This window comes from Acidovorax cavernicola (genome assembly GCF_003581445.1).
Window position 1 is genome coordinate 170,071 of the sequence record NZ_QXMN01000003.1, and the last position, 113,742, is coordinate 283,812.

At 69.2% G+C, this 113,742-nt stretch carries 101 protein-coding genes, 1 pseudogene and 1 riboswitch (2 of these 103 cut by a window edge); of the genes and pseudogenes, 41 read left to right on the forward strand and 61 right to left on the reverse strand.

Annotated elements, in window-relative coordinates:
• The 4 genes in view from aliA to badH are tightly spaced (at most 47 nt apart) and all read right to left on the reverse strand, a layout consistent with a single transcriptional unit that may run on beyond the window.
• Positions 1-1,193: the 5' portion of a cyclohexanecarboxylate-CoA ligase gene (gene aliA / locus D3H34_RS05275; RefSeq protein ID WP_119552380.1), read on the reverse strand. The gene continues 481 nt to the left of window position 1, outside the view; the window shows 1,193 of its 1,674 coding nt (coding positions 1-1,193); the start codon lies at positions 1,191-1,193; its stop codon lies beyond the left edge, outside the window.
• Between the two features lie 47 nt (positions 1,194-1,240).
• Complete coding sequence (gene aliB / locus D3H34_RS05280) at positions 1,241-2,392, reverse strand: cyclohexanecarboxyl-CoA dehydrogenase (protein WP_119552381.1); 1,152 nt, start codon at positions 2,390-2,392, stop codon at positions 1,241-1,243.
• A 20-nt stretch (positions 2,393-2,412) separates the two neighbouring features.
• On the reverse strand, positions 2,413-3,207 hold the full coding sequence (gene badI, locus D3H34_RS05285; RefSeq protein WP_119552382.1) for a 2-ketocyclohexanecarboxyl-CoA hydrolase: 795 nt from the start codon (positions 3,205-3,207) through the stop codon (positions 2,413-2,415).
• A 32-nt stretch (positions 3,208-3,239) separates the two neighbouring features.
• Positions 3,240-4,007, reverse strand: a complete 768-nt coding sequence (gene badH, locus D3H34_RS05290; protein ID WP_119552383.1) for a 2-hydroxycyclohexanecarboxyl-CoA dehydrogenase — start codon at positions 4,005-4,007, stop codon at positions 3,240-3,242.
• Positions 4,008-4,142: 135 nt separating this feature from the next.
• On the opposite strand from badH, the gene D3H34_RS05295 reads away from it, so the two are divergent.
• Positions 4,143-4,655 carry a MarR family winged helix-turn-helix transcriptional regulator gene (locus tag D3H34_RS05295; protein ID WP_119552384.1) on the forward strand — a complete coding sequence of 171 codons (513 nt, stop codon included), beginning with the start codon at positions 4,143-4,145 and terminating at the stop codon, positions 4,653-4,655.
• Between the two features lie 202 nt (positions 4,656-4,857).
• Positions 4,858-5,067, forward strand: a complete 210-nt coding sequence (locus D3H34_RS05300) for a DUF4287 domain-containing protein (protein WP_119552385.1) — start codon at positions 4,858-4,860, stop codon at positions 5,065-5,067.
• Positions 5,068-5,144: 77 nt separating this feature from the next.
• Here D3H34_RS05300 and D3H34_RS05305 read toward each other — a convergent pair whose 3' ends face one another.
• The 4 genes from D3H34_RS05305 to D3H34_RS05320 all read right to left on the reverse strand — a co-directional run bounded on the left by D3H34_RS05305 (position 5,145) and on the right by D3H34_RS05320 (position 10,124).
• A complete protein-coding gene (locus tag D3H34_RS05305) occupies positions 5,145-6,407 on the reverse strand; it encodes a porin (RefSeq protein ID WP_119552386.1) in 1,263 nt (420 codons plus the stop codon).
• Positions 6,408-6,571: 164 nt separating this feature from the next.
• A complete protein-coding gene (locus D3H34_RS05310; RefSeq protein WP_119552387.1) occupies positions 6,572-7,948 on the reverse strand; it encodes a PhoPQ-activated protein PqaA family protein in 1,377 nt (458 codons plus the stop codon).
• Between the two features lie 30 nt (positions 7,949-7,978).
• Positions 7,979-9,100 carry a CoA transferase gene (locus tag D3H34_RS05315; RefSeq protein WP_119552388.1) on the reverse strand — a complete coding sequence of 374 codons (1,122 nt, stop codon included), beginning with the start codon at positions 9,098-9,100 and terminating at the stop codon, positions 7,979-7,981.
• A gap of 16 nt (positions 9,101-9,116) precedes the next feature.
• On the reverse strand, positions 9,117-10,124 hold the full coding sequence (locus D3H34_RS05320; protein ID WP_119552389.1) for a Bug family tripartite tricarboxylate transporter substrate binding protein: 1,008 nt from the start codon (positions 10,122-10,124) through the stop codon (positions 9,117-9,119).
• A 108-nt stretch (positions 10,125-10,232) separates the two neighbouring features.
• Here D3H34_RS05320 and D3H34_RS05325 point away from each other — a divergent pair, with 108 nt between their 5' ends.
• The gene (locus D3H34_RS05325) at positions 10,233-11,219 is read left to right on the forward strand and encodes a LysR substrate-binding domain-containing protein (RefSeq protein WP_119552390.1); all 987 of its coding nucleotides are present in this window, start codon (positions 10,233-10,235) and stop codon (positions 11,217-11,219) included.
• Positions 11,220-11,699: 480 nt separating this feature from the next.
• Positions 11,700-12,407 (forward strand): orotidine-5'-phosphate decarboxylase, encoded by a 708-nt coding sequence (pyrF, locus tag D3H34_RS05335; RefSeq protein ID WP_119552391.1) that lies wholly within the window; start codon positions 11,700-11,702, stop codon positions 12,405-12,407.
• A gap of 160 nt (positions 12,408-12,567) precedes the next feature.
• On the opposite strand, the gene D3H34_RS05340 is transcribed toward pyrF, so the two are convergent.
• Positions 12,568-12,927: a hypothetical protein gene (locus D3H34_RS05340; protein WP_119552392.1), complete on the reverse strand. Its 360-nt coding sequence runs from the start codon at positions 12,925-12,927 to the stop codon at positions 12,568-12,570.
• Positions 12,928-13,239: 312 nt separating this feature from the next.
• On the opposite strand from D3H34_RS05340, the gene D3H34_RS05345 reads away from it, so the two are divergent.
• Positions 13,240-13,944: a hypothetical protein gene (locus tag D3H34_RS05345; RefSeq protein WP_147400385.1), complete on the forward strand. Its 705-nt coding sequence runs from the start codon at positions 13,240-13,242 to the stop codon at positions 13,942-13,944.
• Positions 13,945-14,125: 181 nt separating this feature from the next.
• Here D3H34_RS05345 and D3H34_RS05350 read toward each other — a convergent pair whose 3' ends face one another.
• On the reverse strand, positions 14,126-15,283 hold the full coding sequence (locus D3H34_RS05350) for an acyl-CoA dehydrogenase family protein (RefSeq protein ID WP_119552394.1): 1,158 nt from the start codon (positions 15,281-15,283) through the stop codon (positions 14,126-14,128).
• 160 nt (positions 15,284-15,443) lie between these two features.
• Between D3H34_RS05350 and D3H34_RS05355 the strand changes: the two genes are divergently transcribed.
• Positions 15,444-16,226, forward strand: coding sequence for an enoyl-CoA hydratase (locus tag D3H34_RS05355; RefSeq protein ID WP_119552395.1), 783 nt, complete (start codon positions 15,444-15,446; stop codon positions 16,224-16,226).
• A 61-nt stretch (positions 16,227-16,287) separates the two neighbouring features.
• Here D3H34_RS05355 and D3H34_RS05360 read toward each other — a convergent pair whose 3' ends face one another.
• From D3H34_RS05360 to D3H34_RS05385, 6 genes are all read right to left on the reverse strand, one after another.
• On the reverse strand, positions 16,288-17,070 hold the full coding sequence (locus D3H34_RS05360) for an SDR family NAD(P)-dependent oxidoreductase (RefSeq protein ID WP_119552396.1): 783 nt from the start codon (positions 17,068-17,070) through the stop codon (positions 16,288-16,290).
• Positions 17,071-17,125: 55 nt separating this feature from the next.
• The gene (gene fadB / locus D3H34_RS05365; RefSeq protein ID WP_119552397.1) at positions 17,126-19,276 is read right to left on the reverse strand and encodes a fatty acid oxidation complex subunit alpha FadB; all 2,151 of its coding nucleotides are present in this window, start codon (positions 19,274-19,276) and stop codon (positions 17,126-17,128) included.
• 88 nt (positions 19,277-19,364) lie between these two features.
• Complete coding sequence (locus tag D3H34_RS05370; RefSeq protein WP_119552398.1) at positions 19,365-19,781, reverse strand: EthD domain-containing protein; 417 nt, start codon at positions 19,779-19,781, stop codon at positions 19,365-19,367.
• Positions 19,778-20,605, reverse strand: coding sequence for an acyl-CoA thioesterase (locus D3H34_RS05375; protein WP_119552399.1), 828 nt, complete (start codon positions 20,603-20,605; stop codon positions 19,778-19,780). Before D3H34_RS05375 ends, D3H34_RS05370 begins: the two co-directional genes overlap by 4 nt.
• Positions 20,602-22,014, reverse strand: a complete 1,413-nt coding sequence (locus D3H34_RS05380) for an enoyl-CoA hydratase-related protein (protein ID WP_119552400.1) — start codon at positions 22,012-22,014, stop codon at positions 20,602-20,604. The genes D3H34_RS05375 and D3H34_RS05380 overlap by 4 nt, the downstream gene beginning before the upstream one ends.
• 25 nt (positions 22,015-22,039) lie before the next feature.
• Positions 22,040-23,248, reverse strand: coding sequence for an acetyl-CoA C-acetyltransferase (locus D3H34_RS05385; protein ID WP_119552401.1), 1,209 nt, complete (start codon positions 23,246-23,248; stop codon positions 22,040-22,042).
• A 138-nt stretch (positions 23,249-23,386) separates the two neighbouring features.
• Between D3H34_RS05385 and D3H34_RS05390 the strand changes: the two genes are divergently transcribed.
• Positions 23,387-26,125, forward strand: a complete 2,739-nt coding sequence (locus tag D3H34_RS05390; RefSeq protein WP_119552402.1) for a winged helix-turn-helix domain-containing protein — start codon at positions 23,387-23,389, stop codon at positions 26,123-26,125.
• A 12-nt stretch (positions 26,126-26,137) separates the two neighbouring features.
• Here D3H34_RS05390 and D3H34_RS05395 read toward each other — a convergent pair whose 3' ends face one another.
• The 12 genes and pseudogenes from D3H34_RS05395 to D3H34_RS05450 all read right to left on the reverse strand — a co-directional run bounded on the left by D3H34_RS05395 (position 26,138) and on the right by D3H34_RS05450 (position 40,262).
• Positions 26,138-27,031 carry an SDR family oxidoreductase gene (locus tag D3H34_RS05395; RefSeq protein WP_119552403.1) on the reverse strand — a complete coding sequence of 298 codons (894 nt, stop codon included), beginning with the start codon at positions 27,029-27,031 and terminating at the stop codon, positions 26,138-26,140.
• 47 nt (positions 27,032-27,078) lie between these two features.
• A complete protein-coding gene (locus D3H34_RS05400) occupies positions 27,079-27,870 on the reverse strand; it encodes an enoyl-CoA hydratase/isomerase family protein (protein ID WP_119552404.1) in 792 nt (263 codons plus the stop codon).
• A 5-nt stretch (positions 27,871-27,875) separates the two neighbouring features.
• On the reverse strand, positions 27,876-29,027 hold the full coding sequence (locus tag D3H34_RS05405) for an acyl-CoA dehydrogenase family protein (RefSeq protein ID WP_119552405.1): 1,152 nt from the start codon (positions 29,025-29,027) through the stop codon (positions 27,876-27,878).
• 40 nt (positions 29,028-29,067) lie between these two features.
• Positions 29,068-30,630 (reverse strand): annotated as a pseudogene (locus D3H34_RS05410) (long-chain-fatty-acid--CoA ligase); the annotation flags it as partial.
• Between the two features lie 21 nt (positions 30,631-30,651).
• Positions 30,652-32,238 carry an acyl-CoA synthetase gene (locus D3H34_RS05415; protein WP_286185463.1) on the reverse strand — a complete coding sequence of 529 codons (1,587 nt, stop codon included), beginning with the start codon at positions 32,236-32,238 and terminating at the stop codon, positions 30,652-30,654.
• A 76-nt stretch (positions 32,239-32,314) separates the two neighbouring features.
• Positions 32,315-33,418: a CaiB/BaiF CoA transferase family protein gene (locus D3H34_RS05420; RefSeq protein WP_119552407.1), complete on the reverse strand. Its 1,104-nt coding sequence runs from the start codon at positions 33,416-33,418 to the stop codon at positions 32,315-32,317.
• A 130-nt stretch (positions 33,419-33,548) separates the two neighbouring features.
• Positions 33,549-34,373, reverse strand: coding sequence for an enoyl-CoA hydratase/isomerase family protein (locus D3H34_RS05425; RefSeq protein WP_119552408.1), 825 nt, complete (start codon positions 34,371-34,373; stop codon positions 33,549-33,551).
• Between the two features lie 180 nt (positions 34,374-34,553).
• Positions 34,554-35,333 (reverse strand): enoyl-CoA hydratase-related protein, encoded by a 780-nt coding sequence (locus D3H34_RS05430; protein ID WP_119552409.1) that lies wholly within the window; start codon positions 35,331-35,333, stop codon positions 34,554-34,556.
• Positions 35,330-36,844 (reverse strand): acetyl-CoA acetyltransferase, encoded by a 1,515-nt coding sequence (locus D3H34_RS05435; RefSeq protein ID WP_119552410.1) that lies wholly within the window; start codon positions 36,842-36,844, stop codon positions 35,330-35,332. Before D3H34_RS05435 ends, D3H34_RS05430 begins: the two co-directional genes overlap by 4 nt.
• A 17-nt stretch (positions 36,845-36,861) precedes the next feature.
• Entirely contained in the window at positions 36,862-37,998 is a 1,137-nt protein-coding gene (locus D3H34_RS05440; protein ID WP_119552411.1) for an acyl-CoA dehydrogenase family protein, read from the reverse strand.
• Between the two features lie 12 nt (positions 37,999-38,010).
• A complete protein-coding gene (locus tag D3H34_RS05445) occupies positions 38,011-39,213 on the reverse strand; it encodes an acyl-CoA dehydrogenase family protein (protein WP_119552412.1) in 1,203 nt (400 codons plus the stop codon).
• Positions 39,214-39,365: 152 nt separating this feature from the next.
• Positions 39,366-40,262, reverse strand: a complete 897-nt coding sequence (locus D3H34_RS05450; RefSeq protein WP_119552413.1) for a UDP-2,3-diacylglucosamine diphosphatase — start codon at positions 40,260-40,262, stop codon at positions 39,366-39,368.
• A 94-nt stretch (positions 40,263-40,356) separates the two neighbouring features.
• Here D3H34_RS05450 and D3H34_RS05455 point away from each other — a divergent pair, with 94 nt between their 5' ends.
• A complete protein-coding gene (locus tag D3H34_RS05455; protein ID WP_119552414.1) occupies positions 40,357-42,153 on the forward strand; it encodes a lysoplasmalogenase family protein in 1,797 nt (598 codons plus the stop codon).
• On the opposite strand, the gene dmeF is transcribed toward D3H34_RS05455, so the two are convergent.
• A complete protein-coding gene (gene dmeF, locus D3H34_RS05460) occupies positions 42,150-43,112 on the reverse strand; it encodes a CDF family Co(II)/Ni(II) efflux transporter DmeF (protein WP_119552415.1) in 963 nt (320 codons plus the stop codon). The two genes, D3H34_RS05455 and dmeF, sit on opposite strands and share 4 nt — an antisense overlap.
• 7 nt (positions 43,113-43,119) lie before the next feature.
• Entirely contained in the window at positions 43,120-44,184 is a 1,065-nt protein-coding gene (gene ruvB / locus D3H34_RS05465) for a Holliday junction branch migration DNA helicase RuvB (protein ID WP_119552416.1), read from the reverse strand.
• A 167-nt stretch (positions 44,185-44,351) separates the two neighbouring features.
• On the opposite strand from ruvB, the gene D3H34_RS05470 reads away from it, so the two are divergent.
• The 7 genes from D3H34_RS05470 to D3H34_RS05500 all read left to right on the forward strand — a co-directional run bounded on the left by D3H34_RS05470 (position 44,352) and on the right by D3H34_RS05500 (position 50,905).
• The gene (locus D3H34_RS05470; RefSeq protein WP_119552417.1) at positions 44,352-44,978 is read left to right on the forward strand and encodes a CDP-alcohol phosphatidyltransferase family protein; all 627 of its coding nucleotides are present in this window, start codon (positions 44,352-44,354) and stop codon (positions 44,976-44,978) included.
• A 35-nt stretch (positions 44,979-45,013) separates the two neighbouring features.
• Positions 45,014-46,780, forward strand: coding sequence for a bifunctional alpha/beta hydrolase/class I SAM-dependent methyltransferase (locus tag D3H34_RS05475; protein WP_119552418.1), 1,767 nt, complete (start codon positions 45,014-45,016; stop codon positions 46,778-46,780).
• Entirely contained in the window at positions 46,777-48,120 is a 1,344-nt protein-coding gene (locus D3H34_RS05480; RefSeq protein WP_119552419.1) for a phosphatase PAP2/dual specificity phosphatase family protein, read from the forward strand. Before D3H34_RS05475 ends, D3H34_RS05480 begins: the two co-directional genes overlap by 4 nt.
• Complete coding sequence (locus D3H34_RS05485) at positions 48,113-48,553, forward strand: hypothetical protein (RefSeq protein WP_119552420.1); 441 nt, start codon at positions 48,113-48,115, stop codon at positions 48,551-48,553. The genes D3H34_RS05480 and D3H34_RS05485 overlap by 8 nt, the downstream gene beginning before the upstream one ends.
• A 74-nt stretch (positions 48,554-48,627) precedes the next feature.
• Positions 48,628-49,329: a lysophospholipid acyltransferase family protein gene (locus D3H34_RS05490; RefSeq protein WP_119552513.1), complete on the forward strand. Its 702-nt coding sequence runs from the start codon at positions 48,628-48,630 to the stop codon at positions 49,327-49,329.
• Complete coding sequence (locus tag D3H34_RS05495; RefSeq protein WP_119552421.1) at positions 49,326-50,282, forward strand: phosphatidate cytidylyltransferase; 957 nt, start codon at positions 49,326-49,328, stop codon at positions 50,280-50,282. The genes D3H34_RS05490 and D3H34_RS05495 overlap by 4 nt, the downstream gene beginning before the upstream one ends.
• The gene (locus tag D3H34_RS05500) at positions 50,279-50,905 is read left to right on the forward strand and encodes a YdeI/OmpD-associated family protein (protein ID WP_119552514.1); all 627 of its coding nucleotides are present in this window, start codon (positions 50,279-50,281) and stop codon (positions 50,903-50,905) included. Before D3H34_RS05495 ends, D3H34_RS05500 begins: the two co-directional genes overlap by 4 nt.
• A gap of 19 nt (positions 50,906-50,924) precedes the next feature.
• On the opposite strand, the gene D3H34_RS05505 is transcribed toward D3H34_RS05500, so the two are convergent.
• Positions 50,925-51,548: a Crp/Fnr family transcriptional regulator gene (locus tag D3H34_RS05505; protein ID WP_286185466.1), complete on the reverse strand. Its 624-nt coding sequence runs from the start codon at positions 51,546-51,548 to the stop codon at positions 50,925-50,927.
• A gap of 282 nt (positions 51,549-51,830) precedes the next feature.
• On the opposite strand from D3H34_RS05505, the gene D3H34_RS05510 reads away from it, so the two are divergent.
• From D3H34_RS05510 to D3H34_RS05555, 10 genes are all read left to right on the forward strand, one after another.
• Entirely contained in the window at positions 51,831-52,892 is a 1,062-nt protein-coding gene (locus tag D3H34_RS05510) for a porin (protein ID WP_119552423.1), read from the forward strand.
• A gap of 29 nt (positions 52,893-52,921) precedes the next feature.
• Positions 52,922-55,033 (forward strand): acetate--CoA ligase family protein, encoded by a 2,112-nt coding sequence (locus D3H34_RS05515; RefSeq protein WP_119552424.1) that lies wholly within the window; start codon positions 52,922-52,924, stop codon positions 55,031-55,033.
• 36 nt (positions 55,034-55,069) lie between these two features.
• The gene (locus tag D3H34_RS05520; RefSeq protein WP_119552425.1) at positions 55,070-56,071 is read left to right on the forward strand and encodes a Bug family tripartite tricarboxylate transporter substrate binding protein; all 1,002 of its coding nucleotides are present in this window, start codon (positions 55,070-55,072) and stop codon (positions 56,069-56,071) included.
• A 50-nt stretch (positions 56,072-56,121) separates the two neighbouring features.
• A complete protein-coding gene (locus tag D3H34_RS05525; protein ID WP_119552426.1) occupies positions 56,122-57,540 on the forward strand; it encodes a DUF1254 domain-containing protein in 1,419 nt (472 codons plus the stop codon).
• A 5-nt stretch (positions 57,541-57,545) separates the two neighbouring features.
• Positions 57,546-58,880 carry a DUF1254 domain-containing protein gene (locus D3H34_RS05530; protein ID WP_119552427.1) on the forward strand — a complete coding sequence of 445 codons (1,335 nt, stop codon included), beginning with the start codon at positions 57,546-57,548 and terminating at the stop codon, positions 58,878-58,880.
• Complete coding sequence (locus tag D3H34_RS05535; protein ID WP_119552428.1) at positions 58,877-60,151, forward strand: alkyl sulfatase dimerization domain-containing protein; 1,275 nt, start codon at positions 58,877-58,879, stop codon at positions 60,149-60,151. The genes D3H34_RS05530 and D3H34_RS05535 overlap by 4 nt, the downstream gene beginning before the upstream one ends.
• A 25-nt stretch (positions 60,152-60,176) precedes the next feature.
• Positions 60,177-61,181, forward strand: a complete 1,005-nt coding sequence (locus tag D3H34_RS05540; protein WP_119552429.1) for a Bug family tripartite tricarboxylate transporter substrate binding protein — start codon at positions 60,177-60,179, stop codon at positions 61,179-61,181.
• A 136-nt stretch (positions 61,182-61,317) separates the two neighbouring features.
• Positions 61,318-62,280, forward strand: coding sequence for a helix-turn-helix domain-containing protein (locus tag D3H34_RS05545; protein ID WP_147400386.1), 963 nt, complete (start codon positions 61,318-61,320; stop codon positions 62,278-62,280).
• A 72-nt stretch (positions 62,281-62,352) separates the two neighbouring features.
• Complete coding sequence (tynA, locus tag D3H34_RS05550) at positions 62,353-64,659, forward strand: primary-amine oxidase (RefSeq protein ID WP_119552431.1); 2,307 nt, start codon at positions 62,353-62,355, stop codon at positions 64,657-64,659.
• Positions 64,656-65,807: a serine hydrolase domain-containing protein gene (locus D3H34_RS05555; RefSeq protein WP_119552432.1), complete on the forward strand. Its 1,152-nt coding sequence runs from the start codon at positions 64,656-64,658 to the stop codon at positions 65,805-65,807. The genes tynA and D3H34_RS05555 overlap by 4 nt, the downstream gene beginning before the upstream one ends.
• 31 nt (positions 65,808-65,838) lie before the next feature.
• Here the strand turns inward: D3H34_RS05555 and D3H34_RS05560 are convergent, their stop codons facing one another.
• From D3H34_RS05560 to ruvA, 4 genes are all read right to left on the reverse strand, one after another.
• Positions 65,839-67,245: an aldehyde dehydrogenase family protein gene (locus tag D3H34_RS05560; RefSeq protein ID WP_205736674.1), complete on the reverse strand. Its 1,407-nt coding sequence runs from the start codon at positions 67,243-67,245 to the stop codon at positions 65,839-65,841.
• A 123-nt stretch (positions 67,246-67,368) separates the two neighbouring features.
• On the reverse strand, positions 67,369-68,370 hold the full coding sequence (locus D3H34_RS05565; protein WP_119552434.1) for a helix-turn-helix domain-containing protein: 1,002 nt from the start codon (positions 68,368-68,370) through the stop codon (positions 67,369-67,371).
• Positions 68,371-68,418: 48 nt separating this feature from the next.
• Positions 68,419-69,318: a hypothetical protein gene (locus tag D3H34_RS05570; protein WP_119552435.1), complete on the reverse strand. Its 900-nt coding sequence runs from the start codon at positions 69,316-69,318 to the stop codon at positions 68,419-68,421.
• A complete protein-coding gene (ruvA, locus tag D3H34_RS05575) occupies positions 69,315-69,887 on the reverse strand; it encodes a Holliday junction branch migration protein RuvA (RefSeq protein ID WP_119552436.1) in 573 nt (190 codons plus the stop codon). The genes D3H34_RS05570 and ruvA overlap by 4 nt, the downstream gene beginning before the upstream one ends.
• A 20-nt stretch (positions 69,888-69,907) precedes the next feature.
• Between ruvA and D3H34_RS05580 the strand changes: the two genes are divergently transcribed.
• The 3 genes from D3H34_RS05580 to D3H34_RS05590 are packed head-to-tail and all read left to right on the forward strand — an operon-like array spanning position 69,908 to position 71,970.
• Positions 69,908-70,858, forward strand: coding sequence for a PhoH family protein (locus tag D3H34_RS05580; RefSeq protein ID WP_205736675.1), 951 nt, complete (start codon positions 69,908-69,910; stop codon positions 70,856-70,858).
• Between the two features lies 1 nt (position 70,859).
• Entirely contained in the window at positions 70,860-71,327 is a 468-nt protein-coding gene (gene ybeY / locus D3H34_RS05585; protein ID WP_119552437.1) for an rRNA maturation RNase YbeY, read from the forward strand.
• A gap of 10 nt (positions 71,328-71,337) precedes the next feature.
• Positions 71,338-71,970 (forward strand): class I SAM-dependent methyltransferase, encoded by a 633-nt coding sequence (locus tag D3H34_RS05590; RefSeq protein ID WP_286185467.1) that lies wholly within the window; start codon positions 71,338-71,340, stop codon positions 71,968-71,970.
• On the opposite strand, the gene dtd is transcribed toward D3H34_RS05590, so the two are convergent.
• On the reverse strand, positions 71,942-72,385 hold the full coding sequence (gene dtd / locus D3H34_RS05595; protein ID WP_119552439.1) for a D-aminoacyl-tRNA deacylase: 444 nt from the start codon (positions 72,383-72,385) through the stop codon (positions 71,942-71,944). The two genes, D3H34_RS05590 and dtd, sit on opposite strands and share 29 nt — an antisense overlap.
• 7 nt (positions 72,386-72,392) lie before the next feature.
• Entirely contained in the window at positions 72,393-73,307 is a 915-nt protein-coding gene (locus D3H34_RS05600; protein WP_119552440.1) for a cation diffusion facilitator family transporter, read from the reverse strand.
• A 163-nt stretch (positions 73,308-73,470) separates the two neighbouring features.
• Here D3H34_RS05600 and D3H34_RS05605 point away from each other — a divergent pair, with 163 nt between their 5' ends.
• Together D3H34_RS05605 and D3H34_RS05610 are read left to right on the forward strand one after the other, a co-directional pair.
• Positions 73,471-73,947, forward strand: a complete 477-nt coding sequence (locus tag D3H34_RS05605; protein WP_286185468.1) for a FecR family protein — start codon at positions 73,471-73,473, stop codon at positions 73,945-73,947.
• A 5-nt stretch (positions 73,948-73,952) separates the two neighbouring features.
• Positions 73,953-74,570 carry an OmpA family protein gene (locus tag D3H34_RS05610; protein ID WP_119552442.1) on the forward strand — a complete coding sequence of 206 codons (618 nt, stop codon included), beginning with the start codon at positions 73,953-73,955 and terminating at the stop codon, positions 74,568-74,570.
• A 55-nt stretch (positions 74,571-74,625) separates the two neighbouring features.
• On the opposite strand, the gene tyrS is transcribed toward D3H34_RS05610, so the two are convergent.
• Positions 74,626-75,858 carry a tyrosine--tRNA ligase gene (gene tyrS, locus D3H34_RS05615; protein WP_119552443.1) on the reverse strand — a complete coding sequence of 411 codons (1,233 nt, stop codon included), beginning with the start codon at positions 75,856-75,858 and terminating at the stop codon, positions 74,626-74,628.
• A 160-nt stretch (positions 75,859-76,018) separates the two neighbouring features.
• Between tyrS and D3H34_RS05620 the strand changes: the two genes are divergently transcribed.
• Positions 76,019-77,365 (forward strand): M23 family metallopeptidase, encoded by a 1,347-nt coding sequence (locus D3H34_RS05620; protein ID WP_119552444.1) that lies wholly within the window; start codon positions 76,019-76,021, stop codon positions 77,363-77,365.
• 17 nt (positions 77,366-77,382) lie between these two features.
• Positions 77,383-78,531 carry an anhydro-N-acetylmuramic acid kinase gene (locus tag D3H34_RS05625; protein ID WP_119552445.1) on the forward strand — a complete coding sequence of 383 codons (1,149 nt, stop codon included), beginning with the start codon at positions 77,383-77,385 and terminating at the stop codon, positions 78,529-78,531.
• Between the two features lie 15 nt (positions 78,532-78,546).
• Here the strand turns inward: D3H34_RS05625 and mdtD are convergent, their stop codons facing one another.
• From mdtD to D3H34_RS34495, 6 genes are all read right to left on the reverse strand, one after another.
• Positions 78,547-79,980, reverse strand: coding sequence for a multidrug transporter subunit MdtD (mdtD, locus tag D3H34_RS05630; protein ID WP_119552446.1), 1,434 nt, complete (start codon positions 79,978-79,980; stop codon positions 78,547-78,549).
• Positions 79,981-80,082: 102 nt separating this feature from the next.
• Positions 80,083-80,448, reverse strand: coding sequence for an iron-sulfur cluster insertion protein ErpA (gene erpA / locus D3H34_RS05635; protein ID WP_007827949.1), 366 nt, complete (start codon positions 80,446-80,448; stop codon positions 80,083-80,085).
• Positions 80,449-80,644: 196 nt separating this feature from the next.
• On the reverse strand, positions 80,645-81,037 hold the full coding sequence (gene rpsI, locus D3H34_RS05640) for a 30S ribosomal protein S9 (protein ID WP_119552447.1): 393 nt from the start codon (positions 81,035-81,037) through the stop codon (positions 80,645-80,647).
• A 12-nt stretch (positions 81,038-81,049) separates the two neighbouring features.
• Positions 81,050-81,481 carry a 50S ribosomal protein L13 gene (gene rplM / locus D3H34_RS05645; RefSeq protein WP_119552448.1) on the reverse strand — a complete coding sequence of 144 codons (432 nt, stop codon included), beginning with the start codon at positions 81,479-81,481 and terminating at the stop codon, positions 81,050-81,052.
• 185 nt (positions 81,482-81,666) lie between these two features.
• A complete protein-coding gene (locus tag D3H34_RS05650; RefSeq protein ID WP_147400387.1) occupies positions 81,667-82,917 on the reverse strand; it encodes a S1C family serine protease in 1,251 nt (416 codons plus the stop codon).
• 5 nt (positions 82,918-82,922) lie between these two features.
• Positions 82,923-83,525 (reverse strand): hypothetical protein, encoded by a 603-nt coding sequence (locus tag D3H34_RS34495; RefSeq protein ID WP_205736676.1) that lies wholly within the window; start codon positions 83,523-83,525, stop codon positions 82,923-82,925.
• A 163-nt stretch (positions 83,526-83,688) separates the two neighbouring features.
• Between D3H34_RS34495 and D3H34_RS05660 the strand changes: the two genes are divergently transcribed.
• Positions 83,689-84,648, forward strand: coding sequence for a 23S rRNA (adenine(2030)-N(6))-methyltransferase RlmJ (locus D3H34_RS05660; protein ID WP_119552450.1), 960 nt, complete (start codon positions 83,689-83,691; stop codon positions 84,646-84,648).
• Between the two features lie 18 nt (positions 84,649-84,666).
• Here the strand turns inward: D3H34_RS05660 and D3H34_RS05665 are convergent, their stop codons facing one another.
• The 4 genes from D3H34_RS05665 to ahcY are packed head-to-tail and all read right to left on the reverse strand — an operon-like array spanning position 84,667 to position 88,472.
• Positions 84,667-85,299 carry a septal ring lytic transglycosylase RlpA family protein gene (locus D3H34_RS05665; RefSeq protein ID WP_119552451.1) on the reverse strand — a complete coding sequence of 211 codons (633 nt, stop codon included), beginning with the start codon at positions 85,297-85,299 and terminating at the stop codon, positions 84,667-84,669.
• Positions 85,300-85,352: 53 nt separating this feature from the next.
• Positions 85,353-86,177, reverse strand: a complete 825-nt coding sequence (metF, locus tag D3H34_RS05670; RefSeq protein ID WP_119552516.1) for a methylenetetrahydrofolate reductase [NAD(P)H] — start codon at positions 86,175-86,177, stop codon at positions 85,353-85,355.
• Positions 86,178-86,187: 10 nt separating this feature from the next.
• Positions 86,188-87,027, reverse strand: coding sequence for a TlyA family RNA methyltransferase (locus D3H34_RS05675; protein WP_119552452.1), 840 nt, complete (start codon positions 87,025-87,027; stop codon positions 86,188-86,190).
• Between the two features lie 5 nt (positions 87,028-87,032).
• Positions 87,033-88,472, reverse strand: a complete 1,440-nt coding sequence (gene ahcY / locus D3H34_RS05680) for an adenosylhomocysteinase (protein WP_119552453.1) — start codon at positions 88,470-88,472, stop codon at positions 87,033-87,035.
• Positions 88,473-88,539: 67 nt separating this feature from the next.
• Positions 88,540-88,608, reverse strand: a riboswitch (S-adenosyl-L-homocysteine riboswitch).
• Positions 88,609-88,848: 240 nt separating this feature from the next.
• Here ahcY and phaP point away from each other — a divergent pair.
• From phaP to D3H34_RS05705, 5 genes are all read left to right on the forward strand, one after another.
• The gene (phaP, locus tag D3H34_RS05685) at positions 88,849-89,346 is read left to right on the forward strand and encodes a TIGR01841 family phasin (RefSeq protein ID WP_119552454.1); all 498 of its coding nucleotides are present in this window, start codon (positions 88,849-88,851) and stop codon (positions 89,344-89,346) included.
• A 121-nt stretch (positions 89,347-89,467) separates the two neighbouring features.
• Complete coding sequence (locus D3H34_RS05690; RefSeq protein ID WP_119552455.1) at positions 89,468-89,911, forward strand: hypothetical protein; 444 nt, start codon at positions 89,468-89,470, stop codon at positions 89,909-89,911.
• Positions 89,908-90,981: an alpha/beta fold hydrolase gene (locus D3H34_RS05695; protein ID WP_119552456.1), complete on the forward strand. Its 1,074-nt coding sequence runs from the start codon at positions 89,908-89,910 to the stop codon at positions 90,979-90,981. Before D3H34_RS05690 ends, D3H34_RS05695 begins: the two co-directional genes overlap by 4 nt.
• 30 nt (positions 90,982-91,011) lie before the next feature.
• Positions 91,012-91,599: a GNAT family N-acetyltransferase gene (locus tag D3H34_RS05700; protein ID WP_119552517.1), complete on the forward strand. Its 588-nt coding sequence runs from the start codon at positions 91,012-91,014 to the stop codon at positions 91,597-91,599.
• 76 nt (positions 91,600-91,675) lie between these two features.
• A complete protein-coding gene (locus D3H34_RS05705; RefSeq protein ID WP_119552457.1) occupies positions 91,676-93,304 on the forward strand; it encodes a peptide chain release factor 3 in 1,629 nt (542 codons plus the stop codon).
• A 24-nt stretch (positions 93,305-93,328) separates the two neighbouring features.
• On the opposite strand, the gene D3H34_RS05710 is transcribed toward D3H34_RS05705, so the two are convergent.
• The 3 genes from D3H34_RS05710 to D3H34_RS05720 all read right to left on the reverse strand — a co-directional run bounded on the left by D3H34_RS05710 (position 93,329) and on the right by D3H34_RS05720 (position 95,986).
• Positions 93,329-94,132 carry an ABC transporter permease gene (locus D3H34_RS05710; protein WP_119552458.1) on the reverse strand — a complete coding sequence of 268 codons (804 nt, stop codon included), beginning with the start codon at positions 94,130-94,132 and terminating at the stop codon, positions 93,329-93,331.
• Position 94,133: 1 nt separating this feature from the next.
• On the reverse strand, positions 94,134-94,916 hold the full coding sequence (locus D3H34_RS05715) for an ABC transporter permease (protein ID WP_119552518.1): 783 nt from the start codon (positions 94,914-94,916) through the stop codon (positions 94,134-94,136).
• Positions 94,917-94,990: 74 nt separating this feature from the next.
• The gene (locus D3H34_RS05720; RefSeq protein WP_119552459.1) at positions 94,991-95,986 is read right to left on the reverse strand and encodes an ABC transporter ATP-binding protein; all 996 of its coding nucleotides are present in this window, start codon (positions 95,984-95,986) and stop codon (positions 94,991-94,993) included.
• A 96-nt stretch (positions 95,987-96,082) separates the two neighbouring features.
• On the opposite strand from D3H34_RS05720, the gene D3H34_RS05725 reads away from it, so the two are divergent.
• Positions 96,083-96,916, forward strand: a complete 834-nt coding sequence (locus D3H34_RS05725) for an HAD-IIB family hydrolase (protein ID WP_119552460.1) — start codon at positions 96,083-96,085, stop codon at positions 96,914-96,916.
• A gap of 114 nt (positions 96,917-97,030) precedes the next feature.
• Here the strand turns inward: D3H34_RS05725 and D3H34_RS05730 are convergent, their stop codons facing one another.
• The 5 genes from D3H34_RS05730 to uvrA all read right to left on the reverse strand — a co-directional run bounded on the left by D3H34_RS05730 (position 97,031) and on the right by uvrA (position 107,545).
• The gene (locus D3H34_RS05730; RefSeq protein ID WP_119552461.1) at positions 97,031-98,227 is read right to left on the reverse strand and encodes a porin; all 1,197 of its coding nucleotides are present in this window, start codon (positions 98,225-98,227) and stop codon (positions 97,031-97,033) included.
• 235 nt (positions 98,228-98,462) lie between these two features.
• Positions 98,463-99,434, reverse strand: coding sequence for a Bug family tripartite tricarboxylate transporter substrate binding protein (locus D3H34_RS05735; protein ID WP_434057679.1), 972 nt, complete (start codon positions 99,432-99,434; stop codon positions 98,463-98,465).
• A gap of 106 nt (positions 99,435-99,540) precedes the next feature.
• Positions 99,541-100,587, reverse strand: coding sequence for a histone deacetylase family protein (locus D3H34_RS05740; RefSeq protein ID WP_119552462.1), 1,047 nt, complete (start codon positions 100,585-100,587; stop codon positions 99,541-99,543).
• Between the two features lie 34 nt (positions 100,588-100,621).
• On the reverse strand, positions 100,622-101,671 hold the full coding sequence (ocd, locus tag D3H34_RS05745) for an ornithine cyclodeaminase (RefSeq protein ID WP_119552463.1): 1,050 nt from the start codon (positions 101,669-101,671) through the stop codon (positions 100,622-100,624).
• Positions 101,672-101,788: 117 nt separating this feature from the next.
• Positions 101,789-107,545, reverse strand: a complete 5,757-nt coding sequence (uvrA, locus tag D3H34_RS05750) for an excinuclease ABC subunit UvrA (RefSeq protein ID WP_119552464.1) — start codon at positions 107,543-107,545, stop codon at positions 101,789-101,791.
• Between the two features lie 186 nt (positions 107,546-107,731).
• Here uvrA and D3H34_RS05755 point away from each other — a divergent pair, with 186 nt between their 5' ends.
• Complete coding sequence (locus tag D3H34_RS05755; RefSeq protein WP_119552465.1) at positions 107,732-108,862, forward strand: ABC transporter substrate-binding protein; 1,131 nt, start codon at positions 107,732-107,734, stop codon at positions 108,860-108,862.
• Between the two features lie 15 nt (positions 108,863-108,877).
• Here the strand turns inward: D3H34_RS05755 and D3H34_RS05760 are convergent, their stop codons facing one another.
• The 5 genes from D3H34_RS05760 to D3H34_RS05780 all read right to left on the reverse strand — a co-directional run bounded on the left by D3H34_RS05760 (position 108,878) and on the right by D3H34_RS05780 (position 112,542).
• Positions 108,878-109,087, reverse strand: coding sequence for a hypothetical protein (locus tag D3H34_RS05760; protein ID WP_119552466.1), 210 nt, complete (start codon positions 109,085-109,087; stop codon positions 108,878-108,880).
• A gap of 139 nt (positions 109,088-109,226) precedes the next feature.
• Entirely contained in the window at positions 109,227-110,921 is a 1,695-nt protein-coding gene (locus D3H34_RS05765; RefSeq protein WP_119552467.1) for an MFS transporter, read from the reverse strand.
• Between the two features lie 225 nt (positions 110,922-111,146).
• On the reverse strand, positions 111,147-111,791 hold the full coding sequence (locus tag D3H34_RS05770) for a 2-hydroxychromene-2-carboxylate isomerase (protein ID WP_119552468.1): 645 nt from the start codon (positions 111,789-111,791) through the stop codon (positions 111,147-111,149).
• On the reverse strand, positions 111,788-112,057 hold the full coding sequence (locus tag D3H34_RS05775; RefSeq protein ID WP_286185470.1) for a DUF1289 domain-containing protein: 270 nt from the start codon (positions 112,055-112,057) through the stop codon (positions 111,788-111,790). The genes D3H34_RS05770 and D3H34_RS05775 overlap by 4 nt, the downstream gene beginning before the upstream one ends.
• Positions 112,054-112,542: a YbaK/EbsC family protein gene (locus tag D3H34_RS05780; RefSeq protein ID WP_056577405.1), complete on the reverse strand. Its 489-nt coding sequence runs from the start codon at positions 112,540-112,542 to the stop codon at positions 112,054-112,056. Before D3H34_RS05780 ends, D3H34_RS05775 begins: the two co-directional genes overlap by 4 nt.
• A gap of 472 nt (positions 112,543-113,014) precedes the next feature.
• On the opposite strand from D3H34_RS05780, the gene nirB reads away from it, so the two are divergent.
• Positions 113,015-113,742: the 5' end (the start) of a nitrite reductase large subunit NirB gene (gene nirB / locus D3H34_RS05785; RefSeq protein WP_119552469.1), read on the forward strand. Its footprint extends 1,792 nt past the window's final position; the window shows 728 of its 2,520 coding nt (coding positions 1-728); its start codon is at positions 113,015-113,017; the stop codon falls past the right edge of the window.

Consider the following 113,742-nt stretch of genomic DNA (forward strand, 5'->3'; position numbering starts at 1 on the left):
CGGCCGACCTCGCCCGCCGGCAGTGCGAGGCCGTCGACATCGACCACCTTCAGCTCGACGCCGGGCAGCGGGCAGCCGTCGGTGTGGATGGAGCGCTCGTCCTCGTCGTCCAGCCGCGTGAGCGTGACGGCGCCGTTCTCGGTCATGCCCCAGGCCGAGACGATCTTGGCGCCGAGTGCCTTGCGCGCCTGCTCGACCAGCGCGCCCGGAATCGGCGCGCCCGCGCACAGGAAGGCGCGCAGCGTGGGCACGGGTGTGCCCGATTCGGCCACGGTCTTCGACAGGTCGGACAGGAAGGGCGTGGACGCCATGGTGAAGCTCACGCCCTCGGCGTTGATCGACGCGATGGCCTGCCTCGGCTCCCAGATGTCCTGCAACACGACCGAGGCCTGCAGCACGATGGGCATCATGAGCCCGTACATGAAGCCGGTCTGGTGCGCCATGGGCGAGGCCATCAGCACCACGTCGTCGGCGCCCAGGCCCAGGCGCTGCGCGTAGGGCACGATGTTGGCCATGGTGGTGTTGGCCGAGTGCATCACGCCCTTGGGCTCGCCGGTGGTGCCGGAGGTGTAGATGAGCTGCGTGACATCGTCGGGGCCGGGGCGCGCGCGCTGCAGGACCTGCGCGGCGTCGGGCTCGGTCTCCCACGCCGGGCCGGCGAGCAGCGCGTCGAAGCTGTTCGCGCCGCTGCCGCCGACCACCACGACCTGCGCGAGATCGGGCAGGTCGGCCTGCAGGCCCGTGGCCATCTGTTCGAAGTCGAAGCCCCGGAAGCGCGCCGGCACGATGAGCACCTTGGCCGCGCCGTGCTTCAGCATGAACGACAGCTCGCGCTCGCGGAAGATGTGCATCAGCGGGTTCATCACCGCGCCGATGCGCGAGCACGCCAGGTAGACCAGCGTGAACTCCCACCAGTTGGGCAGCTGGCAGGCCACCACGTCGTTGCGGCCCACGCCCAGTCGCGCGAGGCCGACGGCGATGCGGTCCGCCATGCGGCCCAGCTCGCGGTAGGTGAAGCGCACGGTGGCGCCCTCGCCCTCCCCGTCCTTCATGCGAACCGCGGTCAGCGCCACCTTGTCGGGGCAGGCGGCCACGCAGGCGTCGAGCGCGTCGTTGATGGTGCGGTCGTGCCACAGGCCTTGCGCCACCATGCGCGCGCGGCGCGGGGGCAGCAGTACGGCGTCGAATTCCATGATGTCTTGTCTCCTCTTGTTGTGCGAACCGGAAAACCAGGAAGCGACTACGCGGGCACCGCCGAGCGGCCAGCGCGCGTGCGGGCGACGATGGTCTTCATGATCTGGGCCGTGCCGTCGCCGATCTGGAAGCCCAGCACGTCGCGCAGGCGCTGCTCCATCGGTCCGCGGTCGTAGCCGCCGTGGCCGAACATCAGCAGGCACTGGTGGATCGCGTCGTAGGCCAGCTTGGGGCCCCACCACTTGCACATGGCGGCCTCGGCGGTGTGCGGCGCGCCCTTGTCCTTGAGCCACAGCGTCTGCAGGCACAGAAGGCGCGCGGCCTCGATCTGCGTGTCGAAGTCGGCCAGCGGATGCGACACGCCCTGGAACGCCGACAGCGGCTTGCCGAAGGCCTCGCGCTGCGCGACGTACTCCCAGGTTTCTTCCAGCGCCACGCGCGCCACCGCCAGCACCTGCAGGCCGATGAGCGCGCGCGAGAAGTCGAAGCCCTGCATGACCTGCACGAAGCCCTTGTTCTCCTCGCCGAGACGGTGGTCGACCGGCACGCGCACGTTCTCGAAGAACAGCGAGCCGCGCCCGATGGCGCGCTGGCCGTGGCAGTCGAAACGGTTGCGCGTGACGCCCGGCAAGTCCATCGGCACCAGCAGCGCGGTCACGCCGTGGGCCGCCGACTCGATGCTGCCGGTGCGCCCGAACACCACGGCCGCGTCGGCCTGGTCGGCGGCGGAGATCGAAGTCTTCTCGCCGTTGAGCACGTAGTGCTGACCCACCCGCTCCACGCGCAGGCGCAGGTTGGCGGCGTCGGAGCCGCCGCGCGGTTCGGTGAGCGCGATGGCGAACAGCGCCTCGCCCTGCGTGAGCTTGGCCAGCCACGGCGCCACCACCTCGGGCTGGCCGTGCTCGGACAGGATCTGCCCGTTCAGCGAGGCCAGCAGGTTGATGTAGCTCAGGCTCAGGTCGGCGCGGGCGATCTCTTCGTGGATCACGCCGGCCGCGAGGCAGCCCAGGCCCTGGCCGCCGTGGGCCTCGGGCAGCTCGGGCGCGATGAAGCCCATCTCGCCCATCTCGCGCATGAGCGCGCGGTCGAGCACGCGGGTGGCGTCGCGCTCCAGGAAGCCGGGGGCCACGCGCCCGGCGGCGAAGCGGCGCGCATGCTCGGCCAGCGTGGCGAGGTCGTCGTCGATGTACGGGTTCATCGCTGTCTCCTCCGGTGCGATTACTTCGCGTACTTGCGGAAGTCGGGCTTGCGCCGTTCCGTCAGGGCCGCGACGCCTTCGCGCGACTCTTCGGTGTCGTAGTACAGCTTGAGCGCGTACATGCCCAGGCCCGCGATGCCGGCCTGGTGCGCGGTGTCGGCGTTGAAGCTGCGCTTGGCGATGGCCAGCGCCGTGGGGCTGCGCTCGCAGATTTCCTCGGCCCACTTCTGCACCTCGGCGTCGAGCTGGTCGTGCGGCACCACGGCGTTGGCCAGGCCCATGGCCACGGCCTCGGCGCCGCTGTAGCGGCGATTCAGGTACCAGATCTCGCGCGCTTTCTTCTCGCCGACCACACGGGCGAGGAAGGCGGTGCCGTAGCCCGGATCGACCGAGCCCATCTTCGGGCCGACCTGGCCGAACACGGCCTTCTCGGAAGCGATGGTCAGGTCGCAGATGGTGCACAGCACATTGCCGCCGCCGATGGCGAAGCCCTGCACGCGCGCGATCACCGGCTTGGGCACGTTGCGGATGGCGTCGTGCAGCTCTTCCATCGGCAGACCGATGGTGCCGCGGCCGTCGTAGTTGCCGTTGTGCGCCGACTGGTCGCCACCGGTGCAGAAGGCCTTCTCGCCAGCGCCGGCCAGCACGATGGCGCCCACTTCGCGGTCGTAGCCCGCGCGGTTGAGCGCGCGGATGATCTCGTCGCAGGTCTGGCCGCGGAAGGCGTTCATCTTCTCGGGGCGGTTGATGGTGATCCATGCGACGCGGTTGCGCACGTCGTAGAGGATGTCTTCGAAGTCGGTGGTGGTGGTCATGGTGTGTGTTCCGGGTGAGTGCGAGTGAGGGGTCAGCCGTTCATCGTCAGGCCGCCCGAGACGCTGAGCACCTGCCCCGTCACGAAGGCCGCGTCGTCGCTGGCGAAGAAAAGAATGGCGCCGGGCAGGTCGTTCGGCTGGCCGATGCGGCCCAGCGGAATGGAGCGCGTGAAGGCCTCCATCAGCTTCTCGGGATTGCCCGCGCCTTCCTTGTATTCAGCGAACAGGGCCGTGTCGGTCGGGCCGGGGCACACCACGTTCACCGTGATGCCGTGGCGTGCGTGTTCGCGCGCGATGGTCTTGGAGAAGGACACGAGCCCGCCCTTGCAGGCCGCGTACACCGCCTCGCCCGAAGAGCCCACGCGCGCCGCGTCGGACGCGATGTTGACGATGCGCCCCGCCTTGCGCGCGGCCATGCCGGGCAGCACGGCGTGGTGCATGTGCAGCGCGCCGGTGAGGTTGATGGCGATGAGCTTGTCCCACTGCGCGGGCTCGGTCTTGGTGAAGGGCTTGAACACGTCCCAGCCGGCGTTGTTGACCAGCACGTCGACCGGGCCGAAGCGCTCCACCACGGCGGCCACGGCCGCGTCGACGCCGGGGCGGTCGGTGATGTCGCAACGGAAGGCCTGCGCCTGGCCGCCGTCGGCGCGGATCTGCGCGGCGACCGCTTCGGCGGCCTCGAGGTTCATGTCGAACACCGCCACGCGGGCGCCGTCCTGGCCGAAACGGCGGCTGGTGGCGCCGCCGATGCCGCCACCGCCGCCGGTGACGATCACTGTCTTATCCTGGAATCGCTGCATCTGGTTCTCCTGAGGGTCGGGGGCTTGCTATATCGTTGGGCCGCTGGGCACCGCTTGAAAGGCATTTACGTAAATACGTTGACGTATTATGAGATGCCTTCACGGCGCCGCGCAAGCCTTTCCGAAAGAAAAAATATGCCAAACCCTAGTGAAAACACCGACTCTGCGCGCATGGCGCTCGCCAATCGGGTGTTCTTTCGCCTCTACCAATGCGCAAATATGTTGCATAAAACAGGCAGCCGGGCCGTCGAAGCCGAGGGCCTGACGACGCAGCAATGGGCGGTGCTCGGCGCCCTGTCGCGCGACGAGGCCGTGGGCGGAATGAGCGTGGGCGACCTCGCGCGCTACCTGAAGGTCAGCCGCCAGAACCTCTCGGGCCTGGTCAGCCGCATGGAGCGCGACGGCCACGTGAAGACCGCGCCCGACAGCCGCGACCGGCGCTCACGGCTGGTCACCATGACCGAGTCGGGGCAGCACGTGTGGGTGGTGGAGGCGCAGCCGAAGATCTACGCCTACTACGACCAGGTGCTCGACGGGTTCTCGGTGAACGACGTCACCCACACGCTGCACTACCTGCTGAAGCTGCTGGACAACATGCAGAAGGTGGATGACTCGCAGGGGGGCGGCACGGAGGAGCCGGCGGAGTGAGCGTGGGCCCGATTGCCCGGAAGCGGAGACGACGTCTCCTGCGAGGCGCGCAACTTGCCTCCCGACCGCACACGCCCCTCGGCTACATTCGGCCACGAGGGGCCATCGACCGGAGGGTCTGCGCCTCGCGTCGAAAGCCGCATCAGGCAGCGCTCGCCGGGCGTTGCACGAACAGAACTCTCAACCCGCGAAAGAACCGTTCATGACCGAGACCGCCAAAGTCAAGGGACCCGCCTCCTACTTTCCCTCGATCGAGAAAACATACGCCCAACCGATCGCGCACTGGATGGCGGTTCTTGAGAAAGCGGGCCCGCTGAAACACATGGAGCTGGTGAGCCAGCTCAAGACGCAGCACAAGATGGGACATGGGCATGCGAATGCCCTGGTTGCTGCGTTTCTGGCGAAGAAGTAGCACTCGCCATGGGATGGGCGACGAAGCATTTGTCGATCCCGCCGACATTGAACGCCTGATCCCTCCACCCGCCCCGCCTAGAAAGCGTGGCGAATCCCGAACTCATAACCCAGCCCCGTATCCGTGCGCCCCGCCGCAGCCTTGCGGCTCGCGCTCGCGACATACCCCGGCGCACCACCGGTAGCGAAGCTCATGCCGTCGCGGTTCTTCACGTAGGCGACAGTGGTGTACAGGGCGGTGCGCTTCGACAGGTGGTGAACGTAGCCCAGCGCGATCTTCTCGGCCTTCAGGTGGGCCACCTCCCGCAGGAAGACGGGTCCCGTGCCGATGGTGCCCTGGGTGCGGGAATAGGCCGCGCGGATCTGGCCGGCGCCGAGGGGCACGGTCACGCCCAGCAGGTAGCTTTCGAACTTCGCGTCGATCGCGGCGGCCGGCGCCACGGTCGCCGGATGTTCCGCCTGCTGTCGCACGCGCAGATTCGAGTACTCGCCGAACAGCATGGTCTCGCCGATCTTGTAGGAGGCCGCGAGATTCCCCGTCTTCTGCACCAGCGTGTTCCCGGCATGGAACTGGTCGTCAACGGTGCTCTCGCCGTAGGCCAGCGCCACGTTCCAGTCGCCCCGTGCGTAGCCGATGCGGCCGCCGACATAGCCGCCCGCGCGCGACTTCTGCGCGCCGCCGAAGGCCGTGTCGGCAGGCGTCGCCGTGGCGGGCGTGTACTTCGTCTGTTCGTTCAGGCCGTACATGCCCTGCCCGTAGAAACCACCGAGGTTGGGCGGCAGGAAGTAGCCGATGCTGTTGCTCGCGCGCACGTAGTTCCGGTTCAGCACAAGGTTCGTGGCCGAGGCTGGCACGGCGCCGCCCAGCAGCGTGCCGGCGCGGGCATTGCCCAGCGACGCGTTCGTGCTGATGCCCACGCCCACGCCGCCGAAGGGATCGAACAGGGTGTCGCTCAGGTAGGTCGGCACGTAGTCGCGGCCCAGCCGCAGCTCGCCGAACCCGCCCGACAGGCTGACGGTCGAACGCCGGCTGAAAGACATCGTGCCGTTCGCCTCGGCCCCGCCGCCGCTGTCGCCGTTCAGGCCCAGCTCGAGCCAGAAGCCGGCAGCCAGGCCGCCGCCCAGGTCTTCCGTGCCGCGAAAGCCGAGCCGGCTGCCGCTGTAGGCGCCGCTGGACAAGGCCCATTGGTGCTGTTTCTGCGTGGGCGCACCGACAGGCTCGCTGCGCGTGCTGTAGCGACTCACGGACACGTCCATCACACCGAACACGGTGATCGACGATTGCGCCAGCGCGGAAGCGCCCACGGTGAAGCCCGCCAGGGCAAGCGACAGTTTCTTCATTGCTTTTGTCTCCAGTGAACGACCTCTGACGGGTCATCGAACGCGCGCGCAGTCGCGCCCGCCGGACGGGGCCGGCGAATCGCGCTGCAGGGGAAGGGAAAGTGAGAGAGAGATGCGTTTCGCGCGAAGAGGATCGGAGTGCGCGAAACGATCGGGGAACGAAGCTAGTCGGTGCTTTCCATCAGCGAGCTGACGTAGCCCGCACCACCGACGCCGGTGTCCTGCACCTCGATGTAGTAGCCGATGCTCTGGCCGCTGCGACGCGGCAGCTGCGCCGTGTAGCCGCTCTCACCCGACGTCATGGGCACGGACTGCCATTGGGCGCGGCGCCAGTCGGTGGCGATCGGGTTGTAGGCATAGAAAAGCCGCACGCCCACCAGTTGCGTCGTCGTCTCCACCTTGGCCGACACGCGCAACCGTTCACCATCGAGCGCGCCTTGCGCGTCGATGCGGGGCAACGGGCGCTGCAGGAAGGTGTGGGCCAGCCACATGCGCCAGGCGGCCAGGTGTTTTTGCGACACCCACGAATGCGGGAGGTTGTCGATGGCCAGGAAGGCCTTGTCGCCCGACATCTCCCTGATCATGCTGTTGGACGAACCCAGCGCAAAGAACTCGTCGTTCGTGCCCAGGGCGACCAGGTAGCTGGCCTTGATCTTGTCGCGCCACATGTAGGGGTCGAAGTGCGTGTTCAGCGCAAAGCCCAGCGGGTTGTTGTACGAACGCAAGACCTTCTCGGCCGGCTGGAAGCCCGGGCCCGCACGGTCCTTCGCCGGTCCGCGTACGTTCGGGCCGAATTCCGCGAAACGCTTGGACAAGCTGTAGAAGTTGTTGCCGCCGTAGTAGCACGTGGCCATGATCCCCGCCACGCGGTCGTCGCCCGCACCGGTCGCGATGCCCACGGCCATGCCGCGCTTGGAGCAGCCCATGATCACGGCGCGCTCGGTCTGCACGCCGGGCAGCGAGTGCATCAGCGTGATCGCACGCAGGTAGGCCCGCGTGATGGCGGTATAGCCGTACCAGCCGAGGTCGCCGGTCTCGGCCACCTTCTTCAGCGCATGGCCCATGAGGTCGGATTCATCCATGCCCATGAAGTCTTCGGCGGGGTTGCTGAACATCATGATGGGCAGGCCCAGGTCGATCGCCGTGGCTTCGGCGTACTGTTCCTCGGTGCGCAACTGGGTGCCCGGGATGATCTGGCGATACCACTGAGGATCGTCGAAGAAGTTGCGCTCGGTGCCGATGATGCCGGCGTTGCCGCCCCCCTTGTAGTCCTCGGGCACGTAGATGCGCGCGGGATGCCGCCAGACCATGCCCTGCCAGTTCTGGCTGGTGAACTTCAGCTCGATCACGCGCACGTTCTTGCCGGGGCGCGCTCGGCTGGGCACCACGCGGTCGCTGGCGATCTGGGCGTTCAGCGTGCGCTCGTCCAGGATCTCCTTCATGTCGAAGAAGCGGGCCGGTCCGACCTCGGCGGCCGAGGCAACGCCCGTGCACCACAGCATCAAGGCTGCCAGCAGAAAGAGGATGTTCGATCGTTTCATGACTCAGGGATGTGGAAGAAACAACAAGCCTCAGGATGGGCGGTACACGCCGAACCCCAAGCCGGGAGATTGAACGGAAATGCCGTCGCCCTGCAGCGCGACCGCCGGAAGGCAGCCGTTGGCGCAGGCCTCGCCGGCGAACTCGGCCAGCGTGCGCAGCCGTGCGGCAGGCACCTGGCAGGCGCTCAGACGAGCCTCGAGGTCGGCAGCGTCCTGCTCTGCGATGGCCTCGGCCAGCGCACGCTTGAGCGCCGCCGGATCGCGTGCACGCACGAAGGCCACCGGCACGTCGCCGCTCAGCGGCTGCTCGAACACGGCCGGGTCGTCCGCCAGATGGCCGAGCCCGAGCGTGCGCAGCACCGCGAGCAACTGGCGCGGCGTGTTCGCGCCCAGTGCCAGCCAGCCGTTCCTGGCGGGAAAAAAATCCGCCGAGGGGCTGCCCGAGTAGCCCTGGTTGCCGACGCGCGGCGGCGTCGTGCCCGAGGTCAGTGCGTCGCAGGCCATGGGGTACATCAGCTGCAGTCCCGCGCCGACCATCGACACGTCGATCAGCATGCCGCTGCCCGTGCGGTCACGCTCGCGCAGCGCGGCCAGGATGGCCATGGCGGCGAGCATGCCGGTTGCCGAATCGACCACCGGAAAGCCCGTCTTCATCGGCGGGTCGCCTTCGCTGCCGCCCAGCCAGGCCATGCCGCTCACGGCCTGCACCACGTGGTCGTAGGCCGGCCGATGGCGCCAGTCATCGTGGCCGCGTCCGAAGCCGGAGATGGCGCAATAGACCACGCCGGGATGCGCCGCGCGCACGTCGTCGAAGCCCAGTCCGAAGCGCTCCAGCACGCCGGGGCGCAGGTTGTCGAGCACGACATCGCTGGCACTGGCCAGCGCCAGCGCCTGGCGGCGCCCTTCTTCGGTGGCGAGGTCGACGGTGATGCAGCGCTTGCCGGCATTCAGCGACACGAAGCCCTGCCGGCCACGCTCGGTGCGGCGCATCACGTCGCCGTCGACGCTTTCGACCTTGGTCACCTCGGCGCCCATCTGCGCCAGCAGGAAGGTCGCGAAGGGGCCCGCGATCACGTGGGAAAAATCGAGCACGCGCACGCCGGTCAACGGAGCGAAGGCGGTGCTGCGCGCAAGGGAAGAGGAATCGGTCATGGGGATCGTCTGTGGACTACTGCATCACGATGCGGTTGCGGGCGATGACATCGCGATAGCGCGCGGTCTCCGCGTCGATGAAGCGGCCGAAGGCCGCGGGGGAATCGGTCGGGGCGACCACCGAGCCGTCGCGCGCATAGGCCTCGCGCAGCGTCGGGTCGGCGAGCGCGGTGGTGAGCGCCGCGTGCAGCTTCGCCACGATCGCCGGCGCCATGCCGGGCGGGCCCCACACGCCGGACCACGACAGCAGGCCGAGGTCCTGCCGGTGCAAGGCTTCGTTGAGGGTCGGCACGCCGGGCAGCGCCGGGTCGCGCTGCGTCGCGGTGATGGCCAGGGCGCGCAGCTTGCGGTCGCGGATCTGCGGCAATGCAGTAGACACGACCGGAAACGCGAACTGCGCATCGCCGCGCATCAGCGCCGGCGCGATCTCCACCGAGCCGCGGTACGGCACGTGCAGCGCCTCGATGCCGGCCGACGACACGAAGGCCGCGCCGTACAGGTGCGCGGCGCTGCCGATGCCGCCCGAGGCATAGTTCAGCGTGCCCGGTGCGCGTTTGGCCGCCGCGATCAGGTCGGCGATGGTGCGGTAGGGAGAGGCCGCGTTCACCGTAAGCACCGAGTAGCCGGTGCCGGTGCGGATGACGTGCGTGAAGGTCGCCGGATCGAAACGCACCGAAGGCTGCAGCAGCTTCTGGGTGACATGCGTCGAGCTGCCCATGAGCAGCGTGTAGCCGTCGGGCGGCTGCTGCGCCACGTACTCGGCCGCCAGGATGCCGCCGGCGCCGACCTTGTTCTCGATCACGATCGCCTGCCCCAGCGTGCGCCCGAGCACGAGCCCGAGGGTGCGCGCCTGGATGTCCGGACCGCCGCCCGCCGCATACGGAACGATCAGCCGCACGGGCCGTGTCGGGTAGGCGCCTTCGGCGCCGAAGGCCGGGCGGTGCAGGCCAAGGGCGCCTGCGGCCAGCACCGAGAGCATGCCCAGTGCGGCACGCCTTCCGCTCGCCAGTGTCTCGTCTGTCATCTTGCTGTCTCCTGCGTTGTGCAGGCCGCGATTGTGGACAGCCGAGGCATCACCGACAATTATTGAATTCGAATCCTCCCATCAAGAATTGATATACCCAAGGTCACCATGTCCGTGCCTGCCGTGACAACGCCATCGGCCACGACGACGGCCCTGCCCCGACCTCATGCCGGGCACATCGATCGCCTGCGCGTTCGACACTTGCGGCTGCTGGAACAGATCGCGGCGACGGGCTCGCTGAGCGCCGCCTCGCAGCAGCTGCGCGTGAGCCAGCCCGGTGCCACCAAGATGCTGCAGGAGCTGGAGTCGGCGTTCGGATGCACCCTGATCGAACGCAGCGCGCGCGGCGGACAACTGAGCCGTGCCGGGGTCTTCGCGCTCGACCGCCTGCGCATTGCGCTGGGCGCGCTCGACACCGTGGCCGCCGGCCTCGCCGCCGTGCCGCAGCTTCCGCTGGTGCGCGTCGGCATGCTGCCGTTGATCGCGGTGAGCGCGCTGCCGGCCGTGTTCGCCCTGCTCGACAAGGAAGGCACGCTACCGCGCCTGACGATCCAGGAGGGCACCGTCGAAGGGTTGATGCAGTTGCTGCGCGACGGCGAGATCGACTGCGCCATCACGCCGCTGCGCGCCGGCATCGGCACGGCCGAGACCACGCAGCTGAACCTCACGCGGCTGTGGGAAACCAGCCTCGCCCTCGCCGCGGCGCCGACGCATCCGCTGGCCCGCCGCCGCAAGCTGACCATCGACATGCTGCAGGCCGAGCGCTGGGTGCTGCCGCCTCACAGCGCCAGCACGCGCCTGCAGTTCGACCAGTGGTTCCTCGAAATGGGCGCGATGCCGCCCGTGCCGCATGTCGAGTCGCTGTCGTTCCACACCAACCTGTCGCTGGCGGCGACAGGTTCAGCCCTTACCGTGGCGCCGCTGAGCGCCGTGCGGCACTACGAGTCGCGCGGCATGGTGCGCGAGCTGCGTTTCGAACCGGGCATGCCGCACGGGCACATGTTCTTTGTCGTGCGGCGGGAAATGGCGGAGCTGGATGGCATCGCGCAGTTGCTGGGCGCATTGCGGGCGTCTTCGACTGCGTCGCCGTTGTGAGGGGAGAGGTTCGAGTACCGGGACTTCCGCCGTAGTCGATTCACGCCGGTTCTACGCCCTTGACTACTTCAGCGCGGGCTCTGCGACGGGCTACACGGATCATCGGATTCTCCGCAGAATTCGGCGCACAACAGACATCTGACATGAACAAACTCAGCCCACCTGACCTCGCGCTGTAGCGCGCCACAGACGAGGTCCTGCACTACCTGTGGGACCCCATCGGCATTGCGACCGTCCCTCAAGCACGCGACGAGTACCACGGCTACCTGCCCCGTGTCTTTGGAATGATCAAGAACGGAAGCAATGAAGAAGAAATTGCTGACTTCCTGGGCAGCATCGTAGTCGAGCGAATGGGCCTCGCAGCGAGGCCGGACCATGACCGCTCAATAGCCCGTCACTTGCTGGATTGGAGAGCGGCGACGAGCAAGCAGCAAGACTGATCCCTGCACCCCCTTCAACCCGCCCACCGCCCACCGCCCAATGCAACAGAAGAACAAGATCTTTGTCTCGCTCGACCTCGACACGGCCGCTGAAGCCTTCAAATTGGTGGACCAGCTGGGTTCGTCTGCACAGTTCTACAAGGTCGGCCTTCAACTGCTGACTGCAGAAGGGCCGGCCGTGGTCCGGAAGCTGATCTCGAGTGGCAAGGAAGTCTTCCTGGACCTGAAGCTCCACGAGATACCCAACTCAGTGGCCGGTGCAGTGGCAGTGTCCGGCGCCCTGGGCGCCTCGATGGTCACGATCCATGCATCCGGAGGCTCCGCGGTCTTGCGGGCCGCGGTCGAAGCTGCCCGCCCATTTCCCGGCCTGAGCGTTCTGGCCCTGACGGTCATCACAAGCATGCGAGATGAAGACCTGGCTGAAATCGGCCTGGCTGCGTCAGTCGCTGAGCAAGTTGTTCGCCTGGCCAAGCTGGCAGCTGCCGCGGGATGTCACGGTGTGGTTGCGTCCGCCCAAGAGGCAAAGCTGCTTCGGAAGCTCCTTCCACCTCATATGCTCATCGTGACGCCAGGCACTCAGTTGGAGACCGACTCGAAGAATGATCAGGCGCGCGTAGCGACGCCTTTTGACGCCATTCGTTGGGGCGCCAGTCATTTGGTGATTGGGCGTTCAATTTCCCGTTCCCCGAATCCATCGGCTGCATTCGCAGCGATCAAGGCGCAGGTCGATGAAGCCGTTTCCATATGAGCCTTGCAACGGTTGGCCGTGGACTGGGTTCCAGTTCCGGGCTCTCTCCCGGCGTCGTTGACCAAAGGCAGACACCCGCTGAGGTGGCCAAATTCGCGTGGAAGCCGATGTTCGCGGCGCATTGACAACAAGAGAGGCTCGGGAAACGCGGCATTATTTTCTACACCGCATCTTCCGGCATGCCATCAACACCGAACTCCACACCGAGCTCTTCCAGCTTCGCGCGCGCTGCGTGGTGCACTACTCCGCGTTTACGCATGTCAGACTCCAACAGCCTGCGCAGGGTGGTCTGGCTGACGTTGGCATTGCGCACCACTTCCATTCGTACGCCCCAGAATTTGTCATTCGCGAAGCGATCCAATATCTCGGCGTCTGCATCCGGATTCATGGCCGCCGTGGCGCGTATGGCTTGATTGGGGTCAGTCAAGAACGGCTCAAGCTCATCTGCATTGGCTGCTCCACTGGCGGCAATGTAGCGACGCCCCTCTGCAATTTTCTGTTCAGTTGTCTTTTTGACCATGACGCACTCAAAGGGATGAAACGCATCTAGCTTCGCATACGCCACGGCGGATGCATACGAATTTCGGCTGCGCTAATCGGACAACTATCCTGAGGTTGGATCTGTCATCCAAGGATTCGAGTGACCACCTTGCGCCCTCGACGACGAGTGTGGGCCCTCCGCAGCGCAAGCGCGACCGGCTACACGGCCAGAAGCGGACCTGCGTTGTTGGCCCACAACTACGTGTGGCCAGTACGTACGCGCTCGCGGTGCAAGGGGCCAGAATCGGCGGGCCAGCCTTGTTGGTTTCCGCCTCTTTCAACGTTCTCGAAAATGCAACGCCCGATTCGCTACAAGAGCTTCCTGATCTATTTGGGAGTGGCCTCCGCTGCTTTCACTTCTCAAGCTGAGGAGGTCTCTCTCGCAGGCCGGCAGGTGAAAATTCCCGCTCCTCCCGGTTACTGCATCGCAAACAAGACTTCTGACGAAAAAGAAGTTGCCTCACGTATTGCGTATGGAATGGGGCCAAACAACAAGTTGTTGATGTATTTTGTTGAGTGCAAGGAGCTGGCTCGAGTGAGGGCCGGGACTGCTGGATACACAGGTAGCTTCAACGACTACGTTGTGGTCGGCGCCCTAGCGCCCAAGGGCGAAATCCGAGCGTTTGACGGAGTGACCCGCGCTCAATACCTGCAGCTACTCTCAAGGGATGTGGCGCAAGACACCAAGATGGAGGAGGGAATCAATCGAGCGATGAAGCGCGTGCGTGAATTTGGCCCCGGTGACCAATCGGTACAGAACTTCGGGATCCTGGGGTCTGACGAGAATGGTGCCTACATGAGCATTGTCACGATCGGTTCGCCTCAGGACGGCACCAAGGGCGTCGAGTACTCCTTGAGTTTGGGTAGCCTGACTCTTGTCAAAGGCCTGCGGCTTGGCTACACCGCCGTTCGCCTCAGCAAGAGCACAGAGGATCTACCAAGCATGCTTTCACTCATCAAGGCTGCATCCGCCACGGTTGTGGCGGCCAACAAGTAGACGCATGCCATATGCGCCGGATCCGTCCGGGCTGTGGCGAATGGACGTCTTTTTCCGAGGCACGGGTACTTCCGCTCCGGGCGCAAAGCAGTCCCCTGTTCCTTGGTTCAAAAGACGGCCTTGATCCACCCCGCGGTCATCGCCGATTGCGAAAGACCGCAGTCGCCAGCCCGCGAAGCCCTCAATGCCTCGCCAACCGCTTCGCCATGCTCCAGCGATGCACCTCCGACGGGCCGTCATAGATCCGGAACGCCCGCATGTCGCGGAAGATGCGCGCCGCCACGGTCTCGTCCGACACGCCGCTCGCGCCAAGGATCTGCACCGAGCGGTCGACCACGCGCCATTCGGCTTCGGAGCACAGCACCTTCGCCACGCTCGATTCGTGGCGGCCCTTGTCGCCCTGGTCGAGCACCCAGGCGCAGTGCCAGATGGTCAGGCGCGAGACGTGCAGGTCCATCTCGTTGTCGGCCAGCATGAAGCCCACGCCTTCGTGCTCCACCAGCGGCTGGCCGAAGGCCTGGCGCTTGCGCGCGTAGTCGGTCGCGACCTCGTGCACGCGGCGCGCGGCGCCGAGCCAGCGCATGCAGTGCGTGAGCCGCGCGGGTGCGAGCCGCACCTGCGCGTAGCGAAAGCCTTCGCCGATGGTGCCGAGCACGTCCTCGGCGGGCACGCGCAGGCCGTCGAAGCGCACCACGCCGTGGCCGCCGGTGAAGCAGCTGTCGAGTGCGTCGATCTGTCGTTCGATGACGATCTCGGGCTGGTTCATGTCGGCCAGGAACATCGTGGAAGAGCCGTCTTCCATGCGCGCCATGATGATCGCGAAGCCCGCGCCGGTGGCGCCGGTGATGAACCACTTGCGACCGGTGATCACGTAGTGATCGCCGTCGCGCACGGCGATGGTCTGCATCATCGACGGGTCGGAGCCCGCGCCCGGCGAGGGCTCGGTCATGCAGAAGCACGAGCGGATGTGGCCGTCGATCAGCGGCTGCAGCCAGCGCGCCTTCTGCGAGGGCGTGGCGACCACCTCCATCAGGTGCACGTTGCCTTCATCGGGCGCATGGATGTTGAGCGCGACCGGGCCCAGCGGCGAGTAGCCGGCCTCCTCGAACACAATGGCCTTGTCCACGTGCGACAGGCCCAGGCCGCCGTGCTCCTTCGACGCATGCGGCGTGAGCAGGCCAGCGCGGCGTGCGCGCGCAACCAGTTCGTCGCGCAGCGCCTCGCTGGGGCCATGTGAATCCTGGCGCGGATCGGATTCGAGCGGGATCACTTCCTCGGCGATGAAGCGGCGCGTGCGTTCCTGCAGTTCGAGCTGCGCCGGGGTGAGGCTGAAGTCCATGGGGACACTCCTTCCTTCTCTCTGATTGAATGATTGAAGACAATGCGCGGATGGTGCCGGCTTGCGCACGCGATCCGAGTCGTGGGCGGGACATCCGCCCAGCGATTCGTCCTTTCCGACGATGCCGGCCCGCCAACCCGTCGCCCGACACTGATACACCATGGACACCACCGACGACAGCGATCTCCTCCTCGTCACGCGCCCGCAGGACGGCTGCGCCTGCCTCACGCTGAACCGGCCCGCCGCGATGAACGCGCTGTCGCTCGCGCTGCGCCGTGCGCTGGTGCGCGCGCTCGACGCGCTCGCGCAGGACGACAGCGTGCGCGTGCTGATCGTGACCGGCGCGGGCAAGGCCTTCTGCGCCGGCCTCGACCTGCGCGAGATCGACCCCGGCGCGATCACCGGCGACGCCGGCAGCGACGTGGCGACCGCGCTCGCGAACTTTCCGCACCCGGTGATCGGCGCGGTGAACGGCGCGGCGATCACGGGCGGGTTCGAGCTGGCGCTGGCCTGCGACCTGCTGATCGCGTCGAGCGAGGCGCGCTTCGCCGACACGCATGCGCGCGTCGGTGTGATTCCGGGCTGGGGGTTGTCGCAGCGGCTGTCGCGGCTGATCGGCATCGCGCGCGCCAAGGAAATGTCGTTCAGCGGCAACTTCGTCGGCGCCGAGCAGGCCGAGCGCTGGGGGCTGGTCAACCGCGTGACCTCGCCCGAGCAGCTGATGCCGCAAGCCCTGGCGCTGGCGGCCGACATCGCGAGCGCGCTGCCCGAGATCCTGCCGGTCTACAAGCGGCTGATCGATGACGGCCATGCGCGCAGCTTCGCCGAAGGCATGGCGCTGGAACAGGTCGCCACGCGCGAATGGGCCGCCACGCTCACGCCCGAGGTGCTGCGCGCGCGGCGCGAGGCGGTGCAGGCGCGCGGCCGCACGCAGACGCGCTGACGATCGATCGCCCACGAAAAAAGGCGCCCCGCAAGAGGCGCCTTTCTTTCGCATGCGATGGTCAGCGCGGCGCCATGCGGATCGCGCCGTCCAGCCGCACGCTCTCGCCATTGAAGTAGCCGTTGGTGATCATCAACTCGGCCAGCGTGGCGTACTCGGCCGGGTTGCCCAGGCGCTTGGGGAAGGGCACGGAAGCGGCCAGCGCGGCCTTCACGTTGTCGGGCGCGCCCTGCAGCAGCGGCGTGTTGAAGATGCCCGGCAGGATGGTGTTGACGCGGATGCCCTCGCCCATCAGGTCGCGCGCGATGGGCAGCGTCATGCCGACCACGCCGGCCTTGGAGGCGGTGTAGGCGGCCTGGCCCATCTGGCCGTCCTGCGCCGCGACGGAGGCGGTGTTGACGATGGCGCCGCGCTCGCCGTCTTCCAGCGCATCGAGCGTGAGCATGCCGGCCGCCGACTTGGCGATGCAGCGGAAGGTGCCCACGAGGTTGATCTGGATGATGCGGTCGAAGTTGGCGAGCGGAAAGTGCTTGATCTCGCCCGAAGCCTTGTCGCGGCTGGCGGTCTTCACCGCGTTGCCGGTGCCGGCGCAGTTGACCAGCACGCGCTCCTGCCCGTGCGCGGCGCGGGCCTTGGCGAAGGCGGCATCGACCTGCTCCTCGGAGGTGACGTCGACCTTGCAGAACACGCCACCCAGTTCCTTGACCAGGGCCTCGCCCTGCTCCACGTTGAGGTCGAACAGCGCGACCTTCACGCCGTGGCTGGCCAGGCGGCGCGCGGTGGCGGCCCCGAGGCCCGAGGCGCCGCCCGTGACGACGGCGGCAATGCTGGAATCGAGTTGCATCTCTTGTTGTCCTTGGATAGAGAGAGAAAGAAAGAAAACCGAAAACGCCTGCCGCTCAGACCGGGTAGTAGCGCAGCTTCTGCGCCGCCATTTCGCGCATGCGCGCCGTGGGTGCATACGGCGCGCCGAGCGCGGCATGTTTGTCGCACAGCGCGACCACGCGGTCCAGCCCCAGCCAGTCGGCGTACTTGAGCGCACCGCCCGCGTAGGCCGGGAAGCCCACGCCCAGCAGCAGCGCCATGTCCAGCTCGGCCGGCGTGGCGACCACGCCTTCTTCGAGCGCGTGCGCGGCCTCGACGATCATCGGCAGCATCATGCGTTCGACGATCTCCGCATCGGCGAAGTCGCGCTTGCCCTGCGGCTGCAGCGTGGCGACCAGCGCATGCGCCTCGGGCGCGGCGGTCTTGCGCGGGCGGCCCGTGGGGTCGTTCTCGTAGCGGTAGAAGCCGGCGCCGTTCTTCTGGCCATAGCGTTGGGCGGCCACCATCGCCTTCACGGCGTTGCGCTCGATCGCCGGCATGCGCTGCGGGTAGCCCGCGGCGATCACGTCGCCCACGTGCGAGCCGACGTCCATGCCGACCACGTCCTGCAGGTAAGCCGGGCCCATGGGCCAGCCGAAGGCTTCCATCGCGCGGTCGACCGCCTCGAAGTCGGCGCCGTCGGCCACCAGCTGCACGAAGGCATTGATGTAGGGCGTGAGGATGCGGTTGACCAGGAAACCCGGGCAGTCCTTCACCACGATGGGCGTCTTGCCCATCGCGACGGCGTAGCCCACGGCGGTGGACACGGCCGCATCGGAGGTCTTCGTGCCCTGGATGACTTCCACCAGCTGCATCACCGGCACCGGGTTGAAGAAGTGCATGCCGACGAAGTCCTGCGGCCGCGCGAGCGGCTGGGCGATGTCGTCGATGCGCAGACTCGAGGTGTTCGAGGCGATCACGGTGCCTGGCTTCACGCTGTGCTCCAGCGCCGCCAGCACCTTGCGCTTGACCTCCAGGTTCTCGACCACGGCCTCGACCACGCAGTCGACGGCGTCGAAGCCGGTCTCGTCGAGCTGCGGCACGATCGACGCCTGAATGGCATCGGCCTTCGCTTGCGCGAGCCGGCCGTTCTTCACCTGCTTGGCAAGCTGCTTGCCGGCCTCGGCGATGCCCAGGTCGAGCTGCGGCTGGGCGATGTCCTTCATGCGCACCGGCGTGCCGCGCAGCGCGCTGGTGTAAGCGATGCCGCCACCCATGATGCCGGCGCCGAGCACGGCCGCCTGCTTCACCGGGCGACCTTCGCGTGCATGGCGCTTGTAGAGCTTCTTGAGCGCCTGGTCGTTGAGGAAGGCCTGCACCAGCGAGGCCGCAGCCTGCGTCTTGGCGACGCGGCCGAAGGCGGCCGATTCGAGGTCGAGCGCGCCCGCGCGGTCGCGGCCTGCGGCCTCGGCCATCATTTCGAGCGCGATGACGGCCGCGGGCTGGTGCCTGCCGCTGCGCGCCGCCACCTGCGTGCGCGCGGTCTCGACGAGTGCGCCGGCCTCCTGCGCCGACAGCGCGACGGGCGCGCGCTTGCGCTGCTGCGCCGCCTGCCAGTCGACCTCGCCGCGCACCGCGCGCTGCAGCAGCGCGAGCGCACGTTCGCGCAAGGCATCGGCGCTGGTGACCTCGTCGACCACACCCGCCGCCAACGCAGCCGGCGCCTTGGCAGGCTTGCCGCTCGCCACCCAGTCGATGGCCGTGGCCAGGCCGGTCAGGCGCGACAACCGCACCGTGCCGCCGAAGCCCGGGAACAGGCCCAGCTTCACCTCGGGCACGCCGACCTGGGCCGTGTCGGCCATCACGCGCAGCGGCGCGAGCATCGCCAGCTCCAGCCCACCGCCGAGCGCGAAGCCGTTGATGGCGACCACGCTGGGCACCTTCAGGTCCTCGAAGGCGTTGAACAGCTCGTTGCTGGCGCGCACGCCGCGTGCGATCTGCGCCTCTTCCTGCTGGAAGGTGGCGCCGAACTCGGTGATGTCGGCGCCGACGATGAACACGTCCTTCGCGCTCGTCACCAGCACGCCGCGCACCTCGGGCGATGCCGCGATGCGCTCGGTGGCCTGACGGAACTCGTCGACGGTGCGCGCGTCGAGCTTGTTGATGGCCTCGCCGCGCCGGTCGAAGCGCAGCTCCACCAGTCCGTCCTGCAGCGGCAGGACTTCGATACTTTCACCTTGAAACAAAGGGGTCTCCTCGCGGCCGGCGACGCGCCAGCCTGTGGGAAAAAGTTTAGGGATGCGCCCTGCGCGCAGGCATCGTCCGAAGCGACGATTACAGGTGGCCGCGCGCCTGCAGGTAGTCGCGCACCGCTTCGGCGGCGGGGTCGCCGACCACGGCGAACTCGTCGGTGAAGAAGATCGGCGAGGCGGCCAGGTCGATGAAGCGGCGCTCGTCTTCCAGCAGTTCGGCGCTCGCGCGACGGGCCTCTTCGCGGCGTGCGCCGGTGCGCGCCTCGAGGCTGTCCCACCACAGCTCGGCCACGCCGTCGAAAGGCGCAGGGCTGCCGCGCGGCCCGGCCAGCGGCTGCACCAGTGCATCGTCGAGCGTGTGCGACTGCACGTAGCGCCGCAAGCCCAGCACGTCGGCACGCTCGGCGACCAGCGGTGCATGCACATGCCGCCAGTGGTGCTGGAAGGCCTCGCGGCTCAGGTGCGGCAGGCGCCGCAGGCAGAAGACGAGCTTGATCATCGGCGCACCCGGATGAGTCCTTCCTGCGCGACGGAAGCCACCAGCCGCCCGGCACGGTCGAACAGCGCGCCACGGCAGAAGCCGCGCGCATGCTCGGCCGAGGGCGAATCGGCGTCGTACAGGAGCCAGTCGTCGCAGCGGAAATCGCGGTGGAACCACATGGCGTGGTCGAGGCTCACGCCCTGCACGCCGGGTTGCTGGAAGGCCAGGCCGTGCGGCTGCATCGCCACGCCCATGAAGCTGTAGTCGGAGGCATAGGCCAGCATGGCCTGGTGCAGCAGCGGATCGTCGGGCAGCGCGTCGGCGGTGCGCAGCCAGAGCTGGTTGTGCGGCGGGCGCGGCCCGGCGGTCATCGGGTCGCGCGGGTCGACGTAGCGGAACTCGATCGGCCCCTCCACACGCACGCGCGGGCCGGCGCGCGGCGTCAGCTCGTCGGGCGGTGGCGCCTCGGGCATCGCGCACTGGTGCGACACGCCCTCCTCGCGCCGATGGAACGAGGCCGACATGTGGAAGATCGGCTCGCCGTGCTGGATCGCCACCACGCGCCGCGTGGTGAAGCTCGCGCCGTCGCGGATGCGGTCGACGTCGTAGACGATGGGCGCGTTCTTGTCGCCCGCGCGCAGGAAGTAGCCGTGCAGCGAATGCGCCGCATGCCCGTCGACCGTGCGCGCCGCCGCCATCAACGCCTGCCCGAGCACCTGGCCGCCGAAGACGGCCGGCGCGCCGATGTCGGTGCTGGTGCCGCGGAACAGGTTCTTCTCGAGCTGTTCGAGCTGCAGCTGCGCCACCAGCGACTGCAGCGCCTCCGCGCGGCCTGTGCTCACGCAGACTGCTCCGAGGGATGGAACAAGGTGTTCGACTGCGCGCGCTGGCGCAGCGCGGGCGTCGGACGGAAGCGATCGCCGTGGCGCTCGGCCAGGGCGTCGCAGCGCGCGACGAAGGCCGGCAGACCGACGGTCTCGATGTACGAGAGCGTGCCGCCGGTCCAGTCGGGATAGCCCAGCGACAGCACGGCGCCGAGGTCGGCCTCGACCGCGCCGGCCACCACGCCTTCTTCGAGGCAACGCACCGCTTCGAGCGCCAACAGCGACAGCAGGCGCTCGCCGACGGCGCGTGCTTCGGGCTGCGATGCGGCGGCTTGTGTCGCGACGGCTTCGGTTACCAGCGGGCTTTCGGCGAGCCCGGCTTGCCGCGCAGCATTGGCGATCAGCGCGGGCGACACGCCTTCATTCAGCAGGGCTTGCCCTTCGCTGCGATACAGCCGGCGCAGCCGCTCGACATACGCAGCACTGGCACCGCCGGTCTCACCCTTGCGCCGCAGTGCCGCGCCCCGGTTCACGAACAGCGTGCGCATCAGGTTGCGCGCCACCGGTCCGGCCAGCAGCGGACCGAAGCACTGCGCCTCGACCGCCAGGCCCGCGTCCATCGGCAGTTGCGTGCCTTCGTACACGGCCGAGAGGATGGCCGTGGGCGCGGGCAGGTTGTCGTGCGTGTCGCGCCGCACCTGCGCCAGCGTGGCACCGAAGCTCGCACCCGCGTGCGATGCGAGCGCGCCGACGCCGCCCGGCACCTTGTAGCCTTTCACGTCCCACGGCTGCTGGCCGGCGTCGAGGTGGTCGAGCACCCATTGGCGCGCCACCTGCACGAGCCGGTCGGCCGGCGCCAGCGCATCGACCATGCCGAGCGACAACGCCTCGGCCGGCGCGACATGCCGGCCCGACAGCAACAGCGGCAAAGCTTTCGCGATGCTGATCAGGCGCGGCAGCCGCTGCGTACCGCCGCCCACCGGCAGCAGGCCGACCGTGACCTCGGGCAGGCCGACCAGCGCGCGCGGCTCGTCGAGCAGCACGCGGTGATGGCAGGCCAGCGCCAGTTCGAAGCCGCCGCCCAGCGCCACGCCGTTGATCGCCGCCGCCACGGGCTTGCCGCAGCGTTCCAGTGCACGCAGCACGTGGCCACCGGGCGCGATCGCGTCGATGGCTTCGGCCGCGCTGCCGCCGCCGGCATGGAAGCCCACGAGGTCCTTCAGGTCGGCGCCGGCCATGAAGCCGCTGGTCTTGCCCGAGGTGACGACCGCACCGCGCACGTCGGCGCGCTGCGTGATCTGCGCCACGGCCTCGCGCAGGTCGGCCGTGAAGCCCGGCGTGAACACGTTCATCGGCCGGTCGGGCACGTCGAGGGTGAGGAGCGCGACGCCGTCGGCATCGACCTCGAATCGGATGTTGGATTGCATAGGAAGACTCAGGGGGAAGACGCGCTCAGACGCGTTCGATCACCAGCGCGGTCGACTGCCCCGCCGCGGCACACAGCGTGACCAGGCCCAGGCCCGCGTCGCGCCGCTCCAGCTCATCGAGCAGCGTGCCCGTGAGGATCGCGCCGGTCGCGCCCAGCGGATGGCCCAGCGCGATGGCGCCGCCGTTGACGTTGATGCGCGCGGGGTCGATGTCGAAGTGCCGTGCATAGCGCATCGGCACCACCGAGAAGGCCTCGTTGACCTCGAACAGGTCGATGTCCTGGATGCCGATGCCGCAGCGTGCCAGCAGGCGCTCGGTGGCCGGCATCGGGCCGCCCAGGCTCAGCAGCGGTTCGTCGGCGCACGAGGCGCTGCCGACGATGCGCGCGCGCGGCTTCAGGCCGTTGCGCGTGCCGTAGTCGCGGTTGCCCATGAGCACCGCGCAGGCGCCGTCGACGATGCCGCTCGAATTGCCGCCCGTGTGGATCGGCTCGATGTGCGACAGCTGCGGATAACGCTGCAGCAGGATGGCTTCGTAGCCCTGCGCGGCCACGCCGGCGAACGCCGGCTTGAGCTTGGCGAGGTCGGCCATCGTGGTGCCGGGGCGGTTGGCCTCGTCCTTCGCGAGCACGACGCGGCCGAGCCGGTCGCGCACGGGCACGAGCGAGCGGTCGAAGCGGCCTTCGGCTTGCGCCACGGCGGCGCGGCGCTGGCTTTCCATGGCGTAGGCATCGACGGCCCCGCGGTCCACACCATCGAGCATGGCCATCAGGTCGGCCGCCACGCCGTTGGGGATGTAGGGGTAGCGCAGGCCCACGGCGGGGTCGGTGTAGACCGCGCCGCCGTCGCTGCCGATGGTCACGCGCGACATCGACTCCACGCCGCCGCCGATCACTGCGTCGGCCTGGCCCGAGGCCACGAGGCCGAAGCCCATCTTCAGCGTGTCGAGCGCCGAGGTACAGAAGCGGTTGAGCTGGAAGCCGACCACGCTGTCGCCGTAGCCGGCCTGCAAAAGCGCGACGCGTGCGATGTCGGCGCCCTGCTCGCCCACGGGCATCACCACGCCCAGGCCCACGTCCTCGATCTGCGCGGCGTCGAGCGCATGGCGTTCGCGCAGCGCCTGCAGCACCTGCGTGGCCAGCTGCACCGGCGTGATGGGGTGGAGCGCGCCGTCCGCGCGGCCCTTGCCACGCGGTGTGCGCACGTGGTCGTAGATGAAAACGTCGTCGGTCATGGGCAGGGCTCTGCCCGGGTGCGCAGGGCCACCGGATGCAGGGGAATTCAGTTTGTCTGCAGCCAGTTTAGGAAGCAGAATCGATGGCCGGAATCGTCGGAAGCGACGGAATTTCCAGGCACTCACTCCCCCTTCGCGATGCCTGCCTCAGCCCCCGTTCCCCCTTCTTCGCTCCGCATTCTCGAGACCAAGCTCAACCCGCCGGCCTTCGTCGCCACGCAGGTGCCGCGCACCGCCATCAGCGAGGAGATCGCGGCCGCGACCGTCAAGCTCGTGCTGGTGCGCGCGCCCGCCGGCTTCGGTAAGACCACTGCCATGGCGCAGATCCGCGAGCGCATGGACGCCCAGGGCATCGCCACCGCCTGGCTCACGCTCGATCGCGCGGACAACGACGTCTCGCGCTTTCTCAACTGCCTGGCCGAGGCGGTGCAGCGCATCGGCGTGGACGAGCCCGTGAGCCACGCGCCCTTCGACGCCGTGGCCGCGCTGGCCGCGCACGACTCGCCCTTCACGCTCTTCCTGGACGACTTCGAGGTGGTGCAGGAACCGGCCGTGCTCGGCCTCGTGCGCGAGCTGGTCGAGCACCTGCCGCGGCGCGGGCAGATCGTGATCGGCTCGCGCAGCCTGCCCGACCTGGGCCTGGGCCGGCTGCGCGCGCGCGGCCAGCTCATCGAGATCGACACCGACCGCCTGCGCTTCTCGCTGGAAGAAACCAGCGCCTTCATCGGCCTGCGCCAGGCGCATGCACCGCACGCCACCGCGCAGCCGCCGCAGGCGCTGCCGGCCGACCTGCTCTCGCAGCTGCACCGCAAGACCGAAGGCTGGGTCGCGGCCATCTGGCTGGCGTCGATGGCGCTGGAGCGGCACGGCATCGAGACCGGCTTCATCGAGCGCTTCTCGGGTTCCGACCGCGCGGTGGCCGACTACCTCGCCGAAGACGTGCTCGCACACCAGCCGCCCGAGATCCGCGACTTTTTGCTGCGCACCAGCATCCTGCGCCAGCTTGACGCCTCGGTGTGCCAGGCGCTCAGCCCACGCGGCGACAGCGCCGTCATCCTCGAACAGCTCGCCGCCGCCAACCTGTTCCTCACACCCGTGAGCGGCGATGCCGGTGGCGAGGTGCGTGCATGGCGCTACCACAGCCTCTTTGCCGACTTCCTGCGCGCGCAACTCGCACGCGAGCGGCCCGACGAACTCGCGCGGCTGCACCTGGCGGCCTCGGGCTGGTACGAGTCGCATGGGCGACCCGTGCCCGCCATCGACCATGCGATCGAAGGCGGCGACCACCCGCACGCGCTCACGCTGCTCGACAGCTACGCCGAGCAGTTCCTCGAACAGGGCCGCATGCGCATGCTGGCGCGCTGGTTCTCGGCCATTCCCGAGCACCAGCTGCGCGAGCATCCGTTCCTGCAGCTCATCGCGCTGTGGGCCACCTGCTTCACGCACGGCCCGTGGGACGCCATGCGCCTGCTCGAACAGTCGGGCTGCCTCGACAGCCCCATCCCCGAGGTGCGCGCCAACGCCCACACGCTCATTCCGCTGCTGCTGGCCATGGAAGACCAGCACGACGCCGCCTACGAAGCCGGCCGCGAAAGCCTCGCGCGCCTGCCCACCGGGCTGGCTTTCGCCGAAGGCGTGCTGCTCAACGCCATGGCCCACATCCTCGCGGTGCGCGGCGACCAGCGCGAAGCGCAGCGCCTGCTGGAGGCCGCGCGGCGCGAGCAGGGCAACAGCACCTTCAACCGCATGTACACCGAGTCGCTGGCGGGCCTGTTCGACCTCACCGAAGGCCGGCTGCGCCAGGCCACCGCGCGCCTGCGCATGGCGGTCGACTCCACCCATGCCGTCTCGTACAACCACAGCCACGGCAACGCCTGGGCCGGCGTGCTGTATGCCGGCGCCGTCTACGAGACCAACCAGCTGCTGCAGGCCGAGCACCTGCTGAACGTGTACCTGCCGCTGGCACGCGACGTCGGCCTGCCCGACCACATGATCCTGAGCCACGTCATGCGCTCGCGCATTGCTTTCCATGCGGGCGACATCGACGCCGCCTTCCAGTCGCTCACCGAACTCGAATACCTGGGCCATCACCGCCAGCTGCCGCGCGTGGTGGCGGGCGCCAAGCTGGAGCGCGCGCACATGCTGCTGCTGCAGGGCAACGGCCCCGCCTCGCGCGACGAACTGCAGCGCGCCGACGACCCCGAGCTGTGGGAACGCGAGCGCCGCCAGCGCCTGCCCGCGCACGACCTCGACTACCTCGCGCTCGCCAAGGCACGCTGGGACATCGCCTTCGGCGACGCGCGCGCCGCCCTGGCCGTGCTCGACGCCGAACTGCACGCCGCCGTGGCCGCCAACCGCAACCGCCGCGCGCTCAAGCTGCGCGTGCTGCGCGCACTGGCGCTGCAACGCGCGGGCGACCTCGCCACCGCCATCGAAGAAATCGGCGCCGTGCTGCAGACCGCGAGCCAGGAAGGCTTCGTGCGATTGATTCTCGACGAAGGCCCGGCCGTGGGCACGCTGGTGCACCGCTACGCCGCCGCCATGCAGCAGGAAGCCGGCGCGGTCGCGCCCGTGCTGCGCAGCGACCCGATCCTGGCCGACTACCTGCAGCGGCTGCTGCAGGTGCTCGGCCCGCCGCCTTCAGCCATCGACGCCGAGGCGCCGTCGGGCGACGCCACCAAGGAGCCGCTCACGCGCAAGGAGATCCGCGTGCTGCAGCTGCTGGCCGAGGGCTACTCGAACAACGCCATGGGCGAGAAGCTGTTCGTGTCGGAGAGCACCGTGCGCACACACTTGCGCAACATCAACATGAAGCTGGGCGCCAAGCGCCGCACCGAGGCGGTGGCGATTGCGCGCAAGCTCGGCGTGATTCGCTAGCCAACCGTCTTGTCAGGCAGCCAGCCGCTGCCGCTTGTCCTGCGCATCGCGCCCCGCGATGCTCTCGCGTGCACGCTTCCAGTCCTCGTCCTGCCACTGCGACATGCGCGAGAAATTCCCGCCGGTGGCCTGGAACTGCGCGCCGTCGATGGCGATGGTCTGGCCGTTGACGTACTCCGAACCGGGGCCCATCAGGTAGGCCGCGAGGTTGGCCAACTCGGGCATGCGGCCGTTGCGGTCCATCGGATTGCGTTCGGCCTTGTGCTCGCCGCCGCCGGGGTTCAGGCGCGCGCTCATGCCTTCGGTGGGGAACAGGCCCGGCGCAATCGCATTGAAGCGGATGCCGCGGCCTGCCCACTCGACGGCCAGCGACTGCGTCATCGCGTGCAGGCCGGCCTTGGACATGGCCGAAGGCACGGTGAAGGGCGAGCCGTTCCACACCCAGGTCGTGAGGATCGACAGCACCGACGCCGACTTGCCTTCGGCCAGCCAGCGCTTGCCGCATTCCAGCGTCATGCAGAAGCTGCCGCGAAAGACGATGTTCGAGATGGCGTCGAAGGCGCGCGGCGAGAGGTCCTCGGTGCGGCTCACGAAGTTGCCGGCCGCGTTGTTGATGAGGCCGTCGAGCGCGCCGCCGTCGGCCCAGATCTCGTCGAGCATTTCGGTGATCTGCGTGTCGTGGCGGATGTCGCAGGTCTTGGCGATCACGCGGCCGCCGTGCAGGTGCATCAGCTCGGCGGCGGTTTCTTCCAGCACCGGAGCGCGGCGCCCGCAGATGTAGACGTCGGCGCCGAGCAGCAGCAGCGCCTCGCTCATCACGCGGCCCAGACCACTGCCGCCGCCGGTCACGAGGTAGCGGCGGCCGGCCAGCAGGCCGGGCTTGAACATCAGGTCGTCGAGGGTCATGGGAATCCTTGTGTGCACGCAAAGCACGTGCGGGATGAAGATGAAGCTCAGCGCCCCGTGTAGACGGGCGCGCGCTTCTCGAGGAAGGCGGTCATGCCTTCGCGGAAATCGCGGGTCTGGGTGCACAGCACCTGGTTGCGGTCTTCCATGGCGATCACCGCTTCCATGCTGCCGGCGTCCACCGCCAGGCCCAGCGCCTCCTTGGTGAGGCGCAGCGCCACGGGCGTCGCGTTGAGCATGTCGTCGGCCAGCGCCTGCGCCTCGGCCTGCAGCGCGGGCAGCGCGTCGATGCGGCTCACGAGGCCCAGGGCGTAGGCGCGCTGGGCGTCCATGAAGCGGCCGGTGAGCATGTATTCGGCCGCGACCGAGCTGCCGACCATGCGCGGCAGGAAGTAGCTCACGCCCACGTCGCAGGCCGACAGGCCGATGCGGATGAAGGCGGCGTTCATGCGCGCGTCGGGTGTCACGAGTCGCACGTCAGAGGCCAGCGCGAGCGCGAAGCCGCCGCCGCTGGCCGCGCCCTGCACCACGCTCACGATGGGCTGCGGGCAGCGCCGCATGGCCAGCATGATGTCGCGGATGCCCTTCTGCTGTTCGAGCATGTCGGCCACGCCGAGGTCTTCGCCGCCGACCTGTTCCTTCAGGTCGAGGCCGGCGCAGAAGGCACGGCCCGCGCCCTGCAGCACGACCGCGCGCTCGGGGCTGCGGGCGCTCAGGCCTTCGAAGTACTCGCGCAGCGCGCGCACTAGCGCCGGGTCGAGCGCATTGAGGCGCTCGGGCCGGTTCAGCGTGAGCCAGGCGACGCCGCCACGTCTTTCGATCTGCAATATGTCACTCATGACCGTCACAGCGCGCGCGAGATCACTTCTTTCATGATCTCGTTGGTGCCGCCGTAGATGCGCTGCACACGGCCGTCGGCATACATGCGCGCGACCATGTACTCGCTCATGAAGCCGTAGCCACCGAAGAGCTGCAGGCACTCGTCGACCACGCGGCCCTGCGTCTCGGAGCCCCAGAGCTTGGCCATGGAGGCGGTGGCGGTGTCGAGCTTGCCGGCCACGAGGTCTTCCACGCAGCGGTCGATGAAGGCGCGGCCAACCTTGATCTGCGTGGCGATCTCGGCCAGCTTGAACTTGGTGTTCTGGAACTCGGCGATCGGCTTGCCGAAGGCCTTGCGGTCGCGCACGTAGTCGAGCGTGGCCTGGTAGGCGCCTTCCATGGTGGCCAGCGCGTTCACGCCGATGATGGTGCGCTCGTAGGGCAGGTCGCTCATGAGCTGGAAGAAGCCCTGCCCTTCCTGGCCGCCCAGCAGCGCGTCGGCCGGCACGTGCACGTCGTCGAAGAAAAGCTCGGAGGTGTCCTGCGCCTTCATGCCGATCTTGTCGAGCACGCGGCCCACGCGGTAGCCCTCGCAGCCCTCGGTCTCGACGATGAGGATCGAGGTGCCCTTGGCGCCCTGCGTCGGGTCGGTCTTGGCCACGACCAGCACCACGCCGGCCAGGAAGCCGTTGGTGATGAAGGTCTTGGAGCCGCGGATGCGGTAGCTGCCGTCGGGCTGCTTCTCGGCGCGCGTGCGCACGCCCTGCAGGTCGGAGCCGGCGCCGGGCTCGGTCATGGCGATGGCGCCCACCAGTTCGCCGCGCGCCATGCGCGGCAGGTAGCGCTGCTTCTGCGCTTCGGTGCCGTGGTTGAGGAAGTAGTGCGCCACGATGGTGTGCACCGAGCTGGCCATGCCGGTGAGCGCGCGACGTGCCTTCTCTTCATAGAACACGGCCTCGTGGCGGAAGTCGCCACCGGCGCCGCCGTAGGCCTCGGGGATGTCGGAGCACAGCAGGCCGAGCGCGCCGGCCTTGCGCCACACCTCGTGGCCGACATGGCCGCGCTTGCGCGCCTCCTCGTCGTGCGGCACGACTTCGGTCTCGATGAAGCGCACGACGTTGTCGCGGTACAGCTCCAGTTCTTCGTCGCTCCACGAACGGCGGAAATCGATGGGCATGGGGTGGTCCTTCAGTGTCTTGAAATCGGGGGAATGGGGTTCAACCCACGCGGCGTTCCTTGCCGGCCCAGAAGGGCTCGCGCAGCTGGAATTTCTGCAGCTTGCCGGCCGCCGACAGCGGCAGCGCATCGCGGAACTCCACGCTGCGCGGGCACTTGTAGTTGGCGATCTGGTCGCGGCAATGGGCGATGACCTCATCGGCCGTGAGCGACATGCCCTCGCGCAGCACGATCACGGCATGCACCCGCTCGCCCCACTTGTCGTCGGGCACGCCGATGACGGCGGACATCAGCACCTGCGGCATCTGCGCGATGGCGTTCTCGACCTCGGCCGAGTACACGTTCTCCCCGCCGCTGACGATCATGTCCTTCATGCGGTCGACCACGAACAGCAGACCGTGTTCGTCCATGTAGCCGCCGTCGCCGGTGTGCATCCAGCCACCGCGCAGCGCGGCCTCGGTTTCGGCAGGCTTGTTCCAGTAGCCCTTCATGACCATGGGGCCGCGCGCGACGATCTCGCCGACCTGGCCGGGGGGCACTTCGTTGTCCTCGCCGTCGACGATGCGGATCTCGGCCACGGGCACCGGCGTGCCGGCCGCGCGCAGCAGGCGGTTGCGGTCGGGCCCGGGCAGGTGGAAGTGCGGCATCAGCACGGCCACAGTGGGCGACAGCTCGGTCATGCCGTAGGCCTGCGAGAAGCTGGTCTTCGGCAGCGCGGCCATTGCCTGCTCGAGCAGCGCCACGTCGATGGGCGCGGCGCCGTACAGCAGCATCTGAAGGCTCGACAGGTCGAACTCGGCGAAGCGCGGGTGCTCGATCACGCGCTTGATCATGGTGGGCACCAGGAACATCTCGGTGGCGCGCGCGGCCTGGATGGCCTGCAGGATCGCGACCTCGTCGAACATCGGCACCACGTGCTGCGGCACCAGCCGCAGGATGCTCTGCAGCGACAGCCCGCAGCCGGCCACGTGGAACATGGGCACGGCGATGACCACGGCGGCATTGCGCGTCTCGCGCGGCACTGCCGCCACCGAACTCAGCGCGTTGATGTAGAGACTGCCGTGCGTGAGCATCACGCCCTTGGGCCGGCCGGTGGTGCCGCCGGTGTACATGATGGCGGCCAGCTCATCGGCGCTGTGCGGCGCGTCCTCGATGGGCCGGGCCTCGGCCAGCAGCGCTTCGTAGCCGACCATGCCCTCGGGCACCGCGCCCTCGCCGCAGTACACCACGGTGCGCTGCGAGGTCGAGAGCTTGCGCAGCTCGCCGGCCATCGGCGCGAACAGGTCGTCCACCAGCAGGATGCGGGTGTCGCAGTCGTCCAGCGAGTAGGCGACCTCCTTCGGGTTCCAGCGGATGTTCACCGGATTGATGACACCGCCCCCCCACCACGTGCCGAAGAAGAATTCGACGAAGCGGTGCGAGTTGAGGGCCATCATGCCGACGCGGTCGCCGCGCGCCATGCCGAGCTGCTGCAGCACGGCACCGAGGCGCGCCACGCGGTCGGTGAGCGTGGCGAAGTCGAGGCGATGGTTGCCGCAGACCACGGCGGTGTCGCGGGCCTTCTCGCGGCGGCCCTTGTGCAGGGGCTGGGTGAGGAACATGGGTTTTGTCTCCTTGGTGGTTTTTCAGGCAACCCGGCGCGCGTGACCCGCCCAATGCGGTTCGCGCAAGCGGTACTTCATGACCTTGCCGGCGCCCGAGATCGGCAGCGCCTCGACGAACTCGATGCTGCGCGGGCACTTGTAGCCGGCGATCAATTCGCGGCAATGGGCGATGAGCGCGTCGGCATCCGCGCCGGTGCCAGGCTTGCGCACGACCACGGCATGCACGGCCTCGCCCCAGCGCTCGTCGGGCACGCCGATGACCGCGGCGGCGGCCACGGCAGGGTGGCGCGCAAGTGCGCCCTCGACCTCGGCGCAGTAGATGTTCTCGCCACCGCTCACGATCATGTCCTTGTAGCGATCGACGATGAAGACGAAGCCGTCGTCGTCCATGCGGGCAGCGTCGCCGGTGTGCATCCAGCCATCGCGCAGCGCGGCCGCCGTCTGCTCGGGCAGGTTCCAGTAGCCCTGCATCACGCATGGGCTGCGCACCGTGAGTTCGCCGACTGTGCCGCGCGGCACCTCCTGGCCGTCGCCGTCGCACACGCGCAGGTCGATGCCCGAGAGCGCCTGCCCGGCCGAGGCCAGCTTGCCGAGCTTGCGGCCTTCGGGCGAGTGGTAGTGGCGCGTGAGGTAACTCACGCCGGCCGACAGCTCGGTCATGCCGTAGCCCTGCGCGAACTCGGCCTGCGGGAAGGTGGCGAAGGCGCGCTCCAGCAGCGCCTCGGTGATCGGCGAGGCGCCGTAGCCGACGAAGCGCACGCTCGACAGGTCGGCTTGCGCGGTGCGCGGGTCGTCCACCAGCATCTGCAGCATCGCGGGCACGGCCATGAGGTTGGTGGCGCGGTCGCGCTCGATGGCCGCGAGCATGCCGTCCACGGTGAAGCCCGGCAGGATGATCTGTGCGCAGCCCATGAGCACGCCGCGCAGCAGGAACGACAGCCCCGCCAGGTGAAAGAGCGGCGCCACCTGCAACAGCCGCGCGCTGTCGTCGAAGAAGGCGCCGAGCATCGACACCTGCGCGTTGATGACCAGCGCCGCGTGGCTCAGCATCACGCCCTTGGGCCGGCCGGTGGTGCCGCCGGTGTAGAACACGCCCGCGAGGTCGTCGCCACCGCGCAGCGCGTCGGGCACGGGCTCGCTCTCGCGGATCAGGGCCTCGCAGTCGGTCATGCCCGTGGGCGCCTGCCGCTCGCCCATGTAGATCCAGGTGGTGACGGCGCGCGCGGCGGCGCGCAGTTCGCCGGCCACCGGCAGGAACTGGTCGTCCACGAAAAGAATGCCGGTGGCGCAGTCGTCGAGCGAATGCGCCATCTCGGCCACGCTCCAGCGCGTATTGACCGGATTGACCACGCCGCCAGCCCACCACACGGCCAGGTAGTACTCCAGCGTGCGATCGGCGTTCAGCGCGAGCACGCCCACGCGGTCGCCAGGCTGCACGCCCAGCCGCCGCAAGGCACCCGCCAGGCGCGCGACGCGTTCGCCGAGTTCGCCATACGTGCGGGTGCGGCCCTGGAACACGGTGGCGACGGCGCGCGGGCTGCATTGCATGACGCGGTGCAGGGCCTGCGTGAGGTACAGCTGCGGTTGCGACGGTTGCATCGAAGACATGGGCAGGGGCTCCTGTCGGTGCGTGGATGCCATGCATGCGCGGATGCGCATGCCCGGGAGAGACAAGCGAAAGACGTCAGCGCGCTTCGGCCACGGGCACGGCGGCGCCCCAGCGTTGCAGCAGGGCCTGCCCGTCGTCGGGCGACACGGCCGGCGGCACGACCGGCGCGGTGCGGCTGAAGCGCGGCGCGGGCGCGGGCTGCACCACGCCGCCCACGGTGGCGAAGGTGCCGCGCGCCACGTTGTGCGGGTGCTGCGGCGCCTCGTCCCAGTCGAGCACGGGGGCGAAGCAGGCGTCGCTGCCTTCGAGCAGCACGCACCATTCGTCGCGCGTGCGGGTGCGGAACACGTCGGCCAGCCGCAGCTTGAGCAGCGGCCAGCGGTCGGCGTCCATCTGGGCGTCGAAGGCCGGGTCGTCGACGAGGCCGCAGCGCTCGCGCAGCAGCGCGTAGAACTGCGGCTCGATGGAGCCGATGGCCACGTACTTGCCGTCGGCGCAGGCGTAGGTGTCGTAGAAGTGGGCGCCGCCGTCGAGCATGTTCTCGCCGCGCTGGTTGCTCCATTGGCCGGCCGACTTGAAGCCGTACATCATGGCCGACAGCAGCGCCGCACCGTCGGTCATGGCGGCGTCCACCACCTGGCCCTGGCCCGAGGCCTTGACCTCGTGCAGCGCGGCCAGCAGGCCGAAGGCCAGCAGCATGGCGCCACCGCCGAAGTCGCCCACGTAGTTCAGCGGCGGCACGGGCGCCTCGCCCGAGCGGCCGATGGCGTGCAGCGCGCCGCTGATGGCGATGTAGTTGATGTCGTGGCCGGCGGCGTGCGCCAGCGGGCCGTGCTGACCCCAGCCGGTCATGCGGCCGTAGACCAGGCGCGGGTTGCGCGCATGGCACTCGGCCGGGCCCAGGCCCAGGCGCTCCATCACGCCGGGGCGGAAGCCCTCGATGAGGATGTCGGCGCGCGCGATGGCGTCGAGCACCGGGGCCGCAGCGCCGGGGGCGCGCAGGTCGACCTCCCAGGTGCTGCGCCCGCGCGCCAGGATGTCGTGGGGGTCGCGCCGCGTGCCGGGGCGCGTGATGCGAAGCACCTCCGCGCCCATGTCGGCGAACAGCATCGCGCAAAAGGGGCCGGGGCCGATGCCGGCCATCTCGACGACCCGAAGTCCTTTCAGGGGTCCTGCCATGTGTGTCTCCTCTGGCGCGCACCGGGCGGCCTGTTGTATGAGGGCATCTTGGCGCGCGGGGCCCGCCGTCGCATCGTCTGAAGCGACGAAAGCGAGGCAGACCCGCTCAGCAACCTGTTCAGTGGCCCGTTCAACGGCCCGTGAAGACGGGCGCGCGCTTGGCCGCGAAGGCGGCGGCGGCCTCGCGGAAATCCTCGGTCTTCAGCGCCAGCACCTGGGCGCGGTTCTCCACCTCGAGCGCGGCATCCAGGCTGGGCGCCTCGAGGTTGGTCCACATGACCTGCTTGGTGTGGCGCGTGGCGTAGGGGCTGTTGCGCAGCACGTCGGCGGCCATGGCGAGCGCGCGCGGCAGCACCTCGGCATCGTCCACCAGCGCGGCGACCAGACCAATGCGCTCGGCCTCGTCGGCCTGCACCGGCCGGCCCGTGAGCATCAGTTCGAAGGCGCGCGAGGCGCCCACCAGCCGCGGCAGGTGGTAGCTGATGCCGCACTCGCCGGCCGTGAGGCCGATGCGCACCGCGCCCACATGGAACGAGGCCGAGCGCGCGGCCACGCGGATGTCGGCGCCCAGCGTGAGCGCAAAGCCCGCGCCCACGGCCACGCCGTTGACGGCGGCGATCACCACCTTGTCGAGCGCGCGCAGCCGCCGCACCATGCCGGCGAACAGTTCCTGCCCCGCCATCAGGTCGGTCACCGAGGGCTCGCCGGCCAGTGGCTGGTCGTCGCGGCGCGTAAGCGGCGTGGTGAGGTCCCAGCCGGCGCAAAAGCCTCGCCCCGCGCCGGTGAGGATCAGCACGCGCACGCCGTCATCGTGCGCCAGCGCATCGAGCGCGGCGCACAGGCGCCGCACGGCGGGCTGGCTCAGCGCGTTGAGGCGGGCCGGACGGTTCAGCGTGAGCAGCGCGATGCCGTCGCGGCTGCGGTCGATGAGGATGTCTTCTTCGGTGTCGGACATGGGCGTGGCCTTTCTGGCTGGGTGAATGAGGAACTGCCGCCTTCTCGCTTCATGCGTCGTGAGCTGATATCCCCTTCGCGAGACACCGCGGAACCGGCTTCGCCGGGCCGCAGGTGTCGCCCTCGGTAGGGGGTAGGCGAAGCGACACGAAGTGCGCGAAGCCCGGGGGCGAGCCCAATGTCAGCGGCCGGTCCAGCGCGGCGCACGCTTCTCGATGAAGGCGCGCGGGCCTTCCTTGAAGTCCTGGCTGGCGGCCACGCGTTCGAAGGCATCTCGCGTGAGGGCACGCAACGCAGCCTCGTCGAGCCCGCTGTTCGCCTCGCGTGCCACGCGCAAGCTCTGGCGCACGGCCACCGGCGCATTGCGTGCGATCTCGGCGGCCAGTGCCAGCGCGGCTTCGCGCAACCCTTCCACATCGTCCACGAGGCGATTGACCAGCCCGAAGCCGTGCGCGCGCTCTGCATCGAGCTGGCCCGCCGTGAGGATCAGTTCGAGCGCGATATTCGGCGGAATGGCGCGCGGCAGCCGGTACAGCCCGCCCGCCGCGGCGATCAGCCCGCGCAGCACCTCGGGCAATCCGAAGGCCGCCTGCCGCACGGCCACCACGAGGTCGCAGGCCAGCACGAGCTCGGTGCCGCCGGCCAGCGCCTTGCCGTTGACGGCGGCGATCCACGGCTTGCTGCGCTCGCGGAACACGAAGCCGCCGAAGCCGCCGCGCTCGGTGCGCAGCGCGCTACCGCGGCCGGCCGACACTTCCTTCAGATCGGCGCCCGCGCAGAAGGCCTCTCGGCCGGCACCGGTGAGCACCACGGCGCGGATGTCGTCGTCGGCCTCGGTGGCGTCGACGGCGGCTTCGAGACCCGCGGCGACCTCGCCGTTGATGGCGTTGCGCGCCTCAGGGCGATCGATGGTGACGAGGGCGACATGGCCCGGCAGGCGCTCAAGGGTGACGGCGGTCATGCAACGCTCCAGTTCAAGAGTTCATCGGTGCCAGCGGTCACGGCGCCGCTGCAGCCGACAGGGCTGCGATCGAGGTCGGTCAGCACCTTCAGCGAGGCAGCATCGGTACCTTCGACACGCGCCATGAGCCGTTCGCCGGCCGGCGTGCGTGCGATCACGATGCCCTGCGAGGGCTGGCCGTCGCGGCCGTAGACCACGGTGAAGGTCTCCAGCGTGGCGGCGCCCGCGTACTGCAGCGCCAGCGGCGGCACCGGCCCGCGTCGCGCGTCGGCGGCGGCCTGCACGCTGTAGTCGGCCTTCGGCAACCCCTGCGGCGGCGGGCTGGAGCCCAGCACCAGCGCATGGTGCTTGGTGACGTACTCGCCCTGCCCGTAGAGCAGCGCGGCCTTGCCCTTGGGCGCCTCGCGCAGCGCGCGCACCAGGCCGGCGGCGGCGTGCGTCATGTAGTCGTTCAGCGGCGCGCCGAAGAAGCTCAGGCCGCCGGTGGAAGTCATGCGCGCCTCGGGCGCCAGGCCCAGCGTGCGACGCGCCATCTTGGGCACGATGGGGAAGCAGCTGTACAGCTCCAGCATCTCGAAGGCCGAGGCGTCGCCGCCGACCTGCGCAAGCACGGTCTCCATCACGAGGTCCTGCGCGTGCGAGCGGTGGTACTGGTCGCGCTGCAGGTAGTCGCGCGGCTCGCGCGCGGCGGCGCCGTCCCACACGTAGACCCAGCGGTCTTCGGGAATGCCGAGTTCGCGCGCATGGCCCACGCTGGTGAGCAGCACGGCCGCGCCCATGTTGACCACCGGGTTGGCCACCATGTGCTTGGTGTAGGGCCAGGCGATGAGGCGGTTGGCCGCGTCGATGCGCGCAATGTCTTCGGACGTGAAGGGCTTGCGCAGCCAGGCGTAGGGATTGGCGGCGGCCACCTCGGAGTAGCGCGCCCACAGGCGCGACGATTCGTCCTGCGCCTGGCGCGGCGTCTGGCCCCAGTGCGCGAGCGCGGCGTTCTCGTAGAACGGGTAGATGGTGATCGGCATGGCCGCGCCGAGGCGGATCGCCACCGGGTGGCAGATGTCGGTGCCGCGCACCAGCTTCACGCTGTCGTCGCGCGGCGTCCAGTCGAGCGCGATGCCTTGCTTGGCGGCCGCGTCGACGGTGTAGCGTGCCTCGGCACCGGTGATGGCCGCCACTTTGCTCTCGCCGCGCGCGATGCGCAGCGCGGCCTCGTGGATGTAGCGCACCGGCGATTCGCCGCCGGTCTCGCCGTAGACGCTGCGCGCCGGGCTGCAACCCAGACGCGCATTGAGCAGCGCGGGCGCATCGGTGTAGGGCCACGAGTATTCGCAGACGATGTCGAGCGAATCGAGCCCGGCCAGGAGCGCGGCGGCGCCGCTGTCTTGTTCGGCTGCACGCATGGCGCGCGCCATCAGTTCGATGGGTTCGAGGCCTTCGGCGGCCTCCTTGGTGCGGTGGGTGATCTCGCCGACGCCGACGATGACCGGCGTGCGGTCGTCCAGTGCTGTCATGGTTGCTGCTGCGAAAGTTATTGCTGTTGTTGAAGCTGCGCCACGCGGCGCAGGTGCCACGCGGGCGGGCCGAACTGGCCTTCGATGAGGGTGGCGCGGCGCACGTAGTGGCCGACGGCGAGTTCTTCGGTCATGCCCATGCCGCCGTGCAGTTGCACCGCGCCCTGCCCCACGGCGCGGCAGGCCTTGGCGACCGCGACCTTGGCGGACGACACCGCGCGGGCGCGCGCCTGCGGGCTGGTCGTGGTGGCCATCGCCTCGCCCACGCTGGCGGTGAGCGCGTCGGCCTGTTCCAGCGCCATGTGCATGTCGGCCAGCCGGTGCTGCAGCACCTGGAAGCTGGCGATCGGCACGCCGAACTGCTTGCGCTGGCGCACGTAGTCGAGCGTGTCGCGCATCAGCCGGCGCAGGATGCCGATGGACTCGGCGCAGACCGCGAGCGTGGCCTCGTCGAGCGCCTGCTCGATCTGCGGCAACGCGCCGCCTTCGGTGCCGAGCAGCGCGTCGGCCTCCAGGCGCACCGATTCGAAGGCGATGTCGGCCGCGCGGCCGCCGTCGCGCGTGGGGTAGGCCCGTAGCTGCACGCCCGGCGCGTCCTTGGGCACGACCAGCAGCGAGAGGCCGCTGTCGCTGCGCGCGGTGACGATGAAATGGCTTGCCCAGGGCGCGGCCTGCACCACGGCCTTGCGGCCGTCGAGCCGCAACCGGCCATCCGACTCGCGCACGAGCCGCGTGCGCACGTCGTCGCGCGCATGGCGGCTGTGCGGCTCGCCGTGCGCGAAGGCCAGCACGGCCTGTCCGTCGACGACGCGCGCGAGCAATGCATCGGCGAATGCGCCCGGATGGCGCTGCAGCAGACCGGCGCCGATCACGAGCGTGGAAAGGTACGGCTCGGCCGCGAGCGCGCCGCCCAGCGTGGGCATCAGCGCGAGGTGCGCGGCCAGCCCGAGGCCCAGCCCGCCCTGCGATTCGGGCAGGGCCGCGCCCAGCAGCCCGAGGTCGCGGGCCAGGCCTTGCCAGAACGGCGGCGGCGCGTGGTCGGCGGCAGCCAGCGCATGCAGGCGTTGCTCGAAGCCGTGCTGGTCGTCGAGGTAGCGCGCCAGGCTGTCGCGCAGCATCGCGAGGGTGTCTTCTTGTTCGGTGAGGGTGGTCATGGCAAGCGGGCCTCAGCGTGATTGCAGCAACTGGGCCGCGATGATGTTTCGCTGCACTTCGTTCGAACCCGCGTAGATCGACGCGGCGCGGTCGTTGAGGTAGGCCGACATGGCGTACACCGAGTCCTCGGGCACGGCCAGCGCGCCCTGCAGGCCGTCGTCCAGCGGCAGGTTGACGGCAGCGTAGTGGGCGGCGATTTCCACGCCGAGTTCGGTCAGCCGCTGGCGCAGCTCGGAGCCCATCACCTTGCCCATCGAGGGCCGGATGCCGGGCGGCTCGCCGCGCGCCTGGGCACGCAGCGATTGCAGCTCGGTGGCCTCGACCGCGTCGATGGCGCAGTCCAGCTCCGCCAGGCGCAGCGCCATCTCGCGGGCCTCGTCGGCAGCGGCCTCGCCCGCGGCGGCGAAGGCGGTGTCGGCCGCCGTGCGCACCCGGCGCAGGCGCGCCCGCAGGAGCGGCGCCCAGGCGCTGCCGCGCTCGTGCTGCAGCAGGTACTTGGCGACGGTCCAGCCCTGGTTTTCCTCGCCGATCAGGCTGCTCGCGGGCACCCGCACGTCGTCGAAGAACACCTGGTTGAGCTCATGGTCGCCCGAGATGCTGATGATCGGGCGGATCGTCAGGCCGGCACGGGGAATGTCGAAGCACAGGAAGCTGATGCCCTGCTGCGCCTTGCCGCCCGAGGCGGTGCGCACGAGGCAGAACATGCGGTTGGCGTACTGCGCGTGGGTGGTCCAGATCTTGGTGCCGTTGATGACGTAGTCGTCGCCGTCGCGCACTGCCTTGCACTGCAGCGAGGCCAGGTCGGAGCCCGACTGCGGCTCGGAGTAGCCCTGGCACCAGTAGTCGTCGCCCGCGCGGATGCCGGGCAGCCACTTCGCTTTCTGCTCCGGCGTGCCGAACGCGATGATCACCGGCGCGACCATGCCGGTGCCCATGGGCGCGAGCGGCGGCGCGTCGGCCTCGGCCAGTTCGCTGGCGAAAAGATAGTGCTGCATCGGCGTCCAGCCGGTGCCGCCGTGCTCGACCGGCCAACTCGGCGTGCTCCAGCCGCGCGCGGCCAGGATGCGGTGCCAGCGGATGCCCTCGTCGTAGTCGGTGAAGATGCCGGCGCAGCGCCGGCCCGCGGCGCGCAGCTCAGGTGTCAGCTCGCGCGCAAGAAACTCGCGAACCTCGTCGCGAAACGCGGTCTCTGCCGCGCTGAGGGTCCAGGCCATGGTGTTGTCTCACAGGGGTTCACACCCGGCAAGTGTGCGGCGCGCGCGCCTGCGCGGCATCGTCGGATCGGACGAACGTGGCCGCCGCCACGGCGGCGGTGAGCGCTTTCTGCCTCAATGCAGGCCCCGGACCGGTCCGGGGCGAAGACGGGTCAGGCCTCGACGGCCTCGCGTGCCTCTCGGGCTTCGCGGGCCTCACGCACCGGCGCCGCCTTGGCCGCCACCGGCATGTGCTTCGCCCAGTCGATGATCTCCAGCGTGCCGTCCGCGTGCTCGGCCAGCGCCGTGAGGCTTTCCACCCAGTCGCCGTCGTTGCAGTACAGGATGCCGTCGATGTCACGCATCTCGGCATGGTGGATGTGACCGCACACCACGCCCTGCGCACCGCGGTTGCGGGCCTCGCGCGCCACGGCGTTCTCGAAGTCGCCGACGTAGCTCACGGCGCGCTTGACCTTGCCCTTGAGGTACTTCGAGAGCGACCAGTACGGCAGCCCCATGCGCGCGCGCAGCGAGTTCAGGTGCCGGTTGAGCTTGAGCGTGAACTCGTAGAGCGAGTCGCCCACGTAGGCCAGCCACTTGGCGCACTGGATCACGCCGTCGAACAGGTCTCCGTGGATGATCCACAGCTTGCGGCCGTCGGCGGTCTCGTGGATCCATTCGTCGGCCACGTCGATGCCGCCGAAGTTGTGGTGCAGGTACTTGCGGGCGAACTCGTCGTGGTTGCCCGGAATGAAGATCACGCGCGTGCCCTTGCGTGCCTTGCGCAGCAGCTTCTGGATCACGTCGTTGTGCGCCTGCGGCCAGTACCAGTGGCGCTTGAGCTGCCAGCCGTCGATGATGTCGCCGACCAGGAACAGGGTCTCGCACTCGGTGTGCTTGAGGAAGTCGAGCAGCGCCCGGGCCTGGCAGCCGGGCGTGCCCAGGTGCAGGTCGGAGATCCACAGCGTGCGAAAGCGCATCGGCGGGCGCGCCGAATCGTCGTCCTCCGGCTCGGGAGGCTGGATCGCGGTGTCGCGCCAGGCGCGAAGGAAGGCGTCGTCGCGTTGCATGGTCCGGCAGGTTCGCACCCGCGCGTGACCGCGCGATGGCGACTCCGTGACATCCCGGTGACGCGTGGCGACACGGCAACGCCACAATCGGCCGATGCGCTCTGGCCAGATCATCGTTCTCGTGTCCCCCGTGTTCTTCCTGCTGATCGCGATCGAGTTCGCGGTCGGCCGCGCGCGGGCCCGGCGCGGCACCGGGCAGGACACCTACCGCCTGGCCGACGCCGTGAACAGTATCGGGCTGGGCATGCTGAGCCAGATCAGCGCGGTGCTCACGGGGCTGCTGCGCATCGGCATCTACACCGCGGTGTATTCGGCGATCGCGCTCGTTCCGCAGGACGCGGCGCGCGAGTTCTGGACCACCTGGTACGGCTGGCTGCTGGCGCTGGTGTTCTACGACTTCTGCTACTACTGGCTGCACCGCATGGGCCACGAATCGGCCGTGCTGTGGGCGGCGCACGTGGTGCATCACCAGAGCCAGCACTACAACCTCTCGACCGCGCTGCGCCAGACCTCCAGCGGCGCGCTGCTGGGCTGGATCTTCTACCTGCCGATGGCGGCGGCCGGCGTGCCGCCGCTGGTGTTCGTGGTGGTGTCGCTCATCGACCTGCTCTACCAGTTCTGGGTCCACACCGAACAGGTCGGCAAGCTGGGCTGGTTCGACCGCTGGTTCTGCTCGCCCTCGAACCACCGCGTGCACCACGCGGTGAACGACCGCTACCTCGACCGCAACTACGGCGGCGTGCTGATCGTGTGGGACCGCCTGTTCGGCACCTTCCGCGAGGAGGACGAACGCTGCGTCTACGGCACGCGCGGCGAACTCAAGAGCTGGGACCCGCTGTGGGCCAACGCCGAGGTGTACTGGGCGCTGGCGAAAGACTCATGGCATGCGCGCCGCTGGTCCGACAAGCTGCGCGTGTGGTTCAAGCCGCCCGGCTGGCGCCCGGACGACGTGGCGGCGCGCTACCCGAAGCCGGCTTTCGACATCGCGAAGGTGACGCGCTACGAGCCCGTGGTGAGCCGGGGCGTGCAGTGGTTCGCGGGCCTGCAGTTCCTCGGGCTGCTCGCTGCCGTGACGGTGTTCCTTTGGCACTCCGACACCCTGCCGCTGCCGCAGGCCGCCACCTGGCTGGCCGCGCTGACGGCCGGGCTGTGGGCGGTCGGCGCGGTGCTGCAGGGCCGGCTGTCGGTCACCGAGGTGCTGCTGGTCGAGGCGGCCGCGCTGGCCACGGCGAGCGCGGCGCTGGGCATCGGCTGGCTGCACTTCATCTTCAAGCCGCTGGCCCTGGCGATCGCGATCGTCTTCGCGGCCCGTCGCGCACGGCAGCAGCCGGACGGCATGACGCGCTTCGACGCCCTGCTGCTGACCGGCCTGGTCTTCTCGCTCGCGGGCGACGTGCTGCTGATGGGATCGGCCAAGCTCTTCGTGCCCGGGCTCGTGTGCTTCCTGCTCGCGCACCTGGCGTACATCGCGCTGTTCCGCATCGGCGTCGGGCTGTTCCCGCGCCCGCGCGCATTGGCGGCCACGCTGCTGATCGGCGCGGGCATGTACGCCTTTCTGTGGCAAGGCGGCCTGCCGGCGGCGCTGCGCATTCCGGTCGGCTTCTACGTGGTGGTGATCGCCTGCATGGCCGCCCAGGCCATCGGCCGCGCTGCCGTTCTTCGCACGCGCGACCCGACCGCGCTCTGGGTGGCGGTGGGCGCCTGCTTCTTCATGCTGAGCGATTCGCTGCTGGCGATCAACCGGTTCGTGTCGCCGCTGCCGCTGGCGTCGCTGTGGGTGCTGTCCACGTACTACGTGGCGCAGATGCTGATCGTGCGGCACAGCCGCTCGGCTGCCTGGCTTTGTCTGGCTCCCTCCCCCAGCGGAGAAAGGAGCAAGGCCCGAACCTAGTCAGCGCAGCGCTGGATTTCCACCGTCGAGTGCCGGATCTCCTCGTGCATCGAGAAGCACGCCCGCACCTCGTCGGCCGTGAGCGTGGGTGAGTGCGTCACCACGGTCAGCGCGCAGGCATAGGCGCCCCGGCCGACGCGCCAGACGTGCAGGTCGGCCACGCGGGTCTCGGAATCGGCCAGCATGGTCTCGACGCCTTCGCGGATTTCTTCGGTGACGGGGTGGTCCATCTCGCGGTCGAGCAGGACCTTGCCGGTTTCCTTCAGCAGGCCCTTGGCCCAGACCGCGACGAGCACGGCGCCGACGATGCCCATGACCGGGTCGAGCCACGACCAGCCGTAGAACCAGCCGCCCAGCAGCGCCGCGATGGCGAGCACCGAGGTGGCGGCATCGGCCACCACGTGCAGGTAGGCGGAGCGCAGGTTCAGGTCGTGGCCGTGCGCGTGATCGTGGCCATGGTCGTGCCCGTGATGCGCGTGGTCATGCCCATGGCCGTGGTGGTCGTGCGAATGGCCCAGCAGCCGCGCGCAGACGAGGTTGACCACCAGCCCGAGCACCGCGATCGAGATCGCCTCGGGGTAGTGGATGGCCACGGGCGACCACAGGCGCTCCAGCGAGCCCACCACCATCAGCGCCGCGACACCCAGCAAGAGCAACGCGCTCGCGAAGCCGCCGAGCACCTCGATCTTCCAGGTGCCGAAGGCAAAGCGCGGATCGCGCGCATAGCGGCGCGCAGCCGCGTAGGCGAAGGCACTCAGGCCGATGGCCAGCGTGTGCGAACTCATGTGCCAGCCGTCGGCCAAGAGCGCCATCGAGTTGAACCACCAGCCGGCGCCGATCTCGACGACCATCATCGCGGCGGTGATCCACATCACCAGGCGCGTGCTGCGTTCGGCGGAGGCATTGCCGGCGCCGAACTGGTGGTCGTGCTGCCATGCGCTCAGGTCATGGGTGTGCATGGGGTCTTCAGGCTCCGAAGAGGTCCGGGCCGTCGGCGCGGCCCGAAGGCGGCGCCACGCCCAGGTGGCGGTAGGCCGCGAGCGTGGCGATGCGCCCGCGCGGCGTGCGTTGCAGGTAGCCCTGCTGGATCAGGTAGGGCTCGATCACGTCCTCGATGGTGTCGCGCTCCTCGCCGATGCTGGCGGCCACGTTGTCCAGGCCGACCGGGCCACCGTCGAAGCGGTGGATCACGGCCTCGAGCAGCTTGCGGTCCATGAGGTCGAAGCCCTGCGGGTCGACGTCGAGCATGGCCAGCGCCTTGTTCGCGATGTCGGCCGTGATGCGGCCGTTGCCCTTGACCTCGGCGTAGTCGCGCACGCGGCGCAGCAGGCGGTTGGCGATGCGGGGCGTGCCGCGCGAGCGACGCGCGATCTCGAAGCCACCGGCCTGGTCGGCCTCGACCTTGAGCAGGCCGGCGCTGCGGTGCACGATGAGCGCGAGCTCTTCAGGCGTGTAGAACTCCAGCCGCGCGACGATGCCGAAACGGTCGCGCAGCGGGTTGGTGAGCATGCCGGCGCGGGTGGTGGCGCCCACCAGCGTGAAGGGCTGCAGGTCGAGCTTGATGCTGCGCGCCGCGGGGCCCTCGCCGATCATGATGTCGATCTGGTAGTCCTCCAGCGCGGGATACAGGATTTCCTCGACGACCGGGCTCAGGCGGTGGATCTCGTCGATGAAGAGCACGTCGTTCGGCTCGAGGTTGGTCAGCAGCGCCGCGAGGTCCTTGGGCTTCTCGAGCACCGGGCCCGAGGTCTGGCGCAGGTTGACGCCCAGCTCGGCCGCCACGATGTGCGACAGCGTGGTCTTGCCCAGGCCGGGCGGGCCGAACAGCAGCACGTGGTCGAGCGCCTCCTTGCGCTTGCGCGCGGCGCCGATGAAGATTTCGAGCTGCTCGCGCACCTTGGCCTGGCCGACATATTCATCGAGCAGCTTGGGGCGCAAGGCCCGCTCGATGGCCTCCTCGTTGGGCGAAGCGGGGGCAGCGGACACCACGCGTTGCGGGGCGGGTGCGAAATCGTCGGTCTGGATGGTCATGGGCGGGGTTTTCGGTTGCGAGTTTAGTGCCGAGCGCCGCGCCGGGCCGCCCCAAGCAAGCGAGCGGCCCCCTCGGGGGGCAGCGAGGACACGAAGTGCCGAGCGTGGGGGCCATTCTTCACTGGCAGAATGCTTCGGCCATATAACGAAAGAGGGGAAGGCAACAGGTGTCGATCTACGAATTGAAACCGCGTTTCCAGGCACTGCTGCGGCCACTGGTGGGCCGCCTGCATGCCATGGGGGTCACGGCCAACCAGGTCACGCTGGCGGCCTGCGCGATCTCGGTCGTGCTCGGCCTGTGGCTGTTCTTCGCGGCGCCTTCTCTCGCGGCCTTCGGACTGGTCCCCGCCTGGATGTTCCTGCGCATGGCCTTCAACGCCATCGACGGCATGCTGGCGCGCGAGCATCACCAGCAGAGCAAGCTGGGCGCCTTCCTCAACGAACTGACCGACGTGGTCTCCGACGCCGCGCTCTACCTGCCCTTCGTGCTGGTGGTGCCGTTCGCGCCGTTCTGGGTCGGCACGGTGATCGTGCTGGCCGGGCTGAGCGAATTTGCTGGCGCATTGGGCCCCACGGTGGGCGCATCGCGCCGCTACGACGGGCCCATGGGCAAGAGCGACCGGGCCTTCGTGTTCGGCGCGCTGGGACTGTACGTGGCCCTCGGCGGGCCGCTGCCGGGCTGGACCGCCTTCCTGATGCCGCTCCTGGCCGCGCTCGTCGCGTGGACGGTCGTCAACCGCATCCGCCGCGCGCTGGCCGAGGCCGAAACCGGCGTCGATCGCCCCGCCGCCTGAAACAACCCCATACAAAATAAAGAAGAACCCTCTTCATGACCCTTTCCGCACCCCGCGTCGCCGCCGAACACCACTTCCGCACGCACGACGGCGAATCGCTTTTCTACCGCCACTGGCCGGCCACGGGCGCCGCGCGGCGCGGTGCCGTGCTGCTGTTCCACCGCGGCCATGAGCACGGCGCGCGCATGGCGCATCTGGTCGACGAACTGGACCTGCCCGACTTCGACTTCTTCGCCTGGGACGCACGCGGCCACGGCCGCTCGCCAGGCCAGCGCGGCTACAGCCCCAGCTTCGGCACCTCGGTGCGCGACGTGCAGACCTTCGTGCAGCACATCGCCAGCGCGCACGGCGTACCCGAGCACGACATCCACGTGGTCGCGCAGAGCGTGGGCGCGGTGCTGATCGCCACCTGGGCGCACGACTACGCCCCCAAGGTGCGCGGCCTCACGCTGGCTTCGCCGGCCTTCAAGGTCAAGCTCTACGTGCCGTTCGCGCGGCCGGGGCTGGCGCTGATGCAGAAGCTGCGCGGGCTGTTCTTCGTCAACAGCTACGTGAAACCGAAGTTCCTCACGCACGACCCCGAGCGCATCGAGAGCTACAAGACCGATCCGCTGATCACGCGCCCGATCGCCGTCAACATCCTGCTGGGCCTGTACGAAGCGGCCGACCGCGTGGTGGCCGACGCCAACGCGATCACGCTGCCGGTGCAGCTGCTCATTTCCGGCGCGGACTGGGTGGTGCACCACAAGCCGCAGCACCAGTTCTTCGACCGGCTGGGCAGCGCGGTCAAGACGAAGACGGTGCTGCCGGGCTTCTTCCACGACACGCTGGGCGAGAAGGACCGGGCACCCGCGGTGGCATCGATCCGCGAATTCATCCTGCAGCGTTTCGACGAACCGGCCGTGCCGGTCGACCTGCGCGAGGCGCACCTGAGCGGCCACACGGCCGAGGAATCGCGCGCGCTGGCCGAACCGCTCTCGCCCCTGTCGCCGCGCGGCGCCTACTGGGCGATCACGCGCGGCGGGCTGCGCGTGGGCGGGGCGCTGTCCAGCGGCATCGCGCTGGGCCACGCCACGGGCTTCGATTCGGGCAGCACACTCGACTACGTCTACCGCAACCAGCCGCAGGGCAAGGGCGCGCTGGGCCGGTCGGTCGACAACACCTACCTGAACTCCATCGGCTGGCGCGGCATCCGCCAGCGCAAGATCCACGTCGAGGAGCTGCTGCGCATCGCGATGGAGCGGCTGGTCGAGATGCACCGCGAAGTGCGGGTCATGGACATCGCGGCCGGCCACGGCCGCTACGTGCTCGACGCCGTGCTGGCCAGCCCGGTGAAGGCCAGCTCGATCCTGCTGCGCGACTACAGCGACATCAACGTGCGCGACGGCACGGCGCTCATCGCCGAGAAGGGCCTGGAAGACGTCGCCCAGTTCGTGCAGGCCGACGCCTTCGACCGCGTGAGCCTCGCGAGCGTCACGCCGCGGCCCACGCTGGCCGTGGTCTCGGGCCTGTACGAGCTGTTCCCCGACAACGAGATGGTGCGCCGCTCGCTCGCGGGCGTGGGCGACGCGGTGGAAGACCGCGGCTACCTGGTCTACACCGGCCAGCCCTGGCATCCGCAACTTGAAATGATCGCGCGCGCGCTCACCAGCCACCGCCAGGGCGAAGCCTGGGTGATGCGCCGGCGCACGCAGGCCGAGATGGACCAGCTGGTCGAAGAAGCGGGCTTCCGCAAGATCGACCAGCGGGTCGACGAGTGGGGCATCTTCACGGTGTCGCTGGCGGTGCGCGTCGCGCAATGACCGGCTGGCTGGCACAACGGCCCTGGAAGCGCGCCGCCGCGTGGCTGGTGTTCCTGGGGCCGCTGTTCTACGCGACCTACGGCTTCGCCAACTGGTGGGCCACCACGCGCACCAGCGTGCCCTCGATGGCCTTCGACTGGGAGCGGCAGGTGCCCTTCTGGGCCTGGACGATCTTTCCGTACTGGACCATCAACGTCTTCTACGCGCTGTCGCTGTTCCTGGCGCGCGATCGCCACACGCTGGACCGGCATGCGTTGCGGCTGGTGAGCGCCACGCTCATCGCCTGCACCTGCTTCATCCTCTGGCCGCTGCACTTCAGCTTCGGCCAGCCGGCGGTCGAGGGCGCGCCGGCCTTCCTGTTCGACGCACTGCGCGGCTTCGACCAGCCGTACAACCAGGCGCCCTCCCTGCACATCGCGCTGGCCGTGATCCTGTGGGACTGGTACCGGCGGTTCATCCGGCCGCTGTGGGCACGGTGGGTGCTGCATGTATGGGCCTTCGCGATCTGCGCCTCGGTGCTCACCACCTGGCAGCACCACTTCATCGACATCCCGACCGGCGCGCTGCTGGGCATCTTCTGCGTATGGCTGTGGCCGATGGCGCGCCAGGTGTCGATGCTGCGCGCATGGCGCCTTGCGCGCGATCCGCAGCGGCTGAAGCTCGCAGGCTTCTATGCCGTGGGCGCGGCGCTGTGCCTGGGCGTCGCACTGGCGACGGGCGGCGTGGCGCTGTGGCTGGCATGGCCGGCGGCGGCGCTGGCGCTGGTGGCGCTCAACTACCTCGGCTTCGGCGCGCGCGGCTTTCAGATGGACGGCCACGGCCGCATGGGCTGGGCGGCGCGCTGGCTGTTCGCGCCCTATCGCCTGGGCGCGGCCGTCAACGCGTGGCTATGGACGCGCAGGCTGCCCGCCTCGGTCGAGGTCGTACCCGGTCTGCGGCTCGGCCGGCGCCCCACGCACGCCGAATGGCTCGCCGCCGGCCAGCCCCGGCTCGTGAGCCTGTGCGCCGAACTGCAACTGCCGGCCGGCGTGCGGTCCACGCACGCGCGCTGCGTGCCGCTGCTCGACCTGGTGGTGCCGCCGCCCGTGCGCCTGCGCCGCGCCGCGGCCGTGATCGAAGGCCAGCGCCGTGCCGCCGCGCGTGACGGCGCGACGGTCTGGGTCTGCTGCGCCTTGGGCTTCTCGCGCAGCGCCGCCGCCACGATCGCCTGGCTGGGCCGCGACCAGGGCCTGGCGCAGGCCGAAGACACCGTGCGACGCGCACGTCCGCAGATCGTGCTGCGCGCCGCCTGGCGTGCCGCGCTCGCCCCCACACCTGACACCCCCTCGCGCCATGACTGACAACGAACGCGCCACCTGCACCGCCTTGGCCGGCCTGCTGCGCGCCGCCACCGTGCTCGCCTTCTGGGGCCTCGCGCTCACCTGCATCGCCGCGCTGGTGCTGGCGCTCACCATGCGCGGGCTCTCGAACACCGCCATCCTGGCCTTCGCCTCGGTGATGGTGCTGGGCGTGCTCGAACGCTACTTCGCCTTCCGGCTGCGGCTGGACCAGGCGCTGTTCGAAGGCTTGGCCAGTGGCCAGATCGCCTCGCTGGGTGCGCTGGACAACGCGCTCTCCGTGCTCGGGCTGCGCGACCCGCCGCCGCACCCCAGCGCCCGCGCGCTCGCCGACCGCGTGCAGGGAACCCGCCAACTGATGCAGCGTCACGCCATCGTGATCGCCTGCCAGAACGCGCTCTTCCTGCTCGCCCTCATGACACAGGAACTCGCTTGAACAACGACAACGGCAACCACACGAACGACAACAGCAAGAGCAGCAGCAGCGACGACAGCGCACGCCCAAGTGCCATCGTGCGCCGCGGGCTCGCGGTGGTGGCGGGCAAGCTGATCATCGGCGCGGCGGGCCTGCTGACCGGCGTGCGCGCCATCTGGTCGGGCACGAGCCCCAAGGCCGAGCAGACGCTGTACTTCGCCAACCACACGAGCCACGGCGACTTCGTGCTGCTGTGGGCCACGCTGCCGCCCGACCTGCGCGCCCTCACGCGGCCCGTGGCCGGGCAGGACTACTGGGAGGCCTCGAAGCTGCGCAACTTCATCGGCAAGGACGTGTTCAACGCGCTCATGATCCGCCGCGACGGCTCCGGCCAGGGCGGCAACCCGGTTGACCAGATGAAGGAGGCGCTGGAAGGCGGCGACTCGCTCATCATGTTCCCCGAGGGCACGCGCAACACCGGCGACGAGATCCTGCTGCCGCTCAAGAGCGGCCTCTTCCACCTGGCGCGCGCCTGCCCGCATGTGCGGCTGGTGCCGGTGTGGATCGAGAACCTCAAGCGCGTGCTGCCCAAGGGCGTGCTGGTGCCGATTCCGCTGGCCTGCACGGTGCGCTTCGGCACGCCGATCGTGCTGGAAGAAGGCGAGGACAAGGTGTCGTTCCTGGCCCGCGCGCGCGCGGCGATGCTCGACATGCGCCCCGAGTACGACCGCATCGACACCAACGGAAACAACGGCAGCAACGGCAACAACAACCAGAACGGAGGGACCGCCTCGTGATCGAACTGTCCCCCTTCGCCTGGACCACCTTCAAGCTCTTCGGCGGCGTCTTCGGCGTGCTCGTGCTGGCCTCGGCCATCGGCGCGCTGCTCAAGTGGCGCGTGGCGCACGGCCAGCCACATTCGGTGATCGACAACCTCAACTCGCGCGTCAACGCGTGGTGGGTGATGGTGGCGGTGATCGGCCTGGCCTTCGCCTTCGGCAAGGGCGGCGTGATCGTGCTGTTCTACCTGATCTCGTTCTACGCGCTGCGCGAGTTCATCAGCCTGGCCTACACGCGGCGCGGCGACCACGGCGCGATCGCGCTGGCCTTCTTCGTCGCTCTGCCGGGCCAGTACTTCCTGATCTGGATCGACTGGTACGGCCTGTATTCGATCTACATCCCGGTCTACGCCTTCCTGCTGCTGCCCATCCTGGCGGCCGTGGGCGGCGACACGCAGCGCTTCCTCGAACGCACCTCGAAGATCCAGTGGGGCCTGATGGTGTGCGTGTTCTGCATCAGCCACGTGCCGGCGCTGCTCACGCTGCAGATCCCGGGCTTCGAGGGCCGCAACCTGCTGCTGATCGCCTTCCTGGTCATCGTGGTGCAGGGCAGCGACGTGCTGCAGTACGTGTGGGGCAAGCTCTTCGGCAAGCGCAAGGTGGCGCCCGAACTCTCGCCCTCCAAGACCTGGGAAGGCCTGATCGGCGGCGTGGCCAGCGCCACCGCGCTGGGCGCGGCGCTGTACTGGGCCACGCCCTTCAACCCGTGGCAGGCCGCGCTCATGGCCTTCATGATCTGCCTGCTGGGCTTCTTCGGCGGGCTCGTGATGTCGGCCATCAAGCGCGACCGCGGCGTGAAGGACTGGGGCTCCATGATCGAAGGCCACGGCGGCATGCTCGACCGGCTCGACTCGGTGATCTTCGCGGCGCCGATCTACTTCCACGCGCTGCGCTACTGGTGGGTGCCGTGAGTCCGGCGGCGAAGAAAACGACGGCAAGCAAGGCGCTCAAGGCCGACCGCATCGTCGACGACACGCCGCTGGAATGCGCCGACGCAGCCGCACTGCTGCGCTGGTACCAGAAGCACCATGCGAGCCACGCCGGCGTCTGGCTGCGCATTGCGAAGAAGGCCAGCGGCATCGCCTCCGTCGACCACTCCGAAGCGCTGGAGATCGCGCTGTGCTTCGGCTGGATCGACGGCCAGCGCAAGAGCCAGGACGCGCAGTTCTTCCTGCAGCGCTTCACGCCGCGCACCGCGCGCAGCACCTGGTCGAAGATCAACCGCGACAAGGTGCTGAAGCTCATCGACGAAGGCCGCATGCAGGCCGGCGGCCTGGCCGAGATGGAGCGCGCCCGCGCCGACGGCCGCTGGGACGCGGCCTACGACGCCGCCAGCGTGGCCACCGTGCCGCCCGACCTGCAGGCCGCGCTCGACGCCAACCGCAAGGCCAAGGCCTTCTTCGCCACGCTGGATTCGCGCAACCGCTTCGCCATCCTGTTTCGCACGCAGGGCGCGAAGAAGCCCGAGACACGGGCCCGGCGCATCGCGCAGTTCGTCGACATGCTGGCCAGGGGCGAGAAGATCCACCCCTGAGAAGGTGTGAGGCCTGGAATCACTGCGGCCCGGTGCCGGTCGCGATGGCCCTGAGCTGGTCCGGGTCGACGATCCGGATGCGCTTGTAGCTCATGTCGATCACGCCTTCGGCGACCAGCCGGCCCAGCTCCTTGTTGATCGTCTGGCGCGACAGCCCGAGCATCGCCGCCAGGTCGTTCTGCGACAGGCGCACGGGCAGGCTTGCGGCGGCTTTCACCTGCATGCCGTAGAAGTGGATCACGCTCATCAGCGTGGCGGCCACGCGCCCGCGCACCGAGTTCAGCATCTGGTTCTGCAGCAGCGACACGCTCAGCCGCTGGCGCTGCAGGGCCATCTCGGCCACGCCGCGCCACAGCATGGGCTCGGTGTTGAGCACCGCGATCACGGCGTCGCAGGGCAGGTGGACGATCACCGAGTCTTCGTGCGCGTGGTAGTCGTAGGGCAGCGGCACTTCCGCGAGCAGGCGCACCAGCGGCGCCACCTGCCCGGGCCCGAGCAGCGCGTTGACGTACTTGCGCCCCACCGGACTCATGCTGCTGATTTCCAGGCTGCCTGACACCACCGCCAGCAGCTCGCGCTTGTGGCGATCGCGCGCCAGCACCTGCGTGCGGCGGCGGTAGCGCACCAGCCGCGCCGACTTCATCAGCTCGGCCCGGCGCGCGTCGGGCCAGTGCTGGAACAGCTCGTTCCAGCGCAGCCCGCGATCGAGCAGCTCGGCGCTCTCCTGCGCGTCCTTGGTGGCTTTGGCGGTGGAAACAGACGATCGGGCCAGCGGGTTCTCCCTGCCTTGATGTTCATGAATCTGTCAAAGCGTTGACAGATTCAGCGGGTCTTCATTTCTATCGTAAGCCCCGGACCTCGACAAGCACACAAGCGGCACCGCCCTGCCCCCGCAGGCGGCACACCGCACCTGGAGACACATCACATGAAGAAGACAGCCGCCGCCGGCCTCGCGCTGACGGCTTCCGCCCTTGCGCTCGCGCAAAGCACCGTGACCGTCTATGGCACAGTCGACCTGTACATGGCGCACGCCAAATCAGGCAACGCCTCGTCGACGCGGCTCGAGGACGGCGGCCAGACCGCCTCGCGCCTGGGCTTTCGCGGCACCGAAGACCTCGGCGGCGGCCTGGGCGCGCACTTCACGCTCGAGAGCGGCTTTGCGCCCGACACCGGCAACGGCACGCTGCCCGGCCCCGCGATGTCGTTCAGCCGGCAGTCCTTCGTGGGGTTCTCGGCGCCGTGGGGGCAGATCGACGCGGGCCGCATGTACACGCCGATGTTCTACGCGCTGTTCAAGGCCGACCCCTACGGCCTGAACTCGGTGTTCTCGCCCATCAACCTCGTGGCCGCCACCGACGCGCAGCCGGGCATGACACCCTTCGCGGCCCGTGCCAGCAACATGGTGCGCTACCGCACGCCGGCCAGCATGGAGTTCTTCGCCGACGTGGCCTACGCGCCGGGCGAGTCGAGCGCGCCGAGCCACCAGAGCGGCAACGTCTACGGCGGCAACTTCGGCTGGTCGCGCAAGCCCTACTACATCGCCTACGCCTTCCAGCGCGCGCGCTCGGGCTCGGCGGCAGCGCCCGTGGCCTCGCCCGCCACCACGACCTACCAGGCGCTGACCGGCTCGTACGAGCTGCCGTCGATCGGCCTGCAGCTGTACGCCAGCTACGTGCGCAACGCCTCCAGCCTGCCCAACGTGCCGACCGCCAAGCTCGTGAACCTGGGTGCCACCTACAACGTGACACCCGCGTCGAACCTGATCTTCGGCGCCACGCAGCGCAAGGTGGCCGAGAGCGACCGCTCTCAGCTGGCCTGGACGCTGGGCTACGACTACTACCTGAGCAAGCGCACCGTGGTCTACGCGCGCTGGCTGCGCCTGCTGAACCGGCACGGCGCCTCGGCCTCGCTCGCGACCATCCCCGTGGTGGTCAACAGCGGCAACGACGTGCGCGTGCTCGCCACCGGCATCCGCCACAACTTCTGACACCCGCCCGACCTCCGACTTCTCTCCCCATGGATTTCTTCTCTTCGCAAACCGAATCCCTCTCGGCCCTGTTCGCACCGCGTTCCATCGCGGTGGTCGGCGCCTCGTCCAACGCGCAGAAGATCGGCGGCATCCCGGTCGACTACCAGCGCCGCTTCGGCTTCGCGGGCGCGCTCTACCCGGTCAACCCGAATGCCGACCGCATCCAGGACCTGCAGGCCTTCCCGAGCCTGCGCGCCATCGGCCAGCCGGTGGACCTGGCGATCCTCGCGGTGCCCTCGGCGCTGGTCGACGGCGCGCTCGACGATGCGATTGCAGCCGGCGTGAAAGGCGTGGTGCTGTTCTCTTCGGGCTTCGCGGAAGTGGGCGCGGAAGGTGCAGCTGCACAGGCGCGGCTCGGCGACAAGGCGCGTGCCGCCGGCATGCGGCTGATCGGCCCCAATTGCCTGGGCTTCATGAACGTCGCGCGCCATGTGTATGCGACCTTCTCGCCGGCCCCCGGCGTGGGCCTCGTGAAACCGGGGCGCATCGGGCTGGTGAGCCAGTCGGGCGCGTTCGGTGCCTATGCGTACGCGATGGCGCGGGCACGCGGCGTCGGCCTGTCGCTGTGGGCCACGACCGGCAACGAGGCCGACGTGCAGGTCGCCGACTGCCTGGCCTGGCTCGCGCAGGACCCGGGCACCGACGTGATCATGGCCTACATGGAAGGCTGCCGCGACGGCCCCCGGCTGCGCGCGGCGCTGGCCCTGGCGCAGGCCCACGGCAAGCCGGTGGTGATGGTCAAGGTCGGGCGCACCGCGCTCGGCGCCGAGGCTGCTGCCTCGCACACGGCCTCGCTCGCGGGCGACGACGCGGTGTACGACGCCGTGTTCCGCCAGTACGGCGTGCTGCGCGCGCGCAACCTCACGGAGTTCTTCGACCTGGCCCACAGCGCGGCCGTGGCGGGCCGCCCGCGCGACCGCTCGATCGGCCTGTTCACGGTCTCGGGCGGCGTCGGCGCACTGATGGCCGACGATGCCTCGGCGCAGGGCCTGGATGTCCAGCCGCTGAGCGAGGCCGCGCAGGACACGCTGCGCAGCTGGGTGCCCTTCGCCGCGCCGCGCAACCCGGTCGACATCACGGGGCAGGTCACCAACGACATGACGCTGATGGAACGCACGGCCCGCGTGATGCTGGACGACCGCGGCTTCGCGTCGTGGATGGGCTTCATGGCAGCGGCCGGCGCATCGGACGCGTTCTGGCCGGTGCTGCGCGCGCTGGTGAGCTCGCTGCGCGAGGCCTACCCCGACACGCTGCTGGCGGTGAGCACGCTGCTCACGCCGGAGCGCCGCGCCGAGCTCGAAGCGATGCGCTGCCTGGTGTTCGCCGACCCGTCGGACGGCATCCGCACGATCGCTGCGCTGGCGGGACTGAAGCCTGCGGCGGCCGCGGTTGCAGCGCCCGCGTCGATCAAGGCGGCATTGACGCTCGCCCCCGGCACGATGTCCGAACCCGACGCGCTCGCGCTGCTGGCTGACGCCGGCGTGCCCGTGGTCGCGCACCGCGTGGTGCACAGCGCCGACGAGGCCGCAGCCGCTGCCGATGCGCTCGGCGAAGCGGTGGTGGTGAAGATCGTCAGCGCCGACATCCCGCACAAGTCGGATGTCGGCGGTGTGGCGCTCGGCCTGCGCGGCGGGGCGCAGGCGCGCGCGGCCTTCGAGCGCACGCGCGACCGCGCGCTCACGGCGCGGCCCGATGCGCGACTGGACGGCGCGCTGGTGGCGCGCATGCTGACCGGCGGTGTCGAGTGCATCGCGGGCGTGCACCGCGACCCGGTGTTCGGGCCGGTGCTGATGTTCGGCCTGGGCGGCATCCACGTCGAGACGCTGCGCGACGTGTCGCTGCGCGTGCTGCCCGTCACGCGCGACGACGCGCTGGCGATGGTGCGCGAGCTGCGCGCCTTCGCGATCCTGAACGGCGCACGCGGCCGTCCGCCCGTCGACCTCGGCGCGATCGCCGATGCGCTGTGCGCACTGGCCGACTTCGCGCAGCGCGCGGGCGACTCGCTCGACAGCGCCGAGATCAACCCGCTGATCGCACGCCCGCAGGCCGAGGGCGGCTGCGTGGCGGTCGACGCGCTGGTCGTCGGCCGCGCGCCCTGACAAACACCCCCGAACAACAACCACCGGAGACATCGCATGACGACGACATCGAAGAACGGCTTTTCGCGCGCACTCGGCCTGGGTGTGGCGCTGGCCCTCACGGCCGGCGGCGCGGCAGCAGCGACGGAAGCGCCCTACCCCTCCAAGCCCGTGCGCATCATCGTGCAGTACCAGGCGGGCGGCTCGACCGACATCCTCGCGCGGCTCGTGGCCGAAGGGCTGTCCAAGCGGCTGGGCCAGCCGGTGGTGGTCGAGAACCGCAGCGGCGCGGGCGGGATCATCGGTACCGACTACGTCGCCAAGAGCGCGCCCGACGGCTACACGCTGCTGCTGACGGTGCCGGGCCCCGTCACCGCGAACCTGGTGCTCTACAGCAAGCTGCCCTACGACCCGCGCACCGACCTGCGCATGGTGTCGGACATCGCCACCACGCGCACCGTGCTGGCGGTGCACCCGTCCATCCCCGCCACCGACTTCAAGAGCCTGATCGCCGCCGCCAAGGCCGCGCCCGGCAAGTACTCGATGGGCTCATGGGGCCCGGGCACGCAGCCGCACCAGATCCAGGTCTACATGGACAAGGCCTACGGCCTGCAGACGCTGCACGTGCCCTACAAGGGCGAGAGCCCGATGGCGATCGACCTGATCGGCGGCGTGATCCAGATGACGGTCGGCACCACCACCACGCTGCAGCCGTACATCAAGGCCGGCAAGCTGCGCCCGTTGGCCGTGGCCGGCACCCGGCGCGCCCGCGCGCTGCCCGACGTGCCGACCTTCGCCGAGCAGGGCTACGCCGACGAGGTCTACACGATGACCGGCCCGACCTCGCTGATGGCGCCGGCGAAGACGCCCGATGCCATCGTCGAGCGCCTGGGCCGCGAGGTCAGCGCGGTGGTGCGCCAGCCCGAGGTGAGCCGGCGCATCGAGGAACTCGGCGCCGAGCCCGTGGGCAACCTGCCCGCCGAATCCGCCGCGGCCTACAAGGCCTTCCTGCCCGTGACGCTGAAGCTCACGCAGGCCACGGGCGTGAAGCTCGATTGAACCGTCTTCCCACACCTTCTTCCACGAACCCCAGCTCCGAGGTCTTTCCCATGAACGCTCCCGTTTCCGCTCCCGCCTCCGTTCCCGATCTTGCCGTCGCCCGCAAGGCGCTCGCCCGCTCCATCGGCCTGGCCGCCTTCGTCTACGGCTATCCGCTCACCGAGACCTACCGCACCTGCGCCATGCAGACCGCGCCGCGGGCGGAACGCCGCGCCGGCGCTTCTGCGGGTTCGGACGTGCGCGCGCCGATGAACACGCTGCACCACGCGCCACGCCCCTCGACCGACCAGGACCGCGACGTGGTCACGCCCGCCAACGACCTGCTCTACACCATGGCCTGGCTGCACCTGGCCGACGGGCCGATGCTGCTCACGGTGCCCGCGTCGTCGCGCCATCCGGGGCGCTACTTCGTGCTGCCGCTGTACGACGCCTACACCGAGAACTTCGAGAACCTGGGGCCGCGCAACTGCAACCCCGAGGGCGAGACCGTGGTGCTCGTGGGCCCCGGCGGCACGGTGCCTGAATCGCTCGCAGCCCACCGTGTGGTGCGCTGCCCGACCGACCTCGTCTGGCTCATCGGCCGCATCCTCGTGGGCGACGAAAGCGACTGGCCGGCCGCGCGCGCGCTGCAGTCGGAGATCCAGCTGAAGCCGGCCCCCGGCACGGTGCTGAAGGGCCGCCCGGCCGCCATCGAGCAGTGGGCCGGCCCGCACGAGGACGCGATGGCCGCCGCCTTCGAGCACGGCGAGCCCGCCGCGCAGGTGGCGCCGCGCTTCTTCACCAACGTGTGCCATGCGCTGGCCGAGGCACCAGGCCGCGTGGAAGACCGCGCGCTGGTCGCGTGGTTCGGCCAGGGCGGGCTGCTGGCGAACGCCGCGTTCTCGTGGGACGCGCTGGAAGAACCGCTGCGCGAAGGCCTGATCGAAGGCTTCGCCGACGGCGTGCAGCTGGTCGGCGCGGTGGGCCGCAACCGCCGGCCCAAGCCCTGGTCGATGACGCCGGCCACCGGCCGCTACGGCAACGAGTTCCTCGGCCGCGCGCGCACCGCCTACCTGGGACTGGGCGCGCTGGCCACCAGCGAAGCCGTGTACGCCGCCGCGCACCACGACGCGAACCAGGAGCCGCTGGACGGCCAGCGCCGCTATGCGATGCGCTTCGAGGCCGGCGACCTGCCGCCCGCGGACGCCTTCTGGTCGGTCACGCTGTACGACAGCGACCGCTTCCTCTACCCCAACGACATCCGCCGCCATGCGATCGGCGACCGCACGCCCGGCCTGAAGCGCGGCGCCGACGGCAGCCTCGAGCTGGTGGTGAGCCACGCACGCCCTGCCAACGCCGGTGACATCGCCAACTGGCTGCCCGCGCCGGCCGGGCGCTTCTACCTGATCCTGCGCATGTACTACCCGCGCGAAGGCGTGCAGAGATGGCGCATTCCGGCGCTGCAGACGCTGCAGTCGAAAAAGGACTGAGCGCGATGCAGCCGCACACCGACACCCTGCACGCCGTGGCCGAAGAGGCCGTGGTCTACGCCTACCCGCTCTACGAGATGTGCCGCATGCGCGCGGCCACCTCGCCGCAGCGCACCGATGCCGCCGGCGAGGCGCCCAAGCCCCAGCGCTGGTGCAACGTGTTCACGCACGCGCGCCAGCTGCTGCGCGCGGGCAAGAGTCGCGTCGTCACGCCGAACAACGACACGCTCTACACCAACGCCTGGCTCGACCTGGGCGACGGCCCGCTCGTGATCGACGTGCCCGACACCGCCGGGCGCTACTACGTGCTGGGCCTGCTCGACTTCTTCACCAACCCCTTCGCGCACCTGGGGCAGCGCCTCACGGGCACGGCCGCGCGGTCCTTCGTGCTCACGCCGCCGGGATGGCGCGGCACGCTGCCCGCGGCCTTCGACGCACCGGGTGCGCGCATCGAGGCGCCCACGCGCTGGCTGTGGATCATCGGGCGCCTGCTGGTCGACGGCCCGCAGGACGTGCCCGCCGTCAACGCGCTGCAGGACGGCTTCCTCGTGCGCACGCTGGCCGACTGGCAGGCCGGCCGCGCCTCGCCGCCGCGCGCCTTCGATCCGGCCTGCGACCCGAAGGCGCCGCTCACGGCGGAGCATTTCGCCGCGCAGGTGAACGCGGCGTTGCACGACAACGCACCGCCGGCCGGCGATGCGGCGCGGCTCGCACGCTACGCGGCGCTCGGCATCGGTCCCGGCGCAAAGCCGCTCGACGACAGCCAGCGTGCCGCATTGCAAGCCGCGCTCGACACCGTGCTGCCGCGACTGCGCGAAGCGAACTCGGGCCGCACCACGGCCTCGGGATGGGTGCAGATGCCGCTCGTGGAAGGCAGCTTTGGCGACGACCACCTGGCGCGCGCGCTGATCGCGCTCAAGTACATCGGCATGCTCGAAAGCCGCGAGGCCACCTACCCCATGGCCTGGCACGACGCCGCAGGGGAGGCGCTCACCGGCCAGCGCCGCTACACGCTGCGCTTCGCGCCCGATGCGCTGCCGCCGGTCGACGCCTTCTGGTCGCTCACGATGTACGACACGCGCGACTACATGCTGGTCGACAACCCGATCGATCGCTACGCCATCGGCGACCGCACGCCGGGCTTGCGGCGCGACGCGGACGGCGGGCTCACGCTGCACATCCAGCACGCGCGCCCCGAGGGCGAGGCCGCATTCGCCAACTGGCTGCCGGCGCCCGAAGGCAGCTTCTACCTGTGCCTGCGCGCCTATGTGCCGCGCGCCGAACTGCTCGACGGCCGCTATGTGCTGCCACCCCTCACCGTGACCAAGGATTCCACATGACCGCCACCGTCGCAAAACCAGAAAACAAGGAAGAAGAAAAGCCGTTCCTCATCGTCGGCACCGGCACCGAGACCGTCGCGCCGGGCCTGCACATCCTGCGCGGACAGGGACAGTCCTTCGTGGCCGAGACCGATGCAGGCCTGGTCGTGATCGACGCCGGCCCTGGCGGCTCGGTGACGCAGGGGATGATCGATGCGTTGCGCCAGCTCAGCGACGCGCCGGTGCATGCGCTGTGCTTCAGCCACGGCCACATCGGCTACAACGCCGGCGTGCCGATGTGGCTGGCGCATGCCGCCGCGCGCGGCGAAGCGCCGCCGCGCATCATTGCGCACCGCAACGTGCCGCGCCGCCTCGCGCGCTACCGCGAGACGATGGCCCTGCAACACCGCATGGCCGAGATCCAGTTCAACCGCCCCGCCGGCTTCTTCGACCACCGGCTGGTGACGCATCCGCCCACCGAGACCTTCGACGACGTGCTGCAGATCGGCAGCGGCGAGCGCCGCATCGAGCTGCGCTGGGCGCCGTCGGAAACCGACGACGCGATCGCGCTGTGGAGCCCGGCGCAGCGCGTGCTGTACGGCGGCGCGGCGCTGATCGACTCCATTCCCAACATCGGCACGCCCTTTCGCACCATGCGCGACACAGTGCGCTGGGCCGACACGCTGGAGGCGCTGGCGGCGTTGAAACCGCGCAAGGCGGTGCGCGAATTCGGCGCCACGCTCGAAGGCGAAGAGCAGGTGCAGCACGTGCTCACGCACACGGCCCGCGCGCTGCGCTGGCTGCGCGCCGAGGTGGTGCGGCTCATGAACGAAGGGCTCAACGAGCGCGACATCCTGGCGCGCGTGCGCTTTCCCGACGAGCTGTTCGCGGTCGACTGGATGAAGCCCACCTACGGCGACCCCGGCTACATCGTGCGCGACATCTACCGCTCGGAGAACGGCTGGTGGGACCGCAACCCGACCTCGCTGCATCCGGCCGCGCCCGAGGCCATCGGCCGCGCGGTGGCCGATGCCATCACCGACAAGCGCGGCGTGATCGACCGGGCGCGCACGCTGGCCGCAGGCAAGCAGTGGCAGCTCGCGCTGCATGTGATCGACCTGCTGGCGACCGCCGAGGGCGGCGCCCCCGAGATCGCGGAGGCGCGCTCGCTCAAGGCCGAATGGCTGCGCGAGCGGGCGCGCGAGGTGCCCAGTTACGTCTCGCGCAACCTGTATCGCGTGGGCGCGGACATGATCGAACAGGGCACGCAGGCACGCTTCGGCATCCGCTGAGGCCTTTCCATCGGAGACACGGACCATGACAACCACAACATCCTTCCGCCCCGGCCTGCGCACGCTGCTGGCCGCCTGCACCCTGGCCGCGCTGGCCACCGCCAGCCATGCACAGCCCGGCAACGCCGACAGCTACCCCGACAAGCCCGTGACGCTGGTGGTGCCCACCGCGCCGGCCGGCGGCACCGACACCATGGCACGGCTGATCGGCGATGGTCTCGGCAAGATCCTGAAGCAGCCCTTCGTGGTCGACAACCGCCCGGGCGCCAACGGCATCCTCGGCAGCGAGGTGGTGGCGCGCGCCACGCCCGACGGCTACCGGCTGCTGTTCACCTACGCCGCGACGATGGTGGTGAACCCCAGCCTCTACAAGAAGCTGCCCTACGACCCGGCCAAGGACTTCATGCCGATCGCGCAGGTCGGGCGCGGCGGCAACCTGCTGCTGGTGCGCAAGGACCTGCCGGTGAAGACCCTCCAGGAGTTCGTCGCCTACGTCAAGGCGCGCCCCGACAAGCTCAGCTACTGCTCGTGGGGCAACGGCTCGGGCGGCCATTTGGCGATGGAGAGCCTCAAGAAGCAGGCCGGCCTGGTGATGACGCACGTGCCCTACAAGGGCAGCGGCCCCTGCGTGCAGGACCTCGTGGGCGGCCAGGTGGACGCGGCCTTCGCCGACATCTCGTCCACCGTGGAGATCGTGCGTGCCGGCCGCATCCGGGCGCTGGCCAACAGCGGCCCCTCGCGCATCCCGATGCTGCCCGACGTGCCGACCATGACCGAGAGCGGTTTCCCCTTCACCACCTACGCCTGGTACGGCCTGCTGGCACCGGCCAAGACGCCGCCGGCCATCGTGAAGAAGCTCAACGAGGCCGTGAACCAGGTGCTGCGCGACCCCGCGGTGGTGCGCCGCATGTACGAGCTGAACTTCAACGACCTGCCGCAGAACACGCCCGAGCAGTTCGCCACCACCATCCGCAGCGACCTGCGGGACTGGGGCGCGCTGGTGAAGGACATCGGGCTGACGCTCGAGTGACAAGGTGTGAGCGCCCGGAGCGGCCTGACCAAGGGTAAGCAACATGGTCAGCCGGCGGCGGCTCCCCCACACTGCGCCGTGACAGGCACGGTTTCTGCTCATCGGCTCGGCGATGGCGGCTGCGCCAGCGCGCACCATGACCGAGCTCCTTCACTTCACCCGGAAACTCACCGCCGAGGCCCAGGCGCAGGCCTCGGGCGTGGGCGCCTGGGACCAGCACTACGAACAGCTGTCGAACGGCCGCTTCGAGGGACTGGCCGAGGACCTGCACCTGGATTTCGTCCAGGTCTTCCACGAGCGCGCCAACCAGACGGTGCTGCAGCGCGGCCGCGGCCGGCCGGGCGCCATCGCCTTCGCGCTCACCGACGCGTCCGCCCCGGGCAGCTGGTACTGCGGCCACGACCTCGGCGGCCGGCAGCTCAGTGCGCTGCCGCCGCAGGGCGAGTTCGAGCTGCTGGCCGGCGCCGGCATGGACCTGATGGCCGTGTGCGTCGACACCGAACCGCTGGCCAACCTGGCCGCCACGCTGTTCGGCCCCGACTTCGAACTGCGCATGCCAGTGCCCGCGCCGGTGCAGCACCCCGGCTTCGACGAGACCGCCTTCACCCGCCTGCTGGGTGCCGCCCTGTCGCTGGCGCGTGACAACCTCGCGCAGCTGGAGCAGCCGGCCGCGCGCCACATGCTGTCGCTGTCGCTGGCCGACGCGGTGCTGCACTGCCTGGGCTCGGACGCCTTCGAGGCCCGGCTGCCCGCCAGCACGGCGGCGCGCCGCCACATCGTGGCGAAGGCGCGCGAGTACATGCAGGCGCACGCCGACGAGCCGATCAGCGTGCCCGACCTGTGCGTGGCCACCGGCGTGTCGCGCCGCTCGCTGCAGTACGCCTTCGAGGACGTGCTGCACCTGAGCCCCGTCACCTACCTGCGCGTGATGCGCCTGAACCGCGTGCGCTGCGAGATGCAGGCCTGCCGCGAAGACACCATCGGCGACATCGCCGCGCGCTGGGGCTTCTGGCACCTGTCGCGCTTCGCCATCGACTACGCCCGCCTGTTCGGCGAACTGCCGTCCGCCACGCGCGCGCGGTGGTTTGCCAAATCTTGATAACGCCCGCGCCGGCGGCGCTCTTAACTTCGCGGTTGTCGTCCACAACAACACGCGAAGAAGGAGGCCGCCATGCCCAGCAGCTACCACCCAACGCCGCCCCACGGGGCCGCACGCCGCCTCTTGGGCACCGCCCTCACCTGTGCCCTGGCACTTGCCTTGGGCCCCCTGGGCGCTGACCCGGCCTTGGCCCACGGCGGCGCCGCCCACATGGTGCCGCTGAAGAAGACGGTGGAAGACTTCGGCGGCACGCTGCGCTGGGACAGCTTCGCCAACGTGTTCACCGTGTCGCGCAACGGCACGCTGGTGCGCCTGAAGCCCGGCTCGAAGACGGCGCTGGTCAACGGCCAGTCGATGCAGCTGGACGTTCCCGTGGTCATGCGCAAGGGCGCGGCCTACGTGCCGCACGACTTCGTGAACCAGGTGTTCCAGTCGAGCCTGGACAAGACCTTCGTGGTCGAGCGCGTGCCCAACCCGCTGAACCCGCTCACCGAGGCCGAGATCCAGACCGCGCTCGACGTGCTGAAGGCCTCCGGGCGCTACAAGCCCGGCCTGCGCTTCACCGAGATCAGCGTGAAGCGCCCGCCCAAGGACGAGGTCTGGAACTTCGCCCTCACCGGCCAGCCCGTGCGCGCGCCGCGCCAGGCAGCGCTCGTGGCGCTGGACGGCAAGAAGGTCATCGAAGGCACGGTCGATCTCGCGGCGCGCACGCTCACCGCGTGGAAGCCCATCGAGGGCGCGCACGGCATGGTGCTGCTGGACGACTTCGCCACCGTGCAAAGCGCCATCGAGGCCAGCCCCGACTACGCCAAGGCGCTCGCCACGCGCGGCATCGCCGACGTGAAGAAGGTGGTGGCCACGCCGCTCACCGTCGGCTATTTCGACGGCAAGGATTCGCTGCGCCAGGAAGACCGCCTGCTGAAGGTGGTGAGCTACCTGGACGTGGGCGACGGCAACTACTGGGCGCACCCGATCGAGGGGCTGGTGGCGGTGGTCGACCTGGAGCAGAAGAAGGTCATCAAGATCGAGGACGGCGGCCTGGTGCCCGTGCCGCTCAAGCCCACGCCGTACGACGGGCGCGACCGCGCGCCCACGCCCGCGCCCAAGCCGCTGGAGATCACCGAGCCCGAGGGCAAGAACTACACGATCACCGGCCACACGATGCACTGGCGCAACTGGGACTTCCACGTGCGCCTCGATTCGCGCGTGGGCCTGGTGCTGTCGACCGTCACGTACAACGACAAGGGCACCAAGCGCAAGGTGATGTACGAAGGTTCGCTGGGCGGCATGATCGTGCCCTATGGCGACCCCGACACCGGCTGGTACTTCAAGGCCTACCTCGACTCGGGCGAGTACGGCATGGGCACGCTCACCTCGCCCATCGAGCCGAACAAGGACGCGCCGCAGAACGCCGTGCTGCTGGACGCCACGCTGGCCGACTACACCGGCGCACCGGCCAAGGTGCCGCGCGCCATCGCGGTCTTCGAGCGCTACGCCGACCCCGAGTTCAAGCACCAGGAGATGGGCAAGCCCAACCTCAGCACCGAGCGGCGCGAGCTGGTGGTGCGCTGGATCAGCACGGTGGGCAACTACGACTACCTGTTCGACTGGGTGTTCGCCGAGAACGGCACCATCGGCATCAACGCGGGCGCCACCGGCATCGAGGCGGTGAAGGGCGTGAAGTCGCGCACCATGCAGGACGCCACCGCCGCCGAAGACACGCGCTACGGCACGCTGATCGACCACAACATCGTCGGCACCACGCACCAGCACATCTACAACTTCCGCCTCGACCTGGACGTGGACGGCGAGCAGAACACGCTCACCGAGGTCGACCCGGTGGTGCTGCCCAACACGCGCGGCGGCCCGCGCACCAGCACCATGCAGACGGTGCAGCGCACGGTGCAGACCGAGCAGCAGGCGGCGCAGAAGTTCGATGCATCGACCATCCGGCTGCTGAGCAACACGGCGAAGTCGAACAAGGTCGGCAACCCGGTGTCGTTCCAGCTCATTCCCTACGCAGGCGGCACGCACCCGATCGCCAAGGGCGCCAACTTCGCGAAGGACGAGTGGATCAACCACCGCCTGAGCTTCATGGACCGCCAGCTGTGGGTCACGCGCTACGACCCCGAGGAGCTGTTCCCCGAAGGCAAGTACCCCAACCGCTCCAACAAGGACACGGGCCTGGGCCAGTTCACGGCCGACAACCAGAACATCGTGAACACCGACAACGTCGTGTGGCTCACGACCGGCACCACGCACGTCGCGCGCGCCGAGGAGTGGCCGATCATGCCCACCGAGTGGGTGCATGCGCTGCTCAAGCCCTGGAACTTCTTCGACGAGACGCCGACGCTGGGGCTGAACCGGCCCGCGAAATGACAGCGAAAGACGAGGCCATCGGCCGCTACGCCGACCTGATGACGCTGCCGCCTGCGCTGCAGGCGCCGACCTACCGCCAGATGGACCGGCTCTACGCGACGCGCGCGATCCGGCGCGGCGCGCACGTGCATCCGCTGCCCGAGGGCCGGCCGGTCGATGCCCGGCACTTCGACATCGACGGCTTCATGGCGCGCAACCGCACGGCCGGGCTGCTGGTGCTCAAGGACGGCCACGTCGTGCTCGAACGCTACGCCATGGGCAACGACGCGGCGACGAAGTGGCTGTCGTTCTCGGTCGCGAAGTCGCTGACCTCCACGCTGGTCGGCGCGGCCGTGAAGGACGGCCACATCGCCAGCCTCGACGACCCGGTGGTGCGCTACGTGCCCGCGCTGCGCGGCTCGGCCTACGACGAAGTCACGGTGAAGCAGGTGCTGCAGATGAGCTCGGGCCTGGCCTGGAACGAGGACTACCTCGACGCCGACTCCGACCGGCGGCAGCTGATGCGCGCCCAGCTCACGGGCGAGAAGGGCGCCGTGCTGGCGTTCATGGCGCAGCGGCCGCGCGTGGCGCCGGCCGGCACCCGCTTCAACTACAGCACCGGCGAGACCTGCCTGGTCGGCGAGATCCTGGCGAGCGCGATCCGCCGGCCGATCAGCGACTACCTGTCGCAGAAGATCTGGGCCCCCTTCGGCATGGAGGCCGACGCCTACTGGCAGCTCGACGCGGTCGACGGCCAGGAGTTCACCGGCAGCGGCGTGAACGCCACGCTGCGCGACTTCGGACGCTTCGGCCTGTTCGTGCTCGGCGGCGGTGTGGCCGGTGGCCAGCAGGTGCTGCCCGACGGCTGGGTGGCGGACGCCACGCGCGTCGACGCTTCAAGCCACCTCGCGCCCGGCACGCTCCCGGGCTTCGAGCCGATGGGGTACGGCTATCAATGGTGGACCTTCCCGACCGGCGCGAAGGCGCTGCCCGGGCTCGACGGCGGACTGTTCGCCGCGCTCGGCATCTTCGGCCAGCAGATCTACATCCACCCGAAGGAACGGCTCGTGGTCGCGATCCACAGCACATGGCCGGCGCCGATCCATCCGCCGAGCCTGGTCGAGACCGATGCGCTGCTCGGCACACTGACCGCCGAGCTGCGCACCTAGCCTGAGCGTGGCGAACGCCACGCTCAGCGCGTCAGGAGAAGATCACCTGCGCGTCGGTGTACTCCTTCAGCCCTTCTTCGGCGAATTCCACGCCGAGCCCCGAGGCCTTCACGCCGCCGAAGGGCGCGTTGGGCTGGATGGCGCCGTGCTTGTTGATCCACACCGAGCCGCACTCCAGGCGTGACGCGATGCGCCTGGCGTGCTCGATGTCCTTCGACCACACGGAACCGCCCAGGCCGTTCTCGCTGTCGTTGGCGGCGCGGATGGCGTCTTCCACATCGGTGTAGCGGATGATGGGCAGCGCGGGACCGAACTGCTCTTCGTCGACCAGCGCATCGCCGTTCTTCAGGCCCGCGACGATCGTCGCAGGGAAGAACAGGCCCTCGCCCGGCTCACCGCCGGTGAGCAGCTGGCCCTTGGTCTTCGCATCGGCCACGAGCCGCGCGACCTTGTCGAACTGCATGCGGTTCTGCACCGGGCCGAGCACGTTCTTCTCGTCCATGCCGTCGCCCATCGGCACCTGCTTCGCGAAGGCCGCGAGGTGCTCGCACACGTCGTCGTGAATGCTGGCGTGCACGTACAGGCGCTTCATGGCGGCGCAGGTCTGACCGTTGTTGAGGAACGCGCCCCAGAACAGCCCTTCGGCGATGGCCTTGGGATCGGCGTCGGGCAGCACGATGCCGGCGTCGTTGCCGCCGAGTTCGAGCGTGAGCCGCTTCATGGTGCTGGCGGCCGACTGCATCACCTTCTTGCCGGTGGCGCAGGAGCCGGTGAACACGATCTTGCGGATGATGGGGTCGGTCGCCATGTCGGCGCCGAGGTTCGAGGTGCGGTCGTCGCAGCTCACGCTGTTGACCACGCCCTCGGGTAGCACCTCGTTGAGCAGCTCGACGAAGCGCAGCGTGGCCAGCGGCGTGTACGGCGAGGGCTTGATGACGACCGTGTTGCCCGTGCGCAGCGCCGGCAGCACGTGCCACACGGCGATCAGCACGGGGAAGTTCCACGGCGTGATCGAGCCGACCACGCCCACGGGCTTGCGGAAGATCTCGACGTGGCCCTGCGCGTTGTCCTGCAGCACGCGCGGCGGCAGCGACAGCGCCGCGGTGGCGCCGGCCCACGCAGCCGCGCCGCCCAGTTCCCAGCGCGAGCCCAGGCCGTTCAGCGGCTTGCCCTGTTCCAGCGTGAGCAGGCGCGCCAGCTCTTCGGCGTGCGCGCCGATCTTCTCGGTCACGGCGCGGCAGGCGGCGGCCAGTTCGTCGTCCGACTTCTGCGACCAGCTCGTGAAAGCCTTCTGCGCCGCGGCCACGGCGGCGGCGAGATCGTCGCGCGAGCCGTTCGGCGCGGTGCCGATCACCTGTCCGTTGGCGGGGTTGCGTACTTCGAAGGAAGTCGCGCCCTGCACCGCGCGACCGCCGATCGTCATTCTTGTCTCTTGCATTGCCTTGTCCTGGTTGGTTGACGCTGGAACGCGCCGCCGCAGGGCGGGGGCGCCAGGTCAATGTAGGAAAAGCAGGGGCCGGCGTCTTGGAGCCAGACGTCAGCGAATGGACTCAGGCGTCAGTCAATGCGGCAGCGGCCCCAGCGCAAGGCGTCCCGGCGGCATGCCGTAGCGCTTGCGGAACTCGCGGTAGAAGAACGACAGGTCGTTGAAGCCGCAGTCGTAGGCGACCTCCGCGATGGCCGGCGCGGGGCCGCCATGCCGCGCCGCGGCATCGAGCGCGGCGCGTGCCGCCGCCAGCCGGGTGTCGAGGATGTGGCGGCTCGGCGAAACGCCCAGCGCCTCGAAGGCCCGCTGCAGCAGCCGCGGCGACACGCCCAGGTGCCGCGCCAGTTCGCCCGCGTGGAAAGCCGGGTCGTGGAACTGCAGCGCCACGTGGTCCATCGCCCGGCGCAGCACGCCTTCGCCGGCGTTGCGCGACAGCAGCGCGGGCGCCTGCCGCGCGCGTTCGACCAGCACCGAGCCGAACACGCCGAGGAACGCTTCCACGAGGTGCGCATCGTCGGACTGCCCGCTGTCGAGCAGGCGCGCGAGGATGGCGCGCATCGCGAAGCCCAGCGCGTCGCCGCGCCGCACGCACACGCCCCCCTGCAGCGTGGGGCCGAAACGCGCGAGCATGTCGGCGCGCGGCAGGTGCACCGACACCTGCTGCGCGCTGGCGCCGTCGTAGACGAATTCCGAGGGCCGCGCCGAATCGATCAGCACGATGTCGCCGGCCTGCACCGCGATGTGCTGCCCGCCCTGGGACATGAGCGCGCCGCCGTGGTCCTGGAACACGAGGAAGAAATGCTCGCGGTCGTCGCGCCGGATGGCCTGCGCATCGCGGTGCACGCGCTGCAGGTTCTGGCCGATGAGCGCCACGTCGACACCGCCGGCGCGCCGCACCTCGATGCCGCCCGACACGGTCCGCTGGCGCGGCATGGGCACGGGCGTGAAATTGCCGCACACGGCCTGCAGGCGCGGGGCGACGAGCTCCAGGGGCATCTCGGCGCGCATCAGCGGCGTCAACGGCATCAGGGGGCCGCCGGTCATTCGCGCGGGCGAATCGAAGAAGGAAGCGCTCACAGGGTTGTCTCCTTGCAGGGCTTTTGGATCGGAGAGATCGGACGGTGCTCAGTCCTCGTCCATGACCTTGGAGCGGCCGAACGCGAAACCGAGGATCAGGCCGACCGTGCCGGTACCGATGCCGCACCACAGGCTCAGAAAAGTGTAGACGTTGTAGCGCGCCGGGTGCTGCGCCAGTTCATTCACCAGCGCAGGTTCGTTCAGGCCGCCGAGCCCGCGCGCGGCGGCGTAGTCGAAGCCCGCGGCCGCCAGGAAGTGCGGCACCACGAGGATGGGCAGCGCCACGAAGAACGGAAACCACGCGCCGCGCACCCGGCGCCAGCGCATGAGAAGCGCCGCGACGAACAGCACCGCGCCCACGATGACGGTGCCGAGCGCGAAGGACTGGCGCGCCAACGGCAGCAGCCAGGGCCAGATCCACGGCAACGGGTACAGCGGCCACTCGGCGCGCGGCGCCAGGCCGCCCGGCCTTGCGAAGGCGCGCCAGCCCAGCGTGTCCAGGCCACTGCCCACCAGCGCGGACACGCAGGCCACCACCGCCACGCCGAAGCACACATTGCGCAGCGTAAGAGGGCCGGACGGCAGAAGGCTTTGTTGATCCGGCTGCGGCGGCAACGCCGGTGACGCAGGCCACCCCGACTGCCAGTGCCGCAGGACGACCGACGGCGGCACCGGTGCCGGCGGCAGCTCGCCGTGCACCAGCCAGTCGACGATGAAGATCGCGACCGCGAAGGCCATGAGCGACGTGAGCCATGCGCAGGCACCCGGCATGTCGACGAAGCCGGCCGGCGTCAGCATCGGCAGCTGCCCGTAGGCCACGCCCACGCAGCCGTAGAGCCAGATGATCGGCACCGAAATGACCAGGCCCGCGCGCATGAGCACGGTGTTGGTCTCGTCCGACTCGTGCCGCAGCGCCTGCGCGCGCGACCACGCCTCGCGCCAGCTCACTTCGCCAGGGCCTTCAGCGCCATCTTGATGCCTTCGCTCACGGTGACGTCCTTGGGCAGCGCCTTGAGCGCGAGCGCGGCTTCCTTGTCGCTGTAGCCCAGCGCCACCAGCGCCTGCAGGATGTCGGCCTGCGCGTCGGAGGCTGCATGCGCCGGCAGGCCGATGTCGGCGCCCAGCTTGCCCTTGAGCTCCAGCAGCAGCCGCTCGGCGGTCTTCTTGCCGATGCCGGGGATCTTCACGAGCCGGCCCAGCTCCTGCGTGGTGATGGCCTGCGACAGCTCGCCCACGCTCATGCCCGAGAGCACACCCAGCGCGGTGCGCGGGCCCACGCCGGTGATCTTGATGAGCTGGCGGAAGGCCGCCCGCTCCTCGGCGGTGCCGAAGCCGTAGAGAATCTGCGCGTCCTCGCGCACGACGAAGTGCGTGAGCAGCGTCACCTTGGCGCCGACGTTCGGCAGGTTGTAGAACGTGCTCATCGGCACATCGACCTCGTAGCCGACGCCGTTGCAGTCCACCACCACCTGGGGGGGGTTCCGTTCTGCCAACGTGCCGCTCAGTTTGCCTATCATGGGTGCCCTTTTTCCTTGAAATGTCCGGCGTGATTCTGCGACACACCTTCCTCCCCCTGAACAACTCGCGCCTGGGCCACCTGTGCGGCCCGCTGGATGCGCACCTGCGGCGCATCGAGGAAGCGCTGGACGTGAAGATCGCGCACCGCCACGAGCAGTTCAAGGTCGACGGCCCCAAGGCCAAGGCGCAGCGTGCGATGGACGTGCTGCAGGCGCTGTACGAGATCGCCCAGCGCTCGATCGACCCGGCCGTGGTGCAGCTCACGCTGGCCGGTGACGGCTCGATGGTCGACGACGACGCCGCGATGCTGGTCACGCGCCGCGCCGACCTGCGCGCGCGCACGCCCACGCAGGCGATCTACCTGGACAACATCGCCAAGCACGACATCACCTTCGGCATCGGCCCGGCCGGCACAGGCAAGACCTACCTCGCGGTGGCCTGCGCGGTCGATGCGCTGGAGCGCGCGGCGGTGCAGCGCATCGTGCTCACGCGCCCGGCCGTGGAAGCAGGCGAGCGGCTGGGCTTCCTGCCGGGCGACCTGACGCAGAAGGTGGACCCGTACCTGCGTCCGCTGTACGACGCGCTGTACGACCTCATGGGCTACGAGAAGGTGCAGAAGGCCTTCGAGCGCAACGTGCTCGAGATCGCGCCGCTGGCCTTCATGCGCGGGCGCACGCTGAACAACGCCTTCGTGATCCTGGACGAGGCGCAGAACACCACGGTGGAACAGATGAAGATGTTCCTCACCCGCATCGGCTTCGGCGCCAAGGCGGTGGTGACGGGCGACGTGAGCCAGATCGACCTGCCCAAGCAGCAGCTCAGCGGCCTGATCGACGCGGAGCGCGTGCTCAAGCGCGTGGCCGGCATCGCGACCACGCACTTCACGAGCGCGGACGTGGTGCGCCACCCGCTGGTGGCGAAGATCGTCGATGCCTACGACGGGCAGCGCAAGCGGACCGGGGGACATTGAGATGGCAGCGTCCAAGCTCCCGGCGTTGTCGTTGTCGCTGCAGTTCGGCCGCTTCAAGGGCGTGGAGCGCCATCGCGCCGCGCTGGCGCGCCACAGCGTGACGCGCTGGATTCGCCACGCCCTGGACATCGACGGCGAGATCACCGTGCGCATCGTCGATGCCGAGGAAGGCCAGCGCCTGAACCGTGAATTCCGCGGCAAGGACTACGCCACCAACGTGCTGACCTTCGACTATGCGCAGGGCCCGGTCGTGATGGCCGACCTGGTGCTGTGCGCGCCCGTGGTGGCGCGCGAGGCGAAGGAAAACCGCAAGACGCTCGCCGCGCACTACGCGCACCTGCTGGTGCACGGCACGTTGCATGCGCAAGGCTGGGACCACGAGACGAGCGAGGCCGACGCGGACGAGATGGAAGCGTACGAAATCGAGATCCTCGCGGGCCTGGGCATTCGCAGCCCGTACGGGCGCTGAACACACCGCTGTGACCACGGAGATCGACACCGATCCCTGGCTGGCACGCTGGCTGCCGCTGCTGCGCGAATGCGCCGGCGACGCTCCGGTGCTCGAACTGGGTTGCGCGGCCGGCCGCGACACCGCCACGCTGGTCGAGGCCGGACTGCGGGTGACGGCGGTCGAGCTGTCGTCCGACGCCGTGGCGCAGGCACGGCAACGCGTGCCGACAGGGGCGACGTTCCACTGCGGCGATTTCCGCGAAGCCTGGCCGCTGGCGGACGGTGCCACGGTCGGCGTCGTGCTCGCGAGCCTGTCGCTGCACTACTTCGCCTGGGACGAAACGCTGGCGCTGGTGCGGCGCATCCACCGCGTGCTGCGTCCGGGTGGCGTGCTGCTGTGCCGGCTCAATTCGGTCAACGACCTGCACCACGGCGCGCGCGGGCCGTCGGCGAGCGGCCGGGACGAAGATGTCTTCTATACGGTGGACGGCATCCCCAAGCGCTTCTTCGACCGCACCGCCGTCGAGCGGCTGTTTGCCGATGGCTGGACGCTGCAGCACCTCGAGGAGGTGCGCGTGCTGCGCTACGACGCGCCGAAGGTGGCGTGGGAGGCGGTGCTTCGGCCTGCGCCGTTCACACCGTCATCTGCAGCGGGATCGTGACCGGCCCGTCGTTCAGCAGGTGCACCTGCATGTCGGCGCCGAACTCGCCGGTCGCCACCACGGGATGCGCGGCGCGCGCCTGCGCCACGAAGTATTCGTAGAGCCGCCGGCCCTCGTCGGGCGGGGCCGCGAGCGTGAAGCTGGGGCGGTTGCCGCCGCTCACGTCGGCCGCCAGCGTGAACTGGCTCACCACCAGCAGGCCGCCGCCGATGTCCTGCACGCTGCGGTTCATCTTGCCGGCCTCGTCCGAGAAGATGCGCAGCTTGAGGATCTTGGCGAGGAGGCGGTCGGCCACGGTGTCGGCGTCGCCGCGTTCGGCGCACAGCAGCACCAGCAGTCCGGACTCGATGGCGCCGGCGGTCTGGCCGCCGATGTCGACGCGCGCGTGCGCCACGCGCTGGAGCACGGCTTTCATGGGTGATTCATGGGTGGTGGTCCTCGAGTCGGGTGGCGCGCGCTTCCATGGTGAGCGGCAGCAACTGGATGGTCACGCGCAGGCCGGGCACGGCGTCCATCAGCGACTGCTCCAGCTCGTCGCGCAGGTTCGCGGCGTGCTGCAGGGTCCAGTCGCCGGGCACGTGCATGTGCAGGTCGGCAAAGCGGCGCTGGCCGGCGCCGCGCGTCACCATGTCGTCGAAGCGCACGCGGTCGCCCTGGGCATGGCGCGCCGTGAAGGCGTCGAGCGTGGCATGCACGGTGGCCAGCGTTTCGGCGTCGAGCGCCTCGTCCATCAGCCCCTGCGAGGAGCGCCACACGAGCTTGAAGCCCTCGCGCACGATGTTGAGCGCCACGCCGATGGCGATCAGCGGGTCGAGCCAGAGCCAGCCGCTGAAGTGCACGGCCACGATGCCGACCAGCACGCCGACCGAGGTCCAGACGTCGGTCATCAGGTGGCGCCCGTCGGCCTCCAGCGCGATGGAGCGGTTCGCCTTGGCGCCGCGGAACAGCGCGAGCGCCAGCGCCGCATTGAACCCCGAGCTGACCAGCGACAGCCCCAGGCCCCAGCCCAGCTGTTCCAGCGGCTGCGGCGCCAGCAGCCGCAGCACCGACACCCACAGGATCGCGATGGCGGCGCCCACGATCAGGATGCCCTCGAAGCCGGACGAGAAGTACTCGGCCTTGTGGTGGCCGTAGGGATGGTCTTCGTCGGCCGGGCGCTCGGCGATGGTCACCATCGCCAGCGCGAACATCGCGCTGGCCAGGTTGACGCAGGACTCCATGGCGTCCGAAATCAGGCCCATCGAGTTCGTCAGGTAGCCGGCCCCCCCCTTCAGGGCGATGGTCACCAGGGCCACGGCGACGGACACGCGAAGGAGCGTTTTAGGGGTCAACGTCATGCAGAAGGAACAAGATCAGGTAAAAAGGCCCCGTGCGAGCGGGCATTACGTCGCGGTAATCGACTGAATTATCAGCTGCGTGACCATATGTAACGCCTTCGCATTAATATTTGCACTCATTGCGGAGCAATCAGTCACAGAGAGGCAAATGATGAAGAAATTGATGACCACTGTTATCGGCCTTGCCATCGTGGGTACGGCCGCCCTGGCCCAGGCCGCGCAAGCCCAGACGGCCGCCGCCGCCGCGGCCCCCGCCCTGCAGGCCGGGTTCGTGAAGTCGGTGCGCGGCAGCGTCCAGCTGCTCGACGGCGCCGGCGCCACGCGCACGGCCGCCCCCGGCGACGCGCTGGGCGCGGTCGACCGCATCGTGACCGGCCCCGATTCCTCGGCGGCCGTCGTGCTGCGCGACAACACCACGCTGATGGTCGGCCCGTCCTCGCGCATGGACCTGAAGGAATTCCACTTCGACGGCACCACCCGCGACGGCGGCATCCTGGTGTCGCTGCTGCGCGGCTCGATGCGCATGATCACGGGCCTCATCGGCAAGACCAACCCCGACGCCGTGCGCGTCGAAACCCAGACCGCCACCATCGGCATTCGGGGCACGGACTTCATCGTGCAAGCCGACGGCCAACCCTGACCCTCATGCAGACACCCTTGCGCCGCTCTTCCCTTCTTCTTGCGACCACGTGGGTCGCCGTGTTCCTTGCCGCCTGCTCCACCCCGGGTACGCGCGTGGTGCTGCTGCCCCAGGCCGACGGCACGCCCTCGGCCGTGGTGGTGCGCGCCAAGGACGGCGAAGAAGTGCTCTCCAAGCCCTACCAGCGCGCCACGGCCGCGGTGGGCGCGAGCGGCGCACCGGTGGTCGACCAGGCCGATGCGGCCAAGGTCCAGGCCGAGAACAAGCCCCTGTTCGACATGCGTCCGCCGCTTCCGCAGCGCTACACCGTGTTCTTCGAAGTGGGCACCACCACCCTGACGGCGGCGTCCCAGCAGATCATGACGGAGGCCCTGGCCGCCGCGCTGGCCCGCAGCGGCGGCGACATCGTGGTGACCGGCCACACCGACACCAAGGGTGCGGGCGAGCAGAACGACCAGCTGTCGCGCCGGCGCGCGCAGGAAGTGGTGCAGCTGTTCGTGGAACGCCAGTTCCCGGCGAATCGCATCGAGGCCGTGGGCCGTGGCGAACGCGACTTGGCCGTGCCGACCGCCGACGAGGTGGACGAGCCGCGCAACCGGCGCGTGACCATCGAGGTCCGCTGACCCCCGCGCCACGCCGCCCCCATTGAAAAAGGCCCCGAGGGGCCTTTTTTCTTGGTCAGCTCAGGGTCACGCGCGCAAACTTGCGCTTGCCGACCTGCACGACGTAGCTGCCCGCAGGCAGTTTCAGGCCCTTGTCGGACACCACGACCGAGTCGACCCGCACGCCGCCGCCGTCGATCAGGCGGTTGCCTTCCCCGGACGACGCCGCCAGATTGGCCTGCTTGAGCAGTTGGCCGATGCCCAGCGGGGCGCCGGTCAGCGCCACTTCGGGAATCTCGTCGGGCACGCCGCCCTTGCTGCGGTTGATGAAGTCCTGCTCCGCCGCATCGGCCGCCGCCGCGCTGTGGAAGCGCGCGGTGATCTCCTTGGCCAGCGCGACCTTGGCGTCCTTCGGGTTGCGGCCGCCCGCGATCTCGGCCTTCAGCGCCTCGATCTGCGCCACCGACTGGAAGCTCAGCAGCGTGTACCAGCGCCACATCAGCGTGTCGGAAATCGACAGCACCTTGGCGAACATGCTGTTGGCGTCTTCGCTGATGCCGATGTAGTTGCCCTTGCTCTTGGACATCTTTTCGACGCCGTCGAGCCCTTCAAGCAGCGGCATAGTAAGTATGCACTGCGGCTCCTGGCCGTATTCCTGCTGGAGATGACGACCCACGAGCAGGTTGAACTTCTGGTCGGTGCCGCCCAGTTCGAGGTCGCTCTCGAGCGCCACCGAGTCGTAGCCCTGCATCAGCGGGTACAGGAACTCGTGCACCGAGATCGACTGGCCGGCCTTGAAGCGCTTGGTGAAATCGTCGCGCTCCATCATGCGCGCCACCGTGTACTTGGCCGCCAGCTGGATCATGCCGCGCGCGCCCAGCGGGTCGCTCCACTCGGAGTTGTAGCGGATCTCGGTCTTCGACTCGTCCAGCACCAGCTTGGCCTGGGCGAAGTAGGTCTCGGCGTTGGCGCGGATCTGCTCGGCCGTGAGCGGCGGGCGGGTGCTGTTGCGGCCGGACGGGTCGCCGATCAGGGACGTGAAGTCGCCGATCAGGAAGATCACCCGGTGCCCCAGGTCCTGGAGCTGGCGCATCTTGTTGAGCACCACCGTGTGTCCGATATGAATATCCGGGGCGGTCGGGTCCAGGCCCAGCTTGATGCGCAGCGGCTTGCCACTGGCTTCCGCCCGCTGGAGCTTCTTCACCCACTCGTCCTGCGGCAGCAGTTCGTCAGCGCCGCGGAGGGATATTTCGAGGGCTTGTCTTACACCATCGGAGAGGCTGGTGGATGTAACAGATTCGGCGTTCATGGGCTTTTTTGGCGGTTTTTCCAGTGGCCGAAGCTATACTCAGCCCGACTTTTCAAGCGCCGGATTCTAAGCGGCGCTTTTTTCCGCACCGTCTCCTGCCGCCCTGAACGCACTGGGCCTTGCAGCACGGACCTGCAGAACCTGAGTTGGAATCCACAGTTTGATCAACGGCATTCTTGCCGCCGAGGAGCTTCTCGCTTCCCGCGTGGCCTACACATTCCGGACGTACCCCAAGCAGATCACCGCAGCGATCGCTGCGATGCTGCTCAGCGCCGGCACCCTCGCGGTGGCCTCGCTCGGTCCCGACGCGTCCGACCTCCCCGTCCAGCAAGTGCTCGAAGCCACCGCGCCGGTGTCCTTCGCCGACCAGTCGGCGTCGCTCGAGAACTTCAGCTTCACGCTGTTCCGCACCGACGTCTCGCGCTCCAGCGACACGGCCGAGGCGCTGATGAAGCGCCTGGGCATTTCCGACCCCGCCGCCACCGCCTTCGTGCGTGGCAACGCCGAAGCGCGCATGGCGCTGTTCGCGCGCGTCGGTCGCACCGTGACGGCCGAAGCCACGCAGGAAAACCAGCTCGAAAGGCTCAGCGCCCGCTGGATTCCCGACGCCGACGGCGGCTTCAAGCGTTTCGTCATCGAGCGCACGCCCACCGGCTTCGTCGCCCGCACCGAGCGCGACATGCTCACGCCGGGCACGCGCCTGGCCAGCGGCACCATCCGCAGTTCGCTGTTCGCCGCCACCGACGACTCGCGCATTCCCGACGCCGTGGCCAGCCAGCTGGCCGACATCTTCGCGGGCGACGTCGACGTGCGCTCGCTGCGCAAGGGCGACCGCTTCGCCGTGGTCTACGAGACCTTCGAGGCCGACGGCCAGGCGCTGCGCAGCGGCCGCGTGCTCTCGGCCGAGTTCGAGAACAACGGCAAGGTCCACCAGGCCGTCTGGTTCCAGCCCCCGGGCGCAGGCCAGAAGGGCAGCTACTACCGCCCGAACGGCGACAGCCTGCGCAAGGCCTACCTGGCCTCGCCGGTCGAGTTCTCGCGCGTGTCCAGCGGTTTCGCGATGCGCATGCACCCGATTTTGAACAGCTGGCGCCAGCACAACGGCATCGACTACGCGGCGCCCACGGGCACCGCGGTGCGCACGGTCGGTGACGGCACGGTCGATTTCGCCGGCACGCAAAGCGGCTACGGCAACATCGTCATCATCAACCACCGCAACAACCAGCAGACGGCCTACGCCCACCTGAGCCGCATCAACGTGAAGGCCGGCGAAAGCGTGAGCCAGGGCCAGACCATCGGCGCCGTCGGCTCGACCGGCTGGGCCACGGGTCCGCACCTGCACTTCGAATACCGCGTCGGCGGGGCCTACCAGGACCCGACCACCATCGCACAGGAAGGCGGCGCACCGATCACCGCCGCCATGCGTCCGGCTTTCGAACGCATCGCCGTGGGCGCCCGCACCGAGCTGGCAGCCGCCTTCTCGGTGATCCAGGCCAGCGCCGACTGAGCCTCGGCGTTCCCGGCATGGCCGCCGCAACGCAGCAGCCGCACCAACGCTTCATCGGCCTGATGTCGGGCACCTCGCTGGACGGGGTCGACGGCGTCATTGCCGATTTTTCCGACGACGGCCGCCTCGCGGTGATCGGCCACGCCAGCGCCGACTTTCCCGCCCCGCTGCGCGCCGAGCTGATGGCGCTCAACACCCCCGGCGACAACGAACTGCACCGCGCGGCCCTGGCCGGCAACGGCCTGGCGCGGCTCTATGCCGGCGTGGTCGCGCAGCTGCTGGCCAACACCGGCACCGCCCCGGACGCCGTCGCCGCCATCGGCGCCCACGGCCAGACCGTGCGCCACCGGCCGCTCGAATTCGACGGCACCGGCTACACGCTGCAGATCAACAACCCCTCGCTGCTGGCCGAACTGAGCGGCATCGACGTGGTCGCCGACTTCCGCAGCCGCGACCTCGCGGCCGGCGGCCAGGGCGCGCCGCTGGTGCCGGCCTTTCACCAGGCGCTGTTCGCCCGGCCCGACGCGCCCGTCGCCGTGCTGAACCTGGGCGGCATCTCCAACCTGAGCCTGCTGCCCGCCACCCGCGCGCCGGCAAGCACGGCCACCCTGCTGGGCTTCGACTGCGGCCCCGCCAACGCGCTGATGGACCACTGGTGCCAGCGCCACCTCGGCCAGCCTTTCGACAAGGGCGGCCGGTGGGCCGCCAGCGGGCGCGTACTGCCCGAGCTGCTCGCCCGCCTGCAGGCCGAGCCGTATTTCGCCAAGGCGCCGCCGAAGAGCACGGGGCGCGATTTATTCCATCCGGACTGGCTCGCCGGCCATCTGGGCACCGCCACGTGGGCGCCAGTCGACGTGCAGGCCACGCTGGCTGAACTGACCGCCAGCACCTGCGCGGCGGCGCTGCAAAGCTATCAAAAAGAGAGCGAATTGCTGATCGTCTGCGGCGGTGGCGCGCTCAACGGCCACCTCATGGACCGCCTGCGCGCTCTGCTGCCCGGCGTGCAGGTGCAGGCCTCGTCGGAACACGGCCTGCCGCCCCAGCAGGTCGAGGCTGCCGCCTTCGCGTGGCTGGCCCGCCGCACCCTCCGACGCGAACCCGGCAACCTCGCGAGCGTGACAGGCGCGCGCGGGGCGCGGGTGCTGGGCGCGATCTACCCCGCCTGAGCCCCGCCCGCCCGGTCAGCCCTGGCCGGACACTTCCGGCTGCGCAGGCTGAGCCGCCCGCACTTCTGCAGGCAAATGCCAGAAGATCAACGCAGAAGCCACCGTGATGAGCCCCATGGTGGCAAACGTAGCCTGGAACGCATCTAGCGTCTGCACCGGTGTCACCGTGCCGAAAACGCCGTTGTAGCCCGCCAGCACCGCGCCGGCAGCTGCCACGCCCAGGCTCATCGCCAACATCTGCACCATCGACAGCAGGCTGTTGCCGCTGCTGGCCATGCTGCCGTCCAGGTCCTTCAGGGTGATGGTGTTCATCGCCGTGAACTGCAGCGAATTGACCGCGCCGAACACCAGCAGCTGCAGCAGGTGCAGCGCCACCGGCTGCCCCGGCGCCGTGAGGCCGAAGCTGGCCATGGTGCAGCCGACCAGCACCGTGTTGGCGACCAGCACGCGGCGGTAGCCATGGCGCGTGATCAGCGGCGTGGCAAAGCGCTTCATCGCCATGCCGGCCAGCGCGACCGGCAGCATCATCAGCCCGGCGCGCACCGGCGAATAGCCCATCGACACCTGCAGCAGCAGCGGCACCAGGAAGGGCATGCAGCTGCTGCCCAGGCGCGAGAACAGGTTGCCGAGCAGGCCGATGCTCAGCGTCGGGATGCCGAACAGCGCGGGCGAGAACAGCGGCTCGGGCGTGCGCGCCGCGCGCAGCCAGTAGGCGACCACGCTGGCGAAGCCGAAGATCAGCACCACGATCACCCCGCCCTGGTGCAGCCCGAGTCCGGACACGCCGTCGACCGCCAGCGAGATCGTCACCATGCCGAAGGCCAGCAGCGCGTAGCCCACGCTGTCGAAGCGCTTCTGGATCGCGCCGCGCAGGTCCGGCATGTAGCGCAGCGTGGCGATGCAGCCTGCCAGCCCCACCGGAACATTGATCAGGAAGATCCAGTGCCACGAGGCGTACTGCACCAGCCAGCCGCCCAGCGTGGGCCCCAGGAGCGGCCCGATGAGCCCCGGAATGGCCACGAAGCTCATCGCCTGCAGGAACTCGGCGCGCGGCACCGTGCGCAGCAGCGCCAGCCGCCCCACGGGCAGCAGCAGCGCCCCGCCGAGCCCTTGCACCACCCGCGCCGCCACGAGCGGCCCCAGCCCCTGCGAGAGCGCGCACTGCACCGAGCCGGCGGCGAACAGCACGATGGCGCAGAAGAAGATGCGCCGCGTGCCGAAGCGGTCGGCGATCCAGCCCGAGGCCGGGATCAGCATCGCCATCGTGAGCGCGTAAGCCACCACCACCGACTGCATGCGCAGCGGGCTCTCGCCCAGGCTGGTGGCCATCGCGGGCAGCGCCGTGTTGATGATGGTGGCGTCCAGCGTCTGCATGAAGAAGCCGACGGCCACGAGCCACAACAGGCTCTTGCGGGAGGGGTCGACGGGGACGGCGGCTTCGGAATTCATCGGACTGGCGCGGAGCACGGATTCAAGGGGAAAAGACGACGGGCAGCAAAAAGCCGCCCGGAGGCGGCTTTTCGAGGGGGCCGGGTCAGCAGCATCCAGGCATCAGGCCGAGAAGCTGGAGCCGCAGCCGCAGGTGCTGGTGGCGTTCGGGTTCTTGATCACGAACTGGGCGCCCTGCAGGTCTTCCTTGTAGTCGATCTCGGCGCCGACCAGGTATTGGTAGCTCATGGCGTCGATCAGCAGCGACACACCGTTCTTGGTCATGGTGGTGTCGTCTTCGTTGGTGATCTCGTCGAAGGTGAAACCGTACTGGAAGCCGGAGCACCCGCCGCCCTGCACGAACACGCGCAGCTTCAGGTCGGGATTGCCTTCTTCGGCGATCAGGTCGGCGACCTTGGCAGCCGCGCTGTCGGTGAAGACGATCGGCTCGGGCATCTGGGTCTGGATGTTTTCGGCAACAGCGCTCATGGGGTGAAACTCCTTGGGGGGCCGACTGCGCGGCCAATGGACGGGATGCTACTGCAATGCCGCATTTTCGGCAGGCCGCACGCGGCGAGCACCCATCGCGAGTGGGGTCGGGCACCGCATCCGCCAAGGGCATCCTGGCGGCGCGGCCACGAAAAAGCCGCCCGAGGGCGGCTTCTTGTCTCGCAACGAACAGGTATCAGCGCTTGCTGAACTGCTTGCGGCGACGGGCGGAGTGCAGACCGACCTTCTTACGCTCGACTTCACGTGCATCGCGCGTGACGTAGCCGGCCTGGCTCAGGACGGACTTCAGCGAAGCGTCGTAGTCGATCAGGGCACGGGTGATGCCGTGGCGCGTGGCGCCAGCTTGACCCGATTCGCCGCCGCCGTTCACGTTGACCATCACGTCGAAAGCTTCGAGGTTGTTGGTCAGCACGAGGGGCTGCTTGGCGATCATGATCGAGGTCTCGCGGCCAAAGAACGCTTGGATGTCCTTGCCGTTGACCGTGATCTTGCCGGTGCCTTTTTTCAGAAACACGCGGGCGACGCTGGATTTGCGACGGCCGGTGCCATTGTTCCATTCACCAATCATTCTCAAGGCTCCTTAGATTTCCAGCGCCTTGGGCTGCTGGGCGGTATGCGGGTGCTCAGCGCCACCGTAGACCTTGAGTTTCTTGATCATTGCGTAACCGAGCGGGCCCTTGGGCAGCATGCCCTTGACAGCCTTTTCCAGGGCGCGGCCCGGGTGCTTGTTCTGCATGTCGCGGAAGTTCGTCGCCGTGATACCGCCCGGGTAGCCCGAGTGACGGTAGTACACCTTGTCGAGCGACTTGGCGCCGGTGACGCGCAGTTGCGCGGCGTTGATGATGACGATGTAGTCACCGGTATCGACGTGAGGCGTGTAAATGGCCTTGTGTTTGCCGCGCAAACGGAGAGCAACTTCGCTGGCTACTCGTCCGAGGACCTTGTCGGTCGCGTCAATCACAAACCACTCGTGCGTCACGTCAGCGGGCTTGGCGCTGAACGTTTTGGTCATGAGTTTTTCTCTTGATAGAGGGTTTGGCGGGCCCTTTTCCACGGTCGGCGTTCCTCTGGTGGGAATCTCTTAGGTGGGTTCAAAGTCTTCGCCGCGGGGCCACAAAAACGCTGCGAAGCCCGCGATTATATGAAGAAATGGCCAAACGGCCAATTTCCGGCCTTCCAAGGGGCTTGGGCGCGGGCTCAGCGCTGGATGCGAACGAGTTCCAGGGTCTCGCTGGTCACTGCGGTGTAGCCGCGTCGGTACATGGCCTCGAAGTTGACGATCCGCCTCAGGTCTGGGCTGTACAGGACGGCTGCCTTGAATGGCGTGCCAACCGGCGCCGCGCCGGTGCCATAGGAGACGTAGATCCAGCCTTCGTAGCGGATCGGCACCACGTTGAGCTCCACGCCGTCCACGCGCGTCGTGTGCTCGGGGCCCACCGAGGCGTTGAGCTCGTGCCGCAGCCGGTCGTCGGTGGTCGTCACGTAGTCCAGGTGCCAGCGCATGCCGGGCTGGACCTCGTCCTTCGGCGCCCAGCCGCCCGGCGGCGACGCGCTGTCGAACAGGCCGCCGGCCGCCGACGTGAGGGAAACCACCTGCCCATTGGCCTTCTCGACCCGGCTGCCGGCGTTGAACGACAGCTCATCGCCATTGACCCGGTCCACCCGGTAGATCACCGGCGTGCGGTTGCCGGTGAGCCGGTCGGTGCGCACGTATTCGAGCGCGTCACCGGCACGCAGCGGTTCGGCCAGCGCCACGCCGATGCGGCGGCGGGCGGCGCCTTCGGGTTCGTTGGCACGCGCCGCCAGCTGCGCCTGGGCGCGAGCCGGCAATTCCGCCAGGAACTCGGCCGGCATCGCGAAATTCAGGTTGCCGCCGTCGCGCACGGCGAAGGTGGTGATGCCCAGCAGCCGGCCGTCGCTGTCGAACAGCCCGCCGCCGCTCGACCCGGAAGCGATGGCCGCCGTGGTCTGCAGCAGCCGCGCTTCGCCGTCGCCGCCGCGCAGACCCGACAGCAGGCCTTCGCTCAGGGTGTTTTCCAGCCCGCGCGGATTGCCGATGGCATACACGCGTTGCCCCACCCGCGCAGTGCCGGCGGGCGCCAGCGTCACCGGCGGCGCCGTGAAGTTGGCGACCTTGATCTGGCACAGGTCGCGCGTCGGGTCCGGGTATTCGAGCGTGGCGCCGTAGGTGACGTTGTCCCGCTTGACCACGAAATTGCTGGCCTTGGCCAGCACGTGGCAGTTGGTGACGAGGCGGCCGGGCGCGATCACCACGGCGCTGCCGGCGCGCAGCGGGCGCTCCTGGGCGTCGAAGGTGCGTACCGCCCAGACGCTGCCCGTCAGCTTGGCGAACAGGGCGTCCGGCTCCAGCGCGGCGACGTTGCCGCCGGCCAGAGCGATCGCCAGGAAGGCGCCCGCGGCGCGCAGCCGAGGTGCAGGGTGGGTCATCGGCTTCACGGCTTGGGGGGCAGCAGGCCGCGAAGGTCGTCCATCGAAACCCGGGCGTCGGGCGCAGCGGACGGCGCTGCAGGCGCGGGACGCGCTGGAGCGGCCGGTGCGACCGCCACGGGAGGCGGCGGCGGAGGCGCTATCACGGCCGGCGCGGGCGCGGGCACGGGAGCTGCGGCCGTCTTCGGCGCCGGAGCAGCCGCCATCTCGGTCGTGCCGATCTTCATGCCGGCCGTCGCCTCGTCACCGGTCTGCGAGTTGCGGTCGAAGCTGCGCACCTCGCCGAAGATCAGCTGGATCCAGTTCGGGTAGTTGAAGCCCGCGCCGGTGCCCGAGTCGATGGCCACGCCGATCAGGCCGCCGATCATCACGTTGCCGACCAGGCCCACGTTGGCGCGCGAGATGGCCTGGCCGCGGGCCGGCGGCTGGCCGGGCTGGGTGCATTCGATGTTCAGGTTGTCGCCGGAGCGCCGCACCGGCAAGGTCAGGCCGGAGCGCACCACGGCGTCCATGCGGTCGTTGGAGACCCTGCAGCGGGCGCCGTCGACGACCTTGCCTTCAGGCGACAGGGTCTCGACCTTCACGTTCTGCGTCGTCCCGTGGGTCACGGAGGCGCAGCCCGTCAAAATAGACAAAACACCCGCGCCGACGCACAGGCCCCAAAATCGCCATCCGGCTCCTCGCATTGCTGCCCCTCGTTGTTTGTTTGTAAATCAATGTAGCGCGGCGCGAGTCTAGCGCTCCCCTTTCCACTCTTTCAGGCCTCATTCCATGTTCAGTTACCGCCACGCGTTCCATGCCGGCAACCACGCCGACGTGCTCAAGCACACGGTGCTGATTGCCACGCTCGACCACCTGCTTGAAAAAGAAGCCGCGCTGACCGTCGTCGACACCCACGCCGGCGCCGGCCTGTACCGCCTCGACGGCGACTACGCCGGCACCAGCGGCGAAGCGGCCGAGGGCGTGCTGCGCCTGCTCGCCGAGCCCGAAAAGGCACCCGACACGCCCGCCCCGGGTACGAAGCCAGCCGCCAAGAAGACCGCAGCCCCCGCCGCGGAGAAACCGCTGGCCGAGGCCATCGCGCGCTACCTGAGCGTGATCCACGACTTCAACCCCAAGGGCGGCGCCCGCGTCTACCCCGGCTCGCCGTTCATCGTGCAGCACCTGCTGCGCGACCACGACAAGCTCAAGCTGTTCGAGCTGCACCCGACCGACGCCCGCACGCTGGACGCCAACATCGCCCAGCTCGAGGCCGGCCGCCGCATCGCCGTGCTGCGCGAGGACGGCTTCGGCAGTGCCACCAAGTTCCTGCCGCCGCCGTCGCGCCGCGCCCTGGTGCTGATGGACCCGAGCTACGAAATGAAGACCGACTACGGCCGCGTGCTCGACTTCGCGGCCGAGGCGCTCAAGCGCTTCGCCACCGGTACCTATGCCGTCTGGTACCCGATCATTCCGCGCCCCGAAGCGCACGACCTGCCGCGCCGCCTCAAGACGCTGGCGACCAAGGCCGGCAAGTCGTGGCTGCACGCCACGCTGACCATCAAGTCGAGCAAGATCACGAAGGACGCCGCCTCGGGCGAAACGCAACGCCCGGGCCTGCCGGCCAGCGGGATGTTCCTGATCAACCCGCCCTACACGCTCAAGCCGCTGCTGGCCGAGGCGCTGCCGCAGCTGGCCGAGCGGCTGGCACAAGACCGCAACGCGTCGTACTCGCTCGAGAGCGGCGGCTAGAACGGAGAAGAAAGGCGCTCAGCGGCGCTTGCGGGGCGGCACGGCCGCCCGCTTGCGCGCGGGTGCCGGCGCACGGGCGCGCGACGTCGGCGCTTCCGGCGCGGCCTGCAGGTCGTCCGCCGCCACGGTCTCGCCGCCGCAGCGCATGCCTTCGCGGTCGATGACCGACAACGCCACCTGCTTGATGCCCAGCCCCGTGAGGCCGATACGATCGGCCGCGGCGCGGCTCAGGTCGATGATGCGGCCCGGCGTGAAGGGCCCGCGGTCGTTGATGCGCACCAGCACCTCGCTGCCGTTGACCAGGCTGCGCACGCACACGCGCGTGTTGAAGGCCAGCGTCTTGTGGGCCGCCGTCATGGCACCCATGTCGAAGCGCTCGCCGTTGGCGGTCTTGCGCTGGTGGAACTGGATGCCGTACCACGAGGCGCCACCGCGCTCGAAGATCTCGCGCGGTTCATCGCCGGGCACGCCGTCATCGAGCGCCTCGCCGGTGCCCGACACCGCGAGGTCGTAGCGCACCGACGGCACGTTCGAGCGCGCTGCGGCACCAGGCGGCACGGCCAGGCCGCGCCCCAGCGGCTGCAGCCGCTTGGCGGACGACGCCGGGGCAGCGGCAGTGTCCGCGTCCTTTTCCTGCGTGGCAGGCGGCATGGTGCATCCTGCGAGCACGCAGGAGACCGCGACGGCGACCGCGCGCAGCCCCCTCAATCCAGGCGCTCCAGAATGGCCAGCGTGGCCGCCGACTGGTTCATCGTGTAGAAGTGGATCGCGGGTGCGCCGCCTTCCTGCAGGCGCGCGCACAGGTCCGTCACCACGTCCAGGCCGAAGGACTTGATCGAGGCCGTGTCGTCGCCGAAGCCCTGCAGCCGCAGGCGGATCCAGCGCGGGATCTCAGCGCCGCAGGCGTCCGAAAAGCGCATGAGCTGCGTCGAGCTCGTGATCGGCATGATGCCGGGCACGATCGGCGTGTCGAGCCCCAGCTTGCGCGCGTCGTCGACGAAGCGGAAGTAGGCCTCGGGGCTGAAGAAATACTGCGTGATGGCCGAATCGGCACCGGCCTTCACCTTGGCCGCGAAGGCCTGCAGGTCGGCTTCGGGCGAGCGCGCCTGCGGATGGATTTCGGGGTAGCAGGCCACCTCGATGTGGAAGTCGCGCCCAGTCTCTTCGCGGATGAAGGCGACGAGGTCGCTCGCGTACTGGAACTCGCCGCCGATGCCGTAGCCGCTGGGCAGGTCGCCACGCAGCGCGACGAGGCGCTTCACGCCCATCGCCTTCAGCTCGGCGAGCTGTTCGCGCACGGTGGCGCGCGTGGCGCCGATGCACGAGAAGTGGCTCGCGGCGTCCACGCCTTCGGACAGGATCTCCTGCACCGCACCGAAGGTGCCCTGGTGCGTGGAGCCGCCCGCGCCGTAGGTGACGGAGCAGAACTGCGGCTTGCGCACATACAGCTGCTGGCGCACCGCGCGCAGCTTGACCGCGCCTTCGGGCGTCTTGGTCGGAAAGAATTCGAAACTCAGCGGAAGGCGCACCTGCGTCTCCTCAGGAAGCGTCGCTCGCGCGATCGGCACGAACGGCATGAATGAAAAACTCGCGGTTGCCGTCGCCCCCGGCGATCGGGCTGTCGAACCAGCGCAGCACCTTCAGCTCGAGCGCCGCGCAGGCGTCGTGCAGGCGCTTCTCGACCACGGCGTACATCGACTCGTCGCGCACGATACCGCCCTTGCCGACCTGGCCGGGCTGCAGTTCGAACTGCGGCTTGACCAGCATCAGCAACTGGCCGTCGTCGGCCAGGAAGGGCACCACGGCCGGCAGCACCAGCGTGAGCGAGATGAACGACAGGTCACCGACGATGAGGTCGAAGCGCGGCTCGGCCGGGGCTTCGATCGCTTCAACCGCTTCTTGGGCCTCGCCAGCTTCTGCATCTTCGTCATCGTCCACCTGCAGGTCGGCCGGCGACAACGCCCGCGCATTGACGCCTTCGATGGCGACGACGCGCTCGTCCTCGCGCATGCGCGGGTGCAGCTGCCCGTGGCCCACATCGACGCCCACCACGCGGGCGGCGCCGTGCTGCAGCAGGCAGTCGGTGAAGCCGCCGGTCGACTGGCCGACGTCCAGGCAGAGCTTGCCGGTCGCGTCCACGCCGCTGACCTTCAGCGCGCCTTCGAGCTTGAGACCGCCGCGCGACACGTAGCGTGCCTCGGCGGCATCGGCCAGTTCGAGCTCGGCCGACTCGGGCACTTCGTCCTTGTTCTTGACGACGTTGCGCCACGCGTCGCCCGTGCCCGCATCGCGCCAGCGCATGCCGCCGGCGATGAGCCGCACGGCTTGCGAGCGCGAGGCGGCCAGGCCGCGCTCCACCAACAATTGATCGGCGCGCACGCGGATCAGTAGCGGTAGGTGTCCGGCTTGTAAGGGCCGTTCTTGTCCACGCCGATGTAGGCGGCCTGAGCGTCGGTCAGCTCGGTGAGCATGGCGCCGACCTTCTTCAGGTGCAGGCGCGCGACCTTCTCGTCCAGGTGCTTGGGCAGCACGTAGACCTTGCCGGCCTGGTAGGCGTCGGGCTTGGTGAACAGCTCGATCTGGGCGATGGTCTGGTTGGCGAACGACGACGACATCACGAAGCTCGGGTGGCCCGTGCCGCAGCCCAGGTTCACCAGGCGGCCCTTGGCCAGCAGGATGATCTTCTTGCCGTCCGGGAAAGTGATGTGGTCGACCTGCGGCTTGATCTCTTCCCACTCGTACTTCTCGATCGACGCGACGTCGATCTCGTTGTCGAAGTGGCCGATGTTGCAGACGATGGCCTGGTCCTTCATGGCGGCCATGTGCTCGTGGCGGATCACGTCCTTGTTGCCCGTGGTGGTCACGAAGATGTCGGCCTTGTCGGCGGCGTATTCCATCGTCACGACCTTGTAGCCTTCCATCGCGGCCTGCAGAGCGTTGATGGGGTCGATCTCGGTGACCCACACCTGGGCGCTCAGCGCGCGCAGGGCCTGGGCCGAGCCCTTGCCCACGTCGCCGTAGCCGGCCACGCAGGCCACCTTGCCGGCGATCATCACGTCGGTCGCGCGCTTGATGCCGTCGACCAGCGATTCGCGGCAGCCGTACAGGTTGTCGAACTTGCTCTTGGTGACCGAGTCGTTCACGTTGATGGCGCGGAACAGCAGCGTGCCCTTGGCCGACATTTCGTTCAGGCGGTGCACGCCGGTGGTGGTCTCTTCGGTCACGCCGATGATCTCGGCCGACTTGCGGGTGTACCAGGTGTCGTCGACGGCCAGCTTGGCCTTGATGGCGGCGAAGAGGATGCGTTCTTCTTCGCTCGTCGGGTTGGCGAGCACGCCCAGGTCTTTTTCAGCGCGCTGGCCCAGGTGCATGAGCAGCGTGGCGTCGCCGCCGTCGTCCAGGATCATGTTCGGGCCTTCGCCCTTCGAGCCCTTGGGGCCGAAGTCGAAGATGGCGTGGGTGTAGTCCCAGTAGTCCTTCAGCGACTCGCCCTTGATGGCGAACACCGGCGTGCCGGCGGCTGCGATGGCGGCGGCGGCGTGGTCCTGCGTCGAGAAGATGTTGCACGAGGCCCAGCGCACTTGCGCGCCCAGGGCTTGCAGCGTCTCGATCAGCACGGCCGTCTGGATGGTCATGTGCAGCGAGCCCGTGATACGCGCGCCCTTGAGCGACTGGCCCTTCGAGAACTCTTCACGGATGGCCATCAGGCCGGGCATCTCGGTTTCGGCGATCTTGATTTCCTTGCGGCCCCAGGCGGCAAGGGACAGGTCGGCAATCGCCTGGTCGGCGGTCGAGACGGGGGTGGGCTTGAGAACAGCGCTCATGAGAACTCCAAAACTGGTTTGAAAGATGCCACTGCGTACGGGGAAGAAAAAGACTCACCGCGAGAACAGCGGGTGAGCGTGGTTGCGATGTGGTCCGAGCCTCACGCCTGACGGCGCTGCAACGCTCCTCGGAGCGCCGGATTGTAGTCGGGGCCGTTCCACCCGCCAATCGGCCCGGACATCCCACATCGCGGAAAGCGCGGGATGCTCCTCGTCGCGTGGACCACCCCGGGAAACTCCGCAGGCAAATCCGCGCTTCCAACGCCCTGAGGCGCACCGGCGCGGCGTATCGTGGCGGCGGGCCCCGGCCGCCCGGCCGCTGCCTGCCTTCACCCGTTCGATTGTTTTCATCACCCGACACAGGAGATTCCGCACCATGGCCACTGCCAAGAAAGCCGCCGCGAAGAAAACCACCGCCAGCAGCGCCGGCGCGAAGCAGGCGGCGCCCAGCGCCGCGGACATGCTCAATCCGATGAAGAACCTCAAGGGCATGGCCGACCGCCTGCAGAGCCTGAACCTGACCGGCGGCGCCGGCAAGCTGCTGGACAGCGGCCGCAAGGACCTGCAGGCGCTGATGCAGGCCAACGAGAAGTCCTACCAGGGCCTGCAGACCGTGGTGCAGCGGCAGACCGAGATGATCAAGAGCGCCATCGCCGAATGGCAGACGGCCGCCAAGTCCATGCCCGGCAAGGACCCGAAAGAGAACCTCGCCAAGCTCGACGAGCTGGGCCGCCAGTCGTTCCAGCGCGCCATCGACGACATCAAGGAACTGGCCGACCTCGCCGCCAAGTCGCAGGCGGACGCCTTCGACGTGGTGCGCCAGCGCGTCCAGGCCAACGTGGACGAAGTGACGAAGCTGCTGCAGCGCAAGTAGCAGGAAGACAACCAGGACGGCCAAGTGGCAGCGGTTCGCCGTTGCCCGGGCCACGCGGCCGGACGACCGCGGGAAACACCACCGTAGACAACGAGACAACACACCCAGGCGGAGGTCTTTCATGAGCCAGTTTCCGTCCCTCGATCCCATGGCCATGTGGCGCGAGCTCACGGCCCAGTGGGAGAAAAGCACCAACGAATTCGCCAACGAGGCCATGTCCTCGGACCCGTTCCGCCAGGGCATGCACGGCGGCATGAACGCCTCGCTCACCGCGCAGAAGGCGCTGGGCGACCTGATGGCGCGCTACCTCACGCTGCTGAACCTGCCGACGCGCGCCGACCTGCAGGCGCTGGGCGAGCAGCTGCACCGCATCGACGACCACCTGGCCGGCATCCGCCGCGCGCTGGAAGGCGAGGCCGGCACGACCCCACGGACCGCGCAAACTGCCGATGCCGCCACCGCGCCGCCCCGGCCGCGACGCACCAAGCAGCCGCCCGCAGCGGCGCCTGCCCCGGCAGCCAAAGCCGCCCCGAAGAAACGCCCCGCCGGAAAGCGCCGCCCATGAGCGCGCCCGCCGACACCTTCCAGCTGCCCGACATCCGCGGCGAGATCGAGCGCACGATCCAGCGCAACATCAAGGGGCTGGATTTCCTCACCTCGACCGCGCCCGCCGTCGGCCTCACGCCCAAGGACGAGATCCACCGGCGCGGCACGCTGAGCCTGTACCACTACCGTCCGATGGTCGACGAGATCTACCGCGTGCCGGTGCTGATGGTGATGGCCACCACCAACCGCGCCTACATCTTCGACCTCGCGCCGGGCCAGAGCATGGTCGAGTACCTGCTGCTCAAGGGCTACGACGTCTACGTGATGGACTGGAACGCGCCGCGCCCCGACGAGAAGCGCCTGCGCATCGAAGACTACGTGCTCGACTTCATTCCCGATTCGATCCGCCGCGTGCAGGAAGACTCGGGCGAAGAAGACGTCACCGTCGCCGGCTACTGCATGGGCGGCGTGCTCTCCACGCTGTACGCGGCGCTGCATCCCGGCGGGCCGATGAAGAACCTGGCGCTCTTCACCACGCCGATCGACTTCAGCCGCATGAAGCTTTTTCATGCGTGGTCCGACCGGCGCTATTTCGACGTCGACCGTCTCATCGACACCGTGGGCAACGTGCCGCCCGAGATGCTGTTCGCCTCCTTCGACATGCTGCGCCCCGCCGGGCGCGGCGCCGGGCTGGTGCAGCTGTGGGACAACATGGCCAACGACGAGTTCGTCAAGTCGTACCGCATGTTCGACCGCTGGGGTGCCGAGATGCTGCCGCTGGCCGGCGAGTACTTCCGACAGACGGTGAAGGAACTCATGTGGGACAACAAGCTGCACAAGGGCGAGCTGGTGCTAGGCGGGCGCAAGGTGCTGCTGAAGAACATCACCGTGCCGGTGCTGCACGCGCTCGCGCAGCACGACCACATCGTGCCCTACGAAGCGGGGCAGCCGCTGATCGCCGGCATCGGCTCCACCGACAAGGAAGAGGTGGTGCTCAAGGGCGGCCACGTCAGCCTGGCGGCCGGCACCAATGCCGTGCGGCGGCTGTGGCCCAAGCTCGACGAGTGGCTGGGCGTGCGTTCCACCTGACGAAGACCCAACAACCACGGCAAGATGAAGATGATCGCTTCACGCACCTACCCACGCACCGTCGCCCATGCGGACGGCGAGATCACCCTGCGCCTCATGAGCGGCGCCGACGCCCCCGCCGTGCTGGCCTTCGCGCAGGCACTGCCGGCGCACGACCTGCTCTTCCTGCCGCGCGACATCACCGAGCCCAAGGTGATGGCCGCCTGGGTCCGCGCCATCGAGCGCGGCGACATCGACAGCGTGCTGGCCGTGCGCGACGGCGCCGTGCTGGGCTGCGCGGCCGTCATTCGCGACCCGCATTCGTGGTCCGGCCACGTCGCCGAGCTGCGCGTGCTGGTGTCGCCCGCGCTGCGCGGCGGCGGCCTGGGCCAGCAGCTGGCGCAGGAAGGCTGCGCGCTGGCCTTCGCGCACGGGCAGGAAAAGATCGTCGCCCAGATGACCGTCGACCAGCGCGGCGCCATCGCCGTCTTCCAGGCCCTGGGCTTCCGGCCCGAGGCCTTGCTGACGCGCCACGTGAAGGACCGCGAGGGCAAGGCGCACGACCTCGTGATGCTGAGCCAGGACGCGGCACAGGTCGAGGCGCAGATGCGGGCGTATGGGGTGACGGAGGCGTTTTAGGCCCATAGGCGGGGGGTTGAGGGGGCTTGCGAGGCGCCCTCCTAAAATCGGGGGATTCCCCTGCAGATTGCCCACCTTGTCTTTTCTCGCCGAAACCCGCCGCCGTCGCACCTTCGCGATCATTTCCCACCCTGACGCCGGCAAGACCACGCTGACCGAAAAACTGCTGCTGTTCTCGGGCGCGATCCAGATCGCCGGCTCGGTGAAGGCACGCAAGGCCTCGCGCCATGCCACCTCCGACTGGATGGAAATCGAGAAGCAGCGCGGCATCTCGGTGGCTTCGTCGGTGATGCAGATGGTGTACCGCGAGCACGTGATCAACCTGCTCGACACGCCCGGCCACAAGGACTTCTCGGAAGACACCTACCGCGTGCTCACCGCCGTCGACTCGGCGCTGATGGTGATCGACGCGGCCAACGGCGTGGAAGCGCAGACGCGCCGGCTGATCGAGGTCTGCCGCCAGCGCGACACGCCCATCATCACCTTCGTCAACAAGATGGACCGCGAAGTGCGCGAGCCGCTGGACATCCTCGATGAGGTGGAACGCGAACTCGGCATGCCCTGCGTGCCCATGACCTGGCCCGTGGGCCAGGGCAAGAGCTTCCGCGGGATCATGAACCTGCGCACGCAGGCGATGACGGTGTTCGAGTCGGGCAGCGAGCGGCTGCCGCACGACTTCGAGACCATTCCGCTCGCCGAGCGCGACACGCTGGTCAAGCGCTTCGGCGCCGACTTCGAGCACGCCATGGAAAGCATGGAGCTGGCCACCGGCGCCTCCCCCACCTGGGACCGCGAGGCCTTCCTGGCCGGCAAGCAGACACCGGTGTTCTTCGGCTCGGGCGTGAACAACTTCGGCGTGATGGAAGTGCTCGACGCGCTGGTCGACCTGGCCCCCTCGCCGCAGTCGCGCACCAGCACCACGCTGGTCAACCGCCAGCCGGTGGTCAAGGAGATCCAGCCCGAGGACAAGGACTTCGCGGGCGTGGTCTTCAAGGTGCAGGCCAACATGGACGCCAACCACCGCGACCGCATCGCCTTCGTGCGCATGGCCTCGGGCAAGTACACGCCGGGCATGAAGCTGAAGGTGCAGCGTACCGCCAAGGAACTGCGCCCCACCAGCGTCGTGACCTTCATGAGCCAGCGCCGCGAGGCGGTGGAAGAGGCCTACGCGGGCGACATCGTGGGTTTCACCACGCACGGCGGCGTGCAACTGGGCGACACCATCACCGACGGCGCGAACCTGCAGTTCACCGGGCTGCCCTTCTTCGCACCCGAGCTGTTCATGACCGTCATCCTGAAGAACCCGCTGCGCACCAAGCAGCTGCAGCAGGGCCTGGCCCAGCTCGGCGAGGAAGGCGCGATCCAGGTCTTCCGCCCCGAGGTCGGCGGCCCGATGCTGCTGGGCGCGGTCGGCCAGCTGCAGTTCGAAGTGGTGCAGCACCGCCTGAAGGCCGAGTACGACGCCGACGTGCGCCTGGAAGGCTGCCAGTACACGGGCGCGCGCTGGATCACGGCCGATACCCCGGGCGAGCTGCGCGAGTTCATCAACGCCTACCCGGTGCGCATGGCCAAGGACGCGGCCGACACGCTGGCCTTCCTGTGCACCTCGCCGTACGACGTGCGGCTGGCGCAGGAGCGTTTTCCGAAGATCCACTTCCATCCGCTGCGCGAGCACGCGGGGCTGGCGCTGCAAAGCGCGGGCTGATCGACGGATCGACCGTCGGGCGCGTCAGCTGCCCGACGAGGTGTAGTGGCGCAACCCGATGCGCCACGCGCCGAACGCCGCCGCGAGGAACACGAAGCCCGCGAGCGGCGACACCATGCCCACCCAGGCCGGCGCGCCCAGCGGATCGGGCTTGCCGAGAATCGCCAGCACCGGGTAGTACGCCACGCAGGCCAGCGGCACGATGAAGGTCAGCACGCGGCGGAACCACTGCGCATAGAGCGCCAGCGGGTACTGCGCGGCCTGCACGCCGCCGTAGGTGAGCACGTTGGCGATCTCCAGGCTCTCCACCGTCCAGAACGACAACGTGCCCTGCAGCACCAGGATGCCGAGGAACAGCGCGATGCCGCCGGCCATGGCGAACAGCGCGACGGCCACGGCGCCCGGGGTCCATGCGATGTCGGCCTGCACGGTCGCGAAGGCCAGCACGAGCACGCCTTGCAGCAAGCGGCCCAGGCGGCTGATGCGCACGTCGTGGCCCATGAGCTGCAGCGCCAGCGGACGCGGACGCAGCAGCAGCCGGTCGAAGGTGCCGGTGCGCAGGAACTCGGTGCCCAGCACGTCGAAGCCGCGACCCAGCGCGTCGGCCAGGGCGAACATGCAGTTCACCAGGCCGTAGAACAGCGCGACCTCGCCGATGCCCCAGCCCTGCACCTCGCCGAACCGATGGAACAGCGCCCAGACGGCGACGATTTCGATGCCCGTGCCGAGGAACTGGCCCAGGGTCAGCAGCAAGGCCGACGCGGGGTATCGGGCCTGGCCGCTGATCGAGGCGGCCATGAGGCGGAAGAAGAGGGAAAGTGCGCTCACCCTAGCCACCCTGCACCTGCAGGCTGCGCATCGTGCGCCCCATCGTCAGCCGTCCGAACGCGACCAGCGCCACGATCCAGAAGCACTGCAGGCCCAGCCCTGCGAGCGCATGCCAGCCGCCGAGCTGCCCGAAGTACAGCCGCGCCGGAATATCGATGAGCCCTGCCAGCGGCTGTACCAGCAGCGCCGTCTGCCAGGCGTCGGGCAGCAGCGCCAGTGGCAGCAGGTTGCCCGAGAACACGATGACCACCGGTGTCGCCACCGCCTGGATGCCGCGCTCGTTGAGTGCCGCCGTGGTCGCCACGTTGAGCAGCATCACCATCGCGGTCGAGAGCAGCAGGCCGAGCACCGCCGACAGCAGGAATGCCGCGCCGGCCACGGCGCTCGCGGGCCCTTGCCAGGCCCAGTCGCCCAGCCCCGCCAGCGGCAGCACGACCGCCGCGAAGGCCGCCATCAGCGCCACGCGCGGCAGCAGGCGCGCCGCGATCCATCCGGCCGTGCGCGCGAACCACAGCGCGTAGGCGTCCACCGGGCGCAGCCGGTCGTAGGCCACCGCGCCGGTGCGCGCGGCCTGGGCCACCTCGGGGTCGCCCAGCCATGGCATCAGCACCAGCAAACCTTGCGCGAGCCAGGTGTAGGTGATGGCCTGGGCCAGCGACATCGACGAGGCCGCTCCCGCGATGGCGGTGCCGCCGTAGAACGCGGCGAACACCATCACCTTGATGCCGCCCCACCAGCACTGCGTGGCAAAGCCCGCGAGCGCCGCCGTGCGGTACTGCAGCATCTGCAGGAAGCGCGAGACGAACGCCGCGACGTACGGCCGGGCAAGATCGCGCAGGCCCGAGGTGGCCGAGGTGCTCACGCCTCGGCCGCTCCGTGCATGGCGTAGAAGCGCGCGATGACGGCTTCGATCGCGAGGCCTTCGAGGCGGATGTCCTCCACCGCGTGCGCGCCGGCGATGCGGGCGATGAGCGCGGGCGCAGGGGTCTGCTTCGGATCGAAGTCGAGCACCAGCGTCTGGCCGTCGCGCGAGTGCACGGTGGCGCCCTCGACCTGCGCGGGCAGCGTGGCGTCCTGCGCGAAATCGACCACCAGCCGACGCTCGGCCATCACCTGCGCGCGCAGCGCCTCGACCGGGCTGTCGGCCAGCACGCGGCCATGGCCGATCACGATCACGCGCTGAGCCAGGGCCTCGATGTCGTGCATGTCGTGCGTGGTCAGCAGCACGGTGGTGCCGCGCTCGCGATTGGCGCGCCGCACGAAGTCGCGCACCGCGAGCTTTGAAGGCGCATCGAGGCCGATGGTGGGTTCGTCGAGGAACAGGATGTCGGGCTCGTGCAGCAGCGCCGCGGCGATCTCCGCGCGCATGCGCTGGCCCAGCGAGAGCTGGCGCACCGGCTGGTCGAGCACGCGCTCCAGGTGCAGCAGCGCGACCAGCTCGTCGCGCGTGCGGCGGTAGCGCTGCGGATCGACGCGGTAGATGTCGCGCAGCAGGTCGAAACCGTCGCCCACGGGCAGGTCCCACCACAGCTGCGTGCGCTGGCCGAAGACCACGCCGATGCGCGCCACGTGGCGCTCGCGGTCGGCAAAGGGGTCGCGGCCATCGACTTCCACCCGCCCGCCGTCGGGCCGCAGGATGCCCGAGAGGATCTTGATGGTGGTCGACTTGCCCGCGCCGTTCGGCCCGATGAAGCCCAGCAGCTCGCCGCGCTCCAACGCGAACGACACGTCCGACAGCGCCTCCACCGTGCGGTGGCGCCGTTGCAGCAGGCCGCGCAGCGCCCCGCGCAGACCGGGGTCGCGCTCGGACACCCGGTAGGTCTTGCGGAGGTGATCGACGAGGATGTGAGGCATGGTGGAGAGCGTCGCGCCGGCCCTGGAGATCGGCGGGGGGCGGGATGCTACACGAAAGCGCCGGTACGATCACGGGCCTTCCCGAGAATCCCGTCCATGTCTTCGCCTCCCCTGCCCGCCTCGCCCCATCACCTGTTGCCGCTCGCACGCTGGCCCGCCGACGCGCGCGCGACGCTGACCGGTGTGTTCACCGACATCGACGACACGCTCACCACCGACGGCGCCATCACGCCCGATGCACTGCAGGCGCTGGCGGACCTGAAGGCCGCGGGCCTCGCGGTGGTCGCAATCACCGGCCGGCCGGTGGGCTGGAGCCTGCCTTTTGTGAACAGCTGGCCGGTCGATGCGATCGTGGCTGAGAACGGCGCCGTGGCGCTGCTGCCCGCGACCGACGGCAATGGCGACGGGGTCGAGAAGCGCTACCAGCAGGACGCCGCCACGCGCGCCGCCAACTTCGCGCGCATGCAGGCCGTGCTGACGCGTATCGAAAGCGAGATTCCGGGCGCGGGCCGCGCCACCGACTCGCCCGGGCGCGAGACCGACATCGCCATCGACCACAGCGAGTTCGTGACGCTCGACGAGGCCACCATCGCGCGCGTCGTCGCGCTGATGCGCGGCGAAGGCATGCACGCCACCGTGAGCAGCATCCACATCAACGGCTGGTACGGCGACAACGACAAGCTCGAGGGGGCGCGCTGGATCGTGCGCGAACTCTGGGGCCGCACGCTCGACGACGAGATGGACCGCTGGGCCTACGTGGGCGACTCCACCAACGACCAGCTCATGTTCCGCAGCTTCGCGCACAGCATCGGCGTGGCGAACGTCGCGCGCTTCGTGCCGCAGCTGGAGCACCTGCCGCGCTACGTGACGCAGGGCGAGCGCGGCACGGGCTTCGCGCAGGCCGCGCACGCGGTGCTGTCGGCCCGCTGAGCCACGCACGAAAAAAAGGCCCGCACGAGGCGGGCCGAATGGACCGGTTGAACGACCCTTGGAGAAACTTGCAGGGGTGCGGGTCGCGCGGCGCGCGACCCGTCAGTCAGAACATCAGAACGTGTGGCGGATGCCGAACTCGTAGCCCATCGAGCTCTTGGCCTGCAGCGCCGAGCGGTTGAACGTGGTGGGGTACGACGGGCCTGCGCCCACCGTGAGTCCCGCGCCGTTCTTGTTGCTGACGCGCGCGACCGTGCCGTACAGCGCAGTGCGCTTGGACAGGTTGTGCACGTAGCCCAGCGCGAGCTTGCTGGCCTTCGGGTCGGCGTTGTTCACGCCGAAGACCGGCACGCGGTTGAAGTCGTACTTGACCTGCGAATACGACGCGCGGATCACGCCCGGGCCGATCGGCACGGTCACGCCCAGCAGGTAGCCGGTGAGGTCCACGTCCTGGCCTGGCGTGAAGATGTTCAGTGCGTTGCGCTCGTCCTTCGAACGCGAGATTTCACCGAACAGCTTGGCCACGCCGAAGTCGTAGGTCGCGCCGAGGTTGAAGATCTTGATCTTGCCCGGGCGTGCCACGGCGGCGGCGCCGCTGCCGGACGTGAAGCTGGTGTCGTTCTGCGCGTAGCTGGCGGCGATGTCGAACGGGCCCGTCGTGTAGCCCAGGCGCCCGCCGATGTGGCGGCCGGTGTTCGTGCTGGCTGCGGTGTCCGGCGACAGGCGCGTCTGCTCGGCCAGGCCGTAGGCCACGTTGCCGTACAGGCCGCCCAGGCGCGGCAGGAAGTACTGCACCATGTTGCTGGCGCGCTTGTAGGTGCCGTTGCTGCCGTAGCCGCTGCCCGACACGGTGGCTTCGTTGGCGTCGATGATCAGCGAGCCGCCGATGCCGGTGTCGCCGAACGGATCGAACTGCTCTTCGTTCATCACCGTCGCGGTCTTGTCGCGGCCCAGGCGCAGTTCGCCGAAGCTGCCTGCCAGGCTCACCGTCGAGCGGCGGGTGAAGTTCGACACGCCGGTGGCGCCGTCGTCGTTGGTGATGGGGGCTTCGAGCCAGAAGCTGGCCGACAGGCCGCCGCCCAGGTCTTCCACGCCGCGAAAGCCGAGGCGGCTCGAGCTCAGGCCCGAGTTGGCCAGCTCGGTGCGGCTGGCCTTCACGCTGAGGCCGGGCGTGAAGGGGTTGGTCGAGACGCTCTTGTTCGACACGTTGCGGTAGGCGGCATCGACCACGCCGAACAGGGTCACGGTCGATTGCGCCGACGCGGCGCCGCAGGCCGCCATGGCAGCCAGAACAAGCAGGGATTTTTTCATTTGTGTCACTCCAGGAGGGGAAAGCCGCTGCGCCGAAACCGGGCGCGACAGTGGGACGTCCGGGCGATGCCGCCGCGAGACTGGGTCCGAGTTTTCCCGTGCTGGAAGACAAAAAGATTACATAGGGTTAACGCCTAGATTACAGAGGGGCATAGGGGGTGAGTTCGGGACACCCATCGCAAATCGGGGTAGGCGCCGCTCGCGCCCCACCCCTTCCGCGCCTGTCGGCCGGCCCTCACTTCTCCTTCGCCAGCCCCAGTTTGTCGATGATCACCTTCTCGCGCACCACCGTGTCCTGCGCGAACTTGGTGTACGTGGCCGAGCTCATGTAGTTGGGCAGCATGTCGTAGCGGCCGAGCGAGGCCACGTAGCTGGGCTCTTCCATCGCCTGCTTGAAGGCGTCGTGCAGCTTCTTCACGACCTCGGGCGGCGTGCCCTTGGGCGCGCCGATGCCGAAGGGCGAGTTCTGCACCACGTCGTAGCCCAGCTCCTTCAGCGTGGGCGCGTCGGGGAACTTGGCCAATCGCTTCTCGCCCCAGGTGTTGAGCACGCGCAGCTTGCCGGCCTCGACCTGCGGCGCGAAGCCGGTGCTGTCGGCCGCGGCCATGAGCTGGCCGCTGACCACCGCGAGCATCAGATCAGCGCTGCCCTTGTAGGGCACGTGCTGCAGCGTGATGCCGGCCTTCTGCGCCACGATCTCGGTCGTGAGGTGCGGGCTGGTGAGGTTGCCGGTCGAGCCGTAGGTGAGCTTGCCGGGGTTGGCCTTGGCGTAGGCGACGAAGTCGGCCCAGGTCTTGAAGGGGCTGTCGGCCGGCACGACGATGCCGAAGGCATAGCCGGTGACGTTCAGCACGTAGGTGATGTCCTTGAGCGGGTCCCAGTTGATCTTGGTGGTGTAGCCCAGGCGGAACACGCCCAGCGGAATCTGCGCGACGGTGTAGCCGTCGGGCTGCGCGGTCTGCAGCGCCTGCGCGGGCAGCGTGCCGCCGGCGCCGGGCTTGTTGTCGACGATCACGGGCTGGCCAAGGATCTTGCTGGCGTTGTCGGCCAGCTGACGCATGGTGATGTCGGTCGGGCCGCCGGCGGGGAACGCGATCACGAGCTTGATGGGCTTCGCGGGAAAGGCCTGTGCGAACACCGCCATCGGCGCGGCGAGGCCGCAGGCGGCCAGCGTGGCGGCACGGAGAAGGGAACGGCGGAACAACATGGCGGAAAGGCTCCTGAAGCGTGGATCGAGCCGCGCATTGGGCCCTGCCCCGCCCCGTGCAGCAATCGGGGCTCACCCGACTGCTGTCGCCTGCGGAACGCCGCTTTCAGCCTGCGGCCTGCGCGAAGCCCTCGAGAACGTTGACCGCGTTCACACCCACCTCGGCGACCGCGTAGCCGCCCTCGAACACGAACACCGTCGGCAGGCCCGCGCGCGCGAGGTCCTCGCCCATGCGCAGGTAGTCGTCGCTTCGCAGCTTGAAGCCGGAGATCGGGTCGCCCTCGAAGGTGTCGACACCCAGCGAAACCACGAGCGCACCGGCCTTGACCTTCGCGATGCCGTCGAGCGCGGTCTGGAGCGCCGCGCGCCAGGCCGCGAAGCCGGTGCCGCGCGGCAGCGGCAGGTTGTGGTTGAAGCCCTCGCCCGCACCCGCGCCGCGCTCGTCGGCATGGCCCAGGTAGTAGGGGTAGTCGGTGAACGGGTCGCCGTGCAGGCTGGCGAAGTGCACGTCGCTGCGTTCGTAGAAGATGGCCTGCGTGCCGTTGCCGTGGTGGTAGTCGACGTCGAGCACGGCCACGCGTTCCACGCCCGCGTCGCGCAGCGCCTGTGCGGCGACGGCAGCGTTGTTGATGAAGCAGTAGCCACCGAAGAAATCGGCGCCCGCGTGGTGACCCGGCGGCCGCGTGAGCGCGAAGGCGCTGCGCTGGCCACCGATGACGCGCTGCGCCGCAGTCCACGCACACGCCGCGCCGTGGCGCGCGGCGGCCCAGCTGCCGGCCATCAGCGGCGTGCCCGCATCGAACGAGAACAGGCCCATGCGCGCCGGAAAGCTCCTGGGCAGCACGTCGGTGCGCATGCCGCGCGTGGGCCAGTACGACGGCAGCGCGTCGCGCGTGGCATTGGCCGGATCGAGCGCCACCCACTCGTCCCACGCATGCGCGATGAAGTCGAGGTAACGCGGCGTGTGCACCTTTGCCAGCAGCGCGTCGTCGAATGCGTCGGGTGACTGCAGCGGGCCGAGGCCGCGCTGCTCGAGCGCGTGCCTCACGTGATCGACGCGGGCGGGCACCTCGAAGCAGGGCACCAGTTCGCCCCGGAACATTTCGACTTTGCCTTGGTGCAGTGCGTGCTGGTCGTTGTAGATGGTGAGCATGAAGCAGCGAAAAGCGTGACGACAGGGCCTGCCATCATGCCGCACGCCGCAGCACCGCCCGGCGCCGCCCCGAGGCGGTGAGACCGAACAGGTCCTTCGGGTCGTCGAGCTCGGGCACCAACGCGATCTGCCGGCCCACGCCGCGCTCCAGCGCCAGCTGCTGGATGCAGCGCAGCGCCGTGTAGTCCTCCAGCGCGAAGCCGACCGAGTCGAACACCGTGACCTGCTCCGCCCGCTCGCGCCCCGGCACTTCGCCCAGCAGCACGCGCCACAGCTCGTGCACCGGGAAGTCGGGCGTCAGCTGCTGGATCTCGCCCTCGATCCGGGTCTGCGGCTCGTACTCGACGAACACGCGCGCGCCGCGCAGCACGTCGGGATGCAGCTCGGTCTTGCCGGGCGAATCGCCGCCCACGGCGTTGATGTGCATGCCCGGCTCGATCATCTCGGGCGTGAGCACGGTCGCATGGCCCTGGTAGGCGGTGACGGTGGTCACGATGTCGGCGCCGCGCACCGCCTCGGCGGTGGAGCCGGCGCGAATGATCTCCATCGACGTGCAGGCCGCGAGGTGGCGCACCAGCTTGTCGGTGGCGTGCGGGTCGATGTCGAACACGCGCACCTGCTGGATGCCCAGCAACGCATGGAAGGCCAGTGCCTGGAACTCGCTTTGCGAGCCGTTGCCGATGATCGCCAGGCTGCGCGCATCGGGCCGCGCCAGCGCCTTGGCAGCCATGGCTGAGGTGGCCGCCGTGCGCAGCGCGGTGGTGAGCGTGAGTTCGGACAGGAGCACCGGGTAGCCCGTGTCGACTTCGGCCAGCACGCCGAAGGCCATGACCGTGGGCAGGCCGACCTGCGTGTTGTGCGGATGGCCGTTGACGTACTTGAAGGCGTAGGCGCCGTCGTCGGCCACCGGCATCAGCTCGATCACGCCCAGGTGCGAATGGCTGGCCACGCGCGCCTTCTTGTCGAACTCACGCCAGCGCAGGAAGTCGTCGCGCAACGCGTCGGCCAGCGTGACGAGGAATTCCGGGACGCCGGTCTCATCCACCAGGCGAACCAGGCTGTGAACATCGATGAAGCGGGTCATGACATGGCTCCTTGCGTAGCCCGGCACGGCGCTTCATCCCCTCACATGTTTACTCCACCATGGCTGATTCAGGATGCGCCTGCGCCAAGGGTTCGAGCCATTGTGCGCCTGTGCGCGTCAACGTGCCAACACGGCCTTTAGAGCTACGCCGGTATGGGTAGCCAAGCGCACCACCTCCTCCGGCGGCGCCGCGGCGACGATGCGCCCGCCGGCGTTGCCGCCCTCGGGCCCGAGGTCGAGGATCCAGTCGGCCTCGGCGATCAGGTCGAGGTCGTGCTCGATCACCACCACGCTATGGCCGCCGTTCACCAGCCGGTGCAGCACGTGGATCAGCTTCTCGACGTCGGCCATGTGCAGGCCCACGGTCGGCTCGTCGAGCACGTACAGCGTGTGCGGCGGCTTCTGGCCGCGGCGGGTGATGTCGTCGCGTACCTTGCTCAGTTCGGTCACCAGCTTGATGCGCTGCGCCTCGCCGCCCGACAGCGTGGGCGACGGCTGCCCCAGCGTGAGGTAGCCCAGGCCCACGTCCTTCAGCAGCTGCAGCGGATGCGCGATGTTGGGCATGCTGGCGAAGAACTCCACCGCCTCGTCGACTTCCATCTTCAGCACGTCGCCGATGCTCTTGCCGCGCCAGCTCACGGCCAGCGTCTCGGGGTTGAAGCGCGCGCCGTGGCAGACCTCGCAAGGCACCTTCACGTCGGGCAGGAAGCTCATCTCGATGGTGCGCACGCCCGCGCCGTCGCAGCCCGGGCAGCGGCCTTCGCCGGTGTTGAAGCTGAAGCGCGCCGGGCCGTAGCCGCGCGCCTTGGCTTCGAGCGTGTCGGCAAAGAGCTTGCGGATGGTGTCCCAGAAGCCGATGTAGGTGGCCGGGCAGCTGCGCGGCGTCTTGCCGATCGGCGTCTGGTCGACCTCGAGCACGCGGTCGATGACCTCGTAGCCGTCGACACCGCGGCAGCCGACCCACGCCGGGCGCTTGCCCGCGGCATCGGCATCGCGGCCGGCCTTGGTCATGCGCTGCACGACGATGCCCTGCACGCTGGCCAGCAGCACGTCGCGCGCGAGCGTGGACTTGCCCGAGCCGCTGACGCCGGTGACCACCACGAGGCGATGCAGCGGCAGCGTGGCGGTCACGTCCTGCAGGTTGTGCAGGTCGGCGCCGTGCACCGTGAGCCAGTTGCCGCTGTCCTCCGCCTTCGGGTCGGGCGAGGGAATCGGGCGGCGGGCCTGCAGCGGGTGCCGGATGGCGTCGCGCAGGTAGCGGCCGGTCTGCGAATCGCCGGCCTTCTGGATGTCGGCCACGGAGCCCTCGGCCACGAGGCGGCCACCGCGCTTGCCGGCGCTGGGGCCGATGTCGATGATGTGGTCGGCGCGGCGGATGGTGTCTTCGTCGTGCTCCACCACCACCAGTGTGTTGCCCTTCTCGCCGAGCTTGTGCAGCGCGTTCAGCAGGATCTGGTTGTCGCGCGCATGCAGGCCGATGGTCGGCTCGTCGAGCACGTAGCACACGCCCTGCAGGTTGCTGCCCAGCTGCGCCGCCAGGCGGATGCGCTGCGCTTCGCCGCCGCTCAGCGTGGGCGCGCCACGGTCGAGCGTGAGGTAGCCCAGGCCCACTTCTTCGAGGAATTCGAGGCGGCTCCTGATCTCGGGCACGAGGTCGCGCGCGATCTCGGCTTCGCGGCCGTTGAGCACCAGCCCTTCGAACCACTGGCGCACCTCGGTGACGCTCATGCGCGCGAGCTGCGTGATGCCGATGCCACCCGAGCCGTCGGCCGCGGTGCCGAAGCCCACGGCGCGCGCGGTGGCGTTCAGGCGCGTGCCCTCGCAGGTCGGGCACACCACGTCGGCGAGGTCTTCGATCTCGGGTTCCGCGAAGGTCTGTTCACGGCCCTTGTTGTCGTCGTCGCGGATCGAGTCGTCGAAGACCTTGCGCTGGTCCTTGCTCAGCTTCACGCCCGTGCCCACGCAGTCGGGGCACCAGCCGTGCTTGCTGTTGTAGCTGAACAGGCGCGGGTCAAGCTCGGCGTAGCTGGTGCTGCACACCGGGCAGGCGCGCAGCGTCGAGAACACGCTCACGCGCCCGATGCCCGCGGCGGACACGCCGGCCATCATCGCGGCGCGCAGGCCGTCGAGTTCGCTCAGCACATGCACCACGCCCTTGCCGTGCTCCAGCGCCTTGGTGAGCGCCGCGCGCAGTTCGTTCTCCTGCGAAGGCAGCACGTCGAGGCTGGCCACGGGCAGCTCGATGCTGTGTTCCTTGAAGCGGTCGATGCGCGGGAAGCCCGTGGTCGGCAGGAAGTCGCCGTCCACGCGCAGGTGCGTGAAGCCGCGCGGGCGCGCCCAGTCGGCCAGCTCGGTGTACACGCCCTTGCGGTTGCTCACCAGCGGCGCGAGCAGGCCGATGTGCTGGCCCTTGAAGTTGCGCATGAGCTGCGCGGCGATGCTGTCGGGCGTCTGCGGCTGCACGGCGGCGCCGTCGTGCACGCAGTGCTGGATGCCCAGCTTCACGTACAGCAGGCGCAGGAAGTGCCAGACCTCGGTGGTGGTGCCCACCGTGCTCTTGCGGCCGCCGCGCGACAGGCGCTGCTCGATGGCCACGGTCGGCGGAATGCCATACACCGCGTCCACCTCGGGCCGGCCCGCGGGCTGCACGATGCTGCGCGCATAGGCGTTGAGCGATTCGAGGTACCGGCGCTGGCCTTCGTTGAAAAGAATGTCGAACGCGAGCGTCGACTTGCCCGAGCCGCTCACGCCCGTCACCACGCTGAACTTGCCGCGCGGAATGTCGACGCTGAGGTTCTTCAGGTTGTGCTCACGCGCATTGACGATCTGCACCGCGTCGGCGCCCGGTGCCTTTTCTTTCTGCGCGTTGGCGATGTAGCGCCGCGCGGCGCGCTCGGCCACCTTGTAGGCGCCGGGGCCGATGGCGAGTTCGTAGTCGGCCAGCGCCGCGCCGGTGAGCGAGGCGCGGTTCTCGCGCAGCTGCTCGGGCGTGCCCTCGGCCACCACCTGGCCGCCGGCGTCGCCGCCTTCGGGGCCGAGGTCGATGAGCCAGTCGCTGGCGCGGATCACGTCTAGGTTGTGCTCGATGACGATCAGCGAATGGCCCGCGTCGAGCAGCTTGCGCAGTGCGCGCATGAGCCGCGCGATGTCGTCGAAGTGCAGGCCGGTGGTCGGCTCGTCGAACAGGAACAGCGTGCCCTTGCGGGCCACCGACTGCCTGCTGGCGGTGGCGTTCTTGGCGGCCTCGGCCAGGAAGCCGGCAAGCTTCAGGCGCTGCGCCTCGCCGCCCGAGAGCGTGGGCACGGGCTGGCCGAGCTTCACGTAGTCCAGGCCCACGTCGACGATGGGCTGCAGCACGCGCACCACCTCGCGGTCGGCGTCGAACAGCGCCGCGGCTTCGGCCACGGTGAGCTCCAGGATATCGGCCACGTTGTAGCTCGCATCCTTGCGCACGATCTTCACTTCGAGAATTTCGGGCCGGTAGCGCTTGCCGTCGCAGTCGGGGCAGCGCAGGTACACGTCCGACAGGAACTGCATCTCCACGTGCTCGAAGCCCGAGCCGCCGCAGGTGGGGCAACGCCCGTCGCCCGAGTTGAAGCTGAACTTGCTCGCGGTGTAGCCACGCTGGCGCGACAGCGGCGCGGTGGCGAAGATCTCGCGGATGGCGTCCCATGCGCCCACGTAGCTCGCGGGGTTGGAACGCGCGGTCTTGCCGATGGGCGACTGGTCGACGAAGACCACGTCGCCCAGGTGATCGGCGCCGAGCATGCGGTCGTGCGCGCCCGGCGTCTCGGTGGCCTTGCCGAAGTGACGCATGAGCGCGGGCGCCAGCACGTCCTGGATGAGCGTCGATTTGCCCGAGCCGCTCACGCCGGTCACGCACACGAGGCGCGCGAGCGGAAAGTCGACCGTGATGTTCTTCAGGTTGTGCTCGCGCACGCCTTCGAGGATGAGCCGGTGCGTGTTCTCGCTCACGAGCCGCTTGAAGCCCATGCCGATCTTCTTGCGCCCGCCCAGGTACTGGCCGGTGAGCGTGTCGGCGTCGCGCAGGTGGTCGGTGCCGCCGTCGAACACGATCTGCCCGCCGCGCGCGCCGGGGCCGGGGCCCATGTCGATCACGCGGTCGGCGGCCAGCATCACGGCGGGGTCGTGCTCGACCACCACCAGCGTGTTGCCGGCATCGCGCAGGCGCAGCATGGCCTCGGTGATGCGGTTCATGTCGCGCGGGTGCAGGCCGATGCTGGGCTCGTCGAGCACGAACAGCGTGTTCACCAGCGAGGTGCCCAGCGCTGTGGTGAGGTTGATGCGCTGCACCTCGCCGCCGCTGAGCGTGCGGCTCTGGCGGTCGAGCGTGAGGTAGCCGATGCCCACGTCGTGCAGGTAGCGCAGGCGGGTGGTGATTTCCTCGAACAGCAGCTTCAATGCCTGCGCCTCGCCCTCGCTGGCGGGCGTGCCGTTGCCGTGGTGCTCGACGCGATCGAAGAACTTGCGCAGCCGCTCGATGGGCAGCAGCATCAGGTCGTGCAGGCACAGGCCCGGCAGCGCCTCGAGCTGCGCGCGCGTCCACTTCACGCCGGTCGGCATGAAGCGTCTGGCGGGTTCGAGCACGGCGTCGGCGTCGTCCTTGCTGCCGATGCGCCACAGCAGCGGGTCAAGCTTCAGGCGCGCGCCGCTGCAGACGGGGCACGGCGTGTAGCTGCGGTACTTCGACAAGAGCACGCGGATGTGCATCTTGTAGGCCTTGCTCTCCAGGTAGCCGAAGAAGCGGCGCACGCCGTACCACTGCTTGTTCCAGTTGCCTTCCTTGTAGTTGGGCGTGCCCTCGATCACCCAGTGCTTCTGCTCGTCGGTGAGCTTGTTCCACGGCGTGTCGCGCGGAATGCCAGCCGCTTCGGCGTGGCGCATGAGGTCGTCCTGCGCCTCTTTCCAGGCGGGCGTCTGGATGGTCTTGATGGCGCCGGCGCGCAGCGTGAGCTTGTCGTTCGGAATCACGAGCCCCAGGTCGACGCCGATCACGCGGCCGAAGCCCCGGCAGGTGTCGCAGGCACCCACCGCCGAGTTGAACGAGAACATCGACGGGATGGGGTCGGTGTAGCGGATGTCGCTTTCAGGGCAGTGCAGGCCGGTGGAGAACTTCCACACGTCGGTCGGCGCATTTTCATCAGCGCCGGTCGCATGCACGGTGACCCGCCCGCTGCCGCGCTTGAGCGCCACCTCGATCGCCTCCACCACGCGCGAGCGCTCGGCGCTCGACGCGCGGAAGCGGTCGGCCACCACGTCGAGCACCTTGCGCGGACCGGTGGGCGTGGCCACCTCGCGCTCGGCCTGCACGCGCGTGAAGCCGCTGGCCGACAGCCACTGCGTCACTTCTTCCGCCGTGGTGCTCGCGGGCAGCTCGACCGGGAAGGTGACCACAAGGCGCGGATCGCCCGCCGCCGCCGCGCGCTCGACGATCTGCGCGTAGATGCTGTCGGGCGAGTCGTGGCGCACCGGCAGCGCGGTCTCGCGGTCGAACAGGCTGGCCGCGCGCGCGAAGAGCAGCTTCAGGTGGTCGTTCAGCTCGGTCATCGTGCCGACCGTGGAGCGCGAGGAGCGCACCGGGTTGGTCTGGTCGATGGCGATGGCGGGCGGCACGCCCTCCACCTTGTCGACGGCGGGCTTGTCCATGCGGTCAAGGAACTGGCGCGCGTAGGCGGAGAAGGTCTCCACATAGCGCCGCTGGCCTTCGGCGTAGAGGGTGTCGAAAACGAGACTGGACTTGCCCGAGCCGCTCGGCCCGGTGACCACGGTCATCTCGCCGGTGCGGATGTCGAGGTCGAGGTTCTGGAGGTTGTGCTGGCGCGCGCCGCGAATCCGGATGGAGCCCTGTGTCATGAGTGCCTTGAGGGGTGGGGCAAACATTCTAGGGAGTGCTCCGTGACGCTTCGCCCCACCCCGGCGCATGGGCGGCGCCCGCGCAGGGGTTTGTCTGGATGGCAATTTAGACACTTTGAGTAACAAATGCGACGTTTATTTTTCACAATTGTTCAGCGCGTCTGCGGAAGGCGCCGAAAGGCTTTCATGACGAAGAAGAAAGTGGCAGGTTCGCGGCACGCCCTCGCCGTGGCCGCCCTGCTGGCGCTGTGTGCCACGGGCGCCTCCGCCCAGATCGTGATCGGCCAGACTGCCGGCATGACCGGCTCGGTGGCGGCCAGCGTGAACGAGACCATCGGCGGCGCGCAACTGGTGATCGACGCGGCCAATGCCCAGGGCGGCGTCCACGGCGAGAAGATCGAGGTGATCCGCATGGACGACGCCTTCGACGTCAAGCGCGCCGGCGAGAACGCGCGCGTGCTGATCGAGGACAAGAAGGTGCTCGCGCTCTTCATGAGCCGCGGCACGCCGCACTCGCAGGCCATCATTCCGTGGCTGGACAAGAACGAGGTGGCGCTGATCGGCCCCTCGACCGGTGCGATGGTGCTGCACAAGCCGCTGCAGAAGCACGTGTTCAACGTGCGCGCCACCTACCAGCGCGAGGCCGAGAAGGCGGTGCAGCACCTGCTGACCATCGGCCTCACGCGCGTCGCCGTGGTCCACGTGACCGACTCGTTCGGCGCCGATGCGCTCCAGGGCGCGATGACGGGCTTCACCAAAGGCAAGGCCACGCCGATCGCCACCATTCCCGCCGACCGCGACAAGCCCGACTACAGCGTCATCGTGCCCGCCATCAAGAAAGCCGACGCGCAGGCGGTGGTGTGGATCGGCTCGGGCGTGGCGGTGGTCGACGGCATCAAGGCGCTGCGCGCCGCGGGCTCGGCGGCGCAGGTGGTGACGCTGTCGAACAACGCCTCGTCGGGCTTCATCAAGCAGCTGGGCGACGCCAGCCGCGGCGTGATCGTGACGCAGGTGTTCCCCAGCGAGCGCTCGCTGGGCCAGCCGATGGTGAAGGAGGCGCTGACGCTCGCGAAGGCCAAGGGCCAGGCGGAGCTGTCACCGGCCGCGCTCGAGGGCTTCGCCTCGGCCAAGGTGCTGGTGGAAGCGCTGCGCCGCGCCGGCCCCAAGCCCACGCGCGCCAAGGTGCTCGCGGCGCTCGAGAGCCTCAAGGGCTACGACCTGGGCGGCGGACTCGAGGTGAGCTACTCGCCGCAGGACCACAGCGGCATCGACTTCGCGGACCTCGCGATCATCAGCGAAGGCCGCTTCAAGCGCTGACGCGAACCGGTTGCGTTACTTCGCGGCGGAAGCCGCGGCAGCCGGTGCCGAGGCGGCAGCGGAGGCCGGGGCCGCCGGCGCGGCTGCCGGTGCTGGCGTGGCGGGTGCGTGCGTCGTGTCGCCGCCGTGCTTCTCGCCGGACATGTCGATCTTGTCGCCGCCCTTCGAAATCACATACAGGGCAATGGCGGCGAAGATGACGAAGCCGACAACGATTTTCCACATGGGTACTGTCTCCTGAGAAGGTTAAGAGGCTGAAGAAGAGGATACGCAAGGTTCAAGAAAAAGGCCTCATGCCGCGGGCATGAAGCCTCTTTGTTGAACGGAGGGTGGCCGGCGCGGCCCCCTCCTGGTGCGCCACGGATCAGTCGTTGGCGTAGATGTCCACGTCCTTGGTCTCGCGGATGAACAGCGTGCCGATCACCAGCGTGACGCCCGCGATGATGATCGGGTACCACAGGCCGTTGTACATGTTGCCGGTGGAGGCCACGATGGCGAAGGCGGTGGTCGGCAGCAGGCCGCCGAACCAGCCGTTGCCGATGTGGTACGGCAGGCTCATCGAGGTGTAGCGGATGCGCGTGGGGAACATCTCGACCAGCATCGCGGCGATCGGGCCATAGACCATGGTCACCAGCAGCACCAGCCAGAACAGCAGCACGATGGTCAGCACCTTGTTGATCTTGGCGGGATCGGCCTTGGCCGGGTAGCCGGCGATCTTCAGGTCTTCGGCCACGCCCTTCTTGAAGGCGGCGATGGCCTTGACGCTGGCTTCGTCGAACTTGGAGTTCGCGACCACGCCGGTGGGCGCCTCGACGGTCTTGTCGCCGATCTTCACCACGGCGGCGGAGCCGGGTGCGCCGGCCACGTTCTCGTAGCTCACAGAGTTCTGCACGAGGTAGCGCTTGGCGATGTCGCAGGAGCTCTTGAAGTCGATCTCGCGTGCCACCGGGTTGCCCTGGAACGAGCAGGTCTTCGGGTCGGCCGTCACCGTGACGCCGGCCGTGGCTTGCGCGCGGGCCAGGTCGGGGTTGGCGGCTTCGGTCAGCATCTTGAAGACCGGGAAGTACGTGACCACGGCCAGCAGGCAGCCGGCCATGATGATCGGCTTGCGGCCGATCTTGTCGGACAGCGTGCCGAACACCACGAAGAAGGGCGTGCCCAGCAGCAGCGCGGCGGCGATCATCAGGTTGGCGGTGGTCGCATCGACCTTGAGCTGCTGCGTCAGGAAGAACAGCGCATAGAACTGGCCCGAGTACCAGACCACGGCCTGGCCGGCGGTGAGGCCGATCAGCGCCAGGATCACGATCTTCAGGTTCTTCCACTGGCCGAAGGATTCGGCGAGCGGTGCCTTCGAGGTCTTGCCCTCGGCCTTCATCTTCTGGAAGGCGGGCGACTCGCTCAGCGTGAGGCGGATCCACACCGAGATGCCCAGCAGCAGGATCGACACGAGGAACGGAATGCGCCAGCCCCACTCGCCGAACACCTGCTCGCCGAGCCAGGTGCGCACGCCCAGGATCACGATCAGGCTCAGGAACAGGCCGAGCGTGGCCGTGGTCTGGATCCACGAGGTGTAGGCACCGCGCTTGCCGTGCGGCGAGTGCTCGGCCACGTAGGTGGCCGCACCGCCGTACTCACCACCCAGCGCCAGGCCCTGCAGCATGCGCAGCGCGATCAGGATCACCGGCGCGGCGACGCCGATGGTCGCGTAGCTGGGCAAGAGGCCGACGATGAACGTCGACAGGCCCATGATCAGGATCGTCACCAGGAAGGTGTACTTGCGCCCGATCATGTCGCCCAGGCGGCCGAACACGATGGCGCCGAACGGACGCACCAGGAAGCCGGCGGCAAACGCCAGCAGCGCGAAGATGAAGGCCGCGCCCGCATCCAGGCCGCTGAAGAACTGCTTCGCGATGATCGCGGCGAGCGAACCGTAAAGGTAGAAGTCGTACCACTCGAACACGGTGCCGAGCGAGGAGGCGAAGATGACCTTCTTCTCCTCGGCGGACATGGGCCGGGGGGCCGGATGCGGCACTCCCCTTGAATCTAGCGTGGCTGCCATCGTCGTCTCCTGGTGTGTATGTATGCGTTCGTCGGTTCCCGGCATTCGGGACCGTGAGGCATTCTTGGAGGCGCGACTGACCCGAGGCTTTCGCGAAACTGAACCGGCGCTTACGGTTTAGGGTGAAACCCGCGCTGCTCGTTTCAGCTTGTAAGAAACGGAGACCCTGCGCGGGTTTGTCCTCAGCCCTTGCTGCGAAGCAGCAAGAGACCTTGATCCCTTGCCTCAGCTCTTGCTGCTGCGCAGCAAGGAAGGCCGCTGGTCGGCACCGGTCCATTGCGGACCGTCGAACCAGGCGTCGCCCTGCAGGTAAGCGCGCAGCAACGCGAGGCCGTCGAAGCCCCAGAACAGGCGCCCGTCGACCACGTAGCACGGCACGCCGAACACGCCCTGTGCCACGGCCTCGTCGGTGTTGCGCTTGAGCAGGGCCTTGTTCTCGTCGCCGTTCACATCGCGCTTCGGTTGCAGTTGCGCCGTGAGCGCAGCCAGCCGCGTGGCGTCGCCCGCTTCTTCGCCGCCGCGCCACACGTGGCGAAAGATCGTCTCGGCCGCGAGGCGGCTGATGCTGCCGTCGTCGCTCGTGGCCACCGCCAGGCGCAGGTGCGGCAGCGGGTTGTACGGATGCGAGGCCGGCATCTCGATGGGGAGGCCGTGCGCGTGGCCCAGCCACAGCACGTGGCGATAGGTCCAGCTGCGCTTGGAAGGGATTTCAGCGGGGCCGAGCTGGCCGTGGTGCTTGAGCAGCGCGCCCAGCAGCACCGGCTTGTAGGCCACGCTGACGCTCAGGCCTTCGAGCGCCTCGGGCAGGTGCTCGAACGCGAGGTGCGCGTAGGGCGAAATGAAGTCGAGGTAGAAATCGATGTGCTTCATGCGTCGTGGTCTCCTGTGGTGGGTTCGGGCACGCGCCAGATGCCGGCCTGGGCCCGCAGTTCGATCGCTCGCCACACCTGGCGCCGCGTCTCGTCTTCCATCTTGCTCCAGCCGGCGATCTCGGGAATGGTGCGCAGGCAGCCTTCGCAGAAGCCGCTCAGGCGGTCCATGCGGCACACCGACGAGCATGGCGACGGCACCTCGCCGTCCATGCGCTGCACGGTCCCGGCGCGTTCGGCAAGGGCGTTCGCTTCGTCGAAGTTCACACCACGTCGGCCACCGGCGCGCCGGTGAGCTTTTCCAGGTCGTTCGGGTGCAACTGGAACACGGCGTGCGGATGGCCCGCGGCAGCCCAGATCTCCTCGAAGCGGAACAGCTCGCGGTCGATCAGCACCACAGGCTTCGTCACATGGCCCACCGGCGACACGCCGCCGATGGTGAAGCCGGTGCGCGCCTTCACGAAGTCGGCGTCGGCGCGGCCGGTCTTGCCGACGATGGCATCGACCTTCTTCTCGTCGACCCGCTTGTCGCCCGAGGTGATGACCAGCACCGCCGCCTCGTCGCTCTTGCGGCGGAAGATGATGCTCTTGGCGATCTGGCCGACCGAGATGCCGAGCGCATCGGCGGCCTGCTGCGCGGTGCGGCAGGCGTCGTCGAGCATGCGGGGCGCATGGGGATGGCCGGCGTCCTGCAGCACGCGGGAGACGCGCTGGACACCTTCAGGAAGGGAATGGAGTTCGGAGCCGCACATGACAGGGTTCTGGGCGAGGTTCTTGTGTTCGTGGGGGCGTGGGCCCCGCGTTGCAGCCCCCGAGCATACGGAAAAGCCCCGCGCCCCGGCGCCGCCGCCCTCTTGCGACCTTCAGCCCCGGCGCACCAATGCGGAGAGCACCCGCGCACGACGCCCGTGCGCGGCGCGCCGGCGCCGGTCCGATTTCGGTGCGCCACCGGCCGATGAGCCCGGCGACACGGGCGCCACACGGGCTTTCGGACGCGGCACGCTTATTGCTGAACAGGGTGGCGACCCCGCCGGCCCCTGCGGCGGGTTCGCAGTGCCTCCGCTAACGACGGCGGGGTTCAAGCGCACCGAAGGCCGCCCGCCCTCGGTTCGTCTGCTCCAACCCATTTCGCATCCGTTCCGTCGCGGGGGCCCCAACGACGCTGTCTGTTCCGACAGCGGCCGCGGGGGCGCCTTCCAGGGCCGGTTGCGTGCAGGACCCCCAATGAAGATCGCAGTCATCGGCCACGGCATGGTCGGCCACAAGTTCCTCGAGCAACTCCACACGCTCGGCCTCCCGGACGCACAGGTCACCGTGCTGTGCGAAGAGCCCCGCCCGGCCTACGACCGGGTGCACCTGTCCGAATACTTCGCCGGCAAGACGGCGGACGACCTGTCGCTGGTCGAGCCGGGCTTCTTCGAGCGCAGCGGCTTCACGCTGCGCCTGGCCGCGCGCGCAGTGGCCGTCGAGCGGCGCAACAACACCGTCACCACGGCCGACGGCGAGGTGATCGCCTACGACAAGCTGGTGCTGGCCACCGGCTCCAACCCCTTCGTGCCGGCCGTGCCGGGCCGCGACCGGCCGAACTGCTTCGTCTACCGCACCATCGAGGACCTCGATGCGATGAAGGCCTGCGGCGCCAAATCGCGCAGCGGCGTGGTGGTGGGCGGCGGCCTGCTGGGCCTGGAATGCGCCAAGGCACTGCGCGACATGGGCCTGGAAACGCACGTGGTCGAGTTCGCGCCGCGCCTGATGGCGGTGCAGGTCGACGAAGGCGGGGGCCGTGCGCTGCGCGGCAGCATCGAGGCGCTGGGCCTGCATGTGCACACCGGCCGCAACACGGTGGAGATCACCGACGGCGCAAGCGCGCGGCACCGCATGGTGTTCGCCGACGGCACGCACCTGGAGACCGACATGATCGTGTTCTCCGCCGGCATCCGCCCGCGCGACGA

Coding starts and splice junctions, on each gene's coding strand:
- aliB (WP_119552381.1), bottom strand. CDS start 2,392: ATGAACCCGTACATCGACGACGACCTCGCCACGCTGGCCGAGCATGCG.
- badI (WP_119552382.1), bottom strand. CDS start 3,207: ATGACCACCACCACCGACTTCGAAGACATCCTCTACGACGTGCGCAAC.
- badH (WP_119552383.1), bottom strand. CDS start 4,007: ATGCAGCGATTCCAGGATAAGACAGTGATCGTCACCGGCGGCGGTGGC.
- D3H34_RS05295 (WP_119552384.1), top strand. CDS start 4,143: ATGCCAAACCCTAGTGAAAACACCGACTCTGCGCGCATGGCGCTCGCC.
- D3H34_RS05300 (WP_119552385.1), top strand. CDS start 4,858: ATGACCGAGACCGCCAAAGTCAAGGGACCCGCCTCCTACTTTCCCTCG.
- D3H34_RS05305 (WP_119552386.1), bottom strand. CDS start 6,407: ATGAAGAAACTGTCGCTTGCCCTGGCGGGCTTCACCGTGGGCGCTTCC.
- D3H34_RS05310 (WP_119552387.1), bottom strand. CDS start 7,948: ATGAAACGATCGAACATCCTCTTTCTGCTGGCAGCCTTGATGCTGTGG.
- D3H34_RS05315 (WP_119552388.1), bottom strand. CDS start 9,100: ATGACCGATTCCTCTTCCCTTGCGCGCAGCACCGCCTTCGCTCCGTTG.
- D3H34_RS05320 (WP_119552389.1), bottom strand. CDS start 10,124: ATGACAGACGAGACACTGGCGAGCGGAAGGCGTGCCGCACTGGGCATG.
- D3H34_RS05325 (WP_119552390.1), top strand. CDS start 10,233: ATGTCCGTGCCTGCCGTGACAACGCCATCGGCCACGACGACGGCCCTG.
- pyrF (WP_119552391.1), top strand. CDS start 11,700: ATGCAACAGAAGAACAAGATCTTTGTCTCGCTCGACCTCGACACGGCC.
- D3H34_RS05340 (WP_119552392.1), bottom strand. CDS start 12,927: ATGGTCAAAAAGACAACTGAACAGAAAATTGCAGAGGGGCGTCGCTAC.
- D3H34_RS05345 (WP_147400385.1), top strand. CDS start 13,240: ATGCAACGCCCGATTCGCTACAAGAGCTTCCTGATCTATTTGGGAGTG.
- D3H34_RS05350 (WP_119552394.1), bottom strand. CDS start 15,283: ATGGACTTCAGCCTCACCCCGGCGCAGCTCGAACTGCAGGAACGCACG.
- D3H34_RS05355 (WP_119552395.1), top strand. CDS start 15,444: ATGGACACCACCGACGACAGCGATCTCCTCCTCGTCACGCGCCCGCAG.
- D3H34_RS05360 (WP_119552396.1), bottom strand. CDS start 17,070: ATGCAACTCGATTCCAGCATTGCCGCCGTCGTCACGGGCGGCGCCTCG.
- D3H34_RS05370 (WP_119552398.1), bottom strand. CDS start 19,781: ATGATCAAGCTCGTCTTCTGCCTGCGGCGCCTGCCGCACCTGAGCCGC.
- D3H34_RS05380 (WP_119552400.1), bottom strand. CDS start 22,014: ATGCAATCCAACATCCGATTCGAGGTCGATGCCGACGGCGTCGCGCTC.
- D3H34_RS05385 (WP_119552401.1), bottom strand. CDS start 23,248: ATGACCGACGACGTTTTCATCTACGACCACGTGCGCACACCGCGTGGC.
- D3H34_RS05390 (WP_119552402.1), top strand. CDS start 23,387: ATGCCTGCCTCAGCCCCCGTTCCCCCTTCTTCGCTCCGCATTCTCGAG.
- D3H34_RS05395 (WP_119552403.1), bottom strand. CDS start 27,031: ATGACCCTCGACGACCTGATGTTCAAGCCCGGCCTGCTGGCCGGCCGC.
- D3H34_RS05400 (WP_119552404.1), bottom strand. CDS start 27,870: ATGAGTGACATATTGCAGATCGAAAGACGTGGCGGCGTCGCCTGGCTC.
- D3H34_RS05405 (WP_119552405.1), bottom strand. CDS start 29,027: ATGCCCATCGATTTCCGCCGTTCGTGGAGCGACGAAGAACTGGAGCTG.
- D3H34_RS05415 (WP_286185463.1), bottom strand. CDS start 32,238: ATGTCTTCGATGCAACCGTCGCAACCGCAGCTGTACCTCACGCAGGCC.
- D3H34_RS05420 (WP_119552407.1), bottom strand. CDS start 33,418: ATGGCAGGACCCCTGAAAGGACTTCGGGTCGTCGAGATGGCCGGCATC.
- D3H34_RS05425 (WP_119552408.1), bottom strand. CDS start 34,373: ATGTCCGACACCGAAGAAGACATCCTCATCGACCGCAGCCGCGACGGC.
- D3H34_RS05430 (WP_119552409.1), bottom strand. CDS start 35,333: ATGACCGCCGTCACCCTTGAGCGCCTGCCGGGCCATGTCGCCCTCGTC.
- D3H34_RS05435 (WP_119552410.1), bottom strand. CDS start 36,844: ATGACAGCACTGGACGACCGCACGCCGGTCATCGTCGGCGTCGGCGAG.
- D3H34_RS05440 (WP_119552411.1), bottom strand. CDS start 37,998: ATGACCACCCTCACCGAACAAGAAGACACCCTCGCGATGCTGCGCGAC.
- D3H34_RS05445 (WP_119552412.1), bottom strand. CDS start 39,213: ATGGCCTGGACCCTCAGCGCGGCAGAGACCGCGTTTCGCGACGAGGTT.
- D3H34_RS05450 (WP_119552413.1), bottom strand. CDS start 40,262: ATGCAACGCGACGACGCCTTCCTTCGCGCCTGGCGCGACACCGCGATC.
- D3H34_RS05455 (WP_119552414.1), top strand. CDS start 40,357: ATGCGCTCTGGCCAGATCATCGTTCTCGTGTCCCCCGTGTTCTTCCTG.
- dmeF (WP_119552415.1), bottom strand. CDS start 43,112: ATGCACACCCATGACCTGAGCGCATGGCAGCACGACCACCAGTTCGGC.
- ruvB (WP_119552416.1), bottom strand. CDS start 44,184: ATGACCATCCAGACCGACGATTTCGCACCCGCCCCGCAACGCGTGGTG.
- D3H34_RS05475 (WP_119552418.1), top strand. CDS start 45,014: ATGACCCTTTCCGCACCCCGCGTCGCCGCCGAACACCACTTCCGCACG.
- D3H34_RS05480 (WP_119552419.1), top strand. CDS start 46,777: ATGACCGGCTGGCTGGCACAACGGCCCTGGAAGCGCGCCGCCGCGTGG.
- D3H34_RS05485 (WP_119552420.1), top strand. CDS start 48,113: ATGACTGACAACGAACGCGCCACCTGCACCGCCTTGGCCGGCCTGCTG.
- D3H34_RS05505 (WP_286185466.1), bottom strand. CDS start 51,548: ATGAAGTCGGCGCGGCTGGTGCGCTACCGCCGCCGCACGCAGGTGCTG.
- D3H34_RS05510 (WP_119552423.1), top strand. CDS start 51,831: ATGAAGAAGACAGCCGCCGCCGGCCTCGCGCTGACGGCTTCCGCCCTT.
- D3H34_RS05515 (WP_119552424.1), top strand. CDS start 52,922: ATGGATTTCTTCTCTTCGCAAACCGAATCCCTCTCGGCCCTGTTCGCA.
- D3H34_RS05520 (WP_119552425.1), top strand. CDS start 55,070: ATGACGACGACATCGAAGAACGGCTTTTCGCGCGCACTCGGCCTGGGT.
- D3H34_RS05525 (WP_119552426.1), top strand. CDS start 56,122: ATGAACGCTCCCGTTTCCGCTCCCGCCTCCGTTCCCGATCTTGCCGTC.
- D3H34_RS05530 (WP_119552427.1), top strand. CDS start 57,546: ATGCAGCCGCACACCGACACCCTGCACGCCGTGGCCGAAGAGGCCGTG.
- D3H34_RS05535 (WP_119552428.1), top strand. CDS start 58,877: ATGACCGCCACCGTCGCAAAACCAGAAAACAAGGAAGAAGAAAAGCCG.
- D3H34_RS05540 (WP_119552429.1), top strand. CDS start 60,177: ATGACAACCACAACATCCTTCCGCCCCGGCCTGCGCACGCTGCTGGCC.
- D3H34_RS05545 (WP_147400386.1), top strand. CDS start 61,318: ATGACCGAGCTCCTTCACTTCACCCGGAAACTCACCGCCGAGGCCCAG.
- tynA (WP_119552431.1), top strand. CDS start 62,353: ATGCCCAGCAGCTACCACCCAACGCCGCCCCACGGGGCCGCACGCCGC.
- D3H34_RS05555 (WP_119552432.1), top strand. CDS start 64,656: ATGACAGCGAAAGACGAGGCCATCGGCCGCTACGCCGACCTGATGACG.
- D3H34_RS05560 (WP_205736674.1), bottom strand. CDS start 67,245: ATGCAAGAGACAAGAATGACGATCGGCGGTCGCGCGGTGCAGGGCGCG.
- ruvA (WP_119552436.1), bottom strand. CDS start 69,887: ATGATAGGCAAACTGAGCGGCACGTTGGCAGAACGGAACCCCCCCCAG.
- D3H34_RS05580 (WP_205736675.1), top strand. CDS start 69,908: ATGTCCGGCGTGATTCTGCGACACACCTTCCTCCCCCTGAACAACTCG.
- ybeY (WP_119552437.1), top strand. CDS start 70,860: ATGGCAGCGTCCAAGCTCCCGGCGTTGTCGTTGTCGCTGCAGTTCGGC.
- dtd (WP_119552439.1), bottom strand. CDS start 72,385: ATGAAAGCCGTGCTCCAGCGCGTGGCGCACGCGCGCGTCGACATCGGC.
- D3H34_RS05600 (WP_119552440.1), bottom strand. CDS start 73,307: ATGACGTTGACCCCTAAAACGCTCCTTCGCGTGTCCGTCGCCGTGGCC.
- D3H34_RS05605 (WP_286185468.1), top strand. CDS start 73,471: ATGACCACTGTTATCGGCCTTGCCATCGTGGGTACGGCCGCCCTGGCC.
- D3H34_RS05610 (WP_119552442.1), top strand. CDS start 73,953: ATGCAGACACCCTTGCGCCGCTCTTCCCTTCTTCTTGCGACCACGTGG.
- tyrS (WP_119552443.1), bottom strand. CDS start 75,858: ATGAACGCCGAATCTGTTACATCCACCAGCCTCTCCGATGGTGTAAGA.
- D3H34_RS05625 (WP_119552445.1), top strand. CDS start 77,383: ATGGCCGCCGCAACGCAGCAGCCGCACCAACGCTTCATCGGCCTGATG.
- mdtD (WP_119552446.1), bottom strand. CDS start 79,980: ATGAATTCCGAAGCCGCCGTCCCCGTCGACCCCTCCCGCAAGAGCCTG.
- erpA (WP_007827949.1), bottom strand. CDS start 80,448: ATGAGCGCTGTTGCCGAAAACATCCAGACCCAGATGCCCGAGCCGATC.
- rpsI (WP_119552447.1), bottom strand. CDS start 81,037: ATGATTGGTGAATGGAACAATGGCACCGGCCGTCGCAAATCCAGCGTC.
- rplM (WP_119552448.1), bottom strand. CDS start 81,481: ATGACCAAAACGTTCAGCGCCAAGCCCGCTGACGTGACGCACGAGTGG.
- D3H34_RS05650 (WP_147400387.1), bottom strand. CDS start 82,917: ATGACCCACCCTGCACCTCGGCTGCGCGCCGCGGGCGCCTTCCTGGCG.
- D3H34_RS05660 (WP_119552450.1), top strand. CDS start 83,689: ATGTTCAGTTACCGCCACGCGTTCCATGCCGGCAACCACGCCGACGTG.
- D3H34_RS05665 (WP_119552451.1), bottom strand. CDS start 85,299: ATGCCGCCTGCCACGCAGGAAAAGGACGCGGACACTGCCGCTGCCCCG.
- ahcY (WP_119552453.1), bottom strand. CDS start 88,472: ATGAGCGCTGTTCTCAAGCCCACCCCCGTCTCGACCGCCGACCAGGCG.
- phaP (WP_119552454.1), top strand. CDS start 88,849: ATGGCCACTGCCAAGAAAGCCGCCGCGAAGAAAACCACCGCCAGCAGC.
- D3H34_RS05690 (WP_119552455.1), top strand. CDS start 89,468: ATGAGCCAGTTTCCGTCCCTCGATCCCATGGCCATGTGGCGCGAGCTC.
- D3H34_RS05695 (WP_119552456.1), top strand. CDS start 89,908: ATGAGCGCGCCCGCCGACACCTTCCAGCTGCCCGACATCCGCGGCGAG.
- D3H34_RS05700 (WP_119552517.1), top strand. CDS start 91,012: ATGATCGCTTCACGCACCTACCCACGCACCGTCGCCCATGCGGACGGC.
- D3H34_RS05715 (WP_119552518.1), bottom strand. CDS start 94,916: ATGCTGCAGTACCGCACGGCGGCGCTCGCGGGCTTTGCCACGCAGTGC.
- D3H34_RS05720 (WP_119552459.1), bottom strand. CDS start 95,986: ATGCCTCACATCCTCGTCGATCACCTCCGCAAGACCTACCGGGTGTCC.
- D3H34_RS05725 (WP_119552460.1), top strand. CDS start 96,083: ATGTCTTCGCCTCCCCTGCCCGCCTCGCCCCATCACCTGTTGCCGCTC.
- D3H34_RS05730 (WP_119552461.1), bottom strand. CDS start 98,227: ATGAAAAAATCCCTGCTTGTTCTGGCTGCCATGGCGGCCTGCGGCGCC.
- D3H34_RS05735 (WP_434057679.1), bottom strand. CDS start 99,434: ATGTTGTTCCGCCGTTCCCTTCTCCGTGCCGCCACGCTGGCCGCCTGC.
- D3H34_RS05740 (WP_119552462.1), bottom strand. CDS start 100,587: ATGCTCACCATCTACAACGACCAGCACGCACTGCACCAAGGCAAAGTC.
- ocd (WP_119552463.1), bottom strand. CDS start 101,671: ATGACCCGCTTCATCGATGTTCACAGCCTGGTTCGCCTGGTGGATGAG.
- uvrA (WP_119552464.1), bottom strand. CDS start 107,545: ATGACACAGGGCTCCATCCGGATTCGCGGCGCGCGCCAGCACAACCTC.
- D3H34_RS05755 (WP_119552465.1), top strand. CDS start 107,732: ATGACGAAGAAGAAAGTGGCAGGTTCGCGGCACGCCCTCGCCGTGGCC.
- D3H34_RS05760 (WP_119552466.1), bottom strand. CDS start 109,087: ATGTGGAAAATCGTTGTCGGCTTCGTCATCTTCGCCGCCATTGCCCTG.
- D3H34_RS05765 (WP_119552467.1), bottom strand. CDS start 110,921: ATGGCAGCCACGCTAGATTCAAGGGGAGTGCCGCATCCGGCCCCCCGG.
- D3H34_RS05770 (WP_119552468.1), bottom strand. CDS start 111,791: ATGAAGCACATCGATTTCTACCTCGACTTCATTTCGCCCTACGCGCAC.
- D3H34_RS05780 (WP_056577405.1), bottom strand. CDS start 112,542: ATGTGCGGCTCCGAACTCCATTCCCTTCCTGAAGGTGTCCAGCGCGTC.